This window comes from Bradyrhizobium sp. sGM-13, assembly GCF_018398875.1.
In the GTDB taxonomy this organism is placed as follows: domain Bacteria; phylum Pseudomonadota; class Alphaproteobacteria; order Rhizobiales; family Xanthobacteraceae; genus Bradyrhizobium.
This window is the reverse complement of sequence record NZ_JAGWDK010000010.1, coordinates 170254-281484: the sequence shown is the minus strand read 5'-3', so window position 1 is coordinate 281484 and position 111231 is coordinate 170254. Positions and strand designations below refer to the sequence as shown.

Genomic DNA, 111231 nt, shown 5'->3' with positions numbered 1-111231 from the left:
GCACGGCGGTTCAAAGAAAGTTGCGAAGGCTCCCCGCAAGTTTCGTTTAACGCCTCTGCGAACGGATGAAAGTGGAGCCGAGCGCACGCTTCCTGATGGAACTGCGACCGCACGGAAGATCACGTTGGGAGCCATGTCTTTGGAGCCAAGTCTTGGCAGCCATGTCGGATTTTCCATGTGGGATTTTCGGTGGCGAGGCGATCGATCGTCGGTGGTTTGCCGGCAATTGGGAATATCCACGGTGGGCTCGAGTGGAACTGCCGGCGCGGCAGATTGTTGGGCCCATAATTGCCGCGAGCGTCTGAGCGCCTCTCACAGGAATTGACCGCGAGCTAGCTCCAGCGTCTGACGTCGGAACCGCGGTGAGGCAATGACAAGCTATGGAAGCGGAAATGGCTCATGGAAGTGTAGCTTTGAGCTGCCGTCGGACTTCGGTCATGGGCGGCACCATCGCCGCGATCGTGGTGATCGCGAGCATTGCACAGGCACAGACCATCAATACGCGGGGTCAGACTCCTTTCGCGCGCGAGCCCTCGACGTTGATGCATTGGGTTGCCGATAGTAGAGGTGGCGGTGGACCTGACGACTTCGCCGATCTCGCCGAAAGAGTTCAACCGGCCGTGATTGGGGTCAGCTCCAAAGCTGCTGTGACATCCAAAGGCCTTCCCGACCGACTATTCGGTGCACCTGATCAGAGGCCTCCGAACAAGCAGAGTCCAGGGCCGAATGCCCGTGATCAACTGGTCTCGTTTGGCTCCGGCTTCTTCATCTCCGCGGACGGTTATGCCGTGACGAACAGTCACGTCGTGGAAGACGGCGATACGGCCGAGATCCGCACCAACGACAACAAGACCTACTCTGCAAAAGTCATAGGGAAGGATTCGTTGACTGACGTCGCCCTGATCAAAGTCGATGGGCGCAGCGACTTCAGTTATGTAAAACTCGTCGATCAACTGCCGCGCGTCGGCGATTGGGTGTTGGCTGCTGGCAGCCCGTTCGGGCTAGGAGGCACGGTCACGGCCGGCATCGTTTCAGCGCGCGAGCGCGACATCGAAACGGGCTCCGCGACGGATTTCATCCAAATCGATGCGCCGATCAACCAAGGCAATTCTGGCGGCCCGAGCTTTAATGCCCGCGGCGACGTCGTCGGCGTCAACAGCAAGATCCTTTCATCCTCGGAAGGCTCGGTGGGCGTTGCTTTTGCGGTCCCCGCAGACACGGTCAAGGCAGTGGTATCGCAACTGAAAGACAAGGGCGCTGTCACGCGCGGATGGATAGGGGCCAAAGTTCAACCGGTCACTCCGGACATTGCCGACAGCCTCGGCGTGAATGATCTGCACGGCGCGATCGTGGCCAGCGTTCAGGACGACGGTCCGGCTGCCAGGGCCGGATTGAGACGCGGGGACGTGATCACCGCGGCGGAGGGGCAGCCGATCAGGAACGCCAAAGAATTGACCAAGAAGATCCATGCGATGGCGCCAGGCTCCTCGATCCGGCTCGCCATGCTTCGCGAAGGAAGGGAGAACTCACTGAATGTGGCCTTAGGTCAGATGCCTGATCAGGCCGAGGTACCACCGGCCATTCGCAGGTAGTGGGATCGGAATCTTTCAGTCATCATCCCAGCAGGTCCACATCAAGGACAGCAATGCAAAAGGGAGCGGTTCAATGTGCGACTACAGCCTGCACTGCGTCGAATCACGTGCTGCAAGGTCGGGAGAATTGCTGATAACGAGCGAATTTCCCAATACCGTGACACGGGGCTTCTCCGCGGTCGGAGAGTCGGGAATTGCCGTGTGCCTCTCGCCGGGTACTGAGCTTGTGTTCAGCGAAGACGCAGTCAGTGATCATCCGTTTGCGGAGCTATTTCCCAGCATGCGGTTCGGCAGCATTGGGGCGCGGCTCGCGCGCTTCAGGCAGATCAATCAGGAACTGAGCGATAGGCACCACGACGCCCTCGAGTTTGCGAACGGCAGGATCGTGACTCTTACAAGGCTGCGCCCCGGTCAAACGGCAACCGTGCTGCAGCTTCCTGCACAGCGCGAGATCGGCGGGAAGCCGTTGACGCAGAGCAGAACCGGCGCTCGTCAGTTCGGGTGCTGTCCTGGTTAGATTGCGGCTGTCGTCATCGGCAAATTGAGTTCTGAGCGGTGTTCATGTCGATATCGCCGGAAGGCTCCGGAAGCGCGCGGTTCGGCAACGCGCAGGCGATGGCTCGTTGCGACGACCTTCAATTGTCAAAAGGATCTTGTGTGCAAATCGCGGCGAAGGGCGACGTTACAGCAGGCCCATAGTTAGTCTGCGCGATGATGGAGTAGTGCCGCTGATTTGCCCGACGTGTCAAATGTTTTCGCGCCGTCGCTCGGGCATCATGCCAGCGACTACCTGCTACTTTGCATGGGGTTGTTTTTCGTATTTTTGTAGTTGGGAGCGCCGCCTCCTGCACCGGGACGCCCACTGGCGAGCTGCCCGTCGTTCGCTGCGGTCTTGCGGTTCGGCGCTGGCGAGAATGGGTCGGAGCGCGAACAGTCACCGTGATCGCGGTCGTCATACCGGGGAGCCGTCATACGTGGTGCCCACGGCTCTTTCCTCTTTTCACCGAGACGAAGAGCTACGTCGTTCGATGGCGCCAGCCCTTTCTCTGCTGTCGCCATCAGACGGTGCGGGCGCATAGCGAAGCTCCCAAGGCTATCAGGAGGATCCCGGTGAGTCTGTTGAACCAATCCAGCGCGGCTTTCTGCAAGCTTCGAAACATGGTGTTCGTGCTGAGGGTGAGGAAGAGATACCAGGATGCGCTGCCGAGCATCACACCGATGGACGTCGCCAGCGCGCGTTCCATGATCAGCGGTTGGCCGGTTTCCAGCGCGGACGCGACACCCAGGTACGGCAGTATCGTCATCGGGTTGGCGGCGGCGATCAACAGGGTCGATATATAGGCCGAAGGCAAATCTGCGCATGTCGGATCTCCGCATGTCGAGCCGTGCGCCGCGCCCGTGGACACGAGAATGGTTCTGAGGCCCATCAAGACAGCACGATCCCTCCCGTGATGCGCAGCGGCGTGTGCAGGGCGAGCGTTATCTGCGTCAACACGGTCCCGCTCACCACGGCCAGGCAACTGAACATCCCGTGGGCTGTTGCCGCGCCCATGCCGCTCGCAACTCCTGTCCAGATTCCGAATGCCAGCGTCCGCTGCACGCATATCAGGCCAATCGGGCCGAACGGGATAGCGACGAACAAGCCCAGCGCCGCCGCCGGCAGCAAGTGCCCGATGAACGACATCATTTCCAGAATGGCTTGGCTGCTTCGGCCATCGACTCTTGCCGCGTCTTGCCGATGTCCTTGAGAAAATGATCATCGAGCTCCGCCAGGGCTTGTCGCTGCCGCGACCGCTCCGAACACTGGGCACACCAGCTAAAGAACCGTGTTGCCCATCCAAGTCGAGATGTCTCAGCGCCGTCGTGGCGGCTGGACGCCGCGGCTGCTTTCCGACTCGTGAATGAATTGACGCTTGCGATTGAAAAAGTCATCGGATGCTTCATGTGAAACCTCCTGTTCGAATTCGGTAGGTCAGCTTGCAGCAGCGTGATTAGGTCGAGCCGCGACCCGCGGCCGTGAATTGCTTCACAACTCACGCGCTCGTGTCTCCAAGGTGTGAGTTCGCGATTCTGCAAGTCGGCGGATGTCCGCTTTAATGCGATTTGCAAAGTGCGTGCGGGTGCGAAATGGAGCGCGCCCGCTCTGCATCGACCGTCGACCTTTCAGCGGCCCAACACTAGAAAGCGAAGCGGTATGACGGAAGGTCCAATCCGCGGATAATCAATCAGTCCAATTCAGGCGGCGCCTGAGGACTGTATTTGTCGGGTTGATTGAGCTGAGCGCGTCGCTCACGCCGCTTTCGCGCGTCGCGACACGCATTCATCGAAGCATCTGCGCAGCCGGCTGAGCCCTTCGGCAATCCGCGCCGTCTCGATCGCCCCATATCCCAGGATGATGCCGGCCGGAGGCTTTCTGTCCACCTGACAGCGCGACATCGTATCAACGGCAACACCGAGATCAAAGGCTTGTAATACAATCGCATCGATATGATCAGCCGATGCTCCTCGCGCGCAAGCGGTGATGTGCAGCCCCGTGCTCGATGGAACGAGGTCGAGGTGATCGCCGAAGTCCCTCTTGATCTCCCCGGTCAGTATCTCATGCCGTTCGCTATAGATGCGGCTCACCTGCGAATGTGGCGCGCAAACGCGCCCTCGTCGATGAACTGCGCCAGCGCGCTCTGCGCCATTGTCGCTGTATGCCAATCGCTGACGAACTTCGCCTTGTGCGCCGCCTCTCGCAGTGACGGCGGCACGACCATAAAGGCCAGCCGGAGAGCCGGCAGCAACGTCTTTGAGAACGTGCCGACATACACAACGCGACCGGTCGAATCGATGGTCTGAAGCGGCTCGAGCGGACGTCCGCCGAAGCGAAACTCGCTGTCATAGTCATCCTCGACGACAACCGCGTTGCTGCGCTCGGCCCAGGCAAGCAGCGCACGTCGACGCGACAGGCTCATGGCCACGCCGAGGGGAAACTGATGCGACGGCGTCACGAAGACCACCCTGGCTTCGGCCGGCAGCGCCTCCACGACCAGACCGTCGCGGTCGACCGGCGCACCGGTCACGCGCGCGCCCAGCGCCTTGAGCAACTCCTTTAGAGGCCGATAGCCCGGATCCTCCATCGCAACGACATCACCGGGCCCGAGAAGCACGCGAGCGACGATGTCGAGTGCTTGTTGGGTGCCATTGGCCACGATTACGTCGTCGGGCGATGCCGAAACGCTGCGTGAGATGCCAATGTGGCGAGCGATCGCCGCGCGTAGGTCCCAAGTGCCCGCAGGATTCTCGTAGACGCCTGCCGCCATCTCGCGCGAGCGCAGCGCACGGGCGACGACCCGCCGCCAGGCTCGGTGTGGAAACAACGAAGCGTCCGGAAGCCCGGTTCTGAAGTCGAAACGCGCCGCGCGGTTAAAGCCTATCGGAAGCGCTATCGTTTCCCAAACTCCACGCACCCGAATTGCGCGGACTGTCGACCGCCTTGTTTTCGACGCCGGACGTTTCGCCTCAAGCTGATGGCTGACGAACGTCCCGGCGCCCGGACGGGATGTCGCGAATCCTTCCGCGACAAGGCTTCATAAGCAATCGTCACCGTCGATCGCGCAACCGTCAGCGCGGCGGCTAGTTCTCGCGTGGGAGATAGCCGCTCTCCAGGCCGAAGGCGCCCGCCCAGAATTGCCTGCCGGATTTGACGGTAGATTTCTCCGCTGAGGTCACTTCGACCAACAAGGCTGACATGAAAAGCCACAGTACCGAGCCCTCTTTGCTCCGCATTGGACTGGCAACCTTACATAAGGGTGTACGTTCCATCATACCGCTCCTGCAGGTTCCATCGGGGACTGTCAGAGCCGCGCAGCGGGCGAGGCGCTGTGGCGCACGCACTATGGGGAAACCGGCAACTCGCTAATTGGAACCCGTGTCCTCGCACGGCGTTCCCCACCGCAGGTACGCGACCGCTGGTGGCGCGCGGCGCGAACGTATGAATGCATGCTTTGTCGATTAACTCGGTAAGAGTCGCGATGACAAAACTTCCCATGACAGCCGCGGGCTACGCTGCCCTTGCAGATGAGCTGAGGCACCGTATGCGCATCGAGCGGCCCGATCTTGTTCAGCGGATTCAGCAGGCGATCGCCGACGATCCAAATCTGGTTGAGAATTCGGAATATCAGGTTGCGCTTGCAGAGCAAAGTGTCAACGACACTCGAATTGCCGAGTTGGAAGACAAGCTCGCGCGTGCAGATATCGTCGACGTATCCAAGCTTTCCGGCAATACCATCAAGTTTGGCGCCACGGTGACGCTGATTGATGAGGACACCGGCGAGAAGCGGGTCTGGCAGCTCGTCGGCGAACCGGAAGCCGACGCGAGCAAGGGGAAGATTTCGATAACTTCACCGATCGCCAGGGCGTTAATCGGAAAGAGCAAAGGGGAAACCGTGGCCGTCGAGACGCCGGGCGGCGCCAAGGCTTTCGGGGTCCGCCAAGTGGAGTGGTTTGAGGCAAAACGAAAAAGGCGCGAGCAGGTGTGAAACGGCGGCTCGATCTTCGGGTTGGGTACGGATCGCATCGGACATTGTTATCGCGATCGTCACGTACGCGCCTGGTTCGGGCTGCTGGCCTTTGAACGATGCAACAGCTCGGTAACCTCCTGATCGGAAGTCTGGCCGAAATCCCTGTAGTGCATGCCGACCGCAAAGAACGGATCGGGGCTCTTGAGACAAATGATCTCGTCTGCCTCCGCACTCAGTTCGTCAAGCGAATCGCGTGGTGCGACCGGCACCGCTAGAACGAGACGACCCGGCTTCGCCCTTGCGAGCGCTCTCAGCACGGCTTTCACGGATCCGCCGGTGGCGATGCCGTCGTCGACGACAATGATTGTACGGCCGGCAATCTCCGGCGGTGGATCACCGTCGCGGTAAAGGCGCCGTCGACGTTCGATTTCGGCAAGCTGGCGGGCCGTCTCGGCTTCCAGATAGGCCGCGCCCGGCTGGATCTCGCGAACGATATCCTCGTTGAGCACGACCTGCGGATGGGCGCCATCGACGACTGCACCGAGCCCGAGTTCCTCATGGCCCGGCGCGCCGATCTTGCGCACGAGCGCTACGTCGAGCGGGGCGTGCAACGCTTGCGCAATCTCGAATGCAACAGGAACGCCGCCGCGCGGCAGCGCAAGCACAACCGCGTCCTTGTCTCTGAATTTCATGAGAGCCGACGCCAGCCGGCGTCCGGCGTCTCGGCGGTTGGCGAAAATCGTATCGGCGTCGATCACCTCTTCGGAGAGGGGCGACGCCAGGAATTGGCGGAACCAGCGCGTGGCATATTGCGTCACCTGCTCAAGCGCGCCGGGTTCTTCGAACAAATGCGTCGCCTTCGGCACGATCACGAGGTCCTTCTCGCAAGAGAGCTCCGCAAAAGCCGAACGGTTGAGCGGAATCACCGGTAGGTCGGCTCCACCAACGATCAGCAGCGTCGGCGCCCTGACGGCGTGCAGCGCATTGCCGGCCAAATCCGGGCGACCGCCGCGCGAAACCACCGCAGCGACGTTTTGCCGGTCGGCAGCCGCGACCAGCGCGGCCGCTGCACCGGTGCTTGCGCCGAAATAGCCAATCGGAAACTTCGCGAGCTCTGGCCTGTTGCGGCTCCAGTTTGCGGCGTCTGCAAGCCGTGATGCCAACAGCGGGATGTCGAATACGTTGCCGCGGTCACGCTCCTCCTCCGGGCTGAGGAGATCAAGCAGCAGCGTGGCAAACCCGGCCTCACGGAGAGCCGCTGCGACCTGGTTGTTGCGTGGGCTTAGACGGCCGCTACCGCCATGCGCAAAAATCACTATGCCGGCCGCATCGTGAGGCACGCCCAAAATACCCGCAAGGTGGTGCGGACGGACCAGGACTTCGCTGAGCTGTTCCCGTGCACGTGCCATGATCAGAATCCAAAGGGATAGGTTTCTGCCGCGCCCGCGACGGCTCTTGTCGCAAACGGTGTCACCGCCTTGGTGTCTTCGAACCAGACGAACGCGTCGAACTGTTCGGGCAATACCGCCTCAAAGTAGTGGCTGAGGAGCTCCGTCTCGGGTCGATAGATGACGCCAATGGCTCGCTCGAGTCTGGGACCGGTCAGCCTGTCGCGCAGCTCGCCTCGGCCGGGCGGCCGCAAATCGGTCAGTGATCGCGCCAGGCCGGTGCGGCGGAACAGGTATTCATAGCTGTCCTCGCGGGCCGGCCGAACCGACTTGATCTCCATCTCGCCGCCCCAATCGGAGGCCGCAGCCACTGTGCCGCGATCCGTGCCGAACCCGATCAAGACGGCTTCGTCGCCATAGGCGTTGCGGACAAGCTCTCCGATATTGAATTCGCCACCCCAACCCATCGAAGTTGCCGCGGCGTTGCCGATGTGGGAGTTGTGGGCCCAGACCACCGCCTTCGCCTGCGGCCCGCGTTCCTGCATCACATATTGCAGCGTGTCGAACATGTGACGGTCGCGCAAGTTCCACGACTCGGTCGAGCCGCGATACATGATGCGGTAATACTGTTCGGCCGCGCGCACGATCCGCGCATTCTGCGCGGCATTGAAGAAGGCCTCGCCGCCGTCTTGATGCGAAAGCCGGTGCGACAGAAGCTCGCGCAATTGAGCCACCACCTCGTCTTCGCAACTGTCGCGGCCGGACAGCACGACGCGTCCGTAACCGGCAGGGTCGGCCTGCCACGGCGTCAGGCAGGAATAGCGTTCACGCGCCGCGCGGGCGCGTTCCGGGTCGATGCCTTCGAGATACGCGATGACAGCGGCAATGGAGCTGTTGAGGCTGTAGACGTCGAGCCCCCGCAACTCGACCCGCTGGTCCGCAGCGCACGCGCCGTTGTGGAAGCGCAGATAATCGATGAAATGCTTCACTTCGATATTGCGCCACATCCAGGTTGGAAAACGTTCGAACGGCCGCTCCTTGGGCGGCTCGGATGGCAGTTGCCGCACGAGGTGGTCGAGCACTGCTGCGTCCGGCCAATCGGCCTCGACCGCGACAATGTTGAAGCCGTGGTGCTCGATCAGCTGGCGGGTGATGGCGGCACGTGCCCGATAGAATTCTGACGTGCCATGTGTCGCCTCGCCAAGCATCACGATTTTCGCAGAGCCGAACCGATCGAAAAAGGACGTGAAATCGTCCTGCTCCGGAGCCGGGAGATGCTCGCCTGCTTCGCGCAGGAAATCGATCAACTCGCGATTGGTCCTCTCGCGAATTTGTTCGGCTTCCGGTGAAAGGGCCATGCGCCGGGTTCCCTAGATGGCTGCTGCGCTTGTCCAGCATCGGCGTACCGACGCGCGGCTTTGCAGGGATCGTCCTGAGCGCACGCGGGAAACGCCGATGAGCGTGCCTTATTGAGGCAACTCAAGCGCCGGTCCGACGTTCCTTCGTATCGGCGGAATCGACCGGCAAGCGTGTGGTTGCACCCGGAGGACCGAGCGAGCCCGCCGCTGCGACCCTTCATGAGCACGGGAGTCTGCATATGGTGTTCAAGTTGACGAGTCCTGCATTCGATGACGACCAGCCGATTCCGGTCAAATACACTTGCGACGGCCAGAATGTGTCTCCGCCGCTTCAATGGTCGGATCCGCCGCCGGGTACGAAGAGCTTCGCCCTTATCGTTGAGGACCCGGATGCACCGTCCGGCACGTTTCGGCATTGGGGCATCTACAACATCATGGGCGAGCGGACGATGCTGCCGGAAGCCATCGGTCACGGGCCAAAGACGGAGCATCTCGGCAAAGGCGTGAACGATTTCGGCGAACTAGGCTATGGCGGGCCAGCGCCGCCCAAGGGTCATGGTACGCATCACTATCACTTCAAGCTGGCGGCCTTGGATGTCGACGAGCTGTCGCGTTCGCCTAGTATGCCGATAGCCGACATCTGGAAAGCAGCCGAGAAGCACGCGATCGGCCAAGCTGAACTCGTCGGGACGTACCGCAGATAGCGCGACGCGTTGCATGGAACGAGCGGGTGTCGGGGTGCGCCTGTGGCATTCCCGCTCCCGCTCGGCGCTCTGTTCCTTCTGTTTGCATCATACCTCAGCCGGTGACCGCGCCTGCATGTTGCCCGCCCGGCCGCGAAATTCCATGCAGCGCAGTAGCGGCGCCGTCACCCGGCTTGGAAACCGCGATATCGCCGAGCGCAATGATGCCGACCAGCCGCTTGTTTCGAGTGAGCACCGGCAACCGCCGCACCTGAATGTCGGTCATGTTGCGAGTGACTTCATCGATATCCTGGTCTTCGAAACAGTATTTGACATCTGCTGTCATGACGTCGCGCACCGGCGCATCCGGACTTCGGCCCATCGCCATGCCGCGCGTCGCAATATCACGGTCGGAGATCATTCCCACCAACCGATCATTTTCAGCGACCGGCAACAGTCCGATATTGAGCGTCGCCATCGCCTCGGCTGCATCCCTGATGCTGTCCTGCGGAGAGCAGAGCTGCACGTTCGTGGTCATGGCATCGCAAACTCTCATCTCGAGCCTCCTCTTTTGTATTTTTGCTGATAGGCCGCCAACGAAATTTGCAAGCGGACGTTCCCTCTATCGACCGGAATCTCGGTGTTGCGGCTTCTGCAGCACTCGCGAAGAAACGGGTTCATTCGGCGCCCGCGGCAGAAACCGCGGCGGTCGTTCCACGCGCGCCGCGGAACATCGCGCGTACGAGTGTGTTCAACGCTTGGACCAGAGCAAAGCGGAGCGGATGACGATGGCGGGACGGCTGAACGGAAAATCATCAATCGTGACAGGTGCGGCGACGGGAATCGGCGAAGCTATCGCCCATAAATTTGCGCGAGAAGGTGCGAAAGTCATTGTTGCCGGACTGCCCACCGATCCGGTGGAGGACGTCGTCCATGCCATCCGGGCGCGCGGCGGCGTGGCCGAACCCTTTCTTGGCGATGTTGCGGACGAGGTGGATGCGCAAGCCTGCATCGCTCTGGCGATCGACGCATTCGGCAGGCTCGACATCCTGATCAACCATGCCGGCGTCTTTCCTGAAATTGCCGAATGCCAGGATCATTCGGTCGAGATGTTCGACTACATCGTGCGTAACAATGTCCGTTCTGCATTCCTGATGACGAAGTTTGCGCTGCCGCATCTGAAGCCCGCGCGGGGTGTCGTGATTTCGACGGGATCGGAGGCCGGCGAAATGGGTGAGCCGACGGCGGCGCCCTACGGTGGTTCGAAGGGCTTCCTTCACGCGTTCATGCGCGGCGTGGCCTACGAACAGGGCAAGCACGGCGTGCGCGCCCTCTGTGTGTGCCCTGGCCCCATCGATACGGCCTGGACGCACAAGGAGACCGGGCCGATGAACGAGCAGATGGAGAAGCAGACTCTTGCCGGTACCGTGCTCGGTCGGCGCGGCACCCCGGAGGAGATGGCCAATGTCTTTGCGTTCGCCGCGTCGGATGAGGCGAGCTTCGTAACAGGGGCGCTGATATTTGCTGACGGCGGCACCACGATTGCGAAGGGTGGTCCAGGGGAGATGGTGCCGAGCTTTGTGAGGGAGCAACCCAAGCCGACGCTCGATCTCAGGCACTCGCACGACGGCCTCAAGGGCAAGCCCGTCGAGAACCGCATGCACTAGATGAGGCTGCGAACAGAATGCCGGTCGCGATCGACTCGCTGGTGGTCAGAGCACCGGTACCGCCCGGAGCAAGGCCTTTCTGCCCGATTGCGTCCCTTGGCTGAGGCGATCATCCGGATGCTCGGTCACCGCATCGGTCGACGGAAATATGCTGTCGTATATCGCGCGAGCCTCTCGAATTAAACGAGCCCGCTCGAGCTCTGGCTTCGGAACAAGCCGAACGATTTCGCCCATGCAGGGTCCCCGTCGCGGAAAGCATCTTTGGTTCACATGTACGTTATGTTATAACGTAACATACGGCGGATTAGCGTTCTGTCAAGTCGCGTTTGGTCCGGTTGGCAGCATCGGAACGCAATACGCCGGACAACGCTGAAAACGACTGGCGCTTCGCCGTCGCTTCTATGCGTTGGTAGGCTGGATGTGCTGATTGCGTCGAGCTGATCGAAGAGGCTGCTAGCGCCGCAATGCTGTGTCGGGTATGGCCCTGCGCACCACCTCGCGCATCGCAAAGCTCGAGTGGATGCGCGCCACCCCAGGCATCCGTGAAAGATGTTGCTTGTGGATGCGTTCGAAGTCCGCGATGTCGCGTGCGATGACCTGCAAGTGATAATCGTCGCTGCCTGACATCAAGTGACAGGACACGACATCCGGACAGCGGGCGATCGCTGCTTCGAATGCGGCCAGGTAATCCTCGCTCTGTTTTTCCAGCGTGATGGTGACGACGACCGTCGTGACGAGCCCGAGCGCAGTCGGCTCGAGATCGGCGCGATAGCCCCTGATAATCCCACGTTCCTCGAGTTGGCGGATGCGGCGCGCGCAGGCAGTCGGCGATAGTCCGACCTTTTCGGCGAGCTCGATCTGGCTCGCCCGGGCGTCAGCGAGGAGCTCGGTTAGAATCCGGTAATCAATGCGATCCAGTTCATCCACGCTATAAGTCACCAATTTATAGGGCTAACGTGCAGAATATGTGCGTAGATCGCGTCCAGCAAGCCGCAATTCGCCGAAAAGCGTTGCCAAGTCAGAAGTATTCTATCTGCAGTCTGATAGCCTCGAACAGGAGCAAGCCCATGCGGATCGGTGTGCCCAGGGAGATCAAGGTCGAGGAATATCGCGTTGGTCTGACGCCGGCTTCGGTACGGGAATATGTGACGCGGGGGCACGAGGTGATCGTCGAGCAGGGCGCGGGGATCGGCATTGGCGCAAGTGATGACGTCTACCGTTCGGCCGGCGCTGCAATCGTGGATACGGCCGCGGAAATCTTCGCCACCGCCGACATGGTGGTCAAGGTCAAGGAGCCGCAGCCGAGCGAATGGCGCCAGCTTCGCGACAATCAGATTCTCTTTACCTATTTGCACCTTGCGCCGGATGCGGCGCAGACCAAGGGGCTTCTGGCATCCGGCTGCACGGCGATCGCTTACGAGACGGTGACGGACTCCCATGGAGGGCTTCCCTTGCTTGCGCCGATGAGCGAAGTGGCGGGACGGTTGGCGATCGAGGCGGCGGGCGCTGCCTTGCGGAAATCGGCGGACGGAATGGGCAAGCTGATCGGCGGGGTGCCCGGCGTGGCCCCGAGCAGGATCGCGGTGATCGGCGGTGGCGTGGTCGGCACGCATGCCGCGCGGATGGCCGCAGGGCTCGGCGCCGACATCGTCATCCTGGACCGCTCGCTGCCGCGCCTTCGCGTTCTCGACGAGATGTTCCAGGGGCGCGTGCGCACGCGTTATGCAACGCTGGAGGCGATCGAAGAGGAAGTCATTGCGGCCGACGTCGTCATCGGCGCCGTGCTGGTGCCGGGCGCCAGCGCGCCGAAGCTCGTCTCGCGCGCGCATCTCGGCCGCATGAAATACCGTGCCGTACTGGTCGACGTTGCGATTGACCAGGGCGGCTGCTTCGAGACGTCGCGGCCGACGACCCATCAGGCGCCGACCTATCTCGTCGACGAGATCGTGCACTATTGCGTCGCCAACATGCCGGGCGCGGTGCCGGTGACGTCGAGCCATGCGCTCAACAATGCCACGCTGCCGTTCGGCCTTGCGCTGGCTGAAAAGGGCATCCGCGCCCTGATCGAGGATCCGCATCTGCGCGCCGGACTCAATGTGCACCGCGGACAGATCACCAATCGCGCGGTCGCCGACAGCCAGAATTTGCCTGCAGCGGCACCCGAAAGGATTTTGGCGGCGTGACGCCGACTCGCCTTACGAAGTTCTTGGCCCCGCCTTCACGCCGCCCAGCACTGTCCTCCGCCATCCACGCGCAGCACCTGGCCTGAGACGAACGCGCCCAACGGACCTGCGAACACCTCGACGACGCGCGCGACTTCGTCGACGGTCGCGATGCGATCGAGTGTGCCGGCTTCCACCATCCGGTTCTGATCCACCGCGCGCGTGCCCATGAAGCGGCCGGTGCGGGTGTCGCCGGGGGCTATGCAGTTCACGGTGATGTCATAGGATCGGAGCTGATCGGCGAGGCAACGCGTGTAATGCGTCATGCCGGCTTTCGCAACCGCATAGATCGAGCCGTTTGTGCGGCCCTTGAAGGCTGCGACCGAACCGATGGTGACGATGCGGCCCTGACGCCTCGGCATCATTTCCTTGGCCACCGCCTGGCAGGTCAGGATGGTTGAGAGCAGGTTGCGATCGAGCACCGCGCGAACATCCTCTTCGCGAATGCCGACGGCGTCGTTCGGATCCGGCTTGCCGCCTTTGGCCGCAATATCGCCACCTGCATTGTGAACCAAAATGTCGATCGGACCCAATTGCTTCGTCGTGGTCTCGACGACACGCGCGATGTCGGCGCCTTGCGTAAGGTCGCCGAGTACGCGGATAGTGCGTACCCCATGCGCCGCGGCCACCGCTTCCGCGACCGCCGTCAGCGTCGATCCCTCGCCATATTCGGCTGGGCCCTGTTCGCGCATCCCGTGGATGGCGACATCGGCGCCCATGGCCGCCAGCCGTTCGGCGAACGCGCGGCCTAGCCCGCGGCCAGCACCGGTGACCAACGCAACCTTTCCCTTCAGCGACCGCGCGTCGCCCCGTGATGCCATGACGTCCTCTCCTGATTTTCCCGAAATGTCAGTTCGCGGCGAGATCGAGGCCGATCGCGAGCGCCTGCACGAGGCACATCGGCGCGACCAGAGTGCGCAGCGCCGGCTCCGGCATGTCCTGAATTTCGAATACAACCGAGGCGCCTTCAACGATCGGGCTCAGCAAACTGTCGGTGATGGAGATCGCCGGCACGTTGCGCGCCACTAGTTCGGGAAACAGCCGCGCCGTATCAGGGTAATAGTTGCGGAAGCTGATCGCGACCAGCGCGTCTTCGGAAGTGGCCGGATGCGATTGTTCGTGGATGCTGCCGCCGGTCCCATCCAGCAACACCACGCGCCGCCCCAGTTTCCGCAGCACATAAGCCAGATGCGTTGCTACTGGAAACGAGCCGCCGAGGCCCAGCAGATAAATGTCGCGCGCCTTCGCCAATATCTTGATGGCAGCTTCGAGTTGGCGCTCATGGGCGGATTGGCTGAGCGTTACCAGGGCCGATTGCGCTTCCGCCACGAAGCGCCCCAGCACTGCCGCGGGCTTGCGGCCGAGGACGGACTTCTCCTCGCTCTTCATCCGCGCCAGCCGCGCCTTGTAGCTGGGCGCCACGCCGGCCACGAGGCGCGAGCGGAACACTTCCTGCATCTGAGTAAAGCCGCCGAAGCCGAGGGCGCGCGCGAAACGGACGATGGCCGACGGCGGCACGCCGGAACGCTCCGCAATCTCCGCGACCGTGCCCAATGCGACATCGATCGGATGATCGAGCACGAATTCCGCGATCTGCTGCAGGCGTCCAGACAAGGCGCGATGCCGTTGGGCGATCGTCCCACGCAACTCGTCGTAACTCATCGCCGTACCGGCAGGCTTGTTCATGGTGTCAACTTTACCCGATTGCGGCCGTTTCGCCGCTTGTTCTGGTCTCTGGTTCAAATATTCCACTTTACATTTAGAATAGAACGTTCATTCTATGGACCGCAACAACAAAATAAGCGGTTGGGAGGGAGCCATGAAACGACGTGAAATTTCGCGGCGGAGCGTTCTGCAGGGCAGCCTGATGGCCAGCTTCCTTGCCGGAACGGCGAGTTACTTCGGACCGTGGAAGGAAAACCGTGTCTGGGCGCAAGGCGCCGCCAAGCCGATCAAGCTCGGCCTGACCTGCGATGCCAGTGGTCAATACGGCAACAGCGGGCAGGACGATCTGCGCGGAATCCAGATGGCGATCGACGAGGCCAACACCAAAGGCGGCGTGCTTGGCCGCAAGATCACCTGGATCACGGCTGATACCGAAACAACGCCGGCCACCGGCAGCCGCCTCGCCGAGCGGTTCATCACAAGAGAAGACTGCACCATCCTGATCGGCGCGGTGCATTCGGGCGTCGCCAATGCCATCACTCAGGTCGCTGCCAAGAATGGCGTCATCTACCTGAACACGAATTCGTCGGCCCCCAGCGAGGCAGGGGAGAACTGCTCGCGTATCAAGTTTGTCTGGGACGGCAACGGCACCAATTTCTCCAAGGCGTCGGTCGCGAACGCCGTCAATTCGATCGGCAAGAACTGGATGCTGCTCACGAATGATTATGTGTGGGGCCACACCACCTCGGCGGCGACGAAAGCGCAGGTCGAAGCCGCCGGCGGCAAGGTCGTCGACAATCTGCTGGTGCCGCAGAACACCCGCGACTTCACGGCCTATCTCTTGAAGATCCAGCAGGCGAAGCCGGATGTCGTGGCAACCGCGATCGGCGGCGACGACATCAAGGCGCTGCGCGAGCAGGTAGCCCAGCTCAAGCTCGACGGTAAACCTGCCTGGATCAACAACCAGCAGGACTGGCCTGACGTCTGGGGCTCGCCCGACAGCCTGTTCGGTGTGTTCGGCACCACCTGGTATCACAAGCTGGCGCTGCCTGGCGTCGCTGATTTCGTCAAGAAATGGCAGGCCACCAACAAGGAGGGCTCGATTCCGGTGCCCGGCAATGTTTCCTACAACGGCTACATGGCCACACGGGAATTGCTACGCGCGATCGAGCGCGCCGGCTCGACCAACAACGTCAAGATCATCAAGGAGCTTGAGAATCTGAAGGTCTCGGCGACTGACCGTATGCAGCATTTTGATGCCTACATGGATCCGGTGACGCACCAGATGCAGCAGACGATCTATCTGGCGCGGCGCAATCCCAAGCCTGCGGACAAGACCGATCTGTACGAAATCATCAGTTGGACCGAGCCAAAGGCTGTGGCCGATACCGATGCGCAGGCCAAGTGCAAGCTGGTCCCCTACGAGCAGATTCCTACGGTTGATTCCTGAGTTCGCCGCTTGAATTCGCAGCGGGCGCGTCGTGTGCCCGCTGCCCTGCAACAGCAATACGAGAATGCAGCTTGTTCGATCTTCTGCCGCACATCCTCAACGGCCTCACGCTCGGCCTCCTGTTCGCGTTGATCGCGCTCGGATTCATGCTGATCGTGGGCCTCATGGAGCAGATCAATCTGGCGCACGGCTCGCTGTTCGCGCTCGGCGCCTATTTCGCCATGCAACTGATGGGGCCGCGCCCGCCGTTCCCGGCTGACCTTGCGCAGTCCTGGCTGGCATTGCCGCTCGGCTGGCGCTACGCCGCGACACTGATCCTGGCGCCGGCTGCGGTCGGCGTCGTCGGGATCGCCATCGAATTCTGCATGCGCCGGACCTACGGCAAGGATCCGCTTTACGGTTTGCTGCTGACCTTTGGCGCTGCTATGGTGATCGAGGAGATGATCCGCCTGACCTGGGGCACGCGCGACTACGTGTTGCAGGTGCCGCAAGCGGTCAATGGCGGTTTTATCTTCGGCGATCTGATCTGGTCGACCTACCGCTTCTATGCCGCGGGCATTGCAGTCGCGGTCATCGGCCTGGTCTGGCTCCTGATCGAAAAGACCTCGTTCGGCGCCACCGTGAAGGCGGGTGCGCATGACAGCGAAATCGTGCGCGCGCTCGGCATCAACCTGACGCGGCTGCGGCTGCTCGTCTTCGTGTTCGGCACCATGCTGGCGGCCATCGCCGGCATTATCGTGGCGCCGATCTGGGGCATACGTCCGCACATGGGCGTCGACGCCGTCATTCCGGCATTCCTGGTAATCGTGCTCGGCGGCGTCGGCAGTTTCTGGGGCGCGGTCGTTGCCGGCCTTCTGGTCGGGCTCGCCGTCGGTCTGTCCGGCGCCTACGCCTCCGAGTGGTCGTTGCTATCGATGTACGTGTTGCTGGTGGCGGTCGTGACGTTCAGGGCGCGCGGGCTCTGGGGCAAGAAAAGCGTGCTCGAGGCCTGAAGATGATCCCAACACCGCAATCCAATTCCGCGCGGCTCATCACGCCGACCATGCTGGTGCTGTGGCTGGTGCTGGCCACCGTGCCGCTCTGGATCGGGCGCGCCGGCCTCTATCCCTATCTCGGGATCGAGATCCTGATCTGGTCACTCTATGCGCTCGCGTTCAATCTCGTGCTGGGAACCGCCGGCCTGCCGTCATTCGGCCACGGCGCCTATTTCGGCATTGGAGCCTACGCTTTCGGCCTCTGCCAGTTCAATGTCGTCGCCAATCTCTGGGTCTGCCTTGCGGCTGCATTTGCAGTCGCGGGTTTGGCCGGCGCGCTGGTCGCGCTATTCATCTCGCACCGGCGGGGCATCTACTATGCGTTCATGACCATCGCCTTTGGCCAGATTTTCTGGACGCTTGCGATCAAGTCGCACAAGGTCACGGGCGGCGAGGATGGGCTGCTGAAGATCGCGCGGCTGCCCGCCGATTTTGGGTTTGCGTCGTTCGATCTCGCCGGCAATGTGGCATTCTACTATTTTGTCCTCATGGTCTTCGGAATCGCTGTTATCGCGCTGTGGCGGCTGGTGCATTCACCCTATGGCCGGGTTATCGCGGCGATCAAGCAGAGCGAAATCCGCGCTGCGCATCTCGGCTATAATGTGTGGCTCTACAAGGCGTCGATCTTCGCGCTGTCGGCGGCGGTATCAGGATTTGCCGGCGGCCTGTTCGCGATGGCGCAGCTTGCGGCGTTCCCTGATGTAATGAGCCTGCATCAGTCCGGCTACGTCGTGATGATGACGCTGGTCGGCGGCGGCCTCGTCAGCTTCTGGGGTCCTGTCATCGGCGTGTTTCTGTTCCTGATCGCGCGCGACGTGATCGGCGCCATGACGAACGCCTGGATGCTTTATTTCGGGCTGCTGTTCATCGCGGTCGTGCTCTTCCGGCCTGAGGGGGTTGCCGGAGCCGTCATGGCCGCGTGGCAGAACCGGTCGTTAAATTCGATGCGGAAGCAAGGCGGCACTGCGCTGCGTCTCTTGGTCGGAGGCGGACGATGGCGCTGATCGAAGTTTCCGGCGTTCATGTTCGCTTCGGCGACCGCGTCGTGCTTGAAAGCATCGACCTGACAGTACCCGAGGGGGAGTTCCACGGCCTGATGGGGCCGAACGGCGCCGGCAAGACCACATTCTTCAACGTGCTCACCGGCCGCGTCAAGCCGAGCCGTGGCTCGATTCGGTTCGACGGCGAGGATGTGACGGGGCTGAGTTCGCATCGCATTGCAGCCAAAGGCGTCGCCCGCTCGTTCCAGATCATGACACTGTTCGACGAGTTTTCCGCGCGCGAGAATGTCATGGTCGGCCTGCCGGGCTTTCGCGCCCGCGGATTCGATATGCACCGCGCCGTTGCCGGCGATCGCGGGTTTGCCGAGAAGGCTTCCGAGATACTTGTTACCGTTGGCCTTGCCGACAAGGGCGATACCCGCGCCAAGGATCTCAGCTATGGCGATCGCCGTGCGCTCGAGATCGCGGTCGCGCTGGGGCAGGGACCCCGCGCGTTGTGCCTGGACGAGCCAACCTCCGGGCTTGGCTCCGACGGCGTACAGCGCCTCGCGACGCTGGTTGGCCGGCTCAAGGGCAAGCTCACGATCGTGGCCATCGAGCACGACATGGAATTCCTGTTTTCGCTGGCTGACCGTATTTCCGTGATCCATTGGGGCCAAGTCGTCGCGCGCGGCGCGCCGCACGAGCTGCAGCAGAACGAATGGGTCAAGCGCTCTAACCTCGGGCGGTTCGCATGATTCTCCAGGTAGAGGCGGTCGATACGTTCTACGGTGAGACGCAGGCGCTGTTTGGCGCATCGCTATCTGTCGAGCGCGGCAAGGTATTTGCGCTGTTGGGCCCTAACGGCGCCGGCAAGACCACGATGCTGCGCTCGATCCTGGGATTGACCCGTCCGCGCCGAGGCGCCGTCAGGTTCGACGGCCGCGAGGTCACGCATAGCCCGACGCATGAAATCGCGCGCGGCGGGATCGGCTGGGTGCCCGACGATCGTCGGCTGTGTCCGACGCTCTCGGTGGCGCGCAATCTCGGCATTGCGCAGAAGCGGACGAAATTCCGGAGCTGGACCGTCAAGGAGGCGTGCGAAATCTTCTCGCCGCTCGAATACCTGATGGAACGCGAATGCGAAAACCTGTCGGGCGGCGAGATGCAAATGGTGGCGATCGCGCGTGCGCTTGTCGGATCGCCCGGACTGATCCTGTTCGACGAGCCGAGCCAGGGGCTCGCGCCGAAAATCGTTGGTGACGTGCTTGCGACCATCCGCAGGCTGCGGAACGAGGGCGTCGCCTCACTCGTGGTCGAGCAGAATGCCGAGATCGCGCTGTCGGTCGCCGACCAAGCCGCCGTTATCGACCGCGGCCGGATCGCCTGGAACGGAGATGCCGCGACGCTTCGTGACGACCGCGGCTTGCGCCAACGCCTGCTTGGAGTTCACTGATGGCCTCGCCGCTGCTCGTCCTCGATCAGGTCCGCAAGGTCTACACGCGTGGCCGCGTAGTGCGCCGGCCGACGTTCACACTTGAAGCCAATCTCGTGATCGACCGACCCGCTGTTATCGGCGTGGTCGGCCCGAACGGGGCCGGCAAGACGACGCTGTTCGAAATGATGACTGGCTCGAATGCGCCATCGTCCGGCCGCGTTTATGTCGCCGGCACAGATATCCATAAGGTCAAGTACCGCGAACGCGACCGCCTCGCGATCCATTATCACCAGACCTATCAGGTACGCCGCTTCCGCAAGCTGGTGCCATCGATACTCCTCGAAAAGTCGCCGACGCCGGCGCCGATGGTGCATCTGTTCGACGAGCCGCAATTCAACCTGCAGGACGGCTATATCGGCTTTATGCTCGATTTCTTCCGCAAACTGCGCGCGGAGGGGCGGCTCGTGGTGGTGTGCCTGCATCCGACTGCGGCCTGGCACCTGGAAATCCTGGCCGAAATCGCTGAGCAATATCTACTGGTCGCGGACGGTGGGGTCACGCGACAGCCGGATTTTGCGGCGCTCACCCGCGAGCCCCGGTTCCGGAGCTATCTGGGCCCGGAAATGACGCGGGCCGCGGAAGCGCTATGCGTCGGCCGCGCGGCCGCGCATCGTTGAATCGGCTTTGCAATTCGATCGGGCTTCCATCATATAGGCGCCTGATTTCCGCCGCGCGCGCCATTTGGCGACCAATAAGCTCAGGGAGAAAATCTCGTGGCATATTCCAATACCCAACTCTTCATCAACGGCAAATGGCGTCCGAGCCAGTCTGGCAAGACCATCGCCGTGCTCAACCCGGCGACCGAGGAAACGATCGGCACCGTTGCGCATGCCGACCGTGCCGATCTTGACGAGGCGCTGGAAGCCGCCGCCAAGGGATTTAAGGTCTGGCGCGCGGTGGCGCCGTTCGACCGCTGCAAGATCATGCGCAAGGCGGCCGCGATCATGCGCGAGCGCAATGACGAGATCGCGCCGCTGTTGACGATGGAGCAGGGCAAGACGCTGGCCGAGGCCAAGATGGAGGCCATGGCCGCCGCCGACGTCATCGAGTGGTTCGCCGAAGAAGCCAAGCGCGCCTATGGCCGGGTGATCCCGGCGCGCGGCCCCGGCATCTACCAGATCGCCGTCAAGGAGCCGGTCGGCCCGGTTGCGGCGTTTACGCCGTGGAATTTCCCGATCAACCAAGTGGTTCGCAAGCTCTCCGCGGGGCTCGCGGCCGGCTGTTCGATCATCGTCAAGGCGCCCGAGGAAACGCCGGCGTCGCCTGCGCAACTGATCAAGGCATTCGTCGATGCGGGCGTGCCTGACGGCGTCATCAATCTGGTCTACGGCGTGCCGTCGGAGATTTCGGAATATCTCATTCCGCATCCGGTGATCCGCAAGATTTCCTTCACCGGCTCCACCGTTGTGGGCAAACAGCTCTCCGCCTTGGCGGGCCTGCACATGAAGCGCGCCACCATGGAGCTGGGCGGCCACGCGCCGGCCATCGTGTTCAAGGACGCCGACGTGTCGTCGGCGGCCAAGATTCTGGCCGCAGCGAAGTACCGCAATGCCGGCCAGGTCTGCATCTCGCCGACGCGCATGCTGGTGCAGGACGACGTGTTCCGTGAATTCGTCGACAAGTTCGTCGAAGGCGCCAAGTCGATGAAGGTCGGCAATGGTCTCGATCCCGACTCGAAGATGGGGTCGCTCGCCAATCCGCGCCGCGTCACCGCCATCGAGGGCATGGTGCAGGATGCGGTCGGCAAGGGCGCCAAGCTCGAGACCGGCGGCCACCGCGTCGGCAACAAGGGCTACTTCTTCGAGCCGACGGTCGTCAGCGACGTGCCGAAGGATGCGCGCGCCATGAACGAGGAGCCGTTCGGGCCGCTGGCGCTGATCTCGCGATTCTCCACCTTCGACGAGGTAGCCGAGGAGGCCAACCGCTTGCCGTTCGGTCTCGCGTCCTACGCCTTTACCAGCTCGACCAAGACGGCGACCGCGATCGGCGCGGCAATCGAAGCCGGCATGGTCTCGATCAACAGTTTTGGTCTGGCCCTGCCCGAAGTGCCGTTCGGCGGCGTCAAGGATTCCGGCTATGGCTCGGAAGGTGGCACCGAGGCGATGGAGGGCTATTTCAATACCAAGTTCATCACCCAGACCGGGGTGTGAACCAGGCTGGCGAAGCCAGCCCCGTTTGCTTCGCCCATGATATGGCCCGACGCTCCACCCGAGCGTCGGGCTAATTTTTTACGATCCATGCAAGCAGCAGGATGACGAGCACGACGAGGCCCGCCGACAGGCTCTTCCAGAACACCAGCGGGTCGCGCTCGTAGAGCGAGCGCCGTGACGTGACGGCAGGTTTCGCCCACATCGCGCCGTTTTCGAGCTCGTGCGAGAATTCGATGACGTCGCCGTAGCGTTGCGCACGATCGACGTTGAGCGCCTTGCCGACCACCGCGTCCAGCCAGGCCGGCAGATCGGGGCGATAGCGCGAGAGGTAGGTTGGCTTGCCGAAGCGAGGCCGCGAGAACGGTTCGATTTCGCCGTAGGGATAGGCGGCGGTGAACATCCGGTACACGGTGACGCCGAGCGCATAGAGATCGGAAAGCTCGTCGCCGGGCCGCCCGCTGAACAACTCCGGCGCCATGTAGCTTGGCGTGCCCGGAATATCCTCCGCCGGGAAGTCCTCGAGCAACGGCACGCGCGCGACGCCAAGGTCGACCAGCCGCAATCCGCCGGCCTTCAACAGGATCACGTTGTCGGGCTTGATGTCGCGATGGATGATGCCGGCGCGGTGCAGGGTGGCAACCGCGCGCGCCAGCTTGGTCGCGATGCCGATGCCTTCGGCCAACGAAAGCTGCGGCGAACGTTTGAGGCGCTGTTCCAGCGTCTCGCCTTCGTAGAGCGGCATCACCGAATAGAGACGGCTCTGCCGCTCGGCAGGCAGTTCGATGATCTCTCCGATCCAAAGGCTGCGCACGCGGGCCGCGACCCATGCCTCGCGGACGAAGGCGAGGCGATAGGAGCCCTCACTGGCCACGCGCGGATGCGGAAACTTCAGCACGACTTCGCGGCCCTGCCGCTTGTCGATCGCCTTGAACAGTCGGCTGTAGCGGCCGTCTGACAGTATCTCGCCGAGCGTGAAAGCATCGATCACGTCGCCCGTCGCAGGCAAATCCAGAATCGGAAGCGTCGCGATCGAGTGAGTGAGCTCGTCCCGGTCGGCAGGAGGCAGGTCGACGACATCGAGCACCAACGCGGTCATGTTGTCGGTGGAGCCGGCATCCAGCGCCGCGTCGACGAGTGCGCGAGCGGATTCTTCCGGCGAGGTGCGCTCGCTCAACAATAGCTGCAGGCGGTGATCGGCTAGTACGCCATGGACGCCGTCGCTGCAGATCAGCAGCCTATCGTGCTGCCGCAACCCGACGGTGGCGTAGTCGAAGCGGGCAAAATCCTCGAAGCCGATGGCGCGGTTGAGCAGGTGAGCCAGATCACCGCGTCCGGCAATGTGGTCGGTGGTCAGCTGCTCCAGCCGCCCCTCGCTCAGGCGATAGGCGCGGGTATCGCCGATGTGAATGATGTGGCAAAGCCGCCGTGACAGGATGATCGACGAGAAGGCGCAACTCATGCCGCTGAGGCGGGGATCGGTGCGGCCTTGCGTATAGATCCAGCTATTGGCGGCTTCCAGCGAGCGCGATGCCCGGCGGCGTACGCCGAGCGTCTCGGGGAGGGAATAATAGGCGTCGATGAAGCAACGAACCGCAAGCTCTGCAGCCTCGCGCCCGCCCTTGTATCCGCCGACACCATCGGCGACGGCGGCGACGATGTCGCGGTTGCTCACACCAGATCGGCCGAGACAGGTCCCGACATAATCCTCATTGGCGGAGCGCTTGCCGGTCTCGCTGACGAAGCCGACACGAACCCCGAGATTCCGCTGCGAACCGATTGTCACCCGCGCGACCTGTCAATTTGGCAGCGCGCGCCGTCAGACCCGCGCTCCCGATGCGGCGCCCCATGTGGTGCGCCAGCGCACCTTGACCATGGCAAGTCCCAGGAAACCAAGCAATGCCAGCAGGCCGAAAAACAGGAAGCCCGGGCCGAAGCCGCCGGTCATTCCCTTGGCAATGCCGAGGGCCTTGGCAAGGAAGAAGCCGCCGATGCCTCCGGCACAACCCACCATGCCGGTCATCAGGCCGATCTCCTGGCGGAAGCGGAGCGGAATGAGCTGAAACACGGCGCCATTGCCCATGCCGAGCGCGAGGACTCCGATCGAGAACAGCAGCACCGACAGCCAGGCGATCCGCGGCATTTCGGTGAGCGCCCAACCCGCAGCCGCTGGTGCGGCCGGCCCCTCCGGCATGAAGGCGATGACGAGATATGCCGCCACGACGACGCCAAAAAACATCGACAATGAACGGATGCCGCCGATGCGGTCGGCGATCAGGCCGCCGACGGGGCGGAAACCCGAGCCGAAAGCAACGATCAAGGAAACCAGCAGACCCGCCGCGACGCCTGATACGTGATATTGCACAGTGAAATACAGCGGCAACGCGTTGGCCAGTCCGACGAAGCCGCCGAAGGTGATGAAGTAGAAGAACATGAACCAGCGGCTGTCGGGATCGCGCAGCAACGTGCCATAAGCCTTCAGCGAGATCGGTTTGCGCTCTCCGGGCGCGTCCTTGGCGGCATAGGCGTAGTAGGCGAGGATCAGCACCATCGGAACGAGCAGCACGCCGAACACGGCTTGCCAGCCCCAAAGCTCGGCAATCGTCGGCGCGAACATCGTGTCGAGCACGACACCCATGTTGCCGGCGCCGGCGATACCCATCACCACGCCTTGATATTGCGGCGGATACCAGCGGCTCGCCTGCGGCAGTGCCACCGCGAACGAAGCGCCGCCGATGCCGAGCGCGAGACCGAAGATTTCGACCGACAGCTTGCTCGGGAGTCCGAAGTAGCAAACCCAGGACGTCGCGGCGATGACGACGAGTTGCGCGACAATTCCGGTCCGCTTGGCGCCGAACAGATCGGCGAGAATACCCATCGGCACGCGCAGCAGTGCGCCGGCCAGAACCGGGATGGCAACGAGCGTGAACTTCTCGTCGACGGCCAGGTTCATGTCATGCACGATGTAGACGATCAATGGACCGAGCGCGACCCAAGCCATGAAGCTTATGTCGAAATAGAGAAAGGCGGCGAGTAGCGTGGGCCAATGGCCGGCCTTCTTGAATTCAGCAAACTTCATCGAGCAGCCTCGAACAGCGGCCTGTGATACCGCGCGGGCCGCGCGGTGATCTCGGCACAAAGAGACGGAATTTGGGAAGCGAGTCGGCTCGTCGTTGAGACGCACTCTAGGTCTCAGCGTCAGCAATTCACGTGCCAGACAAACAAGCGCGCCACTTGGCGTGTATTTGCAGTACCTTGCCAGGTGCGCCCAAACTGCCGCGAATGCGGCCGCTGCTCCGTTTGTTGGCAAAACCAGCCGCTCGAACGAGCAGTGTGGTGTTTTATTATGCTGTGCGAAGTATTAACGGAGAAGGCTCTCCTGAAACCCGCCAGTCCGCGCCGTGCTATTTCCACGGGCACATTGCCATCGAGTCATGGTGAAGTATTCCGGTTGTGCACAACGGATAGCCCGTACGGGTGATTTTTTGGGCATCTATGCACGCGATGGTGCAGCCAGTTCACGATTAATCGACTGAAGCGCTGTGTTGCGCCCGAAGAATTACGGGTTCGGCGTTGGCACGTCTCTTGAATACATGAGATATCGATCGTCATAGTCGACGATACTCTGCCCGCCGATGGGCGCTCCTCAATCATCAATAATTCTCGCCAATCGACGATGCAGAGTTGCGTCGCCGAGCGGGGCCATCGGAACCTGAATTAGAAGGCAGAGCATGCTCGACAAAGTAAACAAGCCGAAGTTGGTTGTGATCGGCAACGGCATGGCCGGCATCCGCACCGTGGAATTGCTGCTGGACCGTGCGCCCCATCTCTATGACATCACCGTGTTCGGCTCCGAGCCATACGGCAACTACAACCGGATTCTGCTGTCGCCCGTGCTTGCCGGCGAGAAGACCGTCGACGACATCATGCTCAACACGGAGCAGTGGTACGAGGACAACGGGATCACGCTGCGCAAGGGCGAGATGATCGAGATGATCGATCGGCGTACCTGCGAAGTCGTGACGAGAGAGGGCGCGCGGGTACCCTACGATCGCCTGCTGATCGCCACCGGCTCGAACCCGATCATGTTGCCGCTTCCGGGCAAGGATCTCCGGGGCGTCATCGGCTTTCGCGATATCCAGGACGTCGAGCACATGGTCCAAGCCTCGACGAGCTTCAAGAACGCCGTCGTGATCGGCGGCGGTCTGCTTGGCCTCGAAGCGGCCAACGGCCTGATGAAGCGCGGCATGAACGTCACCGTCGTGCATCTGCTCGACACGCTGATGGAGCGCCAGCTCGATCAGGTCGCGGGCGGATTGCTGCGCAAGTCGCTGGAAGAGCGCGGCATGGTGTTCAAGATGCCGGCGCAAACGGAGGCGATTCTCGGCGAGGATCGCGTAACCGCTGTGCGCTTCGCCGACGGCGAGGAGATCCCTGCGGATCTGGTCGTGATGGCGGTCGGCATCCGCCCGAATATCGAGCTGGCGCGTAAGGCAGGCCTCTATTGCGAGCGCGGCATCGTGGTCTCCGACACCATGCAGACCTACGACGGCCGAATCTACGCCGTCGGCGAATGCGTGCAGCACCGGCGCCAGACCTACGGGCTCGTGGCTCCCTTGTTCGACCAGGCCAAGGTCTGCGCCAACCACCTCGCCATGAAGGGTTTCGCCACCTATGACGGGTCGGTGGTTTCGACCAAACTGAAGGTGACCGGGATCGACCTGTTCTCCGCCGGCGACTTCGCGCCGGGTGCGGACAAGGAAGAGATCGTCATGCAGGACGCCTCCCGCGGCGTCTACAAGCGCATCATCCTGCGCGACAAGAAGATCGTCGGCGCCGTGCTCTATGGCGATACCATCGACGGCCCGTGGTACTTCCAGCATCTGCGCGACGGCACCGACGTTTCGCAGATGCGCGAGCGGCTGGTGTTCGGTGCCGCCAATCTCGGCGACGGCGGCCATAGCGGCAAGAACTCGGTCGCCGCCATGAGCGATGATACGGAAATCTGCGGATGCAACGGCGTCTGCAAGGGAACGATCGTCAAGGCAATCAGCGAAAAGAAGCTCTTCACGATCGACGACGTGCGTGCCCACACCAAGGCGTCGTCGTCGTGCGGCTCCTGTACCGGCCTGGTCGAGCAGGTTCTCGCTTTCACGCTCGGCGGCGACTATTCGGCGGCGCCGAAGGTCAAGCCGATGTGCGCGTGCACCGATCACAGCCACGATGACGCGCGCCGCGTCATCGTCGAGAATGGATTGAAAATCATCCCCGATGTCATGAAGTTCATGGACTGGAAAACGCCGAACGGATGCCACTCCTGCCGGCCTGCCCTGAACTATTATCTGCTCGCCACCTGGCCCGGCGAGTATCGCGATGATCAGCAGTCGCGCTATATCAACGAGCGCGTCCACGCCAATATCCAGAAGGACGGAACGTACTCTGTCGTGCCGCGGATGTGGGGCGGCGTCACGACGCCGGATGAACTGCGCGCCATTGCCGACGTCGCGGACAAGTTCAAGATTCCGACCGTCAAGGTGACCGGCGGACAGCGCATCGATCTTCTGGGCGTAAAGAAGGAGGACCTGCCCGCGGTCTGGGCCGATCTCAATAATGCAGGGATGGTGTCGGGCCATGCCTATGCCAAGGGATTGCGCACGGTGAAGACTTGTGTCGGATCGGAATGGTGCCGTTTCGGCACGCAGGATTCGACCGGCCTCGGTATCAAGCTCGAAAAGTTCATGTGGGGTTCGTGGACGCCGGCCAAGGTGAAGCTTGCGGTCTCCGGTTGTCCGCGTAACTGCGCGGAAGCAACCTGCAAGGACGTCGGCGTCGTCTGCGTCGATTCCGGATTCGAGATCCATTTCGCCGGCGCTGCCGGTCTTCACATCAAGGGAACCGAATTCCTGGCCAAGGCAGCGACGGAGGAGGAGACGCTCGAAATCATCGCTGCGCTGACGCAGCTCTATCGCGAACAGGGCTGGTATCTGGAGCGCATGTACAAGTGGTGCGATCGGGTCGGCCTCGACGCGATCCGCAAGCAGGTGGTCGACGATGTCGCCAACCGCAAGGCGCTGTTCAGCCGTTTCGCCTATTCGCAGCAATTCTCGCAGAGCGATCCCTGGGCGGCGCGCGCCCAGCGCGGCGTCGACCGTAACGAATTCACCCCGTTGGCGGAGCTCGAACTCGCATGACCAAATGGATCGAAATCGGGGCGTTGAACGACATTCCCGTTCTCGGCTCGCGCGTGGTGAGGACGGCCTCCGGAGACATTGCAGTATTCCGGACCAGCGAGGACGAGGTGTTCGCGCTCGATGACCGCTGTCCGCACAAGGGCGGACCGTTGTCGCAAGGCATCGTCCACAACAAGCGCGTCACCTGTCCGCTGCACAATTTCGTCATCGAGCTCAGAAGCGGCATGGCGGTCGCGCCCGACGAGGGATGCACGCGCGCGCACCCGACCAAAGTGGAGAACGGCATGGTCTGGCTTAGCGTCCAAACGGCAACGGCTGTGCCCGCCGAGTGAGGGTGATCGCCCCGTGCCAGTGAAGACAACCTGTCCGTATTGCGGGGTCGGCTGCGGCGTTGTCGCTGACAGGGGTCCCGCCGGCGCCGTGACCGTCCGGGGCGATCCGCTTCATCCCGCCAATTTCGGGCGGCTGTGCGCGAAAGGCTCGGCGCTCGCCGAGACCATCGGCCTCGAGGGGCGGCTGCTCGCGCCTGTGGTCAACGGGCAGGAAACGAACTGGGATACGGCGCTCGATCATGTCGCGGAAGGATTTGGCAGAATCATCCGCGAGCATGGACCGGATTCGATCGCGTTCTATGTCTCCGGCCAGATTCTCACCGAGGACTATTACGTCATCAACAAGCTCGCCAAGGGCTTCATCGGCACTGCGAACATCGACACCAACTCGCGGCTGTGCATGGCCTCGAGCGTGGCAGGCCACAAGCGTGCGTTCGGCAGCGACACCGTTCCGGGTTGTTATGAGGATCTCGAGACCGCCGATCTCCTGGTGTTCGTCGGCTCCAATGCCGCCTGGTGCCATCCGATCCTCTACCAGCGCATGGTGGCGGCCAAGGCCAGCAACCCCGCGTGCCGCATCGTCGTGATCGACCCGCGGCGGACCGCAACATGTGACGGCGCCGATCTGCACCTGCCGCTTCGCTCGGGCAGCGACTCCGTGCTGTTCAACGGGTTGCTTGCGCATCTTGCATCGCGCAACGCCATCGATCGCGCGTTCGTGGATGGCTTCACCACCGGAGCCGAAGCCGCGCTGCGGCAGGTCGCCGGCCAGACGGTCGCACAGACGGCCGACATCTGTGGGCTGGGCGAGGGCGCAGTGGCGTTGTTCTTCGACTGGTTTGCCAGAACCGAGCGGGTCGTCACGCTCTATTCGCAAGGTATCAACCAGTCGAGCAGCGGCGTCGACAAGGTCAATTCGATCATCAACTGTCATTTGTTGACCGGCCGCATCGGGCGGCCGGGTATGGGGCCATTCTCGCTGACCGGGCAACCCAACGCCATGGGCGGCCGGGAAGTCGGCGGGCTGGCCAACCAGCTCGCCGCCCATATGGAGATCGAGAACCCGCAGCATCGCGACATCGTTCAACGCTTCTGGCAATCGCCTGTGATCGCGGACAAGCAGGGCCTCAAGGCCATTGACATGTTCGACGCGATTGCCGATCGGCGCATCAAGGCGGTCTGGATCATGTCCACCAATCCGCTGGTCAGCCTGCCGGATGCCGATCGCGTGCGCGGCGCACTAGAGGGATGCGAGCTCGTCGTCGTGTCCGATTGCATGCGGCATACCGACACCACGCGTCATGCACACGTGTTGCTGCCGGCGCTCACCTGGGGCGAAAAGGACGGCACCGTCACCAACTCCGAACGCCGCATTTCCCGGCAGCGATCGTTCCTGCCGGCGCCCGGCGCCGCAAGGGCCGATTGGCAGACCGTCTGCGACGTCGCCCGGCGCATGGGCTTTTCGGGGTTCGACTATCCGAGCGCTGCGGCGATCTTCCGCGAGCATGCCGGGCTTTCGAGTTTCGAGAATAACGGGACGCGCGATTTCGACCTGTCGGCCCTGAACACGCTCGACGACCGCGCTTACGATGCGCTTACTCCGATCCAATGGCCTGTGACGCGCGAGTATCCGACCGGCACGCCACGGATGTTCGAAACGCGCGAATTCTTCACTGCCGACCGCAAAGCCCGTTTCGTGCCGGTGACGCCGCGTGCTGCCGTCAACGCAACCAGCCGCGACTATCCGCTGGTGCTCAATACCGGGCGGGTCCGCGATCAATGGCACACCATGACGCGGACCGGGAAATCGCCCCGGCTGCTGGCGCATGTTTTCGAGCCGCATGCCGAATTCCATCCCGATGACGCGCGCATGGCCGGCGTGGAGAATGGCGGGCTTGCGCGGCTGACCAGCCCGTGGGGCGAGATGGTGGCGCGCGTCGTCGTCACCGCTGAGCAGCGGCGCGGCTGCGTGTTCGTGCCGATGCACTGGAATGGCGAGTATGCCGGCGAGGGCCGGGTCAACGCGCTGGTCAATCCGGCGACCGATCCGATCTCCGGACAGCCAGAGTCCAAGCACACGCCGGTCAAGACAGCCGCTTACTTGCCGAAATGGCATGCCTTCATCCTCAGCCGCAGGGAGATCGAGCGTCCCGCCGCGGGTTACTGGGTCGGCGGGCTTTCGGGGACGTGTTGGCGGATGGAACTCGCCGGCGACGAGCGGCCGCCGAGCTGGCGCGATTGGGCACGGGCGCAACTCCGAGTCGGGCACGACATCGAGTGGATCGCCTATCGCGATCCGAAGGTTGGCCGCTTCCGCTACGCGGCCGTTCGTGACGGCCGGCTGGAAGGCTGCGTGTTCATTGCGCCCGATCACAGGTTGGTTTCGCGGTCGTGGCTCTCTGGCCTATTCGCGGAACAGGAATTGTCACCGAGTGCGCGGATGTCGCTGTTGACAGGGCAGCCGCTCGATGCCGCTCAGGACGTCGGGCCCATCGTCTGCTCGTGCTTCGGCGTCGGGCAGCACCAAATCTCGGCCGAAATCCAAAATGGAGCGGCTAGCGTCGATGACGTTGGCCGCCGCCTGAAGGCCGGCACAAATTGCGGCGCCTGCAAGCCGGAGATCGGGAAGCTATTGCGCGGCGCGGCCGTGCGCGACCCGCATCCGGCATGAAACCGGCCGCACTCGCCGCTAGTTCTTGATCGCATAGAGCGGCGTTCGCAGCGTTAGCTGATACGATGGCTTCGGCGTCCAGGCGATCTGCGCGGTGATGCCGAACAGCCGATTATCGTCGTCATCCATGCGGTCGAGGTCGAACCGCACGATCGGCTGCGTGAATGCGGGAAACGGCGTCAGATTCAGAAGCTGCGCGCCGCCGAAGGATTGCATGCCGAAGCGGCCCGTTAGCTTCCAATTGTTGTCCCATTGATAATAGCCGCCGACATAGCCCATGATATCGGGGCTGACGCGGGCGAGCGGGGTATCGACGAACACTCTGGCGTATTGCGCGCCAGCGAGCAGCCCGCGCGTCTCATCCGCGTTCAGCGCGTAGTCCGCCTCGAGGATGGTGTTGTAGGCAGTCGTGGCCAGCGGCGCGTCCGAAATCGATCGCGTCGCGTTGGCTTGGATGGTGATGGTCGGGAACATTCCGCCGTTCTGCTGATAGATGTCGGCCTGAAATCCGACGGTAAAAGCGTAGATCGAGAACGTCGTCCAGGGATCGGTACCCGCCTGCGAGGTGGCTCCGCTGACCCCGCCATACACCGAGAGCCGATCGTTGACATCGACGGTCAAGGGCAGGTCGACCGAGACGCTTTGGCTGGACGGCGAGGTAAGGGTTCGGAGCGAGGAAAGGTTCGCCAGCCTCGACAGCAACGGAGGTGCGCTAAACCCGATCGAGAGCGAGCCGGCGGGCAACGTCGAGTAGATGGTTCTCATATCGAGGTAGAAGTTCGGCAGGGCGGGCTTGGTTGTTGCCGCATCTTCTTCATCGTCGTCTTTGTCTTTTCCGAGGGCCAGACCCGAAAGGCAGAACGACACCAGCACGCCGAAAGCCGCGCTTCTGACAGATCGCGCTGGCGCGAACCTCAGCCGCCGAGGTGCAGTAGATCTGGTAATATTCGTGCTCAATCGACGCCGCCTTTGACTCGCCCACATGACCATTTGGCCGCGGCGAATACAAGCAGCGGTCGCCGCGCGGGCCCTCGATCTTGCGGCAGGTGTGGCGCGTTTGCGCCGCGTGGAAAAACCGAGGTCAAGGGATTCTGGCGCCCGGGCAGGGCAAGGACGTCATGCGCCGGTGACGAGCTCGTCGAATCTTTCCGTCATTTCGAAGAAATTCCGTTGGACTTCCCGATGATGGAGAACATTACGGCCGCTATGATGCCGGACAGCACAGACGCCAGGAGAACGCCGAGCCGGACCTGCGCGAGGACGGTTTCGTCGTCGAACGCCAGCGTTCCGATGAAGAGGCTCATGGTGAAACCGATGCCGGTCAGGATGGCCGTGGCATAGAACTTCGTCGTCGTGGCTCCGTCCGGCATGGCAGCGAGGCCCAGCCTGACGGCGAGCAGCGAGGCGCCGAAGACGCCGATCTGCTTGCCGATGAACAGCCCTGCAATGATCCCAAGTGGTATCGGCCCTGTCAGCTTTTCCAAGGTCAGCCCATGAAACGATACGCCTGCATTGGCGAAGGCAAAGAGCGGCACGATGGCGAAACTGACCCACGGCTTGAGTGCATGTTCGGTGTCCTCGAGCAGGCTGTGGCCATCATGCCGAGTGAGCGGCATCGCGAAGCCGACAGCGACACCGGCAAGTGTCGCATGCACGCCAGATTTGAGCACGCAGACCCAGGTGAAAAGGCCGGCGATCAGATAGAATGCGGGCCTTCGCACATCGAGCAGGTTGAGGACCACGAGCGCAGCGATGCCGAGCGCGCCGAGCCCCAGCGCCAGAACCGAAAGGTCGGCAGCATAGAAGATCGCGATAACGATGATCGCCATCAGATCGTCGATGATTGCGAGCGCCAATAGAAAGGTTTTCAGCGCAGCCGGTACCTTGCGTCCCAGCATGGCGCAGACGCCGAGCGCAAAGGCAATGTCGGTGGCTGCCGGTATGGCCCAGCCGCGCAACGCCTCGGCATCGCCCCAGTTGATCGCGGCAAAAATGGCGGCCGGCGTGACAAATCCGCCGAACGCGGCGATCACGGGCAATGCTGCTTTCTTCGGGCTCGCCAGCGCACCCTCGATCGCCTCGCGTTTGATCTCGAGGCCGACCAGCAGAAAGAACACCGCCATCAAGCCGTCGTTGATCCAGTGTTCGAGCGTCTTGGTCAATCCGATCGATCCGATCCGCACCTCGCCGGTGGTATGCAACAGCGCCTGATACTGCGGCCCGAGCGGCGAGTTAGCGACGATGAGCGCTGCAGCTGCGGCGATGCCAAGCGCGATACCGCCATAAAGGTCGGTATTGTCGGATATGTGAGGCGCGGCCGTCGGAGCCTTGGCCATCGGGGTCTTGGCCGTCATGAACCAGCCTTGCCGGCCTTCTCGATGGCAACTGACAGCGCGAGCTTGGTTTCCGCCACGATGTCCTCGACCAGTTCTTCTCGGCTGACATGGGCAGCCTGGCCGGTGAGCAGTCCCTGTTCGGCGAGCATCACCACGCCGTGCAGCGAAGCCCAGATCTTCAGAGCGCTCCGCTCGCGCAACAGTTCTACAGCGGGCGCCTCCAGCGCCTCTACCAGGAGCTCGAAGGTCTCCATTGCTGCACTATGCAGCTCGCTGCCTTTCGGCGCGCATGCCATGGTTCGAGACGCGAACATCAGGCGATAGATGCCGTTGCGGCGCAGGCCGAAATCAAGCGTGAGCTGCGCGAAGCGCGACAGCTTCGACTGCTTCGACGGCTTTTCAAGCGCCGCACGCATCATGGCGCTGAACTGGCGGAACGCTTCGGCCGTCACAGCCGTCAGCAGCGTCTCGCGATCGGCAAAATGCTTGTAGGGCGCCGGCTGCGAGACGCCGAGTTTCTTGGCCAGTGCGCTGATGCTGATCGCTTCGGGACCGCCCAGTTCCACTTCGTGCAACGCGGCCTGAACCAGGGCATCACGAAGATCCCCATGGTGGTAGGCATTCAGCGCTTTACGTGCGGGTCGAGGCGACATTCAGTTCCATGATCTATAACTTTTGCCTTGACAGCACAACGGCAACGCGAATGTAATATGATATAACTTCGCGGTGCTGCGGCCGATCTGTGCCGCTGCGCCGACGGAAAGGCAGCGCGAGACAATGCGCGCCACAAAAGAGGGGAACGTTGCGATGGCTGCAAAGCTGAAGGTCCGCGTCGACCAGGACAAATGCCAGGGACACGCGCGCTGTAAGTCACTGGCCCCCGAACTGTTCGACCTCGACGAATTCGGCAACGCGCACGAAACAGGCGACGGTTCTGTGCCTGCGGGCCTGGAAGACAAGGCCTGGCTCGCCCAGAGTAACTGTCCGGAAATTGCCATCGAGGTGACCGAAGAATAATCCGGTCGCGGATCTTTCATCCATCACGATCTGAACGAACCAAGCAGAGGAATTGCTCCGATGTCCGATTCCGCCAGCATCATGCCCGAGCATCCGCCAGTCACCGACTGGATCAACGATTTCGACCATACCGACCCGGTGTGGACGGAAGATCCATTTCCGATTTGGGAAAAGCTGCGCGCCGCTTCGCCGGTCGTTCACACCGAGCGCTTTCTCGGCTGCTACATGCCGACCACGTACCAGGCGGTGAAGGAAATCGCCTATGACACCGAGCACTTTTCTTCCCGACGCGTGATCGTGCGCGACGTGCGCCCGGAGATCACGGCCCGCGCACCGCCGATCACCTCTGACCCGCCTGAGCACAAGCCGGCCAAGCAAATTCTGCTGCCGCCCTTCACCCCGGACGCGATGAAGAAGCTGGAGCCGCGGGTCCGCGCGATCTGCAACGAGCTGATCGACGAGTTCATTGCCGACGGCAAATGCGACGCCGCCGCCCGCTACACCAAGCACATTCCGGTGCGCGCCATCGCGCACATGCTCGGGATTCCCGAGAAGGACGGCGACCTCTTCATCAAATGGATTCACGGCATCCTCGAACTCGGCATCAAGGACGACAACGCGCTGATGGAGGCGGTGAAGGATATGACCGGCTATTTCGCCGGCCACCTCGAACAGCGCAAGAAGAATCCGACCGACGATCTGATCTCGACATTAATGAAGGCAAAGGACAAGGACGGAAACCCGCTCACGGACGAACATGTGCTGGGTTCGCTGCGGCTGCTGTTGATCGCCGGCATCGACACCACCTGGAGCGCGATCGGCTCCTCGCTGTGGCATCTGGCGAAAACGCCCGCGGACCGCGAGCGCCTCGTCAAGGAGCCGGAGCTGATGCCGCTCGCAGTTGAGGAATTGCTGCGCGCCTACTCGCCGGTGACGATGGCTCGTGAGGTGATGAAGGAGACGACGGTCAGCGGCTGCCCGATCAAGCCCGGCAACATGGTGCTGCTGTCGTTCCCGGCCGCCAACCGCGATCCCGCCATGTTCCCCGATGCCGACAAGGTGGTCATCGATCGCAAGGAGAATCGCCACGCCGCGTTCGGCCTTGGTATTCACCGCTGCGTCGGCTCCAACCTCGCCCGCATGGAAATGACAGTTGCGATCGAGGAATGGCTGAAGCGGATTCCTGATTTCAGGCTCGATCCGGCCGGCAAGGTCACATGGTCGGAAGGCACCGTTCGCGGCCCGCGTCAGTTGCCCCTGCTGTTCGGGAAGACGAACTGAGTGCTCGAGGACGGGCATCGCGTCCCGGACGCAGCGCGGCACGAAGTGCTGCGCTGCTGAGCCGGGACCCGTTCCTGCGCATTGAGATGGGTCCCGGCTCTGCAGCGCAGCGCCGAGCAGGCGCTGCACCGCGTCCGGGACATGCGGTCCCCTGAACGGCGGATCAAGACACATAAGAGGCGAAGAGATACACCGCCGGCAGCAGACGGGAGGTCGTGATGAGCCGTATCTTTGGTGCAGTCTGCCAGAACGGATATGTCGTCCGCGATATCCGAGCCGCCATGGATCATTGGGTCAATGTGATGGGCGTCGGGCCCTGGTACTACATCGACAGGGTCAAGACCGATTACTTCCGCCACCGCGGCCAGGACTCCGCCATGGAGATGAGCGTAGCGCTCGCCAATTCCGGCGATCTTCAGATCGAGCTGATCCAGCAGCGCAATGACGCGCCCTCAATGTACAAGGAGTTTCTCGACTCCGGCCGCGAGGGCTTGCAGCATATGTTGTACTGGACCCGCGAATATCAGGCCCTCTACGACCGCGCGCTGTCGCTGGGCTATAAAGTCGGACACGAGGGCCAGATCGGCGGCGAAAAAGGGCGCTTCGCCTATTTCGATACCCAAGCCCATCCCGGCACCGTGGTGGAGATTTCAGACATCAGCGGAAGCAAGGGAAGTTTCTTCGAGCACATCCGCCGCGTTGCCGCCGATTGGGACGGCTCCGATCCGATCCGCGAAGTCGGCGGCCGCTGAGCGATGCGCGATCCGGCAACCGTGAATTAAGTTACGACCACAGCGCGGACCACGACGGCCACAAGAACGGCAAGCGCAAGGAGAGGCGAATGGCCAGACTTCCCCTGATCGATCCGGCGACAACCAGCGGTGACGTGCGTGCGTCCTTCGATCGAATGCCGGTCGTACTGAATATCTTTCGGATGATGGCGCATGCCGAGGCCAATTTCATTCCGGCGATGCGATTCGCCAATTCGATCCTGCACCGCCAGAAGCTCAGCCACGTCAATCGCGAATTGCTGATTCTTCAGGTCGCGCAATGGGAGCACGGCGAATATGAGTGGCGGCAGCATGTCGCGCTCGGCGTCGGCGTTACCCAGCGGCAGATCGACTGCATCGAACAGGGCAAATACGAGGACGCCGCCTTCAATGCCGCCGAACAGGCGCTGCTGGCGTTCGGCCGGGAAGTGATCGAGAACGTGCGCGTCGCTGAACCGGTCTTTGCCGCCATGCGCAGGCATTTCAGCGAGCAGGAGATCGTCGAATCGATCCTTGCGATCGGTTTCTACATGACGATGGCCCGCTTGACGGAAGCGACCGAGGTTGACCTCGACCCCGCTGCTGGGATGACCGTCTTCGAGGGCGGCCAGAAGCCAACGGGCTGACATTGACCACGCCCCCGGTTGCAGCGATCATCGGCCGGTCCAACGATGGTGTGGAGCACAGGGATGACGAGTGAGCCCGGTTCGAGCGGTCCGCGACCACTAGGCGAAATCGCCAGCTATCACGCCCACATCTACTACGATCCGGCGACCACGCGGGCCGAGGCCGAACAACTGCGCGCGTGGATCGGCGAGCGCTTTTCGGTCACGCTCGGACGGTGGCACGACGTCAAGGTCGGCCCGCACGATCAGGCCATGTACCAGGTCGCCTTTGCCCGCGAGATATTCCCCGAACTGGTGCCTTGGCTGATGCTCAACCATGGGAATCTGAGCGTTCTGGTCCATCCGAATACGACCAATCCGCGCCGGGATCATCTGGCCGACCCGATCTGGATCGGGCCGGCGCTGGCCGTACATGGCGATAAGCTGCCGGAGCACGCCGAGATGGAAGAGGCGCCGGCACCGAATACCAATCCAATTCTCCGGCCTTGAGCGCGGCTCTGCTGGCGAAAACCCCGGCCCGTTTACCAATACGAGGCTTGAACCTGTGAATTCGGCTGGTCATGATGGCCGAAAGCGCCTGTCTCGATTATGCCTTACTTTGATCTGCATTATGGTGGGACTTATTCGGTGAATCCCTTAGGAATCACTCTATTCCGAAGCGCCGATCCGGGGACGAATGGATAGAGCCAAGACCAGCGCAGCCGGGCTTGCGTCAAGTCGCGGTACCCGATTGCTCCGTGAGATGGCATTCGGGACGGCGGCGCTCGCCATGGCATTGGGGTTGGCTGCCTGGGTGACCGATTTCGATGTGGTCGGCTTGGTCAAGCCCGCATCCGCGAACGTCGGCAGCACATCCTCGTTCGACGAGCGCTTCGGCCACGCCTCGGTGCGACGTTCGCTGGCCATCAACTATCCCTGGCGCGCCGTCCCCCGCCCGCAGCGCGCGGACTTCGATGCGGAGTTCGCGTACATCGAAATCCTGTTGGGCGGACAATCGCGCGAGGAGCAATCGCGTGAGGAGAACGTGCAGCCTGCGCCGCCGGCCCCGACAGTCGAAGCGGCCATCCCGCTCCCGAGATCCCGGCCGGTCCTGGCCAACCTTCAGTCGCCGAGAAGCGATCCGCCGCCGGTCTCGTCCGACAACCGCACCATGTTCGAGAAGCTTGCCGATCTGGTGCCGATGCGCTTCTCGCTGGCCTCGTTGACGCCGGGGGATGGGCTGCTCAGCGAGCGCAAGGATCTGGCGGCGCTAGGCTATGACAGTCAGACCGCCGTCTACGACATTTCGGCCCGCGCCGTTTACCTGCCGAGCGGCACCAAGCTCGAGGCACACTCAGGGCTGGGCAGCCTGATGGACAATCCGGCACATGTCGACCAGCGCATGGTCGGCGCGACGCCGCCCAACATCTACGATTTGAAGCCGCGCGAGAAACTGTTTCACGGTGTCGCGGCGCTGCGCATGACCCCGATCGGCGAAAACGAAATGCACGGGCGAACGGGCCTGCTCGTGCACAGCTACCTGCTCGGGCCGAACGGTGATTCCAACGGCTGCGTCTCGATCAAGGACTACGACAGGTTCCTGCAGGCCTACCGGAACGGCGAGGTCAAACGGCTCGTCGTCGTGCCGAGTCTGCGCGAAGGTCTCACCGCGTCGCGGCGTTCGCCATCTCCGTCATGACCGCAGTTGCGGGCGATGCCGCCGATTCCGACACCCCGCTGCGGGCGGTCTTCAAGATCAGCCTGAACGGCAGGACGGTGTCGATCGCCACCGTAGGGGAGGCCTATCGCTTCATCACCAATCTCTCATCGATCGAATGGATCGAATTTCGCGCGCTGCACGCCGATGCCGTGCAAGCACTGGAGGGCGCCGCTGATAACGCGATGCTGACCGTACAGGCGACCAACGCCTTGCGTGCGCTGTTCGTCCGCGCGAAGCTGTTGTGAAGGCGCCAGCCTGTCAGTGGAAGCCCCACGGTTATGGCTCATGGACGCTCGAGAAAATATGTCCCCAGGGAAAGTGCCCCCATGCCCTTAAGTCACGCCGAAATTGAAGACGATTGTCTGATCCGGGAATTGGTGCAGAACTGGGCAATCTGGCGCGATGCCGGAGACTGGGAGCGTTTCCGCACGGTCTGGCATCCGGACGGCCGCATGATGGCGACCTGGACGCAGGGCACCGGCGACCAGTTCATCGAAATCAGCAAGCAGGCCTGGGCCAAGGGCGTCAGCATTCTGCATTTTCTCGGCGGCATCTCGGTTGACCTCGCAGGCGCCCGCGCGATTGCGCAGACGAAGATGACGATCTCGCAGCGTGCCGAGGTCGAGGGCGTGCTGTGCGACGTGCTCTGCACCGGGAGATTCTACGACTTCCTCGAAAAGCGGGAGGGACGCTGGGGCATCGTGCTGCGCCAGCCGATCTATGAGAAGGACCGCATGGACCCCGTCACGCCGGGTACGGCCCCGGTGCTGGACAAGGCTCTCCTCGAGCAATTCCCGCCGGGCTACCGCCATCTCGCCTATTTGCAGACCCGCATCGGCTATACGGTCAAGCGCGACATGCCCGGCCTCAAGGGACCCGAGGTCGAGGCCCTGTATGCGCGCGGCGCGGCGTGGTTGCAGGGCAGGCCGCTTAGCTGATCTCCTTGCGCACGGTCGCTGCCGCGTCGCACATCGCCTTCAATTTTCCAAACGCGACGTGGCGCGGCATGTACTTCATGCCGCAATCGGGCGCGATCACGAGCCGGTTGGCTGCGACGTGCTTGAGGCCGTTGCGGATGCGGCCGGCCACCACATCGGCGGATTCGATCTCGGGATTACCGAGGTCGAGCACGCCAAGCATGATCTTCTTCGACGACAGGTCCTTGAGCACGCCGAGATCGAGTTTCGGCTGCGCCGCCTCGATCGAAATCTGCTCGGCACTGGTGTCGGCGAGTTCAGCAAGGAAGGAATAGCCGGTCGGCTTGGTCGAGCCGGGGACGACCGCGGCATAGCCGAAGCACAGATGCACCACGGTCGGCACGGTGATGCCTTGCAGGGCGCGGTTGATTGCCTTGACGGCGTAGCGGCGGGCGAGGTCCGGGTTGTTGCGCACCCAGGGCTCGTCGAGCTGGATCACGTCAGCGCCGGCCTTTTGCAGATCGAGCGCCTCGGCGCTGACGGCTTCGGCAAATGCCATCGCCAGCTCTTCATCGTCCTTGTAGTACTCGTTCTTGGCCTGCTGGCTCATCGTGAACGGGCCGGGCAGGGTGATTTTGGCCGCGCGGTCGGTATTCCCCCGTAGAAATTCCATGTCGCGCAGCTCGACCGGGCCGCGGCGTTTTACCGGACCGACCACACGCGGCACCGGCGTTTCGTGTCCGCTGCGCGAGGTGATCATCGCCGGATTTTCGCCATCGATGCCTTCAAGCGCGGTGGCGAAGCGATTGGAATAGCTCTCGCGGCGGATTTCGCCGTCGGTCACGATGTCGATGCCGGCGCGCTCCATGTCCCTGATCGCAACGATGGTGGCGTCGTCCTGCGCTTCTTCCAGGTGCTCCGCAGGCAGCCGCCACATCGCGTGCAGGCGTGTGCGCGGCACCACCTTTGACAACATCGCGCGATCGACCAGCCATTCCGGCTGCGGGTAGCTGCCGACGACGGTGGTTGGCAGAAGATGTTTCGGCAGGTTCATTTGTATCTCCTTGCTCTTATTGTTGTTCCTCTCACATCAAGCCGCGCGTGTCGCAGCCGCCGCAACCTCGTCCTTTACGGGATTGCGCAGCACGCCGATGCCGGATACCTCGACCTCGACCACGTCGCCATCCTTCATCCACAGCGGCGGCGTGCGGTAGGCGCCGACGCCGCCGGTGGTGCCGGTGACGATGACGTCGCCGGGGACCAGTTCGGTGAAGGTCGAGCAGTAGGCGATCAGGGCAGGGACATCGAACACGAGGTCCGAGATCGGCGCGGCCTGCACTTCGACGCCGTTGAGTCGGGTCGCAATGGTCTGCTTGCTGATATCGGGGATTTCGTCCGTCGTGACCATCCATGGGCCGAATGCGCCGGTGCCGACAAAATTCTTTCCCGGCGCGAACTGCGAGGTGTGACGCTGCCAGTCGCGGATGCTTCCGTCATTGTAGCAGGCATAGCCCGCAAGATGCGCGAGCGCCTCTTCCCGCGAAATCCGGCGGCCGGCCTTACCGATGATCACAGCCATCTCGCCCTCGTAATCGAAACGTTCGGATTCCGGCGGCCGGATCATCGGCTGGCCGCCACCGACCTGGCTATTGGCGAAACGGGTGAAGATCATCGGATGCGGCGGCGTGGGGTGGCCGCTTTCGGCAAGGTGCGTGGCGTAGTTGACGCCGATGCAGAAGATCTTGTCCGGGTTGGGCACGGTCGGCAGCAGCTCGATTTCGGCCAATGCGTAATCGGGACGCTCACCTTGCAGCGCCTTCAGTTCGTCAAGCAACCCGTTGGCGAGCAACGACTTCAGGGTTGGATAGGCCTTAAGCCGTTTTCCGGCATCGATAATGCCTGCGTTCGTGACCAGGCCGTACGTTGCCGTTTGACCTGCCTTGAAACTCGCGATCCTCATATGACACTCTCTTCGATGTTGGAAACGTAGGGCTGGATGGGCAGCACGATCTTGCCCGACCGGATCGGGACGCAGTCGGGCGGAAAGTCCTGGTGGAAGCGCGCGCCGGCTTCCTCTGCTCGGTCGAGAAAGCGCTCGAGGTGATCCATGGCGCCGCCAGGCAGATCGTGCAGCACCATCAGGCTCCACGGCTGCGAGCGGCACAGATCGAGGGCTCGGTCGACCCAGCCATCGGGATCGTCCCAGTCGCGCGGGATCGCGTTCCAGAGCACGCAGCTATGCCTGTTGCGGATGAGGTAGTCGACCACGGAGGGCTTCAACAGCCGCCGATCGAGATTGCCGCCGCCGCCGAACGGCCTGAACCAGCGCGCTGCATGCGCGAGGTTGCCGATTGCATCTTGCGTCCGGCCGATCTCGCTTTGTGCCGCGTTCGGATCGCGTTGCTGCCCGAGCGGCACGGTGTGCGTAAAGGTGTGATTGCCGATCCAGTGACCTTCATCATGCGCGCGCGCCGCCAGCCGGCGGCGCTCGCCATCGCCGAGCTTTTCGCCGATCAAGAAGAACGTCGTCTTGATGCCGCGCTCGCGTAAGGTATCGAGCACGCGCGGCGTGACGCCGGGCTCGGGACCATTGTCGAATGTCAGCGTTAGGTCGAACACGCTCACGCTCCGTCAGGTCGCAGGCTGCAGGGCAGCGGGCGCGACTTCGCCGGCGGCGTCTTGCCCGGCGCGCGTGCCGGTCTGCCAGATCGCGGCCTTACGCTCGATCCATTTGATAGCGGCGTTGAAGGCGATCGCCATCGCCAGCACCAGCAACACGCCGGCGAAAACGTGCGGACTATCGAGAATGGTGCGGTAGCGCGAGATCAGATAGCCGATGCCCGCCGACGAAATCAGCATTTCCGACACCACCACACCGACGATCACAAGCGCGCCGCCGACGCGCAGCCCCGACAACACGGTCGGGATCGCCGCTGGAATGATGACGCGAACCAACCGCTGGCTCAGCGTCGCGCCCATGCTGCGGGCGGCCAGCAGCAATTGCGGATCGATGGTCTGGATACCCGCGGCAGTCGCCAGCATCGTCGGCAGAAAACCATAGATCGAAGCGAATGCGATCTTGGATTCCGAGCCGATGCCGAGCCAGACCGTGAAGACGGGATAAAGGATGACCAGCGGCACCGCATAGAGGCTCGAAACCATCGGCATGATCAGGATGCGCGGCCGCGGCAGGCTGCCGACGATGGCGCCGAGCAGGATGCCGCCGCCGCAGGCGAACGCCATCGAGATTGCGACCTCGTAGAGCGTGACGGCAAGGGCGTGGCCGTATTCGCCCGCCTCATTCCATCCGGCCGCGAGCGTCGAGGACAGTGACGGCAGAAACAGTTCCGGAATGAAGCCGGCACGCGGCAGGATTTCCCATAGCGCAATCAGGCTGATCACGATCAATCTGCGAAGTGTTGCCGCGCTCATGCCTACCTCACGCCGATTTGCGGATATGCCGCCAGATGCGGTCGCGCAGGCTGCCGAACGCGTCGCCGCTCAGCATCTCATAGGTGCGCGGTCGGGGCAGCGAGACCTGCAGATGATCGACGATGCGGCCGGGGCGCGGCGACATCACGATCACCTCGTCGGCGAGATAGACCGCTTCCGTCAGGCTGTGGGTCACGAACACCACCGTCTTGCCGGTCGCCGCCCAGATCCGCAGCAGCTCGTCGCCCATGGTCATGCGGGTCTGTTCGTCGAGCGCCGCGAACGGCTCGTCCATCAGCAGTACCGGCGGATCCTGCACCAGACCGCGCGCAATCGAGACGCGCTGCTTCATGCCGCCCGACAACTCGTGTGGATGGCGCTTGCCGAAGCCGTCAAGCCCGACGAGCTGCAGCGCGTCTTGCGCCCTGGCGCGGCGATCGTTTTTAGTGACGCCGCGCAGCGCCAGCGGAAACTCGACGTTTTCTTCCGCCGTCAGCCAGGGGAACAGACTGGCTTCCTGAAACACCACGCCGACCCGGTTCGGATCGGGCTCGGGGATCGGCGCACCGCTGATGGTGATGGTGCCGGAGGTCTGCTGGCGCAAACCCGCTATCATCATCAAAAGCGTCGACTTGCCGCAGCCGCTCGGGCCGACCAGCACCACGAAGCGGCCCGGTTTGACATCGAGCGAGACGTCCTCCAGCGCGACGACATCCTGCGTCGTGGTCTTGAAGATCTGCCCGACATTGCGGACTTCAATCGCGCCGGCCGGCTTCAGCGGGGTTATGTTCGCCAATGGCTGCATCGTGTTTCCACCCATCTGACCAGTTCATTGAAGGCAATCGCGATGGCGGCGATCATCACCACGCCGGCCAGCAATTGCTTCATCTGGAAGTTCTCGCCCCAAGTCGCAATCTGGTGCCCGATGCCGTCGCGCGAGGCGTACATTTCGGCGAGAATGACGCCGGTGAGGTTGAAGATCATCGAGATCCGCAGCGCTTCCAGCAGGACGGGGAGCATGCTCGGCAGATAGACGCGGAACGCGGTCTGAACAGGTGTCGCGCCATAGGAGCGGGCGACCGTCAAATGCTCAACCTTGACCGACTCTACCGCCGTCGTGGTCGATATGATCACGATGAAGATCGTCGAGAAGAAGCCGAAGCCCACCTTCTGCGAAAAGCCGACCCCGAACACCAGGATGAACATCGGCAGGAAGATCGACTTCGGAATGCTGAAGGCGAAGAACAGCAGCGGCTTTGCCACCTCGGCAAAATAGCGGTTCTCCGCGATCAGGAAGCCGATCAGCGCGCCGACCGGAACCGCGAGGGCGAACGCGGTCACCACCTCGGTTGCGGTGACCGTGAGATCCTTGCGCACACTCGCGCGCTGCAAGAGCTCGCCAAGCGTTGACAGCGTATCAGAGGCGGAGGGAAGCAGGCGCGGATTGACGATGCCGGTCCGCGACAGGATTTCCCATATCGCAAACAGCGCCACCACAATGGCAACCCGCGCCGCCTTTACCGCTAACCCGCTTTGCATCGCGCGTATCTCAGAACTTGGTCGGAACCGGCTTGAACTGCGTCGAGATAATTTCCGCGGCCGGCCCAAGGTCCTTCATGCCGCCCGCCTTGGCCATGTCGAGCGCGAGCTGGAGCTGTTCCGGAATCTTCGGCCCATCCATGCTGCCGTCGGTTTCCAGCTTCATGATCGTGTTCTCATACTCCAGCGCCGCGATCTCGGCGGGAATTTCATAGAGTTCGGTGATCAGCTTGACGGAGGCGTCCTTGTTGGCGCGCATGTACATCAGCGCGCCATAGAGCGCGTTCAGCGTCTTCTGTACGAGTTGCGGCTTGTCCTGCACGTATTTGTCAAGCGCGATCCAGCCGGCGGCGAGGTTCGGCGGCACTTCCTTGGAGAAGTCAAGGATGGTGCGTGCTTCGCCCGATTTTGAGATCTGGAAGCTCAGCGGCGAATAGACGACGGCCGCGTCGACATTCCCGGCAAGCAGGTTCGGCACCAGGCCGCCGCCGCCGACGGGAACACGGGTGAATTCGATCTTCTTGTCCTGCTGGGTCCACAACGCCAGCAGGTCGGAGCCGGAGCCCGCGGAGGTGATGGCGACCTTCTTGCCGTTCAGGTCCTTCACTCCAAGCGTCGATTTCGAAAGCGTCATCAACTGCCAGCCGTAATAGCCTGTGGCTGCGCTCGCGAGCACCTTGGAATTCACGCCCTTCTTGCGCCCGGCCGATACCAACGAACTGGCGTCGAGAATGACGTCGGCGGCGCCCGCCGCCATCGCCTCGAAGGTCTCGGCGCCGCCGCGATAGATCGTGAGTTCAGCCGCGATGCCTTCCTTCTCGAACAGTTTTTGGCGCACTGCGGTTTCCGCGATCGTCGTCGGCCAGTAGGTTTTCGTCGGAAGCCCGATGCGCACGGTATCGGTAGCTTGCGCCATGCCTGATGCGCCAAGCACGGTGGCGGCCGCAATCGTTCCCAATAAATGGCGTCGCGTTATTCTCATGGTGACGTTTCCCTTTGCTTTTCTTGATTTGATCTGGTCTTCAAACGGTCGATCAGGCGGTGTCGCCACCTCCGAAGGTTTTGGGTGTAGCGAGCTCGACAAGGTGCATGGTCGTCATGAAATGCTCCGAGAGCGCCGCGACCGCGGCATCGGCATCGCGCTTGAGCACGGCACGCACGATTGCCGCGTGTTCGGCCTCGACGTCGCGTGTGTGTTCCGTGTTGCGCCGGATCGCAAGCCTTCGATAGCGTTCGCTCTGCTCGTGGAGGACGTCGCGAAAGCCCAGCAACCATTGCGAGCCGCAGGCGTTCACGAGCGTCCGGTGGAAGACGCGGTGCCGCACCACCCATTCTTCATAGTGATGCGTCGGATCGTCGGGATAGGTGTGGGGGACGGCGCAGAGCGCCGTAAAAGACTTCTCCACCGAGGCAAGCCATGCCGCATCGCCACGCTCGATCGAACGGCGCAGCGCCAGACCTTCGATATCGACGCGGGTCTGCGTCACGTCCCTGAGGTCGGCTGATGATACCGGGCTGACACGAAAGCCGCGCTGGTCGGACGCCTGCACCAACCCGTCCGCGACCAGCCGCGACAGCGCCTCGCGCACCGCGGCGAGGCTGACCGAAAACTGCTTGGCGAGACCGGCGATGTGCAGCTTCTGGCCAGGTAGTAGCCGGGTCGATAGAATATCCGCGCGCAGCCGTTCCTGAACGGCGGATGTCAGGCTTCGCGGCCGTTCGTCGGCGAGGCGCTCGCCAAAACTCAACCCGATACTGCTCATGGCGGGCAGCTTGGCGAGAGTAGGTGAAATCGTCAATCGAAAATCGATTTTTTAGCTAAATATTTATCGACGCTTGCTTTTCTTCCTCGCCGGTTCGTTTCAAACCGACGAGCCCCCGAATATCTCTCGATGAGCCGGATCAAAAAATAATCGTGACAACCTCCTTGCACTTGCCTAGATAGTTCGCGTGCGAAATAAATTGATATCATCGATATGAGCCCACGTCGCGAGCACCGGCTCGTGTTCCTGCTTAACGTCGCGCAGCGCCGGCTGCAGCGCTGGATGGCGGCGCGATCCCCGCACGGCGGCGTGACCGCCGCGCAGTCCGGCCTGCTCTTCGTCCTGGGTCAGCGCGACGGCGCCCTGATGGGCGAGGCCGGAGCGGCGCTCGATCTTGGACCACCTGGCATCAGCGGATTGGTGGACCGGATGACGGCGGCGAACCTGATCGAGCGGCGCGCCGATCCGGATGACGGGCGTGCATGGCGTCTCTGGCTGACGCCGGCCGGCCGCGCGGCGATGGCGCAGTCGAAAGCCGGGCTCGCCGACGTCAACGCGCGGCTCACGGAAGGGTTTACCGACGCCGAGATCGATGTCGTTGCGCGCTGGCTTACCACCATGCAGAGCAGATTTCCCAAAGGAGAAGACGAATGACCGAGCACATCAAGATCGAGAAGAGCGACGGGATTTTGAGCCTGACGATGGCTCGGCCCGACAAGAAGAACGCGCTGACGAATGCGATGTACGGCGCGCTTGCGGACGCGATCGAAGCCGCCGAGACGGATTCATCCGTCCGCGTGCTGCTGATCCGCGGCGAGGGCGACATGTTTACCGCTGGCAACGACGTCGGCGAGTTTGCAGCCATTGCAACCGGCGCACTTCAGGGCGAGCGCCATGTCGGCCGCTTCCTGCAGGCGCTTGCACATTCGAGCCGCCCGCTGGTCGCAGCCGTTCAGGGACGCGCCGTCGGTATCGGCACCACGATGCTCTTGCACTGCGATCTGGTCGTGTTGGCCGAAAATGCGCTGTTGTCGACCCCGTTCGTTAATCTGGCGCTGGTGCCGGAAGCCGCTTCCAGCCTGCTGATGCCGCTTCGCATCGGCTATGCCCGCGCCTTCGAGATGTTCGCGCTCGGTGAGGCGGTCGATGCCAAATCCGCATTCTCCTGGGGACTTGCCAACCGCGTGGTGCCGCTCGACAAGCTCGATGCGGAAGCGAAGGCTTTCGCGTCCCGGTTGGCGAAACAGCCGGCGGGCGCCGTCAGCACGACCAAACGGCTGATGCGCAATCCGGAACTCCTGATGGCGCAGATCAAGGCCGAGAGCGAGCAGTTCGCGGCTCGCTTAAAGACCATGGAGGCGCGTGAGGCTTTCGTTGCGTTCGCCGAGCGCCGGCCGCCGGACTTTTTGAAACTGGCAAGCTAGCCGGCGCCGGCTGCATTGAAGATCGTTTTTCCTCGCCTGCGACGGCGAGGCAATTGACCGCCCGTGGCGGCCCAGCTACCTCTTTGGGCCGCCCGCGGGGGAAACAAATGAACAAGAACAATGACACTTCCGAATTCGATTACCTCATCGTCGGCGCTGGCTCGGCCGGATGCGTGCTCGCCAATCGATTGACGGCCGACGGCAAGCATTCCGTCTTGCTGCTGGAGGCCGGACCGAAGGACACCAATCTCTGGATCCACGTGCCGCTCGGCTACGGCAAACTGTTCAAGGAAAAATCCGTCAACTGGATGTACCAGACCGAGCCGGAACCGGGCTTGAACGGGAGGCAAGTGTTCCAGCCGCGCGGTAAGGTGCTTGGCGGCTCCAGTTCCATCAACGGTCTGCTCTATGTGCGCGGCCAGCATGAGGATTACGATCGATGGCGCCAGCGCGGCAATGCCGGCTGGGGCTATGACGACGTGCTGCCCTATTTCAAGAAGGCCGAGAACCAGCAGCGCGGCGCGGACAAATATCACGGCACCGGCGGCCCGCTGCCGGTGTCCGACTGGCGGCATCACGATCCGTTGTCGGAAGCCTTTGTGACCGCTGCGTCCGAGATCGGCATTCCAACCAACCCCGATTTCAATGGCGCCACGCAGGAGGGCGCGGGATTTTTCCAGACCACGACAAGGCGTGGGCGCCGGGCCAGCACGGCGTTCTCCTACCTTCGTCCCGCCAGGAAGCGGCCTAACCTGCACATCGAGACTTCCGCGCTGGCGCAGCGCATCCTGTTCGAAGGACGCAGCGCCAAGGCGGTCGAGTACAAGCAGGAAGGCCGCGTGCGCACGGTTCGGGCGCGCAAGGAAATTCTGGTCTCCAGCGGCGCATACAACTCGCCGCAACTGCTGCAGCTCTCCGGCGTCGGACCGGCGGATCTGTTGAAGCAGCACGGCATCGAGATCGTGCTCGACGCGCCCGGTGTCGGCAACGATCTGCAGGACCACATGCAGGTCCGCCTGATCACGCGCTGTTCGCAAAGGTGTACGCTCAACGATGTCGTTAATAATCCGATCCGCAAGATGATGGCGGGCATTCAGTACGCAGCCTTGCGCAAGGGGCCGCTGACGATCGCGGCCGGCACGTCAGGCGCTTTCTTCAAGACCAGCCCACGGCTGGCGTCGCCCGACATCCAGATTCATTTCCTGCCGTTCTCGACCGACAAGATGGGCGAGAAGCTGCACGCGCTTTCCGGGTTCACCGCCTCCGTCTGCCAGTTGCGCCCCGAAAGCCGCGGCTCGCTGCGTATCAGAAGCGCGGACCCTTCGATGCCGCCGGAAATCCGTATCAACTACCTCGCCACCGAAACCGATCGCCGCGCTTTCATCGACGGCATCCGCATCCTGCGCAAGATCCTCGCAGCCCCCGCGCTGAAGGCTTACGCGGTCTCAGAAGTCGATCCGGGTTCGAAGGTGCAGAGCGACGACGAGCTGCTGGATTTCTGCCGCCGCACCGGCAGCACGGTCTATCACCCCACCTCGACCTGCCGGATGGGCAGCGATGCGCTCGCGGTCGTCGACCAGCGCTTGCGCGTGCGCGGCATCGAGGGCCTTCGCGTGGTCGATGCCTCGATCATGCCGGACCTGATGTCGGGCAATACCAACGCGCCGACCATCATGATCGCCGAGAAGGCGTCGGACATGATTCTGGAGGATGCAAGGTAGGCAACGGCGTCAGCGGCAAACACCGCTGTCATCATCCGTGAAGGCGGATGATCCAGTACGCCGTGACGTCTCGGCTCTTACCTCCGCTGGCGGTTACTGGATGCCCGCCTTCGCGGGCATGACGACGATGTCGCGCATCATCCCTTCCACCCCCGCACCCGCTTGAGCATCTGCTCGACATGGGCGATCGGCGTTTCCGGCTGGATGCCGTGGCCGAGGTTGAAGATCAGCCGTCCTTGCGCGTAGTTCGCCAGCACGTCGTCGACGGCGCGGTCGAGTGCGGCGCCGCCTGCGATCAACACCAGTGGGTCGAGATTGCCCTGCACGGCGACACGGTTCTGCACGCGCTCGCGGATCATGGAAGGTTCGGCCGCCCAGTCGATGCTGACCGCATTGACGCCCGTTGCCTCCACATAGGCCGGCAGCAGCGCGCCGGCGCCGCGCGGAAAGCCGATGATCTTGGCGTCGGGTACTTGCGCGCGCACGCCGGCAACGATGCGCTTCGCCGGCTCGATCGACCAGCGCTCGAATTCGCGCGGCGGCAGCACGCCGGCCCAGGTGTCGAAAATCTGCAAGCAGTCGGCGCCGGCCTTGAGCTGGCCGAGCAGATATTGGATCGAATTCTCCACCAGCACGTCGATGATTTCAGCGAACGCCTCGGGATGACGGTAGGCCATCATCCGCGCCGGCGCCTGGTCTGGTGTGCCTTGTCCTGCAACCATGTAGGTTGCGACCGTCCAGGGCGCGCCGCAGAAGCCGATCAGCGCGATCTCAGGTGCGAGCTCGCGCTTCACGCGGCGTAACGCTTCATAGACCGGTTCGAGCTTGCCGAAATCGGCATGGCGCGCGAGCGCCGCGACATGCTCGGGGGTATCAAGCGGATCAAGCCGCGGACCTTCTCCGGCCTCGAAGCGCACGGAGCGGCCGAGTGCGTAGGGGATGACGAGAATGTCGGAAAAGATGATCGCCGCATCGAAGTTGAAACGGCGGATCGGTTGCAGCGTTACCTCGGCGGCATATTCCGGCGTAAAGCACAGGTCGAGAAAGCTTCCAGCCTTGGCGCGCAGCTCGCGATACTCCGGCAGATAGCGGCCGGCCTGTCGCATCATCCACACCGGCGGCACGTTCTGCCTGCGGCCGGAGAGCACTTCGACAAAAGGTTTCACGACGGATTTCTGAGACAAAACGTGGATTCCTGCGGGCGAGGCTGATGCGCCTCTGATACACGCAGGTTCCCTCGAGGCCAAGGACGGATAGCGAGGGCAAACGTGGAACCGGCGTAAAACGGGGCCGTTATCTCACTCATGGAGGTTCCTATGGCCCAGAAGTTCAATCCTGCTGCGCATGACAAGCACGCCGACGATCCCCGCGAAGCGCTGAAGGCCGACCGAGAAATCCATGAAAAACTCGAGGCCGGGCTGGTCGACACGTTTCCGGCATCGGACCCCGTGAGCGCTGCGCAACCGGCGCCGTCGAAAGCCGATCACGAACATGAGAATCCATCGCTGTGGCACAGGGTTCGCGCCGCCTTCCGCTAATGCAAAAATGGCGCGAATTGTTTCGCGTGGCAAACGGCCCCCCAAAGGGAGGGCGTTTCTGTTTGTACTTCAATAGTGCGGCGGCGGCTCGTTCGCCGGACCGGGCAAGTTGCTTTCGGCTTCCCGCAGCCGCTCCTTCAGTTCAGCCAATTGGCGCGTCAAGGAATCGATCTGGTGCCACTGTGCGGTAATCGTGTGATTCAGCACCTCGATCGTCTCATCCTGGAACGTCGCCCGTATTTCCAGTGCGTCAAGGCGCTCGCTCAGTGCGGTGACGTCATTCGTGCGCGCCATCGTTCCCTCGTCGCTGCCGCAGGCCATGGCCCAGCGCCACGCGTTCGTCGAACACGAAGCATTCGCCGCGCCAGCGGCTCTCATTCTCCGGTACGCCTTCGAGATAGCGGAGGATGCCGCCCTTGAGATGATAGACCTCGTCAAATCCGTGCGCCAGCAGATAGGCGCTGGCCTTCTCGCATCGGATACCGCCAGTGCAGAACATCGCAATCTTCTTGTGCTTCGCCGGATCGAGTTTCTGTGCGGCGAATTCCTTGAACTGCCCAAAGCTCTTGATGCCGGGGTCGACCGCGCCTTCGAACGTCCCCATCGCCACTTCGAAGGCATTGCGGGTGTCGATCACCAGCGTGTCCGGCGCTGCGATCAGTTCGTTCCAGTCTGCGGGCTCGACATAGGTGCCGACCTGTCGGGTCGGATCGACCGCCGTATCTCCGAGCGTAACGATTTCCTTCTTCAGCCGGATCTTCAGACGCCGAAACGGCATCTCGGAAGCGGTCGAAAACTTGAGCTCGAGATTACTGAGCCGGCCACCGAAAAGCGCGCCGTGCTGCAATTCGCTGACGAACGCGTCGATGCTCGCATCGCTGCCCGCAACCGTGCCGTTCATGCCCTCATGCGCCAGCAGCACGCTGCCCTTCAGCCCGAGGCCTGCAGCAGACGAGCGCAGCGGTTCGCGCAATTCCCGGAAGTCCGGCAGCGCGGCGAATTGATATAAGGCGGCGACCTTGAGCGGCATGGCGATCGTTTATCAGGCGGGCCGCGCAGGGGAAACCCCGTAAAGCCCTGCATATTCCGCGCATTGCCCCTGACGTGCCATTGGCATGCCAGCCATTGCCCTGCCGGGGATGAATATGCCAAAGAACCGTCTGTAAACCCGCCCGATGCTTCCGCGGGATGCTCAAGAAACGCTGAAAAGAAAGCACTCGCGATGAGGAATTTCCATTTCGCCGGCCGCTCCACGGTCCATGCCCAGAACGCGATGGTGGCAACGTCGCATCCGGAGGCCGCATTGGCCGCAATCAACGTGATGCGGGCGGGTGGCACGGCGGCGGACGCCGCGGTCGCGGCTTGCGCGTTGCTCGGCGTCATCGAGCCGCAATCGACCGGCATCGGGGGCGATTGCTTCGCGCTGATCCAACCCAAGGGCGAGGGCAAGATTGTCGCCTATAATGGCTCCGGCCGCGCGCCGATGGCGGCCAAGGCCGAATGGTACCTCGAACGCAAGATCCATTCGGTACCGCTGACCTCGGCGCATGCGGTGAGCATTCCCGGCGCGATCGACGCCTGGGAGACGATCCTGCGCGACCACGGCAAGATGGGACTCGATACGCTTCTGCAGCCCGCTATCAAGGCTGCCGAGGAAGGCTACGTCGTCGCGCCCCGTATTGCTTTCGACTGGAAGAACCAGTTCGAGAAGCTGAAGAACGGCACCAACACCGAGCGCTATCTGCTGCCGCACGGCAAGCCCGCGGTTGCCGGCGATGTGATCCACCAGCCCGAATTGGGCAAGACCCTGCGTGCGATCGCCAAGAATGGCCGCGACGCCTTTTATACCGGCGAGATCGCCGCGGACATGGTCGAGACCTTGCGCGGCATCGGCGGCCTGCACACGCTGGAAGATTTCGCCGCACATTCGACCGAGGCGACGTCGCCGATCGGCACGATGTACAAGGGCCACGATGTCTGGCAGTGCCCGCCAAGCGGCCCGGGCATCACCATGCTGGTGATGCTGAATATCCTTTCCCGCTTCGACCTGACGAAGTTTCCCGCGCTCAGTGTCGAGCGCTTTCATCTCGAAGCGGAGGCCGCGCGCATCGCCTACATGATGCGCGAGCAGCACATCGCTGATCCGCAGCATGTTCATGTCGATGTCGCCGGAATCCTCGCCAAGGAGTTCGCCGAGGAGCACATCAAGAATATCAGGATGGACCGGCTGCTCGACCTGCCGAACGTCGCGCCACCGATGAATCCATCCACCGTCTACATCACGGTGGTCGACAAGGACCGCAACGTCTGCTCGTTCATCAACTCGATCGCGCATTCCTTCGGTTCGGCGATCGTTTCCAACAAGACCGGCATCCTCCTGCAGAACCGCGCCGGCGGCTTCCGGATTCAGCCCGGCCATCCCAACTGCATCGCGCCGGGTAAGCGGCCGCTGCACACCATCATCCCGTCGCTCGCGACCAAAAACGGCCGCGCGGTGATGCCGTTCGGCGTGATGGGCGGCCAGTATCAGCCGGTGGGACAGACCCATGTGCTGACCAATATGCTGGACTATGGCTGCGATGTGCAGGAAGCCATCGATATGCCGCGCGGCCTGCATTATGAGGGCGTCTACCAGCTCGAGGACAGTGTGCCGGCCGAGATTGTCGAGGGCCTGAAGAAGATCGGCCACAAGACTACCAGCGTGGTCGGTCCGCTCGGCGGCGGCCAGGCGATCTGGATCGACTGGGACAAGGGCACGCTGACCGGCGGTTCCGATCCCCGCAAGGATGGTTGCGCGCTGGGCTACTGAGCGTCTAGAAGCTCCGTCTCTCCAGAAAGAGGTTCAACAGATGCGCTTCTCGCGACGCACGATCATCCGAACCGCATTTGCCGCCATGGCAGCCGCGGTTTCAACGCCCGCTGCCATCAGGATGGCAGCGGCCCAGACCGCAGGAAAACCCATGACCACAGCTTCAGGCTTGCAGATCATCGACAGCAAGGTCGGCACCGGCGCCTCGCCCAAAACCGGCCAGACCTGCGTCATGCATTACACCGGCTGGCTCTACGAGAACGGCCAGAAGGGCAAGAAGTTCGATTCCTCCGTCGACCGAAACGAGCCGTTCGAGTTCAAGATCGGTCAGCGCCAGGTGATCGCCGGCTGGGACGAAGGCGTCGCATCGATGAACGTCGGCGGCAAGCGCACGCTCATCATTCCGCCCGCACTCGGCTATGGCGCGCGGGGCGCCGGCGGCGTCATTCCGCCGAATGCGACGCTGATGTTCGACGTCGAATTGCTGGCGGTGAAGTAACCGCACACTGAACGAGGGAGCGCATCGTGAAGGTCTCGATCCTCGACGACTATTTCGACACGCTGCGCACCCTCGATTGTTTCGGCAAGCTGGCCGGACACGACGTCACAATCTGGAACGATCACGTCCAGGATGTCGATGCACTGGTGGAGCGCCTGCGCGATACCGAAGCGCTGGTCCTGATCCGGGAGCGGACGCAGATTCGCACACCGCTGCTGGAACGCTTGCCGAAACTGAAGCTGATCAGCCAGCGCAGCGTCTACCCGCATATCGACATCGACACCTGCACCCGGCTCGGCATCGTCGTGTCGTCGAGCCAGCATGCCGATAGGCCGTCCTATGCGACCGCCGAATTCACCTGGGGCCTGATCCTGGCGGCAATGCGCGCCATTCCGCAGCAGATGGCGGCGCTCAAGGCCGGCAAATGGCAGATCGGCGTCGGCCACACGCTGCGCGGCAAGACGCTCGGCATTTATGGCTATGGGCGGATCGGTGCTGTTGTTGCCGGCTACGGCAAGGCGTTCGGCATGAACGTGCTGGTATGGGCGCGCGAACCGGCGATGGCGAAGGCCCGCGCCGACGGATACGAGACTGCGGCAAGCAAGGCTGATTTCTTCGAACGATGCGACGTGCTTTCGCTGCACATGCGGCTCGTCGATGCCACGCGCGGCATCGTGAAAGCAGAAGATCTGGCGCGCATGAAACCGTCGGCGCTACTGGTCAACACCAGCCGTGCGCCGCTGATCGAGCCGAACGCGCTGGTCAACGCACTGCGCGCCGGAAGACCTGGCATGGCGGCGGTGGACGTCTACGAAAAAGAGCCGCTTCGCGACGTCAACGATCCGCTCCTGAACATGGACAACGTGGTCTGCACGCCGCATCTCGGCTACGTCTCGCGCGACGAATACGAAATCCAGTTCACGGATATCTTCGATCAGATCGTTGCCTATGCCGCCGGAACACCGACGAATGTCGTCAATCCGGATGTGATGTCCAGACGGCGTTGAATAGGCGGGGTGCGCCCGGCCATGACGAAAACCGGGACGCCTATGCGCCGCCGGCTCCCTTAATCTTCTGGTTTGCGGCCCCGGATTTCGATACCGTTCGGGACAAACGATATTTCGAGAAGGCGCCCAATGACCGGCACGCATGACCACACCCATTCACACTCCCACGATCACGACGAGCGCTGGAAGCATGACGGCGTTCGCGTGATTCCCGGTAATCAGCTCGATCCCAACGTGCCCTCGACCGCGGGCATGGATCGCAAGGCCGCGATCAATTTCGCCCGCGTCGGCGCGCAGAAATTGTGGGCGGGCACGGTGACGATCCGGCCCGACGCCAAGACAGGCGCGCATCACCACGGCCATCTCGAAAGCATCATCTATGTCGTGAAGGGCAAGGCGCGGATGCGCTGGGGCGAACATCTGCAGTTCACCGCCGAGGCCGGCCCCGGAGATTTCATCTTCGTGCCGCCCTACGTGCCGCACCAGGAGATCAATGCCAGCCGCGACGAGGTTCTGGAATGCGTGCTGGTGCGCTCTGACGGCGAGGCGGTGGCAATCAATCTCGACATCGAGCCCGTGGAAAAGCCGGAGACCGTGCTGTGGGTCGATCCCGTGCACCGCGATCCCGCCGAGAAAAAGTGACGATTGCGATTTTGCCCGGCCTCGCCGCTGCTTGAGAGAATCCCATGACGCTTGTTCGCTACGAGAGCACGGACCACGTCGCCACCATCATGATGGATCGTAGATCCTCGCACAACGCGCTCAACAACGCCTTGTGCGACGAACTGCGGCAGGCCTGGCAGCGTTTTCACGACAGCGACGATCGCGTGGCGGTGCTCGCCTCGTCCGAGGAGGCGTATTTCTCGGTCGGCGCCGACGTGAACGATCTCCCTGTCAACATGTGGCATGCTGTGCCCGGCTTGGGCGTTGAGCTGGACAAGCCGGTGATTGCCGCGACCTCGGGCTGGGTCGTCGGCGGCGCCTTCGTGCTGGTGCAGATGGCCGACATGTGCGTGGCGTCGGAGACGACGCGCTTCATCTACCCCGAGGGCAAGATCGGCACCACCGCCGGCGGCGTCTCCTCAGTGATGGCGCGCATGCCGCACAAGATCGCCATGGAATTCCTGCTGGTCGGTGAGGAAATGTCGGCGGAGCGGGCCTATCAGATTAGCTTCGTCAACAGGGTCGCGCCGAAGGGGCAGCATGTCGCGCTCGCCCAGGAGATGGCCGCAAAAATCGCCGCGAATGCGCCGCTGGTGGTTCGGGCTCTCAAGAAGCTCGCCCGCGATGCGATGCCGAAGGGACCACTGGAGACGGTCGCCGAGGTGCGGCGGCTGCTGGACGTCGTGCGCGACAGCGACGACCTCAAGGAAGGCGTCAAGGCGTTTGCCGAAAAGCGCAAGCCTGATTTCAAGGGCAGGTAGCGGCCATTTGCCGTCGGGGTCCAGTGAACGCGCGCCAACTCGCCGCCGGAAAATAAATTTTGAAACGGGATGTCGGACTTGTCCCCGTCCGTTCGTCCTAGGTCCGAACCCCGCGAAAAAGGAGCCCATCATGGCTAAAATGATCTTCGTCAATCTGCCGGTCAGCGATCTCGCCCGCTCGACCGCTTTCTACCAGGCGATCGGCGGCGAAAAGAATCCGCAATTCTGCGATGACACGGCGTCCTGCATGGTGTTCTCCGAGACCATCTACGTCATGCTGCTGACGCACGACAAATACCGCCAGTTCACTGCGAAGAAGATCGCCGACGCCAAGGCCAGCAGCCAGGTTCTGATCTGCCTTTCTGCTGACAGCCGTGAGGCGGTGGACGATATGGTCAGCAAGGCACAAGGCGCAGGCGGCGGCGCCGATCCGGGCCCGAAACAGGAATACGGCTTCATGTACGGCCGCAGTTTTGAAGATCCCGACGGCCATCATTGGGAAGTGATGTGGATGGATGTCGCGGCCGCAACCGGTGCGCAATCCGCCACGGCCGCCGCCTGATATCGAAGCGGGGAATGGTCAAGCGAATTTCGTAGGGTGGGCAAAGCGATAGCGTGCCCACCATTTATGGTCGCGATACAGATGGTGGGCACGGCGCTCTCGCGCCTTTGCCCACCCTACACCTACACCTCTGTTAGACCTAATCGCGTGACCACGGCCGCTTCGCCGACGCGCGTTTGCGCATGCGCTGGAGCTACAACCAGGCCAACTGAAGACCGCGAACAAAAGCAGCTACAGAAGTTCATTTAAAGCCGATCGATTTATCCCGACATCGCCCCGGGTCGCACGCGCGTTTCGATGTGGCAGAATTATCACTCGCGCGGCTTACTCGCCCGCGGGTTAGTGAATGCATTCGATGCGATGGACATAAAAATCCGAAGCCATCACACTGAATTTCGTCGCAATGTCAGTTCGCTCCAGATTCCGCCCCAGATCGTCCGTGAAGCCAGCAACCCGATCATTTTCTGTTCTGTCCATTTCGATGATGCGCACGGGCATCACCGCGGGACTTCTTTTTGTTCTCGCGCACTTCGCGATGCTGATCGGCGTCACCGCACCGGAAAAATTCTATTTCGACGAGGTGCATTACGTCCCGGCGGCGCGGCAGATGCTTGAGCCGGTGATGCGAGAGCCGATGCTCAACCCGATGCATCCACCGCTCGCCAAGCAGTTCATCGCCCTGTCGATCCATGCACTAGGCGACGGACCGCTAGGTTGGCGCTATCCGGCCGTGCTGTTCGGATCGCTCGCCGTTGTTGCGGTGTATCTGTGCGGCCTGGCGCTGTTCGCCGCCCAGGGTCCGGCGATTGCGGCGAGCCTGCTCGCCTTTTTCAATCAGATGCTGTTCGTGCAATCGCGGATCGCGATGCTAGATATTTTTGCACTCGCTTTCGGCCTGTTCGCCATCGCGGCATTCATGCATGGCTTTCGAAGAGAGCGGCCGCATCTGTGGTTCGCGCTTGCCGGGATCGGCTTTGGCCTGTCGGCCGGCTGCAAATGGAGCGGGCTGTTCGCGCTCGCAGTCTGCATCGCCATCGTCGCCGTGATCCGCTTGATGCAAAGCTGGCGCACTCACTTCGCGGATGCTCGGCCGGAGGATTGGTACCGGCCCGATCTCTGGCCCGGTTTCAAGGCCTGGCATTTTGCCGTCTGCTTCGTACTAATTCCGGCCGTAGTTTATCTTGCCAATTTCATTCCGCTCCATGGATTGTCGGCTTCGGATATTCTGCAGGCGCAACGGCGCATCTTCAGCGATAACACGACGAGTGCGATTGCAGGCCACACCTACATGAGTTCATGGCCGTCCTGGCCGCTCCTGGTGCGCCCGGTCTGGTATCTCTTCGACAAGATCGACGAAGACCATATCGCCGCCGTGGTCTTCCTCGGCAACCCGCTGATCCTGTGGCCGGCGCTGATTGCGGTCGCGATCTGCCTGCGCGACTGGATGGTGACGCGGCGGGTCGACGCCTTCCTGATACTGGCGTTCTATTTCGGCCCATACCTCGCATGGGCATTGCTGCCGCGGACGCTCGGCTTCATCTATTACTATATGCCGGCGGCGACCACGGCGAGCCTTGCGCTGGTGTATGCCTTGAAACGCGGCAGCATGCCCGGTTGGGTGCTATGGGCCTATGTTGCAATCGGCTTTGCCGGCTTTGCTGCAATGTTGCCGATATCGGCCGCGTTCATAGGTACCTCGATGGCGACATTCAGCCGCCTGATGATCTTCCAGAACTGGATTTGAGGCGGCCATTCGCGCTGTTCAGCCAATGGAAAATCCGCCTGCCGCTGGCGGCAGGCGGATCGGCTTTCAAGACCTCATCTTTCAAAACCTCACTTGGAGGCGGTCTTGCTATCCATGTTGACGACCTGAACGCGGCGGTTGGTGGGGTCCATCGGCGTATTCGCATCCTTCGGCTTGGTCTCGCCGTACCCGACCGTCACGAGATTGGAACCGGCGATGCCGTAGTTCTCGGTCAGGTACTTCTTGATCGTATCGGCACGGCGCTCGGAAAGATCCTGGTTGTAGGCCTCGCTGCCGATCGCGTCGGTATGGCCGGCGACCACGAAGGTCGAACCCTTCAGGCTCGAATCGGAGAGCGCCTTGCCGAGTTCCTGCACAGCGGAAACCGAGTTCTTGCTGATGTCGGCCGAATTATAGTCGAACTGAATCTCGAGATCGATCTTCGGCTTGCTCGCGGCAAGTTCCGCGATTTCCTGGCGCTCGCCGAGCGACAGCGACCGGGTCTTGCGGTTGCGTAGGGTATCGACGAAGCCGATTTCCTTGGCCTTTGCGGCAGCATCAACCGGCTGCTGCGGGCCGGTCGAAAGGCCGCGGGTCGCGCCCGGCTTCGGCTTCAGAGCGTCCAGGATCTTGTCGGCCGAGACGGTGTCGCCAGCGACGGCCAGCCCCGCCGTCATCGACAGCGCGGCGCCGATAGTCATGATCGAGAGAAAGCGGGTCATTGTCGTAATCCTCACTGTTAACGCCGTGCAAACGGGCGTGCATGACGTTTTGATGCTGCGACGATAGGACGGGTTCAAAGCATGCAATGTGATTCAAATCACATTGGTAAAGGCTGTCTGATGTCGAAGTCGAGGCTGGTGGGCGCCGGAGGTCGCGGCGCTAGATGCGCTGTCGGGACTGAACGGTCCAAGCAGGTGCAACGACGCTTCGCCGGATAACGGACCGCTCCGTCACTTCCCGCCGCTGACTTCGGAAAAGAAAAAGCGGCTCGTCCCGCCGGCGCCGATCTGTGGACAACAAATCGGCCAGATGCGCGTCTAGCAAAACCACTCGCAAAAAAATCTGAAGAAGAATTCGTTCGGGGCAACCAAACGGGCGGGCCGGGTGTTACAGTCAGTCAAACGTCAGCGTGAGTATCTGGGTCATCGCACCAGCGCATCGGAGCCAGCCGGTTCCGGAAGTTCAATGCCAACACTGATCGGCGCGGCGATGATCGCCGCTGCAATCTTGCTGTCGACGCTCCTCAATGCGCTCGGCAGCCGCTATGTCGGGTTTGAAAGCCCGACGGAGGAGAGCGCGTGGCTGGTCGATCGCCTCACCGGCCATGTCTACAAATGCCATGCGCCGCAGCCCGGCCGCGCCTCGTGCGAGGCCGAGATCGCAACCGGCAGCGTCGGAGAGCAGCAGAAACGGTGAGGTGATTCGCGCCGCGAGGCGGCGGTCAGGGAACCCGGGACTCCCCGCACGCGCGAATCCCGCTACATTGCCGTGCGATGCCTCGCACGACCAAGCCCCATCCCCTGACCAAGCTGGAAGCCCGGCGAATCTGGCTGCGCGCTCAACGGCTCGACACCAGCGAACCATTCGGCGCCGGACCGCAGGCGGTCGCGGCTGCGGTGGACCATCTCGGCTATGTCCAGATCGACACCATCCACGTCATCGAGCGCTGCCATCACCACATTCTCTATAGCCGCATCCCGGCTTACGCCCGCGCCGACCTGCGCCAGGCGCAGAGCGTCGACAAGAGCGTGTTCGAATACTGGACCCACGCTCTGTCCTATGTGCCGGCGAAGGATTTTCGCTTCTTCGTTCCGGCGATGCGAGAGCACCGGCGCGAAGGCCACCCATGGTTTGCTTCCGTCAAGCCGGAGGACACCCGCAAGGTGATGCGGCTGTTGCGGCGCGATGGCGCGCTCACCATCCGCGACATCGAGGACGACATTCTGACCGAGAAAGAGCATCTATGGCAGAGCCGAAAACCCTCGAAACGGGCGCTGCAGCTCGCGTTCTATACCGGCGAGGTGACGATCTCCGAGCGCACCGGCATGCTCAAGACCTATGAGCTGACGACGCGGCATTTCGGTTGGGACAAGCCGCCAAGGCCGGCTCCCTCGGCGGAGATCACCGCCTATCTCCTCGACCGCGCGCTTCGCGCCCAAGGCGTCGTCAGCCTGGATTCCGTCTGTCATCTCGACGCGCCGAGCAAGCCCGCGGTGCGGCGCCTGATCGAGGCGCGGGTGCGGCGTAAGGAACTGGTACCGGTCGCGCTCGAAGGCGCCGGCAAGCAGGAGCACTGGGCGCGGCCGGAAGTGCTGGAGGCGAATGGGACGGCGGATGTAAGCGATGGTCCGGTGCACATTCTCTCGCCGTTCGATCCCCTGATCATTCAGCGCAAGCGCACCGAGCTGTTCTTCGACTACGGCCACCGCTTCGAGGCCTATGTGCCGAAGGAGAAGCGCCTGTTCGGCTATTTTGCGCTGCCGGTGCTGGTCGGCGAAGACATCGTCGCCGCCATCGATCTCAAAACCGACCGCCAGAACAAGAAGCTGCTGATGCAGAAATGGAGCTGGGTCGGCAGGGGTGCGGTGAGGGCGGCGCGCAAGGACTACAAGCGGCGCATCGAGGAAGAGCTTGATCGCTTCGAGCGCTTTCAGTTGGGGGAGTAGGGTTTGCGTTCAGGAACCCGACTCCGCCTTATCGGTTAGTTCCATGTGCCACAGTCCGGGAGGGCGACATGGGCAAGGACAAATCGGTTATGGAGAAATTCACCGACACGGTGAAGGAGATTGCGAACACCGCAACGGAAGCTGCCAGCCAGGCGCTGAAAGCCGACGAGCCGGGGTTCAAGGCCGACGAACGCGCGGCAGCCTACGTTCCGCTTGCTGCCGATGGTCTCGTGTCCGATCCGCTGATGGTCCCGTCGACCGCAGCCGCACCAGCACGGCGGAAACGCGCAACGGATAAGCGGCGCAGCGTGCCGGCGGCCAGGGCCAGGAAAGCCGGAGCTGCCAAGTCTCGACGTGCGAAGTCTCGGACTGCGAAGACTCGAACTGCAAAGGCCGGAGCCGCCAAGACTCGAACCGCACAGGCTCGGAGCGCCAAGAAGACGGCGAAAAGGTCGGCCGCAAGGAAATCGAGCAGCCAGAAATCAAGGCCGGCGAGCAAGGCCGCGAAAAGCGCGAAGAAGGCCACCGCAAAGAAGTCTCGCAAGAAAGCTCGACGTGCCTGATGCAGGGGATGACGGGCGAGGCGAAAGCCGTATGGCCGGATGCAGGAGTGCACCAGCCCGGCGTTCGGCGCGAGGCTTCCTGAGTTCCGCTGTGCCGGGCTAGGAGCGGGCTGGTCCGGAGGCAATTCCGTTGGGAAGCAATTGCCTCCTACTCATCCGTCTTCACGAATAACCTCACCCGTTTTCACGAATTCATGATCTCTGACGAATATTGACATTCGTCAGTCGCCAATCAATACTCTTCATCAGTTCCGCGATGGAGAGTTCAATGTTCGCTCGGTCCATTTTCTCTAGCTATTACAGGCTCTTGACAGGAGCCTTCTTGGCGTTTGCGGTGTTCGTGCTGGCCGGCTGCAACGAAAAAGCGACTGAGGCAGCCGCTCCCGGGCGCCCGGTTCTGGTCGCCACCGTGCACTATGCGGCCGAGACGCCGGAACGCAGTTTCGTTGGCACCATCCGTCCCCGGATCGAGACCGACATGGGTTTTCGCGTACCCGGCAAGGTTGCCCGGCGTCTGGTCGAGGTCGGCCAGACCGTGGATGTCGGCCAGCCGCTCGCGACGCTCGATGAGGTCGATCTGAAACTACAAGCCGAGCAGGCGGAGGCTGAATTCCGCGCCGCCACCGGCGTGCTGGCGCAGGCCGCCGCCGCCGAGCAGCGCGCCAAGGATCTGCGCGCCAAGGGCTGGACCACGGATGCGCAGCTGGATCAGAGCCGCGCCGCCGCCGATGAAGCGCGCGCACGCCTTAATCGCGCCGAGCGGCAGGTCGAACTCACCAAGAATTCGCTGTCTTATGCGACGCTGCTGGCCGATAGCCGCGGCGTCGTCACCGCGACCCTGATCGATCCCGGCCAGGTCGTCGCCTCCGGCCAGACTGCGGTCCGCGTTGCACGCTTTGGCGAAAAGGAAGCCGTGGTCGCGATCCCCGAAACGCTGGTCGGCCGCGCCAAGTCGGGCTCCGCCACCGTGACGCTGTGGTCGGATTCGGAGCGGAAATACACCGCGAAGCTGCGCGAGATTGCGCCTTCCGCCGATCCGGCGACGCGGACCTATCTGGCCAAATTCTCGCTGCCGGAAGCCGACGACAAGGTCGCGCTTGGCATGACCGCCACACTGACGCTTGCCGATGCCGCCAGCGAGCGCGTGGCAAAACTGCCGCTGTCGGCGCTGTTCAGCCAGGGCAGCAATCCCTCGCTCTATATCGTCGACGATTCCGGCGCGGTAACGCTGAAGCCGGTCATCGTGAAATCCTACGATAGCAACTCCGTCGTCATCGCAGGCGGTGTCCCCGAGGGCGCCAAGGTGGTTGCACTCGGCGTGCAGAAGCTCGATCCGGCCCAGAAGGTCCGGGTGGTCTCGTCGCTGTCGTTCTAATCCCGTCAATCAACCGGCGCCGTCATTGCGAGGAGCGAACGCGAGGAAGCAATCCATAGCGCCACAAGCGGATGAATGGATTGCTTCGCTTCGCTCGCATGACGGTGGAAGTGCAAACGTATTTCGAAGTTGGAGAGTGACATGAAGCGCTTCAATCTTTCGGGCTGGGCGGTGAGCCATCCGACCCTGATCCTGTTCCTGATGATCGCGCTCGGCGTCGCCGGTTACTTCTCCTACCAGCGGCTCGGCCGCGCCGAGGACCCGTTCTTCACCGTGAAGGTCGTGAACGTTTCTGCGATCTGGCCGGGCGCGACCGCCCAGGAAATGCAGACCCAGGTGGCCGACCCCATCGAGAAGAAGCTGCAGGAATTGCCGTACTTCGAGAAGGTGCAGACCTATTCCAAGCCGTCGTTCACGGCGCTGCAGGTCACCTTCAAGGATTCGACGCCGCCGAAGGACGTGCCCTATCTGTTTTATCTGTTGCGCAAAAAGCTCGCCGACGTGCAGGGCCAGTTGCCCGCGGGCCTGCTCGGGCCGAACGTCAACGACGAATTTTCCGACGTCGATTCCATTCTCTACATGATGACCGGCGACGGCGCCGACTACGCGCAATTGAAGAAGGCCGCCGAAGGCATGCGTCAGCGCCTGTTGAAGGTTTCCGGCGTCACCAAGGTCAATCTCTACGGCACCCAGGACGAGCGCATTTTCGTCGAATTCTCCCACGCCAAGCTCGCAACGCTCGGCATCACGCCGCAGGCGCTATTCGATTCGCTCGCCAAGCAGAACAACGTCACGCCCGCTGGCACAGTGGAAACTTCCTCGCAGCGCGTGCCGCTGCGCGTCACTGGCGCGCTCGATGGCGTCAAGGCAGTCGCGGAAACCCCGGTCGAAAGCAACGGCCGCGTGTTCCGGCTCGGCGATATCGCGACCGTCACCCACGGCTTCGTCGACCCCCCGACCTTCGTCGCCCGCCAGGAAGGCAAGCCTGCGATCGGCATCGGCGTCGTCACCACCAAGGGCGCCAACATCCTCGAGCTCGGCAAGGAAGTCGAGAAGGCGACTAACGATTTCATGAAGGCGGTGCCGCAGGGCATCGAGGTCGAGCAAATCGCTGACCAGCCAAAGGTGGTCGAGCGCGCCGTCGGCGAGTTCGTTCATTCCTTCATCGAGGCGCTGGCGATCGTGCTGTTCGTGTCGTTCGTCGCGCTCGGCTGGCGCACTGGAATCGTGGTCGCGATGTCGGTGCCGCTGGTGCTCGCGATCGTGTTCATCGTCATGAACGCGATGTCGATCGACCTGCACCGCATCACGCTCGGTGCGCTGATCATCGCGCTCGGCCTGTTGGTCGACGACGCCATCATCGCGGTGGAGATGATGGTGGTAAAAATGGAACAGGGCTGGGACCGCGTCCGCGCGGCGTCCTTTGCCTGGGAATCAACTGCGTTTCCGATGCTCACGGGGACGCTGGTCACGGCCGCTGGCTTCCTCCCCATCGGCTTTGCCAATTCGGCGGTCGGCGAATACGCCGGCGGCATCTTCTGGATCGTGGCGATCTCGTTGGTCGCGTCCTGGTTCGTGGCGGTGATCTTCACGCCTTATCTCGGCGTCAAGCTGTTGCCTAATATCGCCGTGCACCACAACCACGATCCGCACGCGATCTACGAGACGCGGATGTATCGGGGCCTGCGCGCCGTGGTGCAGTGGTGCGTCGACCACCGTATCAAGGTAGTGGTGGCGACCGTCGGCGTGTTCGCGCTCTCGATCGTCGGCTTCGGCCAGGTGCAGCAGCAATTCTTCCCGCTTTCCGAACGGCCTGAGCTGTTCCTGCAGCTACGCCTGCCGGAAGGAACCGCCTTCAACGTCACGGAAAAGTCCGTCAAGAAGGCCGAGGCGCTCTTGAAGGATGACAAGGATATCGCGACCTACACCGCCTATGTCGGTCAGGGTTCGCCACGCTTCTGGCTCGGCCTCAATCCGCAACTGCCCAACGAGGCCTTTGCCGAGATCGTGATCGTCTCCAAGGACGTCGAGGCCCGTGAACGGATCAAGGCACGGCTAGAGAAGGCGGTCGCCGAGGGCGACCTGTCCGAAGCGCGCGTTCGCATCGACCGCTTCAATTTCGGTCCGCCGGTCGGTTTCCCGGTCCAGTTCCGCGTGATCGGCCCCGACCCCAATTCCGTGCGTGACATCGCCTACAAGGTCCGCGATGTCATGAAGCAAAATCCCAATGTCGTGGAACCGCAACTCGATTGGAACGAGCAGTCGCCTTACTTGAAGCTCGTGGTCGATCAGGACCGGGCCAGGGCGCTCGGCCTCACCCCGCAGGACGTCTCGCAGGCGCTTGCGATGCTGATCTCGGGCGCGCCGGTCACCACCATCCGCGACGGCATCGAGAAGGTCGGCGTGGTCGCGCGCGCGGTGCCGTCCGAACGGCTCGACCTTGGCCGCGTCGGCGATCTCACCGTGACCTCGCGCAACGGCGTCGCCGTGCCGCTGCAGCAGATTGCCAGGATCGAATATTCCCATGAGGAGCCGATCATGTGGCGGCGCAACCGCGATATGGCGATCACGGTGCGGACCGACGTCGTCGACGGCGTGCAGGCGCCCGACGTCACCAACCAGATCTGGCCGAAGCTGAAGGAAATCCGCGATCATCTCGAGCCGGCCTACCGGATCGAGCCCGGCGGCGCGTTCGAGGAATCCGAAAAGGGCAACGCCTCGATCGCCCTGCTGTTTCCGCTGATGGCGCTGGTGATGCTCACCCTGCTGATGATCCAGTTGCAGAGCTTCTCGCGCCTGATCCTGGTGTTCCTGACCGCGCCGCTTGGCATCGTCGGCGCCTCGCTCGGCCTCAACATTGCCAACCAGCCGTTCGGTTTCGTGGCGCTGCTCGGACTGATCGCGCTGGCCGGCATGATCATGCGCAACGCCGTCATCCTGGTCGATCAGATCGAGGCCGACGTTTCCCAAGGCCTGACGCGGAAGGAAGCCATCGTCGAAGCCACCGTCCGGCGCGCGCGGCCGGTGGTGCTGACGGCGCTGGCGGCGATCCTGGCCATGATCCCGCTGTCACGCTCCGCCTTCTGGGGGCCGATGGCGATCACCATCATGGGCGGGTTGTTTGTTGCAACCTTCCTGACCTTGCTGTACCTGCCGGGCCTTTACGCCCTGTGGTTCAGGAAGAGCCTGGACGAAAGCGGTCAGGCCGAGCAGCCCGATCTTGCGGCGCAACATCAGGCCAAGGAGCATCCCAAGGGTCCGCACGCAATTCCGCTTGCCGACGCCGCAGAATAATTGAACATTGAGAGCTGACATGACGCTGATTTCGGACCACATCGAGACTGACACCCGCGAAAAGATCCTCGTGGTGGCGGAGCGTCTGTTCAGGCAGATGGGCTACCAGAAGACGACGGTCGCCGACATCGCCAAGGAATTGCGGATGAGCCCCGCCAACGTCTATCGCTTCTTCGATTCGAAGAAGGCGATTCACGAGGGCGTGGCGCGGACCCTGATGGGCGAGGTCGAGGTCGAGGCGCAACGGATCGCGTCGATGCCCGGACCCGCGGCAGTCCGTCTCCGCGACATGATGAAGACCATCAATCGCATGAACACCGAGCGCTATGTCGGCGATTCCAAGCTGCATGAGATGGTCGAGATCGCGATGCAGGAGGACTGGGGCGTCTGCGTCGCTCATATGGAGATGATTGCCCGGACCATCGGCCAGGTGATCGGGCAGGGCGCCGCCTCCGGCGAGTTCGAGGTTGCCGATTTGCAGCTCGCCTCGCTTTGCGCCTGCACCGCGATGATGCGGTTCTTCCACCCGCAGATGATCGCGCAATGCGCCACCAAGCCCGGCCCGACGATCGACGAAATGATAGATTTCGTCATTGCCGGCCTCTCGCCGCGCGCCAAGGCGAATTGAGCTCTTCGCCACTTGACTCCGCCGTCATTGCGAGCGAAGCGACTTGTCCGCCGTAGCCTTAGCGAAGGCGGAAGCAATCCATCGCGCCGCGTGCCGTGACATGGATTGCTTCGTCGCAAGTGCTCCCTTGCGCAAACGCGTCGCGTTTGTCGCAGGCAATGACGAAGAAGGACGAGGTGGAATGGACGCCAAGAGCCGAAAAGACCTGCATTTCTACGAGCCGAAGAACGGCCACGGCCTCAAGCACGACCCCTTTAACGCCATCATCGCGCCGCGCCCGATCGGGTGGATTTCCTCGCGCGATGGCAAGGGCAACGTCAATCTGGCGCCTTACAGCTTCTTCAACGCTTTCTGCTATCACCCGCCGATTATCGGCTTTTCCTCCACCAACTGGAAAGACAGCGCGGGCAATATCCAGGAGACCGGCGAGTTCGTCTGGAATCTCGCCACGATAGATCTGGCGAAGCAGATGAACGCGACGGCGGCCCACGTTGCCGCTGATGTCGACGAGTTCAAGCTCGCAGGCCTTACGGCCGCGTCCTGCAAGCTCGTCAACGTGCCCCGGGTGGCGGAAAGCCCCGTTGCCTTCGAATGCAAGCTGACGCAGATCATCCAGTTGCAGGGTAAGGACGGCGAAAAGGCTCAGGCCTGGCTGACGCTCGGCGAAGTCGTCGCCGTCCACATCGACAAGGCCTTCATCAAGGATGGCGTCTATCAGACCGGCCTCGCCCATCCCATCGTCCGCGCCGGCCGCCGTGGCGACTATTTCGAGATCAAGCCGGAAAATATGTTTGAGATGATCCGGCCGGATTGAGCGAATGTAGTTCGGATAGAGCCAACGAGTCGCCCGCACGCGCGCCCCACGGCAACACGGAACTCCGACGCGCCGAAATGCTTATCGTCTGTATTTCGGAGATTGCCGATGATCCGCTTGTTTGCCGGGCTGACCGTGCTCGCCTGTCTTGTCCACCCGGCCCTCGCAGGTCCCGATGCGGCAGCCATCAACAACGCGGAGTTCAGAGGCAAGCCGCCGGCCAACGACAAGATCGATCCCATTGTCGTCAAGGCCCAGGTGCTGCTCGACCGTGCTAATTTCTCGCCGGGCGAGATCGACGGCAAGCTCGGCGAGAACGCCCAGAAAGCCTTGCGGGCGTTCGCCGAAGCCAAAGGCCTGATGGTCAACAAGCAGCCGCTGACGCCGGAGATCTGGAGCGCTTTGATCGCGACCAGCGCGGATGCCATCGCCGTCGACTACAAGATCGCAGCGGCAGACGTGAAGGGGCCGTTCCTCAAGAAGCTGCCCGCCAGGATGGAAAAAATGAAAGGGCTGAAGGCGCTCAATTACACCAGCCCGCGCGAGGCCATCGCCGAAAAATTCCACATGAGCGAGGCGCTGCTCGCGGCCCTCAACCCCGGCAAGAAATTCGACGAGGCCGACCAGACGATCTCGGTGATCAATGTGATCGCGCAAGAGACGAAGCCAATTGCAACCCGTGTCGAGGTCGACAAGAGCTCCCAGACCGTCAGGGCGTTCGCGAACTCCGACCTGATCGCCTTCTTTCCCGCGACCGTCGGAAGCGAGGAAAAGCCGACCCCGAGCGGCGTGCTCAAGGTGATCTCGATAGATGCTCGCCCGTACTACCGATACAACCCGGATTATAAGTTCAAAGAAGTCCGATCCAGGCGCGCCTTCACAATCAAGCCCGGGCCGAACAACCCCGTCGGAACGCAGTGGATCGGACTTTCCGCGGAAGGCTACGGCATTCACGGCACGGCCAATCCGTCGAAGGTAAGCAAGGCGGAATCTCACGGCTGCGTGCGTCTCACCAATTGGGACGCCGACAAGTTGGCAAGGCTCCTGAAGAAGGGCACCGAGGTCGCGTTCATCGAGCGCGAGGTGGCCAACAGGAAGTGACGTCTGGTGGCAGGAGGGCTGGCACGCAATTTTTCATGGTCGCCACCAACATCATTTGCAATGACGCATGCGAGCGGTGAATATGCGCCATGTCATTTGCCCCGCTCCAGAACAATGTCCGACAGCTCTACGAGGGTGCAACGCCGGAAGGCGTCCGTTTTCGCTACGCACTACTAACGTTCGATATCGTAACCGTCCTGTTCATCGTCGCGACATCGTTTTTCCCCTCCAACGATATCACTGAAATACTTGATGTCCTGTTCGGCATCGTGATCCTGGCGGATTTTTCCGCGCGGCTGCTCGTCAGCCGGCATCGAATGCTGGAGTTCACACGCTTCTCGACATGGACGGATGTCGTCGCGATCATTTCGTTCCTGGCGCCGCTGGCCGGAGAGGCCGGTGGTTTTCTGCGGATCCTGCGAACGCTGCGGCTGCTGCGCGACTACCAGATGCTGGTGCGGCTGCGCCAGGACAGCTCATTCTTCCGGCGCAACGAGGAAGTCATCTTCGCGGTGACCAATCTGGCGGTCTTCATCTTCGTGATGACTGCGATCGTCTATGAGACCCAAAAATTCCGTAATCCTCAGATATTGAATTATGCGGACGCTCTCTATTTCACCGTCACCGCGCTGACGACGACCGGCTTTGGCGACATCACCCTGCCCGGGACTGTCGGCCGCATGATCTCGGTAGCCATCATGATTTTCGGCGTCACCCTGTTTTTCAATCTTGCCCGCGCGCTGCTCTCGCCCAACAAGGTGCGGTTTGCTTGTCCCACCTGCGGATTACAGCGCCATGACAGCGATGCGGTTCACTGCAAAGCCTGCGGTACGGTGTTGAATATTCCCGACGAAGGTTTGACGTAGCGCGGCTGCCACCGGATCATTCGCCCGTGGCAAACGCGTCGTAAACCAGCTTCTTGAACGCGGGTGTGATGCGTCCGCGTTCGTTCTGGGTCTGCTCCAGCAGGATGTAGATCATGTCCAGCTTCGGGTCGACACCGAAATAAGTGCCGCTGCCGCTATCCCATTTGAGTTCGCCGATCGAACCTGGCGGCGGCGGTTTGGCATTTCCCGGATCGGTGCGCACGGCAAATCCATAGCCGTAGCCAAAGCCATCTCCGGGAAAGTAGTAATAATCCCGCGCGACGCCGGAGCCGGGCCCGATATGGTCTAACGTCATCGACTTGAATGCGGCTGGGCTAAGGTAGCGTTTGCCATCGAGTTGCCCGCCGTTGAGGATCATCTGGGCAAAACGGGCATAGTCGTTCAGTGTCGAGACCAACCCGCCGCCGCCGGATTCCCATTCCGGATGGGCACGGCGTTCAGTCTCCGCACGTTTCAGGACGGTATCGCTTGGCAGCGGCTCCGCCATCCGCGCGCGTTCGTCGGCACTTTCCAGCACGAATTTCGTGCTGGTCATGCCGAGCGGATCGAAGATGTGCTGCTTTTCAAACTGATAGAGTGTCTGCCCGGATACGATCTCGATGATCCGTCCGAGGACGTCGGTTGAATGTCCGTAACGCCAAAGCGTGCCGGGTTGTCGTGCCAGGGGCAATCTGGCGATGCGATCGGCAAACACCTTGTTGGTATAATGCCCATCGAAAAGGCCTGATTCCGAATAGGCCTTCATGATCAGCTTGCCGCCGATGTAATCGTACGTGATGCCCGACGTATGGCGGAGTAGATCCATAATGGTCACCGGCCGATCCGCCGGGACAAGCGTTAAAACGTTCTTGCCGTCAAGAGTGTCAGAACCGACAAGTACCTTCGCGTCAGCAAATCCCGGAATGAATTTGGATGCGGGATCGGCGGGCGAGAGCTTGCCAGCGTCGATCAGCATCATCGCCGCGACGCTGGTGATTGGCTTCGTCATCGAATGAAGCGCAAAGATCGTATCTGATGTCATCGGAGCCTTGGTCTCGACATCCTGAACGCCGAAACATTTCAGATAGACCGGTTTGCCGTGTTGCTGAATCAATACGACGGCACCCGGCAGCCGCCCCGTTGCAACCTCATTGTTGAAAAATTCGGTGATGCGTTCGAGCTTGCTCGGAGACGGCGCGGGGACTTTGGCCGCCTCGTTGGCCGCAGCCATGTCAGTCGAGATCGCCAATAACAGGACCGCAGCAAAAAGTCGTTTGCCGCGAGATACAGCGGTGCAATGCAATATCTGCCGGGTCGGCCTCTTCATTTTGATTTGCCCCGCGGACCGACTGACTTGCCGGATAATTCGACCAGTTGCCGAATGACTAGCATGTTGCGCACCTTGTCGCCACGTGGGCAATTGCCCCCAAGCGCGATGACAGACATGCATTGGACGAGTTGATGCCATTTTCGGCTGCAAGCTTGAACCGGGGCTGAAATCAAAAGCAGCTCTCGCAACCGGGCACGGACCGGACTAACCTAAAGTTGCCAGGCCGGATCAACGGCCGGCGAAAAGATTGGGAGGATGCGATGATACGCCAGGAGCGGCGCGATTCACGACGGCATGATCCAGAAGTCGCGATTTCACGACGAACGCTTGTCCAGGGGTTGGCGGTATGCGCTGGTGCTACCATCGCGGGAGCCGGCAGCGCATTGGCCCAGACCGGTCCTGTGGCGCCTCCGTCAACAGTCACCAGCCCGCCGCGCGATTTCAGTCCGCGCGGTGCCCCCACCACCTATTTCTGGGACCCCGACATTATCGCCGTCGATCCATCCTTCAATAATCTCGCCCAGCCCAATACGGCGATCAAGCGCCTCTACACCGGCCTGTTGTGGGCCGAAGGCCCCGCCTGGAGTGCGCAGGGACGTTATCTCCTGTGGAGCGACATTCCCAATAACAGGCAGATGCGATGGTCGGAGGATGACGGTCATGTCAGCGTCTTCCGTACGCCGTCCAACAACAGTAACGGCAACTCGTTCGATTTCCAGGGACGACAGCTTTCCTGCGAGCACCTCACCCGGCGCGTCGTGCGCTATGAGCACGACGGCACCGCGACCGTGCTGGCTGACTCCTATAACGGCAAGAAGCTGAACTCGCCGAACGATGTCGTCGCACATCCGGACGGCAGCTACTGGTTCACCGATCCGCCCTATGGCGGCATGCTCTATGAGGGTGAGCCTGACGTCGCGGGTGGGCCGAGCAATCCCGCCGGCAAGCTCAATCCGCGGATCGGTCAGCCGGCAGGCTTCGTGCCGGGCAAGCGCGAACTGCCGACCAACTGCTATCGCATCGATCCGTCCGCCCGTGTCGACCTCGTCGTGACCGAGGAACAGGTACCCGATCCCAACGGCCTCTGCTTTTCGCCCGACTACAAGAAGCTGTATGTCGCCTCTACCGGCAAGGGGCCGGGCGACACTGGCCCGGGCGGCAAGGGCGACATGTTCGTGTTCGACGTCGGCACCGATAACAAGCTGACCAACCACAAGCGGTTCAGCGATTTCATGGTCGACGGCGTGAAGTGCGGACCGGACGGCGTGCGCTGCGACGTCAACGGCAATGTCTGGTGCTCCAGCAATGCCGGCCGTGCCGTCGGCTACAGCGGCGTGACGGTATGGTCCCCGGAGGGCAAGCTGATCGGCCGCATCCGTTTGCCCGAAGTGTGCGGCAACATCTGCTTCGGCGGCCCCAAGCGCAATCGCCTGTTCATGGCCGCGAGCCAGTCGCTCTACGCCGTGTACACGGCAACGCAGGGTGCCGGACCGGGCTGACTGGCTAGCCTTGCTCACGACGTTATTCTGGGCTCTCGCTTCGCGAGCCCGGAATGACGAGTGGACGATTCATTAAAATTTGCTGCAAATTGGCAACCGTCAACCAACCGCTCCGGCAAAAGTTGGGCACGCTTAAACTGAGCGTTTATTGCGAACGGTCCACCCTTCCTCGCACGAAGGGAGGCTCGTCCACCAATGCCCATATTCAAATATTTTACTGTCGTAGGATCGACACTGCTCGTATTCTTGTTTGTTTCGAACGCTTACCTCACCGACGACGAAAGCAATTTGCGCTTCGATGGATCGATGTACGGGAGCGCGCTTTACGCGCCTCGCGTTGCAGAAACCCAAGCGACCACGGAGCTTCGCTTTACCCGCGATGTCACGCCTGCCGTTCGCGTCAGGGAAGTATTTGCCGTGTTCGTCCCCAATGAGCGACGCCGCAACAAGCGTGAGTCATAACACCGGCGTGCCCGCGGTTGAGACCGGTGGGCACTCCCGAGCGGCATCCATCCGGCAACGTTGCCGGTCTCTAAACGCCGGATAATGCAGGCATTTTGGAACAGGTCCGGGCCTCTGCCGTTATCTCCAAGTTCAGTTTCGCTTCATTTCCAGATGCGAAGTGTCTCCGAAACCCGTGCTTTTCAGCTAGGATGAACCCATGTTTGGTATAGGTGAGGCGAGACGTCGCGCCCCGATCATGAGGAGATCGCCATGAGCTTCCGCCGCGATTTCATTAGCAAACCGATCTTCGCTTTCGCGCGCGGCGCTATGCCCGCGATGTCCGATACCGAGCGAGAGGCGCTGGAGGCGGGCGATGTCTGGTGGGACGCCGATCTCTTCACCGGCAATCCGGACTGGTCGAAATTGCTGGCTGTCGCGCCGGCGACGCTGACTGAAGAAGAAAAGGCCTTTCTCAACGGCCCCGTCGACGAGCTTTGCGCCATGCTCGACGAGTGGAAGATTAATTGGGAATGGCGTGATCTACCGCCCGAGGTATGGTCCTTCATCAAGCGCTACAAATTCTTCGGCATGATCATTCCAAAGGAGTTTGGCGGGCTTGGCTTCTCGCCTTATGCGCATTCGGAAGTGGTACGAAAGCTTTCGTCGCGCTCGCTGACCGCTGCCGTCACCGTGATGGTGCCGAATTCGCTCGGACCCGGCGAGTTGTTGATGCGCTTCGGTACCAAGGAGCAGCAGGACAGATGGCTGCCGCGGCTCGCCGAAGGCGCCGACATTCCTTGCTTCGGCCTGACCAGCCCTGAAGCCGGCTCGGACGCGGCCTCGATGGTCGACACAGGGATCATCTGCAAGGGCAATTTCGAGGGCCGGGAAGTCATCGGCCTGCGCCTGAACTGGCACAAGCGCTACATCACGCTCGGTCCCGTCGCGACGCTGCTCGGTCTCGCCTTCAAGGCCTATGATCCCGATCATCTCGTGGGCCAGCAGGAAGAACTCGGCATTACGGTCGCCCTGATCCCGACCCATCTGCCCGGCGTCGAGATCGGACGCCGCCATCTGCCGGCAATGCAGATGTTCCAGAACGGTCCGAACTGGGGTCGCGACGTGTTCATTCCGATGGACTACATCATCGGCGGGCAGGAGCGGCTCGGGCAAGGCTGGAAGATGCTGATGACGGCATTGGCTGCTGGCCGCGGCATCTCGCTGCCGTCGCTGTCGGCCGCGGGGGCGGCGTATGCGGCACGCACCACCGGCGCCTATGCCCGCATCCGCGAGCAGTTCGGCATCTCCATCGGCAAATTCGAAGGCATCGAGGAGCCGCTCGCGCGCATCGCCGGCACCGCCTATCTGCTCGATGCCGCGCGGCGGCTGACCTGCGCCGCGCTCAACCAGGGGCATCATCCCGCCGTCATCTCCGGCATCATGAAGCTGCACGCCACCGAGCGGATGCGGATCGTGATCGACGACGCCATGGATATCCATGGCGGCAAGGCCGTGATCGACGGACCACAGAACTACATGGGCAGCCTCTATCGCGCGGTGCCGGTCGGCATCACCGTTGAAGGCGCCAATATCCTCACACGAAATCTCATCGTGTTCGGGCAAGGTGCGATCCGCGCTCATCCATTCCTGCTCGACGAAATGAATGCTCTGGGTGAAGCCGACCGGCCCAAGGGCTTGGAAGCCTTCGACAAGGCATTCTGGAGTCATATCGGCCACAGCTTCAAGTCCATGTTCCGTGCCTGGGGCCGAAGTTGGACCTTCGGCCTGTTTGCGCCAGCGCCCGATGCCGGCGAGGCGACGCGGTTCTACCGCCAGCTCTCGCGCTACTCCGCAGGCTTCGCGCTGTGCGCCGACATGGCGCTGTTGACGCTTGGCGGCGCGCTCAAACGCAAGGAAATGCTTTCGGCCCGGTTCGGCGACATTCTGTCCGAACTGTATCTGCTGTCCGCCGCGCTGAAACGCTGGCAGGACGAGGGACGGCAGAAGGAAGATTTCGCTGCGCTGGAATGGTGCATGGCGAGCGGCTTCAAGACCATCGAGAACCGCTTTGCCGAAATCCTCGCCAACCTGCCGAACCGGTTTGTCGCGGTGATCCTGAAATTCCTGATCCAGCCGTTCGGTGCGCGCGTGCTCGGCCCGTCCGACCGCATCGTGCATCAATGCGCGCAGCTCGTGCTGGAGCCATCGGCGGCGCGCGACCGGCTCACCTCCGATCTGTCAGCCGTCGATGATGATGGCGGCATCGCCCGGCTGGAGAAGGCGTTCCGGCTGGTGGCGGCTGCGGACGACGTCGCTAAGCAGATGCGCGCCGCGCGGCTGCATGACTGGAAAGAGGCGGTGAACAAGGGTGTTATCACTCAGGCCCAGGGCGAGAAGCTGCAGGCTGCACATGAAGCCGTTGCCAAGGTGATCGAGGTCGACGATTTCGCGCCCGAGGCGTTGTCGCCGATTTACAGCAAGGGGGCCGACGTGCATCAGTTCTTCCAGGAACTGGGTGAACAGAGGGCTGCAAGCTGATGGCGCGACCGGTCTTTATCGTCGACGGCAGCCGGACGCCGTTCTTGAAAGCGCGCTCCGGCCCCGGGCCCTTCACGCCGGTCGATCTCGCCGTGCAATGCGGTCGGCCGCTTCTGGCGCGGCAGCCATTCGCACCGACCGCCTTTGATCAGGTCATCCTCGGCTGCGTCAACGTCATCGCCGACGAGATGAATCCGGCCCGTGTCGCCGCGCTCCGGCTCGGCATGGGCGAGAAGATGGTCGCCTTCACCGTGCAGATCAATTGCGGCTCCGGCATGCAGTCGATCGACACGGGCTATCGTTACATCCGCGAGGGCGTCTCCGACCTGATCCTGGCAGGCGGCGCCGAAGCGCTGAGCCATGCCCCGCTCGTCTGGCCGCAACAGGGCGTGCGCTGGTTCGCAGGGCTTGCAGGGGCAAAAGGCGTCGGCGCGAAAATCATCGCGGCGCTGAAAGTGAAGCCCGGCTATTTCAAGCCGATCATCGGGCTTGAGCGCGGCCTGACCGATCCCATCACCGAACTCAATATGGGTCAGACCGCCGAGGTGGTCGGCCATCTCTTCGGCATCACCCGCGCGCAGTCAGATGCCTATGCTGCCGAAAGTCACAAGCGACTCGCAAAGGCGCAATCGCAGGGCTGGCTCAAAGATGAAGTAGAGACCGCATTCGCGCGCGACGGAAAGTTCTACGATCACGACGATGGCGTGCGGCCGGACTCGACACCGGAGAGCTTGGCAAAGCTGAAGCCGGTGTTCGAGCGTCCCTGGGGTAAGGTCACCGCCGGCAATTCCTCGCAGATCACGGATGGCGCGTCCTGGGTGATCCTGGCTTCCGAAGAGGCCGTCGCCAAGCACGGCCTGATGCCGAAGGCGGTCATCCTCGACAGCCAGTGGTCGGCGCTCGATCCCGGCATCATGGGCCTGGGGCCGGTGCTGTCGGCGACGGAGCTTCTCAAGCGCAACAAGCTAACGCTTTCGGATATCGAGAGCTGGGAATTGAACGAGGCGTTTGCGACGCAGGTGCTGGGTTGCCTCGCCGCCTGGAACGACGAAAAATTCTGCAAGGAGATTCTCGGCCTCGACGGCGCGGCGGGCGAGATCGATCAGGCAAAGTTGAACGTCGATGGCGGCGCCATCAGCCTCGGCCATCCCGTGGGCTGCAGCGGCAACCGCATTGTGCTGCATTTGGTAAACGCCATGAAGCGATTGGGCACCAGGCGCGGCATCGCCACCGAATGTATCGGCGGCGGGCAGGGCGGCGCGATGTTGATAGAGACGGTGTGAGCATGGATAGCCAGATCATGAACGTTCTCGGCGATCGCGTGCTCGAACTTGGGCCGAAGCCTGGCGCTGAGGGGCCGTACAAGAATTTCAGGCTGACTCGCGATGGCGACGGCGTCGCCTGGCTATTGTTCGATCGCGAAGGCACCAGCGCCAACACGCTGTCCGCCGATCTAATCGAGGAGCTCAGCAAGATCCTGTCCGAACTGGAAACCGCGCGGCCCACCGGTCTCGTCATCCGCTCCGGCAAAAAATCCGGCTTCATCGCCGGCGCGGACGTCAATGCCTTTCGCGGCGCCACCGATGCGGCGGCAGTCGAGGCCGAGATCGGCCGCGCCCATGCGGTGATCGATCGGCTTGAAGCCCTGCGCCTTCCGAGCGTGGCCGTGATCCACGGTTTCTGCCTCGGCGGCGGCCTCGAAGTGGCGCTGGCCTGTCAGATGCGGATCGCGATCGAGGACGCGCGGTTTGGCTTCCCCGAGGTGATGCTCGGCCTGCACCCCGGTCTCGGCGGCACCGTGCGCTTCACCCAGCTCGTCAATCCGATGCAGGCGATGCCGCTGATGCTGACCGGCAAGACCATCGATGCCCGCCGCGCAAAATCGCTCGGGCTGGTCGATGCCGTGACGCAGGAGCGGCATGTCTTGAATGCCGTGAAGGACGCGGTGTCCGGCCGCTTAAAGCGCGCGAAGCCCGGGCTGCTGAATAATCTGCTCAGCCTCGGCTTCGCCCGGGGCTTCCTCGCCTCGCGCATGCGCCGCGAGGCCGGCAAGGCGGCGCGGGAGGAGCATTATCCCGCGCCTTATGCGCTGATCGATCTCTGGGAAAGGCACGGCGGCGACCGGCGCGCGATGCTGAATGCGGAGAAAGCGTCTTTCGCCAGACTGATGGTGACGCCGACCGCGCAGAACCTGATCCGCGTGTTCTTCCTGCGCGAGCAGATGAAGAAGCTCGCGGGATCCGGCAACAGGATCGAGCATGTTCACGTCATCGGCGCCGGCGCCATGGGTGGCGACATCGCCGCATGGTGCGCCGGCCAGGATTTGCGGGTGACGCTCGCCGACATGAAGCCGGAGCCGATCGCAGGCGCGATCAAGCGCGCGGCCGATCTCTACGGCAAGATCCTGCGCAAGCGGACTGCCGTGCGCGATGCGCTGGACCGGCTGATGCCGGACATGCAGGCCGAAGGCGTCCGCAACGCCGATCTCATCATCGAGGCGGTGCCGGAAAAGCTGGAGCTGAAGCAGAACGTCTATGCCGACCTCGAACCGAAGATGAAGCCCGGCGCGATTCTTGCCACCAACACGTCGAGCATTCCGCTGCAGGACCTGCGCACCACGCTGCAAAAGCCCGAGCGGCTGCTGGGGCTACACTTCTTTAATCCCGTCTCGCGGCTGCAGCTCGTCGAAGTCGTCAGCCATGATGGCACGGATGCGCAGCTCCTGAAGGAGGCGCTGGCGTTCGTCGGCGCCATCGACCGGTTGCCGCTGCCCGTAAAGTCGTCGCCCGGCTTCCTCGTCAACCGCGCGCTGACGCCCTACATGCTGGAAGCGATGCTGATGCTGGACGAGAAGATCGACAAGACAGTGATCGACGCCGCCGCGAAAAAGTTCGGCATGCCGATGGGGCCGATCGAACTCGCCGACCAGGTCGGCCTCGACATCTGTCTCGACGTCGGCGACATGCTGCGCTCGAAATTCGGTGATCAGTTGCCACCGACGCCGGCCTGGTTGCGTGAGAAGGTTGCCAAAGGCGAACTCGGCCGTAAGGCGGGCAAGGGCTTTTACACCTGGAAGGGCGGCAAGGCCGATACCTCATCCGGCCTGCCCGCGACATCGGAACCTTCTGCGGAAATGACCGACAGGCTGATCCTGCCGATGTCGAATGTCTGTGTCGCCTGCTTGCGCGAAGGCATCGTCGACGATGCCGACGTGGTCGACGGCGCCGTTATCTTCGGCACCGGCTACGCGCCGTTCCGCGGCGGTCCCCTGAACTATGCGCGAACCCGAGGGATTGAGAATGTGGTCTCGACGCTGCGGGCGCTTACGGAAAAATTCGGCGGAAGATTTGCGCCGGATGCCGGTTGGGAGAATTTCAAGTGAATGAACCACGTCTGCACGCGCCGGTTTCGACTGAGACCGAGACCCGCGGTGATCTCTGCATTCGCACGCTGGCGATGCCAGCCGACACCAACGCTAATGGCGACATCTTCGGCGGCTGGCTCTTGAGCCAGATGGATATCGGCGGCGGCGTGTTCGCTTCCAAGATCGCGAAATCGCGCACGGTGACGGTCGCGATCGAGGCGATGAATTTCCGCAAGGCCGTCTATGTCGGCGACCTCGTTTCAGTCTACGCCAATCTGGTGCGGGTCGGGCGCACCTCGATCACGGTGCATCTCGAAGCCTGGGTCGTGCGTCGCAAGGAGTTGCAACAGATCCTGGTGACCGACGGCAACTTCACCTACGTCTCGATCGACGACAACGGCCGTCCGCAGCCGGTCAGTCCGGACGGCGTGATCAAGACCTAAACCTTACGGGCAGGGACGCTCGTAGCCGTCACGGCCGATGAAGGTGCCACGGCGCGGATCATAGGTCTGCGAGCGCATGCAGCGCGGGGTGTCGTCGTAATACCGGGGCGGTGGCGGGGCGTATTGCGCCTGGACGCCGCAGTAACGCGGCGAAACTGCGACCCAGCCGTCAGGCTGTTCCATGTAGCAACCGCCCTGATACCAGCGATAGCCGCCGGGCCGCGGCTCGCCCTGGGCGCCGATCGCAGCACCCGTCGTCGCCCCGACGATGGCGCCAACCGCCGCACCGCGGCCGCCGCCGAGCGCGCCGCCGACAATGGCGCCCGCCGCGCCGCCGAACAGCGCGCCGCCCAGCGTGCTTTCCTGCGCCGCCGCCTCTTGGAGCGGTGCGCAAGCCGCAAGGGCGACCAACATCGAGAGCGCGAATTTCGGCATCATGTCAGTTCTCCAGCCATTTGAACGATTCGCCAGCGTGTTCCGCGACCAGCTTTGGCATAGGTTGGCCTTGCGGCGCAACGGCGGAAGCAGGAACAATTGGCCTTGCAACCGGTTGTAGGCCCGCAATAAATCTGAGGCTGGGCCATGTCGGACACCTACATTATTGAAGTCGGCTCGCAGCCGGCAGGGATTATCGTGCGCGCTCCCGGCGGCTATCAGTTCTTCGCCGCCTCGCCCCGTTTCAACCAGTTGGAAGGACAGATATTTCGCAACGCGCGCGAGGCCGAGCGGGCGGCTCACCGTCTCGTCAGCGGGATGACGCTGGCGGCGTAACCGCCAGCGGCCGGTCTTCCGGCGGTCAGAGCTTGGTGGCCGACCGCGACAGCAGCTTCCAGTCCGAACCCTGTTTCTGCCAGTTCATCAGGACGTGCAGGTTCTGCGGCGTCTTCTTGCCGTCGGTGAACTCCTGCTCGCCGACGAAGTTGAAGCGCACGATAGCCGCCGGGCCGACGATACGGATGGTGGGGTTCTTGTATTCAAGCGAGGTCCATTTGTATTTCGCATTCTTGACGCCCGTCAGCAGTGCCGCCTTGTCGTCGACAGCTCCGCTGGAGTGGCTGTAGCTGAGTTCTTCCGCGCAGAGCGGGGCGATCCCCTCGGCATTGCCGGCCGCCTGCGCTGCACGGAAGGCTTCGACGTTCTTCGCGATGGCATCCTCGTCTGCGCCGGCGAAAGCGGGGACCGCGCTCATGAGCGCAACCCCAAGCCCAAGTGCTAGTACGGGCAAGGCGAGCTGACGGCGATCGATCTTCATGGTTTCCTCCATTCTTTTCTGGTTGTGATCACAGTGTTGCAGCCACAAATTGCTTTGTCGAGCGGCCGGGCGCATGTGCGGCTCGCACGGCTTCGGGCGGCGGTCGCCTTAACCAGGATTCGTTGTTTCGCCCTGCCAAACGCCTTTGCGGCCGATCTCCCTCGTTGACCGCGCTCCTAATCAGCCGCACCATAACGGCATCTTTGTGCCCAAGTCTGTTCTTCAGGGGTGCTGCCATGGCCGGATTGTCCCACCGTCAGACTGAAATCCTCAACATTGCCCGCGCCTTTGGCCGGGTGATGGTGGAAGATCTCGCCAAGCGGTTTGAGGTCTCGGCGCAGACCATCCGAAAAGACCTCAACGACCTTTGCGACCAGCGCTCGCTGACGCGCATCCATGGCGGCGCCATTATCGCCTCCGGCGTGGAGAACCTCGCCTATGAGGCGCGGCGCTTCGTGGCGGCAGAGGAAAAGCGGGCGATCGGCGTGGCCGCTGCATCGCGGATTCCGAACGGCTGCTCGCTGTTCATCAACATCGGCACCACGACGGAAGAAGTCGCGAGCGCGCTGACCTCGCATGAGGACCTGCTAGTCATCACCAACAACCTCAACGTCGCGATGCTTTTGTACCGGCATCCGCGCATCGAGGTGATCGTGGCGGGCGGCGCGGTGCGCCGTGCCGACGGGGCGGTGATCGGCTCGACCGCGATCAGCCTGATCGGCCAGTTCAAGGTCGACTACGCCATCATCGGGGCCTCCGCGATCGACGAGGAGGGTGCGCTCTTGGACTTCGACTATCGCGAGGTGCAGGCCGCGCAAGCGATCATCGCCAACGCCCGCAGCGTCATGCTGGTCGCGGATTCCACAAAACTCCGCCGCAGCGCGCCGGTGCGCATCGCCCATCTCAGCCAGATCCAGACCTTTGTGACTGACGCGCCGTTGCCGGCGGGTCTTGCCAGCATCTGCAGCCACCGCGGTATCGAGGTGGTCCAGGCGATGGAGAAGCCGGCGGCGGATATCGATGATTCCGGCGGCGAGCCGGCTTCGACCGTGGTGCGGCTGAAGTAGCGCGCGATTATCCGAGCGAGCCGAGCAGTGATCTCGTTTTCAGGAACTCCCGACACTTGGCGAGGCCAGGCCAAACGACAAGGGAGGCCTGCGCAGCCAGTTGAAGCTGAGATGACGGCCGGCAGCCTCGAAGGCCCGTTGAGCGGAGGCAGTCTGTAGCTCACCAGGATTCCACCCATAGGCGTTAGGCGCGCGCAGATTAGAAAATCTGACTCAACTGTCCAGGAAAAATGGTTTGTGCGCGACGAGTGCAGCGGTGCACGAGGTGACGTTTCGAGGACAGGAGAAACCTGATGCACATCCGACGCATCAATGCCGAAACAGTCACCGTGCCGACGACTGGCTACAGCCAGGCGCTAGAGGTCAGCGGTCACACCCGTCTGCTTTTTGTAAGTGGCCAGATTCCACTCGGCATCGACGGCACTGTGCCTGAGGGCTTTGAAGCGCAGTGCAGGCTTGCTTGGCGAAATGTCGAGGCTCAGCTCAAGGCAGCCGGCATGACCCTCGACAATCTGGTCATGCACAGGACCTACCTTGCCGACCGGCGCTACGCCCTTGTCAATCGCTCCGTGCGAAACGAAGTCCTGGGTGGACGGGAAACAGCGCTGACAGTGGTTATCGCTGGCATTTTCGACGAGGCGTGGCTTCTCGAAATCGAGGCCGTGGCCGCGGGCTGATACCGAGACCAATGCGCCGCACTGAGCCGGTGGTACGGACCCGTGCGGCCAAACCTGAGCTTACCCCTCAAGTAGGAGACCCGGTTCCCCGCTTTCGCCTTGCTTTCGTTTTTCTTTGTGATTAACTCCCATTCGAAAGCAAAGTCGCCGAAGTGAAGAGGCGATCGCCGGGGAAGCGTTTCGTTGGATCGGATATTCGACCTCGCCATTATCGGAGGCGGCATCAATGGCTGCGGCATCGCGCGCGATGCTGCGGGCCGGGGCAATTCCGTTTTCCTGTGTGAAATGAACGACTTGGCGAGCGGAACGTCGTCCTGGTCGACCAAGTTGGTGCATGGCGGGCTGCGCTATCTCGAATATTACGAGTTCCGGCTGGTCCGCGAGGCGCTGATCGAGCGCGAAGTCCTGTGGCAGATCGCGCCTCACATCATCCGTCCTTTGCGTTTCGTTTTGCCGCACCACGCTGGCTTGCGGCCGGCCTGGCTGCTCAGGTTAGGGTTGTTCCTGTATGACCACATCGGCGGCCGTCATCTCCTGCCGCCGACGCGCTCGGTCGATCTGGTCCATGACGAGGTGGGCAAACCCTTGATCGCCAACCGTTACAAGCGCGGTTTCGAATATTCCGATTGCTTCGTCGATGACGCGCGCCTTGTCGTACTCACCGCACGCGACGCAGCCGATCGCGGCGCCGAAATTCACACCCGCTCGCGCGCGATCGAGATCCGGCAGGTCGATGGCATCTGGCAGGTCACCGTCGAGAACACGATCAGCGGCGAGCGCACCACCATCCAGGCGCGCGCGCTGGTCAATGCTGGCGGTCCGTGGGTGGAGCAGGTGCTGTCGTCGGGCTCAGGCGTCAACGCGCGGGCAAAGGTGCGGCTGGTACAGGGCTCACACATCGTGGTGCGCAAGCTATATGAGCACGACCGCGCCTACATGTTTCAGAATGCCGACGGCCGCATCATCTTTGTCATCCCCTACCAGGACGACTTTACGCTGATCGGCACCACTGATCGCGACTATGAAGGCGACCCCGCCAAGGTGAAAGCCAGCCCTGAGGAGATTCAATATCTCTGCGCCTCCGCCAGCGAGTACCTGAAGAAGACGATACTGCCCGCGGATGTGGTCTGGACCTATTCCGGCGTCCGCCCGCTCTATGATGACGGTGCCAGCGAGGCCAAGGCCGCGACTCGCGATTACGTGTTCGAACTCGATACGCCTGGTGGTGCGCCGCTGCTGTCGATCTATGGTGGTAAGATCACGACCTATCGGCGGCTCGCCGAGGAAGCACTGGAACGGCTTTCACCATATTTGAGCAGCGACAAAGCGAAAGAGGGCTGGACAGGCAAGGCGCCACTGCCTGGCGGCAACATGGATGTTTCGGCGGTCGCCGCGCTGACGGCAGAACTGATGCGGAAGTATCCGTTCCTGACCTCGGCGCATGCTGGCCGGCTCGCGCATGCCTATGGCACGCGCGCGACAAAATTGCTCGGCAATGCGAAATCATTGGCCGATCTAGGCCAGGCGTTTGGCGCTACCTTGACCGAAAGCGAGGTCCGGTACCTGATTTCGACCGAGTGGGCTTGCAGCGCCGAAGACGTGGTGTGGCGAAGGTCCAAACTCGGCTTACGACTGTCGGCCGATGAAATCGCCGTGCTCGACGAATGGATCAAGTCCAGCAGCGCCTCCGGTGAACGTGCGTTGCGCGGAGCGGGAGGGCGGACATGAGCGTCACGCTCGAACACGTCACGCGAACCGTGGATGGCATGGCGACCATTCGCGACGTCTCGCTGACGCTGGAGCGCGGCACGCTGAGCGTGCTGCTCGGGCCGACATTGTCGGGCAAGACCTCGATCATGCGGCTGCTCGCCGGTCTCGACAAGCCGTCAACCGGTCGCGTGCTGGTCGACGGCAACGACGTCACCGGCGCCGATGTGCGGCAGCGCTCGGTCGCAATGGTCTATCAGCAGTTCATCAATTATCCCTCGCTGACGGTGTACGAGAACATCGCCTCGCCCTTGCGGGTTCAGGGCCGGCCGCGCGAGGAGATCGACCACCGCGTGCAGGAGGCCGCGAAACTCTTGCGGCTCGAGCCCTATCTGAAGCGTACGCCGCTGCAGCTTTCCGGTGGCCAACAGCAGCGCACCGCGATCGCACGTGCGCTGGTCAAGGGCGCCGACCTCGTGCTGCTCGATGAGCCTCTCGCCAATCTCGATTACAAGCTCCGTGAAGAGCTGCGCACCGAACTGCCGCGCATCTTCGAGGCGTCGGGCGCGATCTTCGTCTATGCCACCACCGAACCCTCGGAGGCGCTGCTGCTCGGCGGCAACACGGTGTGCATGTGGGAAGGCCAGGTGCTTCAGGCCGGCAATACATCGCAAGTCTATCGCCGTCCCGATACGCTGCGGGTCGCACAGGTATTTTCAGATCCGCCGCTCAACATCGTCGGTATCGAGAAGAAGAACGGGCAGGTCGCATATGCCGGCGGCATCCAGGCGCCGGCCATCGGGCTCTATGCGCAGCTTTCCGACGGCCCCTATCGCGTCGGCTTCCGGGCCCACCAACTCGAAGTGGCGAACGGCGTCGCCGGCCGCCACGCGTTTCACGCTACTGTCACCGTGACTGAGATCACCGGCTCGGAAAGTTTCGTGCATCTCAACCGCGACGCTTCCAACTGGGTTGCGGTGCTGCCGGGCGTGCATGAATATGAGCCCGGCCAGACGCTCGATGCCGTGCTCGATCCCGACAATGTCTTCGTGTTCGACGCCGCCGATCGCCTGGTCGCAGCGCCCGCCATCGCGTTTTCAAGCGAAATGCGTAACGTTTCGCTTGGAGAAAACGCATCAAAAGCCAAGAGCATGTGAGGGAGATGCGATATGGCACGCATTGACCTCGTCGATCTCGCGCATTCCTACGGCGGCAATGACGCTGCGCCCGAATCCTTTGCGTTGAAGCCGGTGACCATGACCTGGCGGCAGGGCGGGGCCTACGCGCTGCTCGGCCCCTCCGGCTGCGGCAAGACCACGCTGCTCAATCTGATCTCCGGCATCGTCACGCCGTCGCGCGGAAAAATCCTGTTCGACGGCGCCGATATCACGCCGCTGTCAACCCAGAAGCGCAACATCGCGCAGGTGTTCCAGTTTCCGGTGATCTACGACACGATGACGGTCGGGCAGAACCTCGCATTCCCACTGCAGAACCGCGGCGTGCCGAAGGCCGAGGTCGAGGCGCGGGTGAGGCAGATCGCCGATCTCCTCGATCTGACGTTCTATCTCGACCGCAAGGCGACGCGCCTGACCGCGGACGCCAAGCAGAAGATTTCACTCGGCCGCGGCCTCGTCCGTTCCGACGTTGCCGCCGTATTATTCGACGAGCCGCTGACGGTGATCGACCCTGAATTGAAGTGGCAGTTGCGCTCGAAGCTGAAGGCGCTGCATCGCGAACTCGATCTCACGATGATCTACGTCACCCATGACCAGACCGAGGCGCTGACTTTTGCCGATACGGTGGTGGTCATGCATGACGGCCGCGTCGTGCAGAGCGGCACACCGGCCGAACTGTTTGACAAGCCCGCGCATACGTTCGTGGGTTACTTCATCGGCTCGCCCGGCATGAACATCGTGCCGGCTGTCGTGAGCGGGCATGAGGCCCGGATCGACGGCCACATCATCGGCCTGCACCGCAATTACGGCGTGCTGCCGGCGGGTGCGAAAATCGAGATCGGCGTGCGCCCGGAATTCGTCAATATCGCCGCTCCCGCGTCGGGCCTGTTATCGGCTGCGATCGAACGGATCGACGATCTTGGTCGTGCCCGCTTCGCCCGCGTTCGTATCGGCGACGCCAAGTTTGCCGCGCGCGTGCCGCCCGGATTCTCCGTGCCTGACAATATGGTCGGGCTGGTGTTCGATCCCGCGCATGTTCACGTCTATGCCGACAGCCGTCTGGTCGAGGGGGTTGCCTGATGGACAAGATCGTCAACCAAAAAGCCTGGTTCCTGGTGCTGCCGGTATTCGCGGTGGTCGCGTTCTCCGCGATTCTGCCGCTGATGACGGTGGTGAACTATTCGATGCAGGACACGTTCGGCAACAACCAGTTCTTCTGGAACGGCGTCGGCTGGTTCAAGGAGCTGCTCGATCCCTCGACCGATCTCGGCGGACGCTTCCTGGCCTCGCTCGGCCGCAATCTGTTGTTCTCGGCCATCATACTTGCAATCGAGGTGCCGCTCGGCATCGTTGTGGCGCTGTCGATGCCGCGCGAGGGCTGGACCGTCGCCGTATGTCTTGTGATCCTCGCTTTGCCGCTGCTGATTCCGTGGAACGTGGTCGGCACGATCTGGCAGATCTTTGGCCGGCCCGATATCGGCCTGCTCGGCTATACGCTCAACAGCCTCGGGTTCGACTATAATTACGTCTCCAACGAGTTCGATGCCTGGGCGACCGTCATCGTGATGGACGTGTGGCACTGGACCAGCCTCGTCGCGCTACTGTGCTATGCCGGGCTGAAGTCGATCCCGGATGCGTATTACCAGGCGGCTCAGATCGACGGCGCCTCGCGCTGGGCGGTGTTCAAGGCGATCCAATTGCCGAAGATGAACCGCGTGCTGCTGATCGCCGTGCTGCTGCGCTTCATGGACAGTTTTATGATCTACACCGAACCGTTCGTGGTGACCGGTGGCGGTCCGGGCAACTCGACCACCTTCGTTTCGATCGAACTGGTCAAGATCGCCCTCGGGCAATTCGACCTCGGCAAGGCTGCCGCTCTCTCGCTCGTCTACAATTTGATCATCCTGATCGTGTGCTGGGTATTCTACACGGTCATGACCAATGTCGGGACCGAGCGTCCTGAGAAGAAGGGAGCCGCGTGATGCACTCGATTCCCGGCCGCCGCCTCATCATCTCGCTGTTTTTGATTTTCTTGCTGTTGCCGATCTACTGGCTCGTCAACATGAGCTTCAAGACCAATGCCGAGATCGTCACCACGATGACGCTTTGGCCGCACCAGCCGACGCTGGAAAACTACAAGCGCATCTTCACCGACGAGAGCTGGTATTCCGGCTACATCAACTCGCTGACCTATGTGTTGATCAACACCGTGATCTCGATCGCCGTGGCGCTGCCGGCCGCCTACGGCTTCTCGCGCTACCGCTTCCTCGGCGACAAGCATCTGTTCTTCTGGCTGTTGTCGAACCGCATGGCGCCGGCCGCGGTGTTCGCGCTGCCGTTCTTCAATCTCTACTCGGCGATCAATCTGTTCGATACGCCATGGGCGGTCGCGCTGGCGCACTGCATCTTCAATGTGCCGCTGGCGGTCTGGATTCTCGAAGGCTTCGTCTCGGGCGTGCCGCGCGAGATCGACGAGACCGCATTCCTCGACGGCTATTCATTCCCGCGCTTCTTCGTCAAGATCCTGGTGCCGCTGATCGCGAGCGGCATCGGCGTCGCCGCGTTCTTCTGCTTCATGTTCTCCTGGGTCGAATTGCTGCTGGCGCGTACCTTGACCTCGGTCAACGCCAAGCCGATTTCCGCGATCATGACCCGCACGGTCTCAGCCGCGGGCATGGATTGGGGGCTACTGGCGGCGGCCGGCGTGCTCACCATCATCCCCGGTGCCTTGGTTATCTGGTTCGTCCGCAACTACATCGCTCGCGGTTTTGCGCTGGGCAGGGTGTAGCAGCCATGGAAAACATCGCATGGATGGCCTGGACGCTGCCGACCGCGATCTTCTTCGTGATGCTGGCGCTGACGCTCGGCGTGATGACATGGCTTGGGATCGCCTATCCCGAAGCCGAGCGCGTCGGCATCCTGCGAATTCCGACCACGCGCGGCGACCGGCTGTTCATTTCGCTAGTGCTTGCCGCCGTCATCCATCTGTTGTGGATCGCCTTTGTCGGCACCGATCCGCTTCTGACGCTGCCGATCGGGGAGGGCGTTGAGATTTCGAGCCTGTGGCTCGCAACCCTGATTTCGCTCGTTTCGGCCGTTGCGGTCTTTCGCACGGTCTGAAACGGCGGAAAAAGACAGATCCGGGATCAACCCGGGCCTGAATATGTGTTTGTCGCTGCAACGGAGGATCCAACATGCGACGCTTGAGAGGAAGAAACGGTCCCTTGACCAAGGAGAGCTTTCTGACGATGACCAGCGCGGCTGCGCTGATTGCCGCATCCGTGACCATTGCCGCACCTGCGCGTGCGGACGACGCCGTCAATCAAAGGTGGATCGACAGCGAGTTCCAGCCCTCGACGCTGTCGAAGGCGGACCAGATGAAGGAGTTGCAATGGTTCGCCAAGGCGGCCGAGCCCTTCAAGGGCATGGAAATCAACGTCGTGTCGGAAACGATCACGACGCATGAATATGAAGCGCGCACGCTGGCGAAAGCCTTCACCGAGATCACGGGGATCAAGGTCAAGCACGACCTGATCCAGGAAGGCGACGTCGTCGAGAAGCTGCAGACCCAGATGCAGTCCGGCAAGAACGTCTATGACGGCTGGATCAATGATAGCGACCTGATCGGCACCCACGTCCGCTACGGCCAGACCGTGATCCTGTCGGACTACATGACCGGTGAGGGCAAGGACGTCACCAACCCGCAGCTCGACGTCAACGACTTCATCGGCAAATCCTTCACCACGGGCCCGGACGGCAAGCTCTATCAGTTGCCCGACCAGCAGTTTGCGAACCTCTATTGGTTCCGTTACGACTGGTTCTCCAATCCGGAATACAAAGCCAAGTTCAAGGCGAAGTATGGCTACGAGCTCGGCGTTCCCGTGAACTGGTCGGCCTATGAAGACATCGCCGAGTTCTTCACCAACGACATCAAGGAGATCAACGGCGTCAAGGTCTATGGCCACATGGACTATGGCAAGAAGGATCCATCGCTTGGCTGGCGTTTCACCGACGCCTGGCTGTCGATGGCCGGCAACGGCGACAAGGGTATCCCGAACGGCCTGCCGGTCGACGAATGGGGCATCCGCATGGAAGGTTGCCGTCCGGTCGGCTCGTCGGTCGAGCGCGGCGGCGACACCAACGGCCCGGCGGCGGTCTATTCGATCACCAAATACCTAGACTGGATGAAGAAGTATGCTCCGCCCCAGGCGCAAGGCATGACCTTCTCCGAAGCAGGTCCAGTGCCGGCGCAAGGCAACATCGCCCAGCAGATCTTCTGGTACACCGCCTTCACCGCCGACATGGTGAAGCCCGGTATCCCGGTCGTGAACGCCGACGGCACGCCGAAGTGGCGCATGGCACCGTCGCCGCACGGCTCATACTGGAAAGAGGGCATGAAGCTCGGCTACCAGGACGCCGGCTCCGCGACGCTGCTGAAGTCGACCCCGCCCGATCGCCGCAAGGCGGCCTGGCTCTATCTGCAATTCATCAACTCCAAAACGGTTAGCTTGAAGAAGAGCCATGTCGGCCTCACGTTCGTGCGTGAATCCGACATCTGGGACAAGTCGTTCACCGAGCGCGCGCCGAAGCTCGGCGGCCTGATCGAGTTCTACCGCTCGCCCGCGCGCGTGCAGTGGACACCGACCGGCAACAACGTGCCCGACTATCCGAAGCTCGCGCAATTGTGGTGGCAGAACATCGGCGATGCGTCGTCCGGTGCGAAGACGCCGCAAGCTGCGATGGATGCGCTGGCCGCAGCGCAGGACTCGGTGCTCGAGCGTCTCGAGAAATCCGGTGTGCAGAAGGAGTGCGGGCCGAAGCTGAACAAGAAGGAGACCGCCGAGTTCTGGTTCGCCAAGGCCGAGAAAGACAAGACCATCGCGCCGCAGCGCAAGCTGGCGAACGAGAAGCCGAAGGGCGAGACGGTCGACTACGACGCGCTGATCAAGTCGTGGCCGGCCACTCCGCCGAAGCGGGCGGAGGCGAAGTGAGCTTCGCAGACTACGAGTGATGCAAACACGCGAAAGGCCGGGAGCGATCCCGGTCTTTTTTCTCACCTCTCCCCGCGAAGAGCGGGGAGAGGGAGCGCACTGTGCCTCACTCCGCCGCCTGCGCCGCTGCCAACGTCGGATAATCCGTGTATCCCTTCGCCCCGCCGCCGTAGAACGTCGCCTTGTCCCACTCATTCAGCGGCGCGCCCTTCTTCAGCCGCTCGACCAGGTCGGGATTCGAGATGAACGGCTTGCCGAATGCGATCAGGTCGGCGGCGCCGGCTTCGAGCACTTTGGTCGCGAGGTCGAAATCGTAGCCGTTGTTGGCGACATAGGTGCCGCTGAAGCGCTTGCGCAAGGACGCGTAATCGAACGGCGCGATATCGCGCGGGCCGCCGGTCGCGCCTTCGATGACATGGATGTAGCTCAGCTTCAGCGCGCTGAGCCCATCCACGATATGATCGAACAGCGGCTGCGGATTAGAATCGGACACATCGTTGGCCGGCGTTACCGGCGAGATGCGGATGCCGGTGCACTCGGGGCCGGCAATCACGGCCACCGCCTGCGACACTTCCAGCATCAGCTTTGCGCGGTTTTCGATTCCTCCGCCGTAAGCATCCGTGCGCTTGTTGGTGCCGTCCTTGGCGAACTGGTCGAGCAGGTAGCCGTTGGCGCCGTGGATCTCGACGCCGTCAAAACCGGCGGCCAGCGCATTCTCGGTGCCGCGCTTGAAGTCGTCGATGATATCCGGAATTTCCGATAGCTCCAGCGCGCGCGGCTCGGAGATTTCGGTGAAAGTGCCGCCCACAAATGTCTTGCCCTTGGCGCGGATCGCCGACGGCGCGACCGGCTTGCCGCCGCCGGGCTGCAGCGTGGTGTGCGAGATGCGGCCGACATGCCAGATCTGGATGAAGATGCGCCCGCTTTTTTCGTGCACGCGGTCGGTGACCTTGCGCCAGCCTTCGACCTGCTCCTTCGAATAGATGCCGGGCGTGTCCTGATAGCCCTGGCCCTGCTGCGAAACCTGGCTCGCTTCGGTGATGAGCAATCCGGCGGAGGCGCGCTGGCCGTAATAGTCGATCGCGAGCGGGCTCGGCACCATCCCGGGCGGTACCGCGCGGTTGCGGGTCAGCGGCGCCATCACGAGGCGGTTGGGGAGCGTAATCGGCCCAAGCTTGAAGGGCTCGAACAGTTTGGTCTGGCTCATGTCGGAGATGTCCGGATGGATGATGATAAAGAAGAGTTGGGCATTACGGGCAGTTTGGCAATGCCAGAGCCATTCGGCTTGCGCAGACGAGCTGCGCACGGTACCGGCCGCACCGGTGTCGAGCCGTAGCGTTTGCGCGCCGGCGTAGGATAATTGTTTCGCAATCGGCATCGGCGCAGCATAGGCAATCTCTCTACGGGCGCCGGATCACAGTGGTTCAGGCTTCCTTCATCATGCTGTGGCGCGCCGCAGATCCCATGCGTCGATTGTCCAGCTCCGCGACGGGTGCGGTGGAATCTACCTGCAGCAGCTCGAAAGTCAGGCATTCGCAACCGATCGAGCGAAGCACCTGGCTGGCGGCCTTCTGGGCGCTGTTGCCAAAACTCTGGTGATCCATCTGAATTTCCAGACGGGACTTTCGGCTGCACACCGCTTTCGCGACCGATTGCAGGCGGATGAATATTTCGTCCCGGTAGTTCTGGGTGCTTTCGAAAGCGGCCCTGGGATCGACGATTTTCGTCCGGACGACATAGACGAGGTTGACCGCAAAGCGGTCGGCGGACACCGCACCTTGCGTGAACCGAAACACCTCGGGGCGCAAATCGATCCGCGCCAATTGGCGGCTGCCGGCGCGGATCCGGTGCCGGCCGGGCATCAGGGCCTTTTCAAAACGCCCGTTCCGGTAGAGCAGCACGGTTTCGAACTGCTGCACCCAGACCCGATCGAAGCCGAGCAGCGTCATGACGCCTTTCCTGAACAGCGTCGAAATCCAGGTCCATGCGCCGGCGATTAGAACGATTACGATCAAAGAAAAAACGATAGAGCCCAGAAGTTCACCCACTTTTATCCTTCCCTGCCGTGTTCTTATCTCGTTGGCGGATACCGCGATCTCAGCTCTTCTCTTGGCTCTTCCTGCGTCGAAAATAAGTCATTCTATCTGAAGTAGAACGATTAAACGAAAAAGCGCAGCTCTTCCCTGACATTTGGATTTCCGATCGGCACATCATGACGCCGGATTGCCGGCGTTTCCCCGTCGTCCCTGCCTCCGTGCGCAATCGCGCACTCGGCGCGTGGACCCATAGCCACTGCTCGCGGTTGTCGGCGGGATAGCGGCTCCAGCTCCGCGTCACAATTTGCATTCGTGGTTATGGGTCCCTGCGTTCGCAGGAACGACGTGGGGCGCGTTTCCAATCAATTTTTCAAACAGCGACGAGGGTGCGCATCTGCATTCTCGCGGCGCATTGCGCCCGAGGCTTGCATCTTCTGTTGTCCCTCTTGAAATAGAGGGCGCAGGGAAGACCGGGTGCTTGCTGCACCCGCGATCTCGTGTGCAGGTGCGCATAAGGAACGCGCACACGAGCATACAGGTACAGCGGGAGCATCCCGGCCTTCCCTGCGCAATGGCTTTACGGCTTACTTCGTGCTCTCCCCGGAGAACGGCTCTTTTGCCTCCGTCGCTGCGCAAATAGTTTCACGCAGCTTAGCGCCAGCACCGCGGCGCCCATACCACACGACTTCGCCGTACGCTTCCTGCGCCTACGTCTTGCGCATTCCACGTCCATCACATCTCACCGCACGTTCGTGACGATCGCGAGCGCCCCTCAATGGGTGAGACGGGCGGAATTATGCGGCTGATTTGCCCCTCGTGTTAAGCGGAACATTTTTGATTCCCGGGCTTGACATTATTTCGGAAAATCAGAAGTGATTTGCCCGTCGTGCCAATTGGTCGCAGGCCGCAGCACGAAATCGCGCTTGTGCGGCAGGCAAATCAGTCCGCGGCCCGCAGGGGGCAAAGGCGCAAAGCGCCGTGCCCACCAACTCACGCCGCGCTCGTGATGGTAGGCACGGCGGACAGGTCGTCGCGCACGCGTCGCATGACGTTGCGGCGATTTCCGGTTCAAGTGTCAGATAGCGTGGATTGCGCCGCCGCACTCTAGCCATGTTCGGGTACGTCGGCCCCATCAGTCGCGTACTGCCGGATCTTGTTTCGCATCGTGCGCACCGAAAGTCCGAGCAGGCGCGCGGCGTGGGTGCGATTGCCGTGACAGCGCGCCAGCGTCTGCAGCACGAGCTCGCGCTCGATCGCCTCGACCGTCGAGCCGACCAGCATCGGCACAATCTCGTGGGGTGAGGGTGTCTGAGAATCCGATAGCGGAATCTCGGGGACGAGGACACAGTCCGCGCCAAGGCAAAAATCATCATGCTCCCGGGGCATCAACACCTCCCGATCGACGCTTGCTCCGAAACGCGGAGCAGAAACATCAGGAATCACAACCCCCTGCCGAAGGGAAGCGTGGGCCCGAATGGTTAACGGAAGGTTAATAGGCACTCATCCGGCTACGCTTGCTGCAGAAGCGATTAAGTAATCAGGAATCGGTTCGGTGGTGTCTCACTTCGATGTCTGGCAGCGAAGTGAGGATTGCAGCCTTTCCGCCACCAGCGCCTGGAGTTGCCATAACGATTCGTCGTGAATGCCCAATTCCTCCAATCGGAATACCGTTTCTCTGAGGTACTCCGCGCAGGAGCCCCAGTGTCCCGCAGCTGATGCCAAAATGTCAGCGGCCTCATCTAACTGCAACTTCCCGGCGTAGTGGGGGCTTTGACGGTTTACCGCCATTCCGAGAGCCCGGATCAGACCTTCATCTGTTTCAACGGTCATCCAACGCGGTACGTTCACCGCTGGCTTGACCACCATTTCGCGGCGAAACAGGACATTTAGGCTCGCCGAGATCTGCGCCGGAGGGAGCTTAAAGACCATACCTTTGCACCTGCCGCCGCGATCAAGTGCGAGCATCAATCCCGGCCTATCTCGGGTGCCCCGAAAGCGGGCCACCCGAAAGCAAAACGCTCGATGCCATCCGCGAACTGTGGCTATCCGGCTTTCGGTAAATTCACATGCCGGCTTCCAGAGAAGCGAACCATAACCAAAGAGCCAGACATCACCAACTGGAGCTTGTGCGAGAACGTTGCCTATGGCCACGTCGTAATCTTCATCAGTCATGTACACCGCGCCGGGACTGGGGCCTGCATCCTCGACCAAGCGCGTGGCGCGAGCCACGAGATCGGCTGTGAGCGCCATCTCTCGAAGCGTTCTCGGCATGGTATCTGTCCCTATGAGAGGTGACAAAACTAATCCATCTGCCTCAGCAGCAAGTAGCCCGCAGGAGCATAGCGATATGCGGGCGGTTTAAAAACCCTGGATATCGCTTCGCTCATCCGGGCCGCGCCTGTCGATTGAGCGATGATCAGTCGTTGCTCCAGCCGCGTGACACAAGCACTGCGCGGCTCATTTCCTTCTCGTATATCCCGTCAGCGCAGTGCCCCGTCAAAGGTCGAGTCTGAACGGCACCCAGGCGTCGGCGACCGGAGTGTATGCCTCGCCTACAAGCTCGGTTTCGTGCACCTCGATGTTGTGAAAACCGTCCCAGGAAATGCGCGGGCTATGCCATCCGGAGTTGCCGGCTCCTATCGCAATGAAATCGCTCGAACACTGGAATACGACGGAGCCGAGCAATCGAATCGAAATAACCTGTTCGATATCCACCGCCATGCAATCGATGACGGTACGGCTCTCCGGATCGACGAAACAAGCCTCACCCTGCGCCACGACAATGACGCAGGTTTCGTCGGGGTGATTAAGAACAACATTGCAGGCGGTCTCGCCTCCGATGAAGTTACCCACCCACGGTTCAGATGCCCTGGGATAGAAGCGCACCACCAGCCCTTCGCGATGTTCGCGCGCGCCGTTCCTGGTGAAAGAGATGGCCATCGGGCCATACGGCGGCAAACCTGGTAGGATTTCGAAGCGCATGAATCGGAGCTCGCGAGTAGGGCCGAGTTCGTGAAAACTTTGTAGGAATGATATGCGGGCGGCTCCGGATGTCGCTGCGCTCATCCGGGCTACGCTTGCCACTCGCTACCGCGCCAGCTCCTTGGTCCGTTCTTCGGCCACAACTGGTTCCGCAGGCCTGCTCGACCGGACCATCAGAAATGTCCCGGAGTCCGTCGTGCCCGGCACCTTCCAGCGTCCGTCGATTTCCGTCGCCTCGGCATTGACGACTCCCTCATAAGAGACGGTGTTATAGCCGTGGCCGGGCGGCTCGTAACGTTTGATGAACGAGACGGCGCTGCCGGATCGATGACCCGCAATTGAAGCGTTGTGGGTGCCAATCGGGCAGCGGGGCACTGTGCAGGGTTCGGTCACGTTTCCTCCGAGCGCGCCACCGGATTCGATGAGCGTCGCCAGAAACGTGACCATTCCGATCTGCCGCTGAACATAGGTGCCGTCCCAGACACCGGTCAGACTATCGGTCATTGCGGCCTGGATGCGTGCGCAGTCCTCACAGCAGCCGATTGCTCTCCTTCACCTTCTCCGCATCGAGATACACGTTTGAGCCCATCTCCTTGAACTTCTCCGACATCTGCTTCATTCCATCCTCAATCGTCCCACTCACCGACATCCCCACGCTCGCCGGGTCGTTCAGCGTCGCTGCGTAATCCCGCACGTCCTGCGTGATCTTCATCGAGCAAAACTTCGGCCCGCACATCGAGCAGAAATGGGCGACCTTGTGGGCTTCCTTCGGCAGCGTCTCGTCGTGGAAGCTCTTTGCCGTATCAGGATCGAGGCCGAGGTTGAACTGGTCGGTCCAGCGGAAGTCGAAACGGGCGCGGGAGAGCGCGTCGTCGCGGAGCTGGGCGGCCGGGTGTCCCTTGGCCAGGTCAGAGGCGTGGGCGGCGATTTTATAGGTGATGACGCCGGTCTTGACGTCGTTGCGGTCGGGGAGACCCAGATGCTCCTTCGGCGTGACGTAGCAGAGCATGGCGCAGCCGAACCAGCCGATCATAGCGGCGCCGATGCCTGAGGTGATGTGGTCGTAGCCCGGCGCAATGTCGGTGGTCAGCGGGCCCAAGGTATAGAACGGGGCTTCGCCGCATTCCTTGAGCTGCTTGTCCATGTTGATCTTGATCTTGTGCATCGGCACGTGGCCGGGTCCTTCGATCATCACCTGGCAGCCCTTGTCCCACGCGATTTTTGTCAATTCGCCGAGCGTTTCGAGTTCGGCAAATTGGGCGCGGTCGTTGGCGTCGGCGATCGAGCCGGGACGCAGGCCGTCGCCGAGCGAGAACGAGACGTCATACTTGCGCATGAGGTCGCAGATCTCGTCGAAATGCGTGTAGAGGAAGCTTTCCTTGTGGTGCGCCAGGCACCACTTCGCCATGATCGAGCCGCCGCGCGACACGATGCCGGTGACGCGGTTGGCGGTGAGGTGGATGTAGGGCAGGCGGACGCCGGCGTGGATCGTAAAATAGTCGACGCCCTGTTCGCACTGCTCGATCAGCGTGTCCTTGTAGAGCTCCCAGGTCAACTTGACGGGATCGCCTTCGCACTTCTCCAGCGCCTGATAGATCGGCACGGTGCCGATCGGCACCGGCGAGTTGCGCAAGATCCATTCCCGCGTCGTGTGGATGTTGCGCCCCGTGGAGAGGTCCATCACGGTGTCGGCCCCCCAGCGGATCGCCCACACCATCTTGTCGACTTCCTCTTCCACCGAGGAGGTGACAGCGGAGTTGCCGATATTGGCGTTGATCTTGGTCAGGAAGTTGCGGCCGATGATCATCGGCTCGAGTTCGGCGTGGTTGATGTTGGATGGGATGATGGCGCGGCCGCGCGCGATCTCGGAACGCACGAACTCCGGCGTGATGAAGGCGGGGACCTCAGCGCCAAAACTTTCGCCGTCGGCCAACGCGGCTTCCGCGCGCTCGAGCTGCTTTTTGCGGCCGAGGTTTTCGCGCTCGGCGACGTAGATCATCTCCTTGGTGATGATGCCGGCGCGGGCGAATTCGAGCTGCGTGATCTTGTGCCCGTCGAGGCCGCGGATCGGCTTGTGATGCGCGGTGAAGGCCTTTGCGGCGTGCGAAGCGCCGACATTACCGTTATCTTCCGGCTTGATCTCGCGGCCCTCATATTCCTCGACCCCGCCGCGCTCCTTCACCCAGGCGAGGCGGTTGCGCGGGAGACCGGCGTTGACGTCGATGGTCACGGACGGATCGGTATAGGGGCCGGAGGTGTCGTAGACCGGCAGATTCGGTTCACCCGCGGCTTCGGAGAGGATGATTTCGCGCAAGGGCACGCGCAGGTCGGGCGCGGCATCCGGCGTTGAAAAAATTTTTCGCGACGAGGGCAGGGGCCCGGTGGTGACGGCGGGAAGCGTGGTGTTGGGGTTGGAGCGAATGTTCATGGAATCCTCCGTTTTATGGCGTCGTTCCGGACGGGTCGCGAAGCGGACCGATCCGGAACCTCGAGGTTATTGAGCGAGATTCCGGGTTCGCGCTTGCGCGCGCCCCGGAATGACGCCGGTGGAAATCTCTTCCGTCATTGCGAGGAGCGAAGCGACGAAGCAATTCATTCTGTCCCCGTGCGGAGAGGTGGATTGCTTCGCTTCGCTAGCAATGACGTCTGTGGTTTCTCGCAAATTCATCACGCGGCCTCCGCGCTCTGGCCCAGCCACTGCCGCACCCGCGCGTCGGGGTCGGTGTTCTGCGTGACGTCGCTGACGACGGCGATCGAGTCGGCACCGGCGGCGTAGATTTCGGCTGACTGCTCGAACTTGATGCCGCCGATCGCGACCAGCGGGATGTTGCCGATGCGCTTTTTCCATTCGGTGATTTTTGGAATGCCCTGCGGCGCAAAACGCATCGATTTCAGCGTGGTCGGGAAGATCGGGCCGAGCGCGATGTAGTCCGGTTTGGCGGCAAGCGCGGTCGCCAACTCCTCGTCGTCGTGGGTGGAGATGCCGAGCGTCAGCCCTGCTTTGCGGATTTCGTTGAGGTCGGCGTCGATCAGATCTTCCTGCCCGAGATGCAGGTGCTTTGCGCCGGCGACGATTGCTGCGCGCCAATAATCGTTGACGACGAGTTTGGCGTCGGTGCCCTCGATGACCTCCAGCGCGTCGGTCACGATCTGCAGCGCCCCGGCGTCGTCGAGATTCTTGGCGCGCAACTGGATGGTGCCGGCGCCGAGCAGCGCCAGACGCGCCACCCAGGCGACGCTGTCGACCACGGGGTAAAATCGATCAGGATACGGCATGCCAGAACGGGGTCCCGATCACAGGGGTGGAGGGCGAGGCGAAGTCGCGGGCTTCCATCAGGCCGGCTTCATAGGCGGTGCGGCCGGCTTCGACGCCTGATCGAAACGCCTGCGCCATCGCGACGGGATCGGCAGCTTTTGCTACCGCCGTGTTGAGCAGCACGGCGTCGTAGCCGAGTTCGAGGGCATGGGCGGCATGCGACGGGGCGCCGATACCGGCATCGACCACCAGCGTCACGTCAGGCAGGCGCTCGCGCATCAGTTTTAGCGCATCGCGGTTGGTGATGCCCTTGGCGCTGCCGATCGGCGCGGCCCAGGGCATCACGACCTTGCACCCCGTTTCGACCAGCCGCATGGCCACCGAAAGATCCTCGGTGCAATAGGGGAACACCTCAAAGCCGTCCTTGATCAGGATTCCGGCCGCTTCGACCAGGCCGACCACGTCGGGCTGCAGCGTGTCGTTGTCGGCGATCACTTCGAGCTTGATCCAGGGTGTACCGAACAGTTCGCGCGCCAGCTTTGCCGTGGTCACCGCCTCGCGCACACTGCGGCAGCCGGCGGTGTTCGGCAGCACGGTGACATCGAGCTCGCGGATCAGCGACCAGAATGCATCGCCCGTCTTGCCGCCGGCAGCCTCACGCCGCAGCGACACCGTGACGATGTTGGCGCCAGAGGCGCGGATCGCCTCCTGCATGATCGCCGGCGAAGAATAGAGCGCCGTGCCGATCAGCAGTCGAGAGGAGAAGGTTTTTCCGTAGAAGTTCAGCATGATGTCGCAACTTTCAATTCGTCGTCCCTGCGAACGCAGGGACCCATACCGCGTGGTCTCTCATGCTGGCGCGGTGGCAGAGATCTTTCGTCAACACGACCGCCGGTGGTTATGGGTCCCTGCGTTCGCAGGGACGACGGGAGGAGAAAGCTCGCGCATGTCATCCCCACACCACCACTCGTCATCCCCGCGAAGGCGGGGATCCAGTACGCCGGGACGGCTGTGATCAACCCGATAGGCCGCGGCGTACTGGGTCGCCCGGTCAAGCCGGGTGATGACAGCGGAGTTTGAGGCGCGCAGTTACCCATCCTCACCCTCCCTGCCGTGGCGTGATGATCTCGATTTCGTCGCCGGCCTTCAGTGCGGTCTCAGCCCAGCGGCTTTTCGGCAGCACGTCGTAATTCACGGCGATCGCGAAATGCGTGCCCTCGTATTCGAGCTCCGAGAGCAGCGCGTCGACGCGCTCCGAAGCGATCTCGCGCTGTTCGCCGTTGATGGTCACACGCATCGCATCACCTCATTGTCGATCTGGCCGCGCTGCACATAGGCGAGCGTCAGCTCGGCCAGCGCCGGCGCCACCAGAAAACCGTGGCGGTAAAGGCCGTTGACCGCGATCTTGTTCTTGCGAACCGTGATCCGCGGCAGGTTGTCGGGGAAGGCGGGGCGCAAGCCCGAGCCGAACTCGACGATGCGCGCTTCGGCAAAAGCCGGATGCACGGCATAGGTCGCGCCGAGCAACTCCAGCGCCGAGCGCACGCTGACGCCGGTGTCCTCGGCCTCGATCGAGGTCGCGCCCAGCATGAATTTGCTGTCGCCGCGCGGGATGACATAGAGCGGCCAGCGCGGATGGATCAGACGCACCGGGCGCGACAGCTCGACTTCGCTCGTCTCGATGATGATCATCTCGCCCTTGACGCCGCGCAATTCCGGCTGCTCGTCGCGCGCGGAAAGCCCGCGGCAGTCGATCACGATGCCGTCGAGATCTTCCGCACTGATGTCGCAATCGAACTTGATCGTGCCGCCGGCCGCCGTGATGCGCGCGTGCAGCTCGGGCAGCACCTTGCGCGGCTCGACATGGCCCTCCTCGGCATAGAACAGACCATCGCGAAAACGGCCGTCCAGCGAGGGTTCGAGTTCGCCGACGCCGCTTGCGTTGAGCCTGACATGGCCGGTGGTGAGCTTGGCAAACCGCTCGAAATCGGCGCGGTCGCGCGGATGCGCCACCACCAGCGATCCCTTGAACGGGGTGTTCGGAAAGAGCTCGCGCCACAAATCCAGCGAGCGAAAACCGAGCCGGCCGATCACGGGCTCGGACGTCTCTGCCTCGCAATAGGGCGCCAGCATGCCGCCGGCCCAGTGGCTGGTGGAAAGCGTCATATCGGCGTCACTGCGCTCGTACAGAGTGACGGCGTGGCCGGCCTGTGCGAACAGCAAGGCCTGCCAGGCGCCGGCAATGCCCGCGCCGATGATGGAGACGGGGGAATCCCCCCACAGATCTGACTTCTGGTACATCCCTGTCCCTTCGCCGGCATGACCCGGATCAGGTTCAAAGGGTCACCGCGGTCCCAGGCCTCTACTTTGAAGAAGTAGAACTGCCCAAGCTTGCGGTATCTCAGCTCCTCGTCGGAGCACCCCTCGGAACAGGCCTAATGTAGGCGGTTGGGCGGAGGTGTCAACGCGGCTTTGCAGGAACTTGCAATGCTGCCGTGCCTCGGACGCAGCGCAGCGCCTTTTAGCGGTGCGCTGCTGAGCCGGGGCCTAGGGCGGCTAGTATTGGGTCCCGGTTCTGCGAGCAGCGCAAACGCGCGGCTCCGCGCCCGGGACACGAGGTTTGCTGTCGGGGTTAGCTATTTTGCCGCCTGCAGCGCGTTCGCGTCAGCCGGCATTCCAACAGGCGCGGCGACGATTTTCGGCGTCGCACCGCTCGCCAGCACAGGCGCGATCTGCAGCGGCTTTTCCTGCCGCTGGCGCTTTGCGGCGTAATAATAGCCGCTCGCATAATAACGTACGGCGCGGCTGTGATCGCCGCCCGCGGCGCGATAGGCGCCGGCGAGGTATTTGATGCCCCAGGCGAGATTGGTGTCGGGATCGCGCAAGCCCGCGGCGTCGCCGGTGTAGCCGAGTCCGCGTGCAGTCGGCAGCTTGATCTGCATCAACCCGATGGTGCCGCCGCGCCCGACCAGGTTCGGATGATACTTGCTCTCGCGCACGATCACCCGATGAACCAGCGCTTCCGGCACGTTGTTGGCGGCGGCGTGGGCGGCGACCATGCTTTGATATTGCGCGCGGCTTTGCGCCATTGCGTCGGGCGAAAGCAGCAGCACGGCCGCGGCGGCGAGCCAGACAAACTTCGGAAAACTTTTCATAAAATGATCTCGGCGGATGGACGCGTGAACGAGTGGGCGCTTTCGATTAGTTCCACCGGCGGGCCAAGATGTGGCGAAAAACCGACGACATCACGGCGAGATGTTCGCGGCTCATGCAAGTGTAACGAACATGTCCAGCGTGACGCTTACGTTGTGGGTGCGATGCATCGCATCGAGCGACGCGAATCTGCGTCATGCGGACGCGCAAGGAATGTCGTGCAAAAGACGCAGTCAAGGTGTAAAGAAGACGTCGGGACAAAAACCAATTCATTCCGACAGCAAACCTGTCCATTCAACGACATTTAAAAAGCGAGACGCCGTTACGACGTCCGAAATCTAGGGAGATGCGCCATGGCTCGACTCGACTCCAGCTATCTGCCTCGCGGAAATCCCTGTGCCCAGTGCGGCAAGCCGATCGCGAGACCGGATTGGGTGGAGAGCAGTCCGGGCCGCACATCCTTCCTTTGGTTCTGCCGCGCCTGCGACTATCGCTTCGAGGCGATCGCAATCTACGAGGAAGCCGACCCCGACGCGCTCGCGGCCTGACACGCGCAGGCTTCATTCGACGCTGCAGCATCATTGCCGGCGCCGCCGCCATACTTGGGCCGGCGGCCACGTCGGGGCATTTCGGAAATTCCGAATAGGGCAGGCTGTTTGTCGCAGAGCGGAACCAGCCGCGCGCTGCCACGTTGATCCCTTCATCCACGTGTGGAGGGTCCAATGGCAAGCGATGTCATGGCCAAGCCGCATCAGTTGATCGCGAGCGACCGCGTCGAGGGGACCGCGGTGCGCCGGCCGAACGGGGACATGATCGGCCACATCGAACGGCTGATGATCGACAAGGTCACTGGTAAAGTATCGTATGCAATCCTGAGTTTCGGCGGGTTTCTGGGCATCGGAGCCAATCTGCTGCCGCTGCCCTGGGGACGGCTTCGCTACAACACGAAGTTCGAAGCCTACGAACTCGACATCGACGATGAAGAGTTGAGGCGCGCGCCGTCATTCCGTGCGGACAAGGATTTCGACTGGGGCGATCGCGAAAAGGAAGCCGAGCTGCATCGCTACTACCGCATGCCGCCGTACTGGGGCGGCTTCTGATGCCGTGTCGCACGGCCTGTTTCATGCGAAAACGCGTGGAACACTTGTTGAAGTGCCGGGTTTTCCTCAGAGCGTTTCTGAACTGAGGAGAACGGATATGTTAACGAAAACTGCCGTTGCCGGCCTCGCGGCGTCCGCGTTGCTGGCGAGTGTAGCGTTTGCGCAGCAAAGTCCTTCGGCAACGACTGACAGCGCCAAGACCGCCGCACCTGCGGCTGCAACCGATACCTCGTCGTTCAAGGGTACCTGGCGGGCTTCGAAGCTGGTCGGCCTGAACGTGTACAACGATAGCAACGAAAGCCTCGGCTCGATCAACGATCTCCTGACCGACAAGAGCGGCGACATCAAAGCCGCGGTGATCGGCGTCGGCGGCTTTCTCGGTGTCGGCGAGCACCTGGTTGCGGTGCCCATCGACAAGGTGAAGTTCGTTGATGAGCCGATTGCCTCTACTACCGCGAGCGCGCCCGCGACCGGTGGGGCACGCACAGGCGCAGGCGGAGGCACCACGACGGGTGCTGCGACGGCGCCTGCCGCGGCGAAGAAGAATCCGTGGTATCCCGATCACGCCGTGTTCAGCGCGACGAAGGATCAGCTCAAGGCGATGCCGGAGTTCAAGTACTCGACCGAATGAGGCCGCGGTCTCAACACCAGGCCTACTAGGCTTCCTCAAAATGGCCGGACGGCGTGATGCCGCCCGGCCATTTGATTTTGCAAATGCCCGTTCGCGCAATGCTGCACCGCAGCCTATCTGCCCGTATTTTCCGATGATAGGTTGTATCGCGGCAGGAGCATCTGCCTCCTGCCTTGCATGGATCCTGCGTCAACGGGAGGACGACATGGCGGACAGCGTCTACAAGGTCATCGAGCTGATCGGCACCAGCACCGAATCCTGGGAGAAGGCCGCCGCCGGCGCGGTCAGCCGCGCCGGAGAAACCCTGCGGGATCTTCGTGTTGCCGAAGTGGTCCAGCTTGACTTGCAGCTTGATGCACAAGGCAAGGTCGAAGCCTACCGCGCCAAGCTGAAAGTCTCATTCAAGTTCGAGGGGTCGTAGTCGGCAGTTTCGTAGCGGTTTCGTAGGGTGGGCAAAGGCGCTTGCGCCGTGCCCACCATCCAAGACTGTGCTGGCGATGGTGGGCACGGCGCGCTTTGCCCACCCTACGATCTGCAACGTCACAGCGCCGGCAGCGCGCTGACGTGGACATTGATGGCGCCTTCAGCTTCCGCGATCACGCGCAGCGTTTTGGAATCGAAGGCGATGCCGGCGAGCCGCAGCTTGCTGATCTCGGCGGAGACGCGCAGACCGTCCTCGTTCTTCTGAAGATCGGCGATCGCTGCTGCAATCTTCTTCTGCGCGTTGCCGGCGAACGGCTTGAGGTCGATGACAGCCTTCTCCGCCAGCGTCTTCTGCAGATGCGGGATCGCCGCGCGTGCCGCGGCGCCCAACAGCCCGAAGGCAGCCTCTGACTCGACGGCGAGTTCGATGTCGGTCAGCCGCAGCGTCTGCTCGGCCTGATCGAGCACCGGCTTGCCCCAGATATGCACGTTGGCCTCGCCGCCGAGGCCCAAGAAGCTCTTCCTTTCCCTGGCGCTGACCAGAAGCGAGATCAGCAGGCGGTTGCCGGAAGCGGCCACGCTGGCGCGCTTGACGGTGACGTCGACCGCGCCCGACCCGTCTTCAGGAAAAGTCTTCCCGGCGAACTGCGCCTCCACGATCTTGTTGATCTCGGTGAACGGCATGTCGATGGGTACGCCGATCGCGACCCGTCCCGGCGTCGGTGGCACCATCGCGATCGTAGCGGGGAACGGGCAGGAGGGCTTGGTTTCGCCCGGTGTGATCCTGGTTTCCGCCTCGATGCCGAGCATCAGTGTCAGGTTCGAAGCATCGACGCGCGGCTGCGCGGCAACCGCCCGGGTGGGGCGCAATTCCAGCCACAGCGCCGGCATCGTCGAACCGGCTGCCGTGCCCTGCAGCGGAATCGAACGGCAGGCCTTGGCCCACTGCGCCTGCGCGTTCCGTTCGAAAGTCGGATCGTTGCGCATGCGCGCCTGCACCAGCGCGATTTGCTCGGCGACATTCTGGTCGATCAACGGCTTCACCTGCGCTGGCACGTTGACGCGCGCGCCCGCCACGCTGAGGCTGGTGTCGCCGAGATTGACCTGCGCTGCGAGATTAGGCTCGATGCGCCAGTTCGCGGCGATCTGTGGTCGCGCTGATATGACGACGTTGCCCTTGATCTCGGCACTGGCGTTGAGGTTCTTGATGTTCACGCTGCCGATCTGCTTGGAGACGTTGCCGCCGAGCAGGCTTCCGAGTGCTTCGCCAACCGCACCCGTCGCCTTCGCCGACAGCGAGCCGGTTACATTCAGTGTGCCCGTCAACGGCGTTGCCAGCGACAGCACGTTCTGCGCGCCGGTAGCTACGATCGGCCCGCGCGAGGCAGTCCAGCCGATGTCGGCGTTCTGCAGGATCTGCGATATCGGATTGTCGGCCTTGCCGGCGAAATTGCGCGGCGCGCCGCGATCGGCGGCATCGCGGATCGCCGACAGCGCAACCGCAATGGGCGCCATTACCGTGGATGCGCGCGCCGCCGGCGGCAGCGGCGGCAATTCGGCGAGCACGGGCGCGCTGTTCGTGGCGCGAGGCGCGACGAAGTCGATCACCTTCAGGCTGACCACAAACGAGATGACGAGGACCGAAAGCGCGATCGCAATGGTCTTGACCCGCATCGGCAGACGCATCGTCCCCCTGACCCCAATAAATCGCCCCACAACGTTTTACAGGGGTGGCGAGGGGGACGCCACTGCACATTGTCACGACGTCAGATCAATGCAAAACGGCCCCGGCGAGCGCCAGGGCCGTTCTCGCATTAAGAAAAGCTAATGCCTCAGCGGATGGTCCGGCTGAGATCGGCGCGGCGATCCGTCATCGGCAGCACGATCACCTTGGTTCCGACGCTGACCCGCGAATATAGATCAATGACGTCTTCGTTGGTGAGGCGGAGGCAGCCTGAGGAAACGCGGGTGCCGATCGTCGAGGGATCGTTGGTGCCGTGGATGCGATAGATGGTGCCGCCGAGATACATCGCGCGCGCGCCGAGCGGATTACCCGGGCCGCCGGTCATGTGCCGCGGCAAATAGGGCTGCCGGGCGATCATTTGCGGGGGCGGGGTCCAGGCCGGCCATTCGGCCTTGCGGGTGATCGTCTGGGTGCCCGACCAGGTGAAGCCGTCGCGGCCGATGCCGATGCCGTAGCGCATCGCCTGGCCGTTGCCGAGCACGAGGTAGAGATAGGTGTTGGGCGTATCGATGATGATCGTGCCCGGCGCCTCGCGGGTGTAGTAGTTCACGACCTGGCGGCGCAGACGTGCCGGCAGTTCGAAGCGCTCTTCCTCCTCTGGCGCAGCCGCAACCGGTGGCGGGGCCGCTTCGATCTGCGGCAGGAAAAACGGAAACAGCGGCAGCGGAGCCGCAGTGGCGGGCGTGGAAAATGCGGTGGCGCCAATCGCCAGCGCGCCAAAAGCGGCGGCCGCGAAGCGGCTCGGTATCGATAAATTGGACATGATCGTCCCCCTGTTGCTCGCACCAGTTCGGCGCGTCGTTGGGGAAACTCCTACAGATGAACCGTTTCAGGACATTTGCACGAAATCGCCAAAATGGTTTCGTGGCGTTAGGGAATTGTTTCGTTAAGGTTTCGTTGACGGGCCGTGGGTGTGCCAGGCGCAATCTGCTCGCGTAGGTCGGGCTTCAATGGGTTCAAATCGGAACCCTTGGGATTTGGCGCCGTTGGTGTCGCAGTCTAGAGACAAGCGAGGCCGCCATGGCGAAACCAACGCTTTTAGTTGGTGCCGTTGCCTTGTTACTCTTATCCATTCCTGCCAATCCGGCATCGGCGCAGCACGTGATTCCCAATCCGGGGAGGTGCGCCCAGTTTTATCCGAACGCAAATTGCCAGAATTATGGGCCCGGTAATCCCTACACGAGCTATGGCTGGCGACGAGCGGGACATCGTCACTATTGGGGCCATCGTCATCATCGCCGCCATTGGCGCTGACGCGAACCAGTGGAACGAGCGCGCGGCCCGCCGGCGGCCGCGAGCACCCGCGCGGTCGGCGACGGTGCCGTTGTCGGCATCCGGCGCTTCGCGCCACCTTATCACATCTCTGAAAGCTTAAAGGGCGCGTGTAACCAATGCCGCCACCCGCCTCTGGAAGCCACTGATCTGTCTGAATGCTTCCCGGCGCTCTGATCCTTCAGGCAGCCGTTGCGCGGCTTCCCACAAGTTCACGAGCAACCGCGCCATATCGATCAATTCATTAAATTCCGGCATTCCAACGGTGCGTTGGCTCAATGTTGGGGTCCTCTTCGAACGGCCTAATGTGAGGGAGGATCGCGGCTTGATGGCGCGCGGTCAGTAAGGGAAGAGAGTAAGTACAAATGGCAGTTTCTATGCAGTTGCCGCGCGGGAATTACTGGCGCAGCAAAAGGTGCTCTTCTCCACGCACGCGGCGTAACATTGATCTCCACGTTTTACTCATGTCGAAAACGAAGATCGGCCAGCATTTGCGGCATCCCCTGTGTCATGCAGCCGTCATGTTAAAGCCGGTGCGTTCCAGGGCGGCTACGCGCTGATAATCGCTGGCCTCTACCCTCACCAGCCGAGGCCAAGGCGAGCTGGGTTTCTCTCGCCCTCATGCTTCAGATCGTCCCAAATAGGAGGCGATCAGCTTCCGCGACGATGACAGGACCGGCTGCGCACCGTTGCGGGCATAGGAACAGACATGAAAGCCGCGAGTTGATCGCTGAATGGCGGAAGTCGATCCTGAAGGGCTATTCGGCTATGAGAAACATCGTAAACGAGACCGGTGAGATCATCGCCAAGGCAACGCGTGACGGCACGTTGGTCGGCGGGCACCACCGCATCGCGGTGGCGGCTAGCCTCGGTCAAAAGCTGCTTTGGCAAGACAGCGGCGAACCTGTAAGCCTTGATGCCTTCTTCAGGCATCCGCATTCGAGTAGTTCTCAGCGGCACATAGCTTCAGGCGCTCGCTGACGTAGCGCCAACAGGACCAGTCCTCACTGAGTATGACGAGGAGCACATCATCACGTACATGCGCGTGCTTGATGCGGATCAACAAGGCGCCCGATTAGCGGGATGTCTCCCGGATCGTGCTGCGCATCGACCCAGACACCGAGGCCGACCGCGTGTGTCTAGCGTTCGAAAGCCACCTCTCGCGTGCCAGATGGATGACCGAGCAAGGTTATCGCCATCTGTTGCGAAGCGGCACCTGACCATTAGCGACGCCTGCCTTTGCCTGTAACTTTCGATCATGGCAGGCCTAGCCTTCTCGGCTACGGCCTTGATGGTGTGGAACGGATTGTCAGGGGCGCTTGGGTCGCGGTCGTGGCAAAGGAGGTGATACAGGGGCCGCGAAGACAACGGGCTTGGCCACGGGAGGCTGCGGCTGCGCGACTGGCGCGTGGTTCAGGGGACTGCTGTCGCGGCCCACAATGTAAGCCCCTAGCGCCGTGACACCCAGTAGAACGAGTAGCGTTTTTGCCCGCATACTCGCACCGCTACCTTTAACCGGTCTTTCGAGCATTCATGGCCCGCTCAACCTCGTCGGCTAGTTCATCCCAGATGCCGCGCAAGCCGATCGAACATTTCGCTTCGCTTTGTCGGTAGCCAAGTCCCTGACAAGCGCGCATTCGGCCGCGTCTTGCGCAGCTTCTCCAAATGGGTTTGATAATCCTTCATCGTCCCCTGCCTATCTTAATTTTCCGTGACGGTGGCACGGAGAACAGGAGGCTGACCTAACAAATGTTGGGTCGGCTGCATTACGTCCGGCGCCGGCAAATCTAATCGAAGGAGGAAAAGCCCACCTAACCAATCAGGCCTGGCCAGCGCGCATCCGCGGCGCGTCGACCACGTCGGCGCCAGCAAGCACGGCGCGGCGGTCGGCGACTGCGTGGTGGAATTGTTCGAGCGCGAGGGCGATCACTGAGAGGTCGCCTTCCTCGACGGTGCCGTCGTCATAGCAATCTAACGCCTCGCGTAACATGCCGTCGGCCGCAGCTTGCATGTCGGCCAACTCTTCCGGCGTTTCGGCCTTCCTTGCCCTCGAAATCAACTCAAGCAGATGATCGCGATGGGCGATGTACTGCTCGCGCTCGTCCCTGTTCCAGTAGTGCCTGAACCAGGCGCCGGCGGAGCCCAGGCCCGACAGAATCAGGATCGCGAACCAGATGTAGTCGGTGTATTTTTCGAGGAACGTTCGCTCGTTGCCGTCGATATAGGCGGCTGCGCCCGCGTGCGCCGGCAGCGCTGCGTCCTTTTCGGTATCCGGCTTCTCGATCTGCGAGGCGGTCGGCAATTCACGCGCGAGCTGCTGGCGGTTGGTGAAGAGCTGGCGGGCGAAGGCAGCGACCGCCGTATCCGACAATGATTTTGGCGCGATGATCAGGTGGTTGACGGCAACGGTGTCGACCTTGTCTTCCGGCCGCTGCGGTGAAGAGCCGAAGATGCTGGCAGGAATTTCCTCGGATTCGTAGATCGGATTTTTCTTGGCGATCGCGTCGGAAACCTCGATCGGCAGGAATTTCGGCTCACCGCGGGCAGTCGCGGTTGCAGCGATCGCGTCCACGGTGATCTTGCTCTTGAGCGGGCCGACCGCCATGAAGGCGTCGACCGACTGATCTTTCGCCATTTCGCCGAGCTGACTGGTGGCGAACTGGCTGATCGTGACCTTGTCGGGATTGATGCCGGACTCTTTCAGGATCCCGCGCAACAGCGTGACATTGGCCTGCGTGCGCCCGATCACGCCGACACGGTGGCCGGCCAGGTCATCGAGACTCTTGATCTTGGGCGTGGGCTGCTTCTTCGAGCCCTTAGCGGGAAGGCCGGAAGGAGCCCACAGCACGACGACATTCTTGCGCAGGATGGCAACCGACTCGGCATTCGTCGGCAGGTTCAGGTCGCCGCGCGCCACCGCGAGATCGGCCTTGCCGTCCGTGAACAGGGCGATGCTCTCCGCCGTTCCTTCCGTCGTGATCGGCGCCAGTCGCACCGAGCTGCCCTCGCGCGCAAATGTCTGCGCCATCAACTGGACCAGCTTCTGGTCGTCGCTGCCGGCAGGGCCGACTGCAATCCGCAGCGTCGTCGGCCGCAGCACGTAATACAGCGTGCCCGCGGCGACGCCGAACGCGAGCAGGCCGGCGGCAAGGATCAGAAACGCATAGCTCTTCCGCTTCCGCCGGCGGCGGGATCGCGCAGGATTGTCGTTGTGGTCTGTCATCTCGCTGTCACGTTACACGAAAATGCGTGGAGGGGACTTAAAAACATCCTTACATATCGATGACGTCATACGCTTGAAATATCCATGGCTGAACGTCGGATTTGAGAATCATTAATCTCGGGT

At 62.3% G+C, this 111231-nt stretch carries 114 protein-coding genes, 2 pseudogenes and 1 riboswitch; of the genes and pseudogenes, 66 read left to right on the top strand and 50 right to left on the bottom strand.

Annotated features, from left to right (window positions below):
* Positions 1–437: 437 nt before the first annotated feature.
* Together KJQ96_RS17985 and KJQ96_RS17980 are read left to right on the top strand one after the other, a co-directional pair.
* Entirely contained in the window at positions 438–1592 is a 1155-nt protein-coding gene (locus tag KJQ96_RS17985) for a S1C family serine protease (RefSeq protein ID WP_213287900.1), read from the top strand.
* Positions 1593–1665: 73 nt separating this feature from the next.
* On the top strand, positions 1666–2109 hold the full coding sequence (locus KJQ96_RS17980; protein ID WP_213287899.1) for a hypothetical protein: 444 nt from the start codon (positions 1666–1668) through the stop codon (positions 2107–2109).
* Positions 2110–2650: 541 nt separating this feature from the next.
* Here the strand turns inward: KJQ96_RS17980 and KJQ96_RS17975 are convergent.
* The 6 genes from KJQ96_RS17975 to KJQ96_RS42035 form a co-directional block, all read right to left on the bottom strand.
* Positions 2651–3019, bottom strand: a complete 369-nt coding sequence (locus KJQ96_RS17975) for a LysE family transporter (protein WP_249734183.1) — start codon at positions 3017–3019, stop codon at positions 2651–2653.
* Positions 3019–3279: a hypothetical protein gene (locus KJQ96_RS17970; RefSeq protein WP_213287897.1), complete on the bottom strand. Its 261-nt coding sequence runs from the start codon at positions 3277–3279 to the stop codon at positions 3019–3021. Before KJQ96_RS17970 ends, KJQ96_RS17975 begins: the two co-directional genes overlap by 1 nt.
* A complete protein-coding gene (locus KJQ96_RS17965) occupies positions 3276–3536 on the bottom strand; it encodes a DUF1127 domain-containing protein (protein WP_249734158.1) in 261 nt (86 codons plus the stop codon). Before KJQ96_RS17965 ends, KJQ96_RS17970 begins: the two co-directional genes overlap by 4 nt.
* A 345-nt stretch (positions 3537–3881) precedes the next feature.
* A complete protein-coding gene (locus tag KJQ96_RS17960) occupies positions 3882–4217 on the bottom strand; it encodes a hypothetical protein (RefSeq protein ID WP_213287896.1) in 336 nt (111 codons plus the stop codon).
* Positions 4214–4954 (bottom strand): PLP-dependent aminotransferase family protein, encoded by a 741-nt coding sequence (locus KJQ96_RS17955; protein ID WP_213287895.1) that lies wholly within the window; start codon positions 4952–4954, stop codon positions 4214–4216. Before KJQ96_RS17955 ends, KJQ96_RS17960 begins: the two co-directional genes overlap by 4 nt.
* A gap of 65 nt (positions 4955–5019) precedes the next feature.
* Positions 5020–5262: a hypothetical protein gene (locus KJQ96_RS42035; protein ID WP_375293174.1), complete on the bottom strand. Its 243-nt coding sequence runs from the start codon at positions 5260–5262 to the stop codon at positions 5020–5022.
* Between the two features lie 346 nt (positions 5263–5608).
* Between KJQ96_RS42035 and greA the strand changes: the two genes are divergently transcribed.
* Positions 5609–6115, top strand: coding sequence for a transcription elongation factor GreA (gene greA, locus KJQ96_RS17945; protein WP_213287893.1), 507 nt, complete (start codon positions 5609–5611; stop codon positions 6113–6115).
* Between the two features lie 59 nt (positions 6116–6174).
* Here greA and KJQ96_RS41745 read toward each other — a convergent pair whose 3' ends face one another.
* Together KJQ96_RS41745 and KJQ96_RS17930 are read right to left on the bottom strand one after the other, a co-directional pair.
* Entirely contained in the window at positions 6175–7506 is a 1332-nt protein-coding gene (locus KJQ96_RS41745) for a phosphoribosyltransferase family protein (protein ID WP_309142431.1), read from the bottom strand.
* Positions 7507–7508: 2 nt separating this feature from the next.
* Positions 7509–8843 (bottom strand): erythromycin esterase family protein, encoded by a 1335-nt coding sequence (locus KJQ96_RS17930; RefSeq protein ID WP_213287892.1) that lies wholly within the window; start codon positions 8841–8843, stop codon positions 7509–7511.
* A gap of 239 nt (positions 8844–9082) precedes the next feature.
* On the opposite strand from KJQ96_RS17930, the gene KJQ96_RS17925 reads away from it, so the two are divergent.
* Positions 9083–9547 carry a YbhB/YbcL family Raf kinase inhibitor-like protein gene (locus KJQ96_RS17925; protein WP_213287891.1) on the top strand — a complete coding sequence of 155 codons (465 nt, stop codon included), beginning with the start codon at positions 9083–9085 and terminating at the stop codon, positions 9545–9547.
* A gap of 94 nt (positions 9548–9641) precedes the next feature.
* On the opposite strand, the gene KJQ96_RS17920 is transcribed toward KJQ96_RS17925, so the two are convergent.
* Positions 9642–10082 (bottom strand): CBS domain-containing protein, encoded by a 441-nt coding sequence (locus KJQ96_RS17920; protein ID WP_213287890.1) that lies wholly within the window; start codon positions 10080–10082, stop codon positions 9642–9644.
* Between KJQ96_RS17920 and KJQ96_RS17915 the strand changes: the two genes are divergently transcribed.
* Positions 9991–11193: an SDR family NAD(P)-dependent oxidoreductase gene (locus KJQ96_RS17915; RefSeq protein ID WP_249734157.1), complete on the top strand. Its 1203-nt coding sequence runs from the start codon at positions 9991–9993 to the stop codon at positions 11191–11193. The genes KJQ96_RS17920 and KJQ96_RS17915 overlap by 92 nt on opposite strands.
* Before the next feature lie 45 nt (positions 11194–11238).
* On the opposite strand, the gene KJQ96_RS40260 is transcribed toward KJQ96_RS17915, so the two are convergent.
* Complete coding sequence (locus KJQ96_RS40260; RefSeq protein WP_249734156.1) at positions 11239–11427, bottom strand: hypothetical protein; 189 nt, start codon at positions 11425–11427, stop codon at positions 11239–11241.
* Between the two features lie 219 nt (positions 11428–11646).
* Positions 11647–12120, bottom strand: coding sequence for an Lrp/AsnC family transcriptional regulator (locus tag KJQ96_RS17910; RefSeq protein WP_035727413.1), 474 nt, complete (start codon positions 12118–12120; stop codon positions 11647–11649).
* Between the two features lie 140 nt (positions 12121–12260).
* Here KJQ96_RS17910 and ald point away from each other — a divergent pair, with 140 nt between their 5' ends.
* Entirely contained in the window at positions 12261–13376 is a 1116-nt protein-coding gene (gene ald, locus KJQ96_RS17905) for an alanine dehydrogenase (RefSeq protein ID WP_213287889.1), read from the top strand.
* A gap of 35 nt (positions 13377–13411) precedes the next feature.
* On the opposite strand, the gene KJQ96_RS17900 is transcribed toward ald, so the two are convergent.
* Together KJQ96_RS17900 and KJQ96_RS17895 are read right to left on the bottom strand one after the other, a co-directional pair.
* On the bottom strand, positions 13412–14236 hold the full coding sequence (locus KJQ96_RS17900; protein WP_213287888.1) for an SDR family NAD(P)-dependent oxidoreductase: 825 nt from the start codon (positions 14234–14236) through the stop codon (positions 13412–13414).
* A 28-nt stretch (positions 14237–14264) separates the two neighbouring features.
* Positions 14265–15101, bottom strand: coding sequence for a MurR/RpiR family transcriptional regulator (locus KJQ96_RS17895; protein ID WP_213287887.1), 837 nt, complete (start codon positions 15099–15101; stop codon positions 14265–14267).
* 133 nt (positions 15102–15234) lie between these two features.
* Between KJQ96_RS17895 and KJQ96_RS17890 the strand changes: the two genes are divergently transcribed.
* The 7 genes from KJQ96_RS17890 to KJQ96_RS17860 all read left to right on the top strand — a co-directional run bounded on the left by KJQ96_RS17890 (position 15235) and on the right by KJQ96_RS17860 (position 22192).
* Positions 15235–16530: an ABC transporter substrate-binding protein gene (locus KJQ96_RS17890; protein ID WP_249734155.1), complete on the top strand. Its 1296-nt coding sequence runs from the start codon at positions 15235–15237 to the stop codon at positions 16528–16530.
* Between the two features lie 71 nt (positions 16531–16601).
* Positions 16602–17522: a branched-chain amino acid ABC transporter permease gene (locus KJQ96_RS17885; RefSeq protein WP_213287886.1), complete on the top strand. Its 921-nt coding sequence runs from the start codon at positions 16602–16604 to the stop codon at positions 17520–17522.
* A gap of 2 nt (positions 17523–17524) precedes the next feature.
* Positions 17525–18568, top strand: coding sequence for a branched-chain amino acid ABC transporter permease (locus KJQ96_RS17880; protein ID WP_213287885.1), 1044 nt, complete (start codon positions 17525–17527; stop codon positions 18566–18568).
* Entirely contained in the window at positions 18559–19302 is a 744-nt protein-coding gene (locus KJQ96_RS17875) for an ABC transporter ATP-binding protein (RefSeq protein WP_213287884.1), read from the top strand. The genes KJQ96_RS17880 and KJQ96_RS17875 overlap by 10 nt, the downstream gene beginning before the upstream one ends.
* Complete coding sequence (locus KJQ96_RS17870) at positions 19299–20000, top strand: ABC transporter ATP-binding protein (protein WP_213287883.1); 702 nt, start codon at positions 19299–19301, stop codon at positions 19998–20000. Before KJQ96_RS17875 ends, KJQ96_RS17870 begins: the two co-directional genes overlap by 4 nt.
* Positions 20000–20659, top strand: coding sequence for an ATP-binding cassette domain-containing protein (locus KJQ96_RS17865; RefSeq protein WP_213287882.1), 660 nt, complete (start codon positions 20000–20002; stop codon positions 20657–20659). Before KJQ96_RS17870 ends, KJQ96_RS17865 begins: the two co-directional genes overlap by 1 nt.
* Before the next feature lie 96 nt (positions 20660–20755).
* Positions 20756–22192: an NAD-dependent succinate-semialdehyde dehydrogenase gene (locus KJQ96_RS17860; RefSeq protein ID WP_213287881.1), complete on the top strand. Its 1437-nt coding sequence runs from the start codon at positions 20756–20758 to the stop codon at positions 22190–22192.
* 70 nt (positions 22193–22262) lie between these two features.
* On the opposite strand, the gene KJQ96_RS41740 is transcribed toward KJQ96_RS17860, so the two are convergent.
* Positions 22263–23975: a bifunctional protein-serine/threonine kinase/phosphatase gene (locus KJQ96_RS41740; protein ID WP_309142430.1), complete on the bottom strand. Its 1713-nt coding sequence runs from the start codon at positions 23973–23975 to the stop codon at positions 22263–22265.
* A 33-nt stretch (positions 23976–24008) separates the two neighbouring features.
* Positions 24009–25268, bottom strand: coding sequence for an MFS transporter (locus KJQ96_RS17850; protein WP_213287880.1), 1260 nt, complete (start codon positions 25266–25268; stop codon positions 24009–24011).
* Positions 25269–25920: 652 nt separating this feature from the next.
* Here KJQ96_RS17850 and nirB point away from each other — a divergent pair.
* The 3 genes from nirB to KJQ96_RS17835 are packed head-to-tail and all read left to right on the top strand — an operon-like array spanning position 25921 to position 31383.
* The gene (gene nirB, locus KJQ96_RS17845) at positions 25921–28380 is read left to right on the top strand and encodes a nitrite reductase large subunit NirB (protein ID WP_213287879.1); all 2460 of its coding nucleotides are present in this window, start codon (positions 25921–25923) and stop codon (positions 28378–28380) included.
* Positions 28377–28712 (top strand): nitrite reductase small subunit NirD, encoded by a 336-nt coding sequence (gene nirD, locus KJQ96_RS17840; RefSeq protein ID WP_213287878.1) that lies wholly within the window; start codon positions 28377–28379, stop codon positions 28710–28712. The genes nirB and nirD overlap by 4 nt, the downstream gene beginning before the upstream one ends.
* A 13-nt stretch (positions 28713–28725) precedes the next feature.
* On the top strand, positions 28726–31383 hold the full coding sequence (locus KJQ96_RS17835) for a nitrate reductase (RefSeq protein ID WP_213287877.1): 2658 nt from the start codon (positions 28726–28728) through the stop codon (positions 31381–31383).
* Positions 31384–31401: 18 nt separating this feature from the next.
* On the opposite strand, the gene KJQ96_RS17830 is transcribed toward KJQ96_RS17835, so the two are convergent.
* The 3 genes from KJQ96_RS17830 to KJQ96_RS17820 all read right to left on the bottom strand — a co-directional run bounded on the left by KJQ96_RS17830 (position 31402) and on the right by KJQ96_RS17820 (position 34372).
* Complete coding sequence (locus KJQ96_RS17830) at positions 31402–32256, bottom strand: hypothetical protein (protein WP_309142429.1); 855 nt, start codon at positions 32254–32256, stop codon at positions 31402–31404.
* Positions 32257–32534: 278 nt separating this feature from the next.
* Positions 32535–33737: a Na+/H+ antiporter NhaA gene (gene nhaA, locus KJQ96_RS17825; protein WP_249734154.1), complete on the bottom strand. Its 1203-nt coding sequence runs from the start codon at positions 33735–33737 to the stop codon at positions 32535–32537.
* Positions 33734–34372 carry a TetR/AcrR family transcriptional regulator gene (locus tag KJQ96_RS17820; protein WP_057844106.1) on the bottom strand — a complete coding sequence of 213 codons (639 nt, stop codon included), beginning with the start codon at positions 34370–34372 and terminating at the stop codon, positions 33734–33736. The genes nhaA and KJQ96_RS17820 overlap by 4 nt, the downstream gene beginning before the upstream one ends.
* Before the next feature lie 154 nt (positions 34373–34526).
* On the opposite strand from KJQ96_RS17820, the gene KJQ96_RS17815 reads away from it, so the two are divergent.
* The 8 genes from KJQ96_RS17815 (at position 34527) to KJQ96_RS17780 (ending at position 40050) form a co-directional block, all read left to right on the top strand.
* On the top strand, positions 34527–34736 hold the full coding sequence (locus tag KJQ96_RS17815; RefSeq protein ID WP_028349502.1) for a ferredoxin: 210 nt from the start codon (positions 34527–34529) through the stop codon (positions 34734–34736).
* A gap of 60 nt (positions 34737–34796) precedes the next feature.
* Positions 34797–36017: a cytochrome P450 gene (locus tag KJQ96_RS17810; RefSeq protein ID WP_213287876.1), complete on the top strand. Its 1221-nt coding sequence runs from the start codon at positions 34797–34799 to the stop codon at positions 36015–36017.
* Positions 36018–36235: 218 nt separating this feature from the next.
* Positions 36236–36769 carry a VOC family protein gene (locus tag KJQ96_RS17805; protein WP_213287875.1) on the top strand — a complete coding sequence of 178 codons (534 nt, stop codon included), beginning with the start codon at positions 36236–36238 and terminating at the stop codon, positions 36767–36769.
* Between the two features lie 89 nt (positions 36770–36858).
* Entirely contained in the window at positions 36859–37413 is a 555-nt protein-coding gene (locus KJQ96_RS17800) for a carboxymuconolactone decarboxylase family protein (protein WP_213287874.1), read from the top strand.
* 63 nt (positions 37414–37476) lie between these two features.
* Complete coding sequence (locus tag KJQ96_RS17795) at positions 37477–37902, top strand: DOPA 4,5-dioxygenase family protein (RefSeq protein ID WP_213287873.1); 426 nt, start codon at positions 37477–37479, stop codon at positions 37900–37902.
* Between the two features lie 253 nt (positions 37903–38155).
* Positions 38156–39091 (top strand): DUF2778 domain-containing protein, encoded by a 936-nt coding sequence (locus tag KJQ96_RS17790; protein WP_213287872.1) that lies wholly within the window; start codon positions 38156–38158, stop codon positions 39089–39091.
* The gene (locus KJQ96_RS17785; protein ID WP_213287871.1) at positions 39088–39357 is read left to right on the top strand and encodes a hypothetical protein; all 270 of its coding nucleotides are present in this window, start codon (positions 39088–39090) and stop codon (positions 39355–39357) included. The genes KJQ96_RS17790 and KJQ96_RS17785 overlap by 4 nt, the downstream gene beginning before the upstream one ends.
* Positions 39358–39438: 81 nt before the next feature.
* Positions 39439–40050, top strand: a complete 612-nt coding sequence (locus KJQ96_RS17780) for a nuclear transport factor 2 family protein (protein WP_213287870.1) — start codon at positions 39439–39441, stop codon at positions 40048–40050.
* Here the strand turns inward: KJQ96_RS17780 and KJQ96_RS17775 are convergent.
* Genes KJQ96_RS17775 through KJQ96_RS17740 form a run of 8 tightly spaced genes read right to left on the bottom strand, consistent with a single transcriptional unit; the run spans position 40043 to position 46799 of the window.
* Complete coding sequence (locus KJQ96_RS17775) at positions 40043–41083, bottom strand: uroporphyrinogen decarboxylase family protein (RefSeq protein WP_213287869.1); 1041 nt, start codon at positions 41081–41083, stop codon at positions 40043–40045. The two genes, KJQ96_RS17780 and KJQ96_RS17775, sit on opposite strands and share 8 nt — an antisense overlap.
* Before the next feature lie 36 nt (positions 41084–41119).
* Complete coding sequence (locus tag KJQ96_RS17770) at positions 41120–41989, bottom strand: fumarylacetoacetate hydrolase family protein (protein ID WP_213287868.1); 870 nt, start codon at positions 41987–41989, stop codon at positions 41120–41122.
* A complete protein-coding gene (locus tag KJQ96_RS17765; RefSeq protein WP_213287867.1) occupies positions 41986–42648 on the bottom strand; it encodes a polysaccharide deacetylase family protein in 663 nt (220 codons plus the stop codon). The genes KJQ96_RS17770 and KJQ96_RS17765 overlap by 4 nt, the downstream gene beginning before the upstream one ends.
* 12 nt (positions 42649–42660) lie before the next feature.
* The gene (locus tag KJQ96_RS17760; protein WP_213287866.1) at positions 42661–43461 is read right to left on the bottom strand and encodes an ABC transporter permease; all 801 of its coding nucleotides are present in this window, start codon (positions 43459–43461) and stop codon (positions 42661–42663) included.
* Between the two features lie 7 nt (positions 43462–43468).
* Positions 43469–44266: an ABC transporter ATP-binding protein gene (locus tag KJQ96_RS17755; RefSeq protein ID WP_249734153.1), complete on the bottom strand. Its 798-nt coding sequence runs from the start codon at positions 44264–44266 to the stop codon at positions 43469–43471.
* Positions 44245–45000: an ABC transporter permease gene (locus KJQ96_RS17750; protein ID WP_213287864.1), complete on the bottom strand. Its 756-nt coding sequence runs from the start codon at positions 44998–45000 to the stop codon at positions 44245–44247. The genes KJQ96_RS17755 and KJQ96_RS17750 overlap by 22 nt, the downstream gene beginning before the upstream one ends.
* A gap of 10 nt (positions 45001–45010) precedes the next feature.
* A complete protein-coding gene (locus KJQ96_RS17745; protein WP_213287863.1) occupies positions 45011–45982 on the bottom strand; it encodes an ABC transporter substrate-binding protein in 972 nt (323 codons plus the stop codon).
* A gap of 52 nt (positions 45983–46034) precedes the next feature.
* The gene (locus KJQ96_RS17740; protein WP_249734152.1) at positions 46035–46799 is read right to left on the bottom strand and encodes a GntR family transcriptional regulator; all 765 of its coding nucleotides are present in this window, start codon (positions 46797–46799) and stop codon (positions 46035–46037) included.
* 177 nt (positions 46800–46976) lie between these two features.
* On the opposite strand from KJQ96_RS17740, the gene KJQ96_RS17735 reads away from it, so the two are divergent.
* The 3 genes from KJQ96_RS17735 (at position 46977) to KJQ96_RS17725 (ending at position 49908) form a co-directional block, all read left to right on the top strand.
* The gene (locus tag KJQ96_RS17735; RefSeq protein ID WP_213287862.1) at positions 46977–47417 is read left to right on the top strand and encodes a MarR family winged helix-turn-helix transcriptional regulator; all 441 of its coding nucleotides are present in this window, start codon (positions 46977–46979) and stop codon (positions 47415–47417) included.
* Complete coding sequence (locus KJQ96_RS17730) at positions 47414–48187, top strand: enoyl-CoA hydratase (RefSeq protein ID WP_213287861.1); 774 nt, start codon at positions 47414–47416, stop codon at positions 48185–48187. Before KJQ96_RS17735 ends, KJQ96_RS17730 begins: the two co-directional genes overlap by 4 nt.
* 107 nt (positions 48188–48294) lie before the next feature.
* Entirely contained in the window at positions 48295–49908 is a 1614-nt protein-coding gene (locus KJQ96_RS17725) for a GMC family oxidoreductase (RefSeq protein ID WP_213287860.1), read from the top strand.
* A 137-nt stretch (positions 49909–50045) separates the two neighbouring features.
* Here the strand turns inward: KJQ96_RS17725 and hemE are convergent, their stop codons facing one another.
* Positions 50046–51092: a uroporphyrinogen decarboxylase gene (gene hemE, locus KJQ96_RS17720; protein WP_213287859.1), complete on the bottom strand. Its 1047-nt coding sequence runs from the start codon at positions 51090–51092 to the stop codon at positions 50046–50048.
* A gap of 132 nt (positions 51093–51224) precedes the next feature.
* Here hemE and KJQ96_RS17715 point away from each other — a divergent pair, with 132 nt between their 5' ends.
* Positions 51225–51446 (top strand): hypothetical protein, encoded by a 222-nt coding sequence (locus KJQ96_RS17715; RefSeq protein WP_213287858.1) that lies wholly within the window; start codon positions 51225–51227, stop codon positions 51444–51446.
* A 69-nt stretch (positions 51447–51515) separates the two neighbouring features.
* Here the strand turns inward: KJQ96_RS17715 and KJQ96_RS17710 are convergent, their stop codons facing one another.
* The gene (locus KJQ96_RS17710) at positions 51516–51740 is read right to left on the bottom strand and encodes a SlyX family protein (RefSeq protein WP_028349523.1); all 225 of its coding nucleotides are present in this window, start codon (positions 51738–51740) and stop codon (positions 51516–51518) included.
* Positions 51724–52476 carry a rhodanese-related sulfurtransferase gene (locus KJQ96_RS17705; RefSeq protein ID WP_213287857.1) on the bottom strand — a complete coding sequence of 251 codons (753 nt, stop codon included), beginning with the start codon at positions 52474–52476 and terminating at the stop codon, positions 51724–51726. The genes KJQ96_RS17710 and KJQ96_RS17705 overlap by 17 nt, the downstream gene beginning before the upstream one ends.
* Before the next feature lie 192 nt (positions 52477–52668).
* Here KJQ96_RS17705 and ggt point away from each other — a divergent pair, with 192 nt between their 5' ends.
* The 6 genes from ggt (at position 52669) to KJQ96_RS17675 (ending at position 57747) form a co-directional block, all read left to right on the top strand.
* Entirely contained in the window at positions 52669–54255 is a 1587-nt protein-coding gene (ggt, locus tag KJQ96_RS17700) for a gamma-glutamyltransferase (protein ID WP_213287856.1), read from the top strand.
* An 85-nt stretch (positions 54256–54340) separates the two neighbouring features.
* Positions 54341–54754 carry an FKBP-type peptidyl-prolyl cis-trans isomerase gene (locus tag KJQ96_RS17695; RefSeq protein ID WP_249734171.1) on the top strand — a complete coding sequence of 138 codons (414 nt, stop codon included), beginning with the start codon at positions 54341–54343 and terminating at the stop codon, positions 54752–54754.
* Positions 54755–54780: 26 nt separating this feature from the next.
* On the top strand, positions 54781–55761 hold the full coding sequence (locus tag KJQ96_RS17690; RefSeq protein WP_213287855.1) for a D-2-hydroxyacid dehydrogenase family protein: 981 nt from the start codon (positions 54781–54783) through the stop codon (positions 55759–55761).
* 129 nt (positions 55762–55890) lie between these two features.
* Positions 55891–56403, top strand: coding sequence for a cupin domain-containing protein (locus tag KJQ96_RS17685; protein WP_213287854.1), 513 nt, complete (start codon positions 55891–55893; stop codon positions 56401–56403).
* A gap of 44 nt (positions 56404–56447) precedes the next feature.
* Entirely contained in the window at positions 56448–57185 is a 738-nt protein-coding gene (locus KJQ96_RS17680) for an enoyl-CoA hydratase/isomerase family protein (protein WP_213287853.1), read from the top strand.
* Between the two features lie 130 nt (positions 57186–57315).
* The gene (locus tag KJQ96_RS17675) at positions 57316–57747 is read left to right on the top strand and encodes a VOC family protein (RefSeq protein WP_213287852.1); all 432 of its coding nucleotides are present in this window, start codon (positions 57316–57318) and stop codon (positions 57745–57747) included.
* A gap of 339 nt (positions 57748–58086) precedes the next feature.
* Here KJQ96_RS17675 and KJQ96_RS17670 read toward each other — a convergent pair whose 3' ends face one another.
* On the bottom strand, positions 58087–58239 hold the full coding sequence (locus KJQ96_RS17670; protein WP_213287927.1) for a hypothetical protein: 153 nt from the start codon (positions 58237–58239) through the stop codon (positions 58087–58089).
* Here KJQ96_RS17670 and KJQ96_RS17665 point away from each other — a divergent pair.
* Positions 58229–59491, top strand: coding sequence for a phospholipid carrier-dependent glycosyltransferase (locus KJQ96_RS17665; protein ID WP_213287916.1), 1263 nt, complete (start codon positions 58229–58231; stop codon positions 59489–59491). The two genes, KJQ96_RS17670 and KJQ96_RS17665, sit on opposite strands and share 11 nt — an antisense overlap.
* Positions 59492–59580: 89 nt before the next feature.
* Here the strand turns inward: KJQ96_RS17665 and KJQ96_RS17660 are convergent, their stop codons facing one another.
* Positions 59581–60213, bottom strand: a complete 633-nt coding sequence (locus tag KJQ96_RS17660) for an OmpA family protein (protein ID WP_213287851.1) — start codon at positions 60211–60213, stop codon at positions 59581–59583.
* 466 nt (positions 60214–60679) lie between these two features.
* Between KJQ96_RS17660 and KJQ96_RS17655 the strand changes: the two genes are divergently transcribed.
* The 9 genes from KJQ96_RS17655 (at position 60680) to KJQ96_RS17615 (ending at position 70801) form a co-directional block, all read left to right on the top strand.
* Complete coding sequence (locus KJQ96_RS17655) at positions 60680–60910, top strand: hypothetical protein (protein WP_028349533.1); 231 nt, start codon at positions 60680–60682, stop codon at positions 60908–60910.
* Between the two features lie 77 nt (positions 60911–60987).
* The gene (locus KJQ96_RS17650; protein ID WP_213287850.1) at positions 60988–62160 is read left to right on the top strand and encodes a winged helix-turn-helix domain-containing protein; all 1173 of its coding nucleotides are present in this window, start codon (positions 60988–60990) and stop codon (positions 62158–62160) included.
* Positions 62161–62228: 68 nt separating this feature from the next.
* The gene (locus tag KJQ96_RS17645; RefSeq protein ID WP_213287849.1) at positions 62229–62723 is read left to right on the top strand and encodes a hypothetical protein; all 495 of its coding nucleotides are present in this window, start codon (positions 62229–62231) and stop codon (positions 62721–62723) included.
* A gap of 268 nt (positions 62724–62991) precedes the next feature.
* A complete protein-coding gene (locus KJQ96_RS17640; RefSeq protein WP_213287848.1) occupies positions 62992–64098 on the top strand; it encodes an efflux RND transporter periplasmic adaptor subunit in 1107 nt (368 codons plus the stop codon).
* 141 nt (positions 64099–64239) lie between these two features.
* Complete coding sequence (locus KJQ96_RS17635) at positions 64240–67392, top strand: efflux RND transporter permease subunit (protein WP_213287847.1); 3153 nt, start codon at positions 64240–64242, stop codon at positions 67390–67392.
* 19 nt (positions 67393–67411) lie between these two features.
* Entirely contained in the window at positions 67412–68020 is a 609-nt protein-coding gene (locus tag KJQ96_RS17630; protein ID WP_213287846.1) for a TetR/AcrR family transcriptional regulator, read from the top strand.
* A gap of 181 nt (positions 68021–68201) precedes the next feature.
* Complete coding sequence (locus KJQ96_RS17625; protein WP_249734151.1) at positions 68202–68834, top strand: flavin reductase family protein; 633 nt, start codon at positions 68202–68204, stop codon at positions 68832–68834.
* A 108-nt stretch (positions 68835–68942) separates the two neighbouring features.
* Complete coding sequence (locus tag KJQ96_RS17620) at positions 68943–69935, top strand: L,D-transpeptidase family protein (RefSeq protein ID WP_213287844.1); 993 nt, start codon at positions 68943–68945, stop codon at positions 69933–69935.
* Positions 69936–70024: 89 nt separating this feature from the next.
* Complete coding sequence (locus KJQ96_RS17615) at positions 70025–70801, top strand: potassium channel family protein (RefSeq protein ID WP_213287843.1); 777 nt, start codon at positions 70025–70027, stop codon at positions 70799–70801.
* Positions 70802–70817: 16 nt separating this feature from the next.
* Here the strand turns inward: KJQ96_RS17615 and KJQ96_RS17610 are convergent, their stop codons facing one another.
* On the bottom strand, positions 70818–72032 hold the full coding sequence (locus tag KJQ96_RS17610; RefSeq protein ID WP_213287915.1) for a serine hydrolase: 1215 nt from the start codon (positions 72030–72032) through the stop codon (positions 70818–70820).
* Positions 72033–72391: 359 nt separating this feature from the next.
* Here KJQ96_RS17610 and KJQ96_RS17605 point away from each other — a divergent pair, with 359 nt between their 5' ends.
* The 6 genes from KJQ96_RS17605 to KJQ96_RS17580 all read left to right on the top strand — a co-directional run bounded on the left by KJQ96_RS17605 (position 72392) and on the right by KJQ96_RS17580 (position 80419).
* Positions 72392–73630 carry an SMP-30/gluconolactonase/LRE family protein gene (locus tag KJQ96_RS17605; RefSeq protein WP_213287842.1) on the top strand — a complete coding sequence of 413 codons (1239 nt, stop codon included), beginning with the start codon at positions 72392–72394 and terminating at the stop codon, positions 73628–73630.
* A gap of 195 nt (positions 73631–73825) precedes the next feature.
* Positions 73826–74092, top strand: coding sequence for a hypothetical protein (locus KJQ96_RS17600; protein ID WP_213287841.1), 267 nt, complete (start codon positions 73826–73828; stop codon positions 74090–74092).
* A 252-nt stretch (positions 74093–74344) separates the two neighbouring features.
* Positions 74345–76612, top strand: a complete 2268-nt coding sequence (locus KJQ96_RS17595) for an acyl-CoA dehydrogenase (RefSeq protein ID WP_213287840.1) — start codon at positions 74345–74347, stop codon at positions 76610–76612.
* Positions 76612–77895, top strand: coding sequence for an acetyl-CoA C-acetyltransferase (locus tag KJQ96_RS17590; protein WP_213287839.1), 1284 nt, complete (start codon positions 76612–76614; stop codon positions 77893–77895). The genes KJQ96_RS17595 and KJQ96_RS17590 overlap by 1 nt, the downstream gene beginning before the upstream one ends.
* Before the next feature lie 2 nt (positions 77896–77897).
* Complete coding sequence (locus KJQ96_RS17585) at positions 77898–79994, top strand: 3-hydroxyacyl-CoA dehydrogenase NAD-binding domain-containing protein (RefSeq protein WP_213287838.1); 2097 nt, start codon at positions 77898–77900, stop codon at positions 79992–79994.
* Positions 79995–80068: 74 nt separating this feature from the next.
* Positions 80069–80419: an acyl-CoA thioesterase gene (locus KJQ96_RS17580; RefSeq protein WP_141686447.1), complete on the top strand. Its 351-nt coding sequence runs from the start codon at positions 80069–80071 to the stop codon at positions 80417–80419.
* Positions 80420–80557: 138 nt separating this feature from the next.
* On the opposite strand, the pseudogene KJQ96_RS17575 reads toward KJQ96_RS17580, so the two are convergent.
* A pseudogene (locus KJQ96_RS17575) lies at positions 80558–80857 on the bottom strand (glycine zipper domain-containing protein); the annotation flags it as partial.
* Positions 80858–81001: 144 nt separating this feature from the next.
* On the opposite strand from KJQ96_RS17575, the gene KJQ96_RS17570 reads away from it, so the two are divergent.
* Positions 81002–81190 (top strand): hypothetical protein, encoded by a 189-nt coding sequence (locus KJQ96_RS17570; protein ID WP_213287837.1) that lies wholly within the window; start codon positions 81002–81004, stop codon positions 81188–81190.
* A 25-nt stretch (positions 81191–81215) separates the two neighbouring features.
* Here the strand turns inward: KJQ96_RS17570 and KJQ96_RS17565 are convergent, their stop codons facing one another.
* Positions 81216–81671, bottom strand: a complete 456-nt coding sequence (locus KJQ96_RS17565; protein WP_213287836.1) for a nuclear transport factor 2 family protein — start codon at positions 81669–81671, stop codon at positions 81216–81218.
* Positions 81672–81907: 236 nt separating this feature from the next.
* On the opposite strand from KJQ96_RS17565, the gene KJQ96_RS17560 reads away from it, so the two are divergent.
* The 9 genes from KJQ96_RS17560 to KJQ96_RS17520 all read left to right on the top strand — a co-directional run bounded on the left by KJQ96_RS17560 (position 81908) and on the right by KJQ96_RS17520 (position 91288).
* Positions 81908–82738 carry a DeoR/GlpR family DNA-binding transcription regulator gene (locus KJQ96_RS17560; protein WP_213287835.1) on the top strand — a complete coding sequence of 277 codons (831 nt, stop codon included), beginning with the start codon at positions 81908–81910 and terminating at the stop codon, positions 82736–82738.
* A 293-nt stretch (positions 82739–83031) separates the two neighbouring features.
* Positions 83032–83415, top strand: coding sequence for a RidA family protein (locus KJQ96_RS17555; protein ID WP_213287834.1), 384 nt, complete (start codon positions 83032–83034; stop codon positions 83413–83415).
* 183 nt (positions 83416–83598) lie between these two features.
* Entirely contained in the window at positions 83599–85143 is a 1545-nt protein-coding gene (gene glpD, locus KJQ96_RS17550) for a glycerol-3-phosphate dehydrogenase (protein ID WP_213287833.1), read from the top strand.
* The gene (locus tag KJQ96_RS17545; RefSeq protein ID WP_213287832.1) at positions 85140–86279 is read left to right on the top strand and encodes an ABC transporter ATP-binding protein; all 1140 of its coding nucleotides are present in this window, start codon (positions 85140–85142) and stop codon (positions 86277–86279) included. Before glpD ends, KJQ96_RS17545 begins: the two co-directional genes overlap by 4 nt.
* Positions 86280–86291: 12 nt before the next feature.
* On the top strand, positions 86292–87377 hold the full coding sequence (locus KJQ96_RS17540) for an ABC transporter ATP-binding protein (protein ID WP_213287831.1): 1086 nt from the start codon (positions 86292–86294) through the stop codon (positions 87375–87377).
* Positions 87377–88279 carry a carbohydrate ABC transporter permease gene (locus KJQ96_RS17535; RefSeq protein WP_213287830.1) on the top strand — a complete coding sequence of 301 codons (903 nt, stop codon included), beginning with the start codon at positions 87377–87379 and terminating at the stop codon, positions 88277–88279. Before KJQ96_RS17540 ends, KJQ96_RS17535 begins: the two co-directional genes overlap by 1 nt.
* Positions 88279–89085 carry a carbohydrate ABC transporter permease gene (locus KJQ96_RS17530; RefSeq protein WP_057844139.1) on the top strand — a complete coding sequence of 269 codons (807 nt, stop codon included), beginning with the start codon at positions 88279–88281 and terminating at the stop codon, positions 89083–89085. The genes KJQ96_RS17535 and KJQ96_RS17530 overlap by 1 nt, the downstream gene beginning before the upstream one ends.
* Before the next feature lie 5 nt (positions 89086–89090).
* The gene (locus KJQ96_RS17525; RefSeq protein ID WP_213287829.1) at positions 89091–89417 is read left to right on the top strand and encodes a DUF2160 domain-containing protein; all 327 of its coding nucleotides are present in this window, start codon (positions 89091–89093) and stop codon (positions 89415–89417) included.
* A gap of 128 nt (positions 89418–89545) precedes the next feature.
* Positions 89546–91288: an ABC transporter substrate-binding protein gene (locus KJQ96_RS17520; RefSeq protein WP_213287914.1), complete on the top strand. Its 1743-nt coding sequence runs from the start codon at positions 89546–89548 to the stop codon at positions 91286–91288.
* 106 nt (positions 91289–91394) lie between these two features.
* Here KJQ96_RS17520 and KJQ96_RS17515 read toward each other — a convergent pair whose 3' ends face one another.
* The 12 genes from KJQ96_RS17515 to KJQ96_RS17460 form a co-directional block, all read right to left on the bottom strand.
* Complete coding sequence (locus tag KJQ96_RS17515; protein ID WP_213287913.1) at positions 91395–92495, bottom strand: alkene reductase; 1101 nt, start codon at positions 92493–92495, stop codon at positions 91395–91397.
* A gap of 217 nt (positions 92496–92712) precedes the next feature.
* Complete coding sequence (locus KJQ96_RS17510) at positions 92713–93336, bottom strand: SPFH domain-containing protein (protein ID WP_213287828.1); 624 nt, start codon at positions 93334–93336, stop codon at positions 92713–92715.
* A 1092-nt stretch (positions 93337–94428) separates the two neighbouring features.
* Positions 94429–94710 (bottom strand): helix-turn-helix domain-containing protein, encoded by a 282-nt coding sequence (locus KJQ96_RS17505; RefSeq protein WP_213287827.1) that lies wholly within the window; start codon positions 94708–94710, stop codon positions 94429–94431.
* A gap of 174 nt (positions 94711–94884) precedes the next feature.
* On the bottom strand, positions 94885–95595 hold the full coding sequence (locus tag KJQ96_RS17500) for a gamma-glutamylcyclotransferase (protein ID WP_213287826.1): 711 nt from the start codon (positions 95593–95595) through the stop codon (positions 94885–94887).
* Positions 95596–95820: 225 nt separating this feature from the next.
* Positions 95821–96306 (bottom strand): hypothetical protein, encoded by a 486-nt coding sequence (locus KJQ96_RS17495; protein ID WP_213287825.1) that lies wholly within the window; start codon positions 96304–96306, stop codon positions 95821–95823.
* Positions 96307–96411: 105 nt separating this feature from the next.
* The gene (locus KJQ96_RS17490; protein WP_213287824.1) at positions 96412–96810 is read right to left on the bottom strand and encodes a hypothetical protein; all 399 of its coding nucleotides are present in this window, start codon (positions 96808–96810) and stop codon (positions 96412–96414) included.
* 25 nt (positions 96811–96835) lie between these two features.
* Positions 96836–98734 carry a phosphomethylpyrimidine synthase ThiC gene (gene thiC, locus KJQ96_RS17485; RefSeq protein ID WP_213287823.1) on the bottom strand — a complete coding sequence of 633 codons (1899 nt, stop codon included), beginning with the start codon at positions 98732–98734 and terminating at the stop codon, positions 96836–96838.
* Between the two features lie 239 nt (positions 98735–98973).
* Entirely contained in the window at positions 98974–99582 is a 609-nt protein-coding gene (locus tag KJQ96_RS17480) for a thiamine phosphate synthase (RefSeq protein ID WP_213287822.1), read from the bottom strand.
* Positions 99569–100351 (bottom strand): thiazole synthase, encoded by a 783-nt coding sequence (locus tag KJQ96_RS17475; protein WP_213287821.1) that lies wholly within the window; start codon positions 100349–100351, stop codon positions 99569–99571. Before KJQ96_RS17475 ends, KJQ96_RS17480 begins: the two co-directional genes overlap by 14 nt.
* A 310-nt stretch (positions 100352–100661) precedes the next feature.
* Positions 100662–100859 carry a sulfur carrier protein ThiS gene (thiS, locus tag KJQ96_RS17470; RefSeq protein ID WP_028349567.1) on the bottom strand — a complete coding sequence of 66 codons (198 nt, stop codon included), beginning with the start codon at positions 100857–100859 and terminating at the stop codon, positions 100662–100664.
* Positions 100850–101863 (bottom strand): FAD-dependent oxidoreductase, encoded by a 1014-nt coding sequence (locus KJQ96_RS17465; protein WP_213287820.1) that lies wholly within the window; start codon positions 101861–101863, stop codon positions 100850–100852. Before KJQ96_RS17465 ends, thiS begins: the two co-directional genes overlap by 10 nt.
* Positions 101851–101997, bottom strand: a riboswitch (TPP riboswitch). Its footprint overlaps the gene before it by 13 nt.
* Positions 101998–102198: 201 nt before the next feature.
* Positions 102199–102717 carry a lytic transglycosylase domain-containing protein gene (locus KJQ96_RS17460; RefSeq protein ID WP_213287819.1) on the bottom strand — a complete coding sequence of 173 codons (519 nt, stop codon included), beginning with the start codon at positions 102715–102717 and terminating at the stop codon, positions 102199–102201.
* 351 nt (positions 102718–103068) lie between these two features.
* Between KJQ96_RS17460 and KJQ96_RS17455 the strand changes: the two genes are divergently transcribed.
* The 4 genes from KJQ96_RS17455 (at position 103069) to KJQ96_RS17440 (ending at position 104867) form a co-directional block, all read left to right on the top strand.
* Positions 103069–103263 (top strand): hypothetical protein, encoded by a 195-nt coding sequence (locus tag KJQ96_RS17455; RefSeq protein WP_108515614.1) that lies wholly within the window; start codon positions 103069–103071, stop codon positions 103261–103263.
* Between the two features lie 174 nt (positions 103264–103437).
* Entirely contained in the window at positions 103438–103815 is a 378-nt protein-coding gene (locus tag KJQ96_RS17450; RefSeq protein WP_213287818.1) for a PRC-barrel domain-containing protein, read from the top strand.
* A 97-nt stretch (positions 103816–103912) separates the two neighbouring features.
* On the top strand, positions 103913–104446 hold the full coding sequence (locus KJQ96_RS17445) for a PRC-barrel domain-containing protein (protein WP_213287817.1): 534 nt from the start codon (positions 103913–103915) through the stop codon (positions 104444–104446).
* Positions 104447–104651: 205 nt separating this feature from the next.
* The gene (locus KJQ96_RS17440; RefSeq protein ID WP_028349572.1) at positions 104652–104867 is read left to right on the top strand and encodes a dodecin family protein; all 216 of its coding nucleotides are present in this window, start codon (positions 104652–104654) and stop codon (positions 104865–104867) included.
* 119 nt (positions 104868–104986) lie between these two features.
* Here the strand turns inward: KJQ96_RS17440 and KJQ96_RS17435 are convergent, their stop codons facing one another.
* The 3 genes from KJQ96_RS17435 to KJQ96_RS17425 form a co-directional block, all read right to left on the bottom strand.
* Complete coding sequence (locus KJQ96_RS17435) at positions 104987–106555, bottom strand: DUF4403 family protein (protein ID WP_213287816.1); 1569 nt, start codon at positions 106553–106555, stop codon at positions 104987–104989.
* 146 nt (positions 106556–106701) lie between these two features.
* Positions 106702–107376 carry a L,D-transpeptidase gene (locus KJQ96_RS17430; RefSeq protein ID WP_213287815.1) on the bottom strand — a complete coding sequence of 225 codons (675 nt, stop codon included), beginning with the start codon at positions 107374–107376 and terminating at the stop codon, positions 106702–106704.
* A 608-nt stretch (positions 107377–107984) separates the two neighbouring features.
* Positions 107985–108164: a hypothetical protein gene (locus KJQ96_RS17425; protein ID WP_213287814.1), complete on the bottom strand. Its 180-nt coding sequence runs from the start codon at positions 108162–108164 to the stop codon at positions 107985–107987.
* A 444-nt stretch (positions 108165–108608) separates the two neighbouring features.
* On the opposite strand from KJQ96_RS17425, the gene KJQ96_RS17420 reads away from it, so the two are divergent.
* Both KJQ96_RS17420 and KJQ96_RS40245 read left to right on the top strand, forming a co-directional pair.
* Positions 108609–108866, top strand: coding sequence for a hypothetical protein (locus KJQ96_RS17420; protein ID WP_249734149.1), 258 nt, complete (start codon positions 108609–108611; stop codon positions 108864–108866).
* Positions 108859–109105: pseudogene (locus KJQ96_RS40245) on the top strand (DNA -binding domain-containing protein); the annotation flags it as partial. The gene KJQ96_RS17420 and the pseudogene KJQ96_RS40245, both read left to right, overlap by 8 nt.
* A 599-nt stretch (positions 109106–109704) precedes the next feature.
* Here KJQ96_RS40245 and KJQ96_RS17415 read toward each other — a convergent pair.
* Positions 109705–111108 carry a TAXI family TRAP transporter solute-binding subunit gene (locus KJQ96_RS17415; protein WP_213287813.1) on the bottom strand — a complete coding sequence of 468 codons (1404 nt, stop codon included), beginning with the start codon at positions 111106–111108 and terminating at the stop codon, positions 109705–109707.
* Positions 111109–111231: the final 123 nt, after the last annotated feature.

Excerpts from the sequence above, each read along its gene's own strand:
- KJQ96_RS17600 (WP_213287841.1), top strand. The coding sequence starts at position 73,826 with ATGCCCATATTCAAATATTTTACTGTCGTAGGATCGACACTGCTCGTA.
- KJQ96_RS17535 (WP_213287830.1), top strand. The coding sequence starts at position 87,377 with ATGGACAAGATCGTCAACCAAAAAGCCTGGTTCCTGGTGCTGCCGGTA.
- KJQ96_RS17580 (WP_141686447.1), top strand. The coding sequence starts at position 80,069 with ATGCCAGCCGACACCAACGCTAATGGCGACATCTTCGGCGGCTGGCTC.
- KJQ96_RS17925 (WP_213287891.1), top strand. The coding sequence starts at position 9,083 with ATGGTGTTCAAGTTGACGAGTCCTGCATTCGATGACGACCAGCCGATT.
- KJQ96_RS17850 (WP_213287880.1), bottom strand. The coding sequence starts at position 25,268 with ATGAAGTTTGCTGAATTCAAGAAGGCCGGCCATTGGCCCACGCTACTC.
- KJQ96_RS17800 (WP_213287874.1), top strand. The coding sequence starts at position 36,859 with ATGGCCAGACTTCCCCTGATCGATCCGGCGACAACCAGCGGTGACGTG.
- KJQ96_RS17685 (WP_213287854.1), top strand. The coding sequence starts at position 55,891 with ATGACCGGCACGCATGACCACACCCATTCACACTCCCACGATCACGAC.
- KJQ96_RS40260 (WP_249734156.1), bottom strand. The coding sequence starts at position 11,427 with ATGGGCGAAATCGTTCGGCTTGTTCCGAAGCCAGAGCTCGAGCGGGCT.
- KJQ96_RS17455 (WP_108515614.1), top strand. The coding sequence starts at position 103,069 with ATGGCTCGACTCGACTCCAGCTATCTGCCTCGCGGAAATCCCTGTGCC.
- KJQ96_RS17570 (WP_213287837.1), top strand. The coding sequence starts at position 81,002 with ATGTCGGACACCTACATTATTGAAGTCGGCTCGCAGCCGGCAGGGATT.
- KJQ96_RS17440 (WP_028349572.1), top strand. The coding sequence starts at position 104,652 with ATGGCGGACAGCGTCTACAAGGTCATCGAGCTGATCGGCACCAGCACC.
- KJQ96_RS17820 (WP_057844106.1), bottom strand. The coding sequence starts at position 34,372 with ATGTCGCCTCGACCCGCACGTAAAGCGCTGAATGCCTACCACCATGGG.
- KJQ96_RS17980 (WP_213287899.1), top strand. The coding sequence starts at position 1,666 with ATGTGCGACTACAGCCTGCACTGCGTCGAATCACGTGCTGCAAGGTCG.
- KJQ96_RS17660 (WP_213287851.1), bottom strand. The coding sequence starts at position 60,213 with ATGACCCGCTTTCTCTCGATCATGACTATCGGCGCCGCGCTGTCGATG.
- nirD (WP_213287878.1), top strand. The coding sequence starts at position 28,377 with ATGACCAAATGGATCGAAATCGGGGCGTTGAACGACATTCCCGTTCTC.
- KJQ96_RS17695 (WP_249734171.1), top strand. The coding sequence starts at position 54,341 with ATGGCAGCCGCGGTTTCAACGCCCGCTGCCATCAGGATGGCAGCGGCC.
- KJQ96_RS17630 (WP_213287846.1), top strand. The coding sequence starts at position 67,412 with ATGACGCTGATTTCGGACCACATCGAGACTGACACCCGCGAAAAGATC.
- KJQ96_RS41745 (WP_309142431.1), bottom strand. The coding sequence starts at position 7,506 with ATGGCACGTGCACGGGAACAGCTCAGCGAAGTCCTGGTCCGTCCGCAC.
- KJQ96_RS17490 (WP_213287824.1), bottom strand. The coding sequence starts at position 96,810 with ATGACCGATAGTCTGACCGGTGTCTGGGACGGCACCTATGTTCAGCGG.
- KJQ96_RS17530 (WP_057844139.1), top strand. The coding sequence starts at position 88,279 with ATGCACTCGATTCCCGGCCGCCGCCTCATCATCTCGCTGTTTTTGATT.
- KJQ96_RS17815 (WP_028349502.1), top strand. The coding sequence starts at position 34,527 with ATGGCTGCAAAGCTGAAGGTCCGCGTCGACCAGGACAAATGCCAGGGA.
- KJQ96_RS17665 (WP_213287916.1), top strand. The coding sequence starts at position 58,229 with ATGATGCGCACGGGCATCACCGCGGGACTTCTTTTTGTTCTCGCGCAC.
- KJQ96_RS17745 (WP_213287863.1), bottom strand. The coding sequence starts at position 45,982 with ATGAGAATAACGCGACGCCATTTATTGGGAACGATTGCGGCCGCCACC.
- KJQ96_RS17585 (WP_213287838.1), top strand. The coding sequence starts at position 77,898 with ATGGATAGCCAGATCATGAACGTTCTCGGCGATCGCGTGCTCGAACTT.
- KJQ96_RS17805 (WP_213287875.1), top strand. The coding sequence starts at position 36,236 with ATGAGCCGTATCTTTGGTGCAGTCTGCCAGAACGGATATGTCGTCCGC.
- KJQ96_RS17645 (WP_213287849.1), top strand. The coding sequence starts at position 62,229 with ATGGGCAAGGACAAATCGGTTATGGAGAAATTCACCGACACGGTGAAG.
- KJQ96_RS17520 (WP_213287914.1), top strand. The coding sequence starts at position 89,546 with ATGACCAGCGCGGCTGCGCTGATTGCCGCATCCGTGACCATTGCCGCA.
- KJQ96_RS17900 (WP_213287888.1), bottom strand. The coding sequence starts at position 14,236 with ATGGCATCACGGGGCGACGCGCGGTCGCTGAAGGGAAAGGTTGCGTTG.
- KJQ96_RS17415 (WP_213287813.1), bottom strand. The coding sequence starts at position 111,108 with ATGACAGACCACAACGACAATCCTGCGCGATCCCGCCGCCGGCGGAAG.
- KJQ96_RS17525 (WP_213287829.1), top strand. The coding sequence starts at position 89,091 with ATGGAAAACATCGCATGGATGGCCTGGACGCTGCCGACCGCGATCTTC.
- ggt (WP_213287856.1), top strand. The coding sequence starts at position 52,669 with ATGAGGAATTTCCATTTCGCCGGCCGCTCCACGGTCCATGCCCAGAAC.
- KJQ96_RS17500 (WP_213287826.1), bottom strand. The coding sequence starts at position 95,595 with ATGCCGAGAACGCTTCGAGAGATGGCGCTCACAGCCGATCTCGTGGCT.
- KJQ96_RS17920 (WP_213287890.1), bottom strand. The coding sequence starts at position 10,082 with ATGAGAGTTTGCGATGCCATGACCACGAACGTGCAGCTCTGCTCTCCG.
- KJQ96_RS17890 (WP_249734155.1), top strand. The coding sequence starts at position 15,235 with ATGAAACGACGTGAAATTTCGCGGCGGAGCGTTCTGCAGGGCAGCCTG.
- KJQ96_RS17880 (WP_213287885.1), top strand. The coding sequence starts at position 17,525 with ATGATCCCAACACCGCAATCCAATTCCGCGCGGCTCATCACGCCGACC.
- KJQ96_RS17610 (WP_213287915.1), bottom strand. The coding sequence starts at position 72,032 with ATGGCTGCGGCCAACGAGGCGGCCAAAGTCCCCGCGCCGTCTCCGAGC.
- thiC (WP_213287823.1), bottom strand. The coding sequence starts at position 98,734 with ATGAACATTCGCTCCAACCCCAACACCACGCTTCCCGCCGTCACCACC.
- KJQ96_RS17505 (WP_213287827.1), bottom strand. The coding sequence starts at position 94,710 with ATGCCCCGGGAGCATGATGATTTTTGCCTTGGCGCGGACTGTGTCCTC.
- KJQ96_RS17795 (WP_213287873.1), top strand. The coding sequence starts at position 37,477 with ATGACGAGTGAGCCCGGTTCGAGCGGTCCGCGACCACTAGGCGAAATC.
- KJQ96_RS17545 (WP_213287832.1), top strand. The coding sequence starts at position 85,140 with ATGAGCGTCACGCTCGAACACGTCACGCGAACCGTGGATGGCATGGCG.
- KJQ96_RS17620 (WP_213287844.1), top strand. The coding sequence starts at position 68,943 with ATGATCCGCTTGTTTGCCGGGCTGACCGTGCTCGCCTGTCTTGTCCAC.
- nhaA (WP_249734154.1), bottom strand. The coding sequence starts at position 33,737 with ATGACGGCCAAGACCCCGATGGCCAAGGCTCCGACGGCCGCGCCTCAC.
- KJQ96_RS17495 (WP_213287825.1), bottom strand. The coding sequence starts at position 96,306 with ATGCGCTTCGAAATCCTACCAGGTTTGCCGCCGTATGGCCCGATGGCC.
- KJQ96_RS17705 (WP_213287857.1), bottom strand. The coding sequence starts at position 52,476 with ATGCCGCTCAAGGTCGCCGCCTTATATCAATTCGCCGCGCTGCCGGAC.
- KJQ96_RS17710 (WP_028349523.1), bottom strand. The coding sequence starts at position 51,740 with ATGGCGCGCACGAATGACGTCACCGCACTGAGCGAGCGCCTTGACGCA.
- KJQ96_RS17655 (WP_028349533.1), top strand. The coding sequence starts at position 60,680 with ATGCCAACACTGATCGGCGCGGCGATGATCGCCGCTGCAATCTTGCTG.
- KJQ96_RS17680 (WP_213287853.1), top strand. The coding sequence starts at position 56,448 with ATGACGCTTGTTCGCTACGAGAGCACGGACCACGTCGCCACCATCATG.
- KJQ96_RS17775 (WP_213287869.1), bottom strand. The coding sequence starts at position 41,083 with ATGAACCTGCCGAAACATCTTCTGCCAACCACCGTCGTCGGCAGCTAC.
- KJQ96_RS17460 (WP_213287819.1), bottom strand. The coding sequence starts at position 102,717 with ATGAAAAGTTTTCCGAAGTTTGTCTGGCTCGCCGCCGCGGCCGTGCTG.
- KJQ96_RS17605 (WP_213287842.1), top strand. The coding sequence starts at position 72,392 with ATGATACGCCAGGAGCGGCGCGATTCACGACGGCATGATCCAGAAGTC.
- KJQ96_RS17780 (WP_213287870.1), top strand. The coding sequence starts at position 39,439 with ATGCCCTTAAGTCACGCCGAAATTGAAGACGATTGTCTGATCCGGGAA.
- KJQ96_RS17445 (WP_213287817.1), top strand. The coding sequence starts at position 103,913 with ATGTTAACGAAAACTGCCGTTGCCGGCCTCGCGGCGTCCGCGTTGCTG.
- KJQ96_RS17730 (WP_213287861.1), top strand. The coding sequence starts at position 47,414 with ATGACCGAGCACATCAAGATCGAGAAGAGCGACGGGATTTTGAGCCTG.
- KJQ96_RS17435 (WP_213287816.1), bottom strand. The coding sequence starts at position 106,555 with ATGCGTCTGCCGATGCGGGTCAAGACCATTGCGATCGCGCTTTCGGTC.
- KJQ96_RS17555 (WP_213287834.1), top strand. The coding sequence starts at position 83,032 with ATGCACATCCGACGCATCAATGCCGAAACAGTCACCGTGCCGACGACT.
- KJQ96_RS17540 (WP_213287831.1), top strand. The coding sequence starts at position 86,292 with ATGGCACGCATTGACCTCGTCGATCTCGCGCATTCCTACGGCGGCAAT.
- KJQ96_RS17430 (WP_213287815.1), bottom strand. The coding sequence starts at position 107,376 with ATGTCCAATTTATCGATACCGAGCCGCTTCGCGGCCGCCGCTTTTGGC.
- KJQ96_RS17755 (WP_249734153.1), bottom strand. The coding sequence starts at position 44,266 with ATGCAGCCATTGGCGAACATAACCCCGCTGAAGCCGGCCGGCGCGATT.
- KJQ96_RS17595 (WP_213287840.1), top strand. The coding sequence starts at position 74,345 with ATGAGCTTCCGCCGCGATTTCATTAGCAAACCGATCTTCGCTTTCGCG.
- KJQ96_RS17985 (WP_213287900.1), top strand. The coding sequence starts at position 438 with ATGGGCGGCACCATCGCCGCGATCGTGGTGATCGCGAGCATTGCACAG.
- KJQ96_RS17970 (WP_213287897.1), bottom strand. The coding sequence starts at position 3,279 with ATGATGTCGTTCATCGGGCACTTGCTGCCGGCGGCGGCGCTGGGCTTG.
- KJQ96_RS17640 (WP_213287848.1), top strand. The coding sequence starts at position 62,992 with ATGTTCGCTCGGTCCATTTTCTCTAGCTATTACAGGCTCTTGACAGGA.
- KJQ96_RS17875 (WP_213287884.1), top strand. The coding sequence starts at position 18,559 with ATGGCGCTGATCGAAGTTTCCGGCGTTCATGTTCGCTTCGGCGACCGC.
- KJQ96_RS17895 (WP_213287887.1), bottom strand. The coding sequence starts at position 15,101 with ATGAACAAGCCTGCCGGTACGGCGATGAGTTACGACGAGTTGCGTGGG.
- KJQ96_RS17625 (WP_249734151.1), top strand. The coding sequence starts at position 68,202 with ATGGACGCCAAGAGCCGAAAAGACCTGCATTTCTACGAGCCGAAGAAC.
- KJQ96_RS17475 (WP_213287821.1), bottom strand. The coding sequence starts at position 100,351 with ATGCTGAACTTCTACGGAAAAACCTTCTCCTCTCGACTGCTGATCGGC.
- KJQ96_RS17770 (WP_213287868.1), bottom strand. The coding sequence starts at position 41,989 with ATGAGGATCGCGAGTTTCAAGGCAGGTCAAACGGCAACGTACGGCCTG.
- KJQ96_RS17870 (WP_213287883.1), top strand. The coding sequence starts at position 19,299 with ATGATTCTCCAGGTAGAGGCGGTCGATACGTTCTACGGTGAGACGCAG.
- KJQ96_RS17515 (WP_213287913.1), bottom strand. The coding sequence starts at position 92,495 with ATGAGCCAGACCAAACTGTTCGAGCCCTTCAAGCTTGGGCCGATTACG.
- KJQ96_RS17465 (WP_213287820.1), bottom strand. The coding sequence starts at position 101,863 with ATGTACCAGAAGTCAGATCTGTGGGGGGATTCCCCCGTCTCCATCATC.
- KJQ96_RS17635 (WP_213287847.1), top strand. The coding sequence starts at position 64,240 with ATGAAGCGCTTCAATCTTTCGGGCTGGGCGGTGAGCCATCCGACCCTG.
- thiS (WP_028349567.1), bottom strand. The coding sequence starts at position 100,859 with ATGCGTGTGACCATCAACGGCGAACAGCGCGAGATCGCTTCGGAGCGC.
- KJQ96_RS17865 (WP_213287882.1), top strand. The coding sequence starts at position 20,000 with ATGGCCTCGCCGCTGCTCGTCCTCGATCAGGTCCGCAAGGTCTACACG.
- KJQ96_RS17810 (WP_213287876.1), top strand. The coding sequence starts at position 34,797 with ATGTCCGATTCCGCCAGCATCATGCCCGAGCATCCGCCAGTCACCGAC.
- KJQ96_RS17735 (WP_213287862.1), top strand. The coding sequence starts at position 46,977 with ATGAGCCCACGTCGCGAGCACCGGCTCGTGTTCCTGCTTAACGTCGCG.
- KJQ96_RS17615 (WP_213287843.1), top strand. The coding sequence starts at position 70,025 with ATGTCATTTGCCCCGCTCCAGAACAATGTCCGACAGCTCTACGAGGGT.
- KJQ96_RS17715 (WP_213287858.1), top strand. The coding sequence starts at position 51,225 with ATGGCCCAGAAGTTCAATCCTGCTGCGCATGACAAGCACGCCGACGAT.
- ald (WP_213287889.1), top strand. The coding sequence starts at position 12,261 with ATGCGGATCGGTGTGCCCAGGGAGATCAAGGTCGAGGAATATCGCGTT.
- greA (WP_213287893.1), top strand. The coding sequence starts at position 5,609 with ATGACAAAACTTCCCATGACAGCCGCGGGCTACGCTGCCCTTGCAGAT.
- KJQ96_RS17675 (WP_213287852.1), top strand. The coding sequence starts at position 57,316 with ATGGCTAAAATGATCTTCGTCAATCTGCCGGTCAGCGATCTCGCCCGC.
- KJQ96_RS17975 (WP_249734183.1), bottom strand. The coding sequence starts at position 3,019 with ATGGGCCTCAGAACCATTCTCGTGTCCACGGGCGCGGCGCACGGCTCG.
- KJQ96_RS17760 (WP_213287866.1), bottom strand. The coding sequence starts at position 43,461 with ATGAGCGCGGCAACACTTCGCAGATTGATCGTGATCAGCCTGATTGCG.
- KJQ96_RS17450 (WP_213287818.1), top strand. The coding sequence starts at position 103,438 with ATGGCAAGCGATGTCATGGCCAAGCCGCATCAGTTGATCGCGAGCGAC.
- KJQ96_RS17790 (WP_213287872.1), top strand. The coding sequence starts at position 38,156 with ATGGCATTCGGGACGGCGGCGCTCGCCATGGCATTGGGGTTGGCTGCC.
- KJQ96_RS17725 (WP_213287860.1), top strand. The coding sequence starts at position 48,295 with ATGAACAAGAACAATGACACTTCCGAATTCGATTACCTCATCGTCGGC.
- KJQ96_RS17785 (WP_213287871.1), top strand. The coding sequence starts at position 39,088 with ATGACCGCAGTTGCGGGCGATGCCGCCGATTCCGACACCCCGCTGCGG.
- KJQ96_RS17560 (WP_213287835.1), top strand. The coding sequence starts at position 81,908 with ATGGCCGGATTGTCCCACCGTCAGACTGAAATCCTCAACATTGCCCGC.
- nirB (WP_213287879.1), top strand. The coding sequence starts at position 25,921 with ATGCTCGACAAAGTAAACAAGCCGAAGTTGGTTGTGATCGGCAACGGC.
- KJQ96_RS17480 (WP_213287822.1), bottom strand. The coding sequence starts at position 99,582 with ATGCCGTATCCTGATCGATTTTACCCCGTGGTCGACAGCGTCGCCTGG.
- KJQ96_RS17565 (WP_213287836.1), bottom strand. The coding sequence starts at position 81,671 with ATGAAGATCGATCGCCGTCAGCTCGCCTTGCCCGTACTAGCACTTGGG.
- KJQ96_RS17965 (WP_249734158.1), bottom strand. The coding sequence starts at position 3,536 with ATGAAGCATCCGATGACTTTTTCAATCGCAAGCGTCAATTCATTCACG.
- KJQ96_RS17650 (WP_213287850.1), top strand. The coding sequence starts at position 60,988 with ATGCCTCGCACGACCAAGCCCCATCCCCTGACCAAGCTGGAAGCCCGG.
- KJQ96_RS17590 (WP_213287839.1), top strand. The coding sequence starts at position 76,612 with ATGGCGCGACCGGTCTTTATCGTCGACGGCAGCCGGACGCCGTTCTTG.
- KJQ96_RS17930 (WP_213287892.1), bottom strand. The coding sequence starts at position 8,843 with ATGGCCCTTTCACCGGAAGCCGAACAAATTCGCGAGAGGACCAATCGC.
- KJQ96_RS17750 (WP_213287864.1), bottom strand. The coding sequence starts at position 45,000 with ATGCAAAGCGGGTTAGCGGTAAAGGCGGCGCGGGTTGCCATTGTGGTG.